This window comes from Massilia rubra (assembly GCF_011682065.1).
Lineage (GTDB): Bacteria > Pseudomonadota > Gammaproteobacteria > Burkholderiales > Burkholderiaceae_D > Telluria_A > Telluria_A rubra.
On sequence record NZ_VUYU01000002.1, the window covers coordinates 397,145 to 512,487 of the forward strand.

A 115,343-nucleotide genomic window follows, 5' to 3' on the forward strand; every position below is an offset into this window, starting at 1 on the left:
GGGCAAGACTACGAATTCGACGGCATGCAGTTGCCATGCGTACTAGAAAAAGCCGTCACCGCCTACTTCACGGCGGCCAATGTGGCCACCTCGGCCTACATTTTCCTCACCATCGGCAACGCCAACACCTTGCTGAAAACCGCCACGCCACAGCAGATCGAGCGCTTCGTGCGGCCTCTGTACGCCGGCAAGTTCTTCGGCACCATGTGCCTGTCGGAGCCGCAAGCGGGGTCCAGCCTGTCCGACATCACCACCCGCGCCGAGCCGGACCCGGTGGACGGCGTGGATGGCGAGCGCCAGTACCGCCTTTCCGGCAACAAGATGTGGATTTCCGCTGGCGAACACGACCTGGCCGGCAATATCGTGCACCTGGTGCTGGCCAAGATTCCCGGCCCGGACGGGCGCCTGATTCCCGGCGTGAAGGGGATTTCCCTGTTCATCGTGCCCAAGTTCCTGGTCGGCGACGATGGCGAGCCGGGCGAGCGCAACGACGTCGTGCTGGCCGGCCTGAACCACAAGATGGGCAATCGCGGCACCACCAACTGCCTGCTCAACTTCGGCGAAGGGCGCTTCAAGCCGCTCGGCAAGGCCGGCGCGGTCGGCTACCTGGTCGGGCAGCCGCACCAGGGCCTGGCCAATATGTTCCACATGATGAACGAAGCGCGCATCGGCGTGGGCCTGGGCGCCGCCGTGCTGGGCGTGACCGGCTACCTGCACGCCCTCGATTACGCGCGCAGCCGTCCGCAAGGCCGCCATCCGGCCGAAAAAGACCCGGTCAAGCCGCAGTTGCCGATCATCGAGCACACCGATGTGCGGCGCATGCTGCTGGCCCAGAAAGCGTATGCCGAAGGCGCCATGGCGCTGGTGCTGTATTCGGCGCGCCTGGTCGACGAACAACGCACCGCACCGGACCCGGAAGCACGCGCGCACGCCGGGCGCCTGCTTGACTTCCTCACCCCGATCACCAAGTCGTGGCCGTCGCAGTGGTGCGTGGAAGCGAACAGCCTGGCGATCCAGGTGCATGGCGGCTACGGCTACACGCGCGAGTACAACGTTGAACAGTTTTACCGCGATAACCGCCTCAACGCCATCCACGAAGGCACGCACGGCATCCACGGGCTCGACCTGCTGGGGCGCAAGGCGTCGATCCAGGAGGGCGCGCTGTTCAAGGCCATCGGCGGCGAGATTGCCGCCACCATTGCCAAAGTGCGCGCGGCCGATGTGTCGGTCGACCTGCACGCCAACGCCGACCTGCTCGAAGAAGAATGGCAGCGCATCGCCGCGGTCACCAAGGCGCTGTACGCCGTGGGCGACATGAACAAGACCCTGGCCAACGCCAGCCTGTACCTGGAAGCGGTCGGCCACACGGTGGTCGCCTGGATCTGGCTGGAACAGGCGCTGGTGGCCACGCATGCGCTGGCGGGATCGCCATCGCTGGATGACAGCAACTTTTACAACGGCAAACTGCAAGCCTGCCGCTACTTCTTCCAATGGGAACTGCCCAAGGTCCAGCCACAGCTCGACCTGCTGGCCAGCATCGACACCACCACGCTCGACATGCGCGATGCGTGGTTCTGAGGAAGAACTGAACAATGATCAAACACATCGTCATGTGGAAGCTGAAAGCATTTGCCGAAGGCGCCGACCGCGCCACCAACGCGCGCAAGATGAAGGAGCAGCTGGAAGCCTGCAAGGACATCGTGCCGGGCATGTTCGCTTTTGAAGTGTCGCTGGCCCAGCCGGGCCTGGAAGCGACGTACGACGTGGTGCTGTACTCGGAGTTCGCCGACAAGGAAGCGTTGAAGGCGTACGGCGAACATCCGACCCACCACGCACTCAAACCATTCTTTGGCGCCATTCGTGACGAGCGCCAATGCATGGACTATCACATCTGAATAACAAGGATTCCCGATGCGTACTACGCAAGAACTATTTTCCCTCGCAGGCAAGACGGCACTGATTACCGGCGGCTCGCGCGGACTGGGCCTGCAAATGGCCGAAGCGCTGGGCGAGCAGGGCGCCAGGATCGTCATTTCCTCGCGCAAGCAGGCTGACCTGGACGAAGCGGTTGCCCACCTGAAAGAGCGCGGCATCGAGGCCAGCGCCATCGCGGCCGACCTGGCGCAGGAAGCGCAAATCCAGCCGCTGGTCGATGAAGCGATGAAGCGCCTCGGCCACATCGACATTTTGATCAACAACGCCGGCGCCAGTTGGGGCGCGCCGGCCGAAGAGTATCCGGTCGAGGCGTGGGACAAGGTCATGAACCTGAACATCCGCAGCATCTTCTTGGTGACCCAGGCGGTCGGCAAGGCATCGATGATTCCGCGCAAGTACGGCCGCATCGTCAATATCGCCTCCATCGCCGGCCTGGCGGGCAACCCGCCGGGCACCATGAAAACCATCGCTTACAACACCTCGAAAGGCGCGGTGGTCAACTTCACGCGCGCGCTGGCGGGCGAGTGGGGCGCGTACGGCATCACCGTGAACGCCATCGCGCCGGGATTTTTCCCGTCCAAGATGACCAAGGGCGTGCTGGAAACCATTGGCGAGGAAGCGCTGGCCAAGGATGCGCCGCTGGGCCGCATCGGCGACGATGAAGACTTGAAAGGGGCAACCTTGCTGTTTGCGTCCGACGCGGGCAAGCACATCACCGGCCAGACCCTGGCGGTGGACGGCGGAGTATCGGCGGTATGACGGCCGCCACCTACCAGCGCGTGGTCCTGGCGTCGCGTCCGCGCGGCGAAGTCCAGCCCGACAATTTCAGTCTCGAAACGGCGCAACTGCCCGCACTGGGCGAGGGCCAGGTGCTGGTGCGCAACCATTATCTGTCGCTCGACCCGTACATGCGCGGGCGCATGAGCGAGGCGAAGAGCTACGCGGCCACCCAGGCTATCGGCGAGACCATGATCGGCGGCACGGCGGGCGAGGTGCTCGAATCGAAGCACCCCAAATTTGCGGCCGGCGACATGGTGGTCGGCATGCTCGGCTGGGCCGACATGGGCGTGGCCGACGGCGCCACCTTGCGCAAGGTCGATGCCAGCCACATTCCCCTGTCGGCCTTCCTGGGCGTGGCGGGCATGCCCGGCATGACGGCCTGGTACGGCCTGAACCACATCATGAAGCCGAAGGCGGGCGACACCATCCTGGTATCGGCGGCCAGCGGCGCGGTCGGCAGCGTGGTTGGACAACTGGCCAAGATGCAAGGCTGCCGCGTGGTCGGCATCGCCGGCGTACCGGAAAAATGCGCCTATGTCGTCGACGAGCTGGGCTTCGACGCCTGCATCGACTACAAGGCCGGCAAGCTGGTCGAGGACCTGGCCGCTGCCACGCCGGACGGCATCGACGCCATTTTTGAGAACGTGGGCGGGGCCGGCTTCGATTGCGCCTTGCCGCGCATGAACGCTTTCGGGCGGGTGGCGCTGTGCGGCATGATCGCCGGCTACAACGGCGAAGATGTATCGATCCGCAACATGCGCTTCATGCTCACCAGCCGCCTGACGATTCGCGGCTTCATCGTCAGCGAACACCTGGACCTGTGGCCGCAAGGCTTGGGTGAACTGGGCGCGCTGGTGGCGAGCGGCAAGCTCAAGTATCGCGAAACCGTGGCGCCGGACCTGGCATCGGCGCCGGACGCCTTCATCGGCCTGCTCAAGGGCCGCAACTTCGGCAAACAACTGGTAAAGCTCATCTGACATGAAAAACTTCCAAGACAAAGTCGCCGTGATCACCGGCGGCGCGAGCGGTCTCGGCCGCGAATTCGCGAAACGCGCCGCCAGCCTGGGCATGAAGCTGGTGTTGGCCGACGTGCAGCAGGATGCGCTTGACGCCACGCAAGCCGAGCTCGAAGGCGAGGGGGCGCAGGTGCTGGCCATGCTCTGCGACGTGCGCAAGGGCGAGCAGGTCCAGGCGCTGGCGGACGCCACCATGGCGCGTTACGGGGCTGTGCATCTGGTGTTCAACAATGCGGGCGTGGGTTCGGGCGGCTTGATCTGGGAGAATTCGGAAGCCGACTGGGAATGGGTGCTGGGCGTCAATCTGTGGGGCGTGATTCACGGCGTGCGCATTTTCACCAAATTGATGCTCGAGTGCGCCAAGGTCGATCCGCAGTACGAGGGGCATATCGTCAACACGGCCTCGATGGCGGGCTTGTTGAACGCGCCGACCATGGGCGTGTACAACGTGTCCAAGCATGCGGTGGTGTCCTTGTCCGAAACCTTGTACCAGGACTTGCAACTGGTGGAAGCGCCGATCGGGGCGTCGGTGCTGTGCCCGTACTTTGTACCGACCGGCATCAGCCAGTCGCACCGCAACCGGCCCGAGGACGTGAAAATGACCGGCGGGCCAACGGCCAGCCAGAAGGCGGCGCAGGCGATGACCGTGAAGGCGGTCGAGTCGGGCAAGGTCTCGGCCGGCGACGTGGCGCAGATCACCTTCGACGCCATCCGCGACGGGCAGTTCTATATCTATTCGCATCCGGGCGCGCTGGGTAATGTGGGCGAGCGGATGGACGAGATCGTCAAGGGGATCAATCCGGGCGATCCGTACAAGGCGGCGCCGCATATCCGCGAGATGTTGCGGGCCAAGATGAAGGCATAGCACTGTCAAGACACCAGCGCGGGTAGGCACCAGTATCGCTCCCGTGGAGGCGGGAGTGACGGGGGGGCAACCCTGTGTCACGCCATCCTGGACACCGGCAAGATGGACGGGAACGCCCGCTGCGGGCAATCGCGCCGTTCGCAGACTTTGCAGCCGGTGCCGATGGCCGTCGCCGCACTCGGATCGTGCAGGTCCAGGCCCTTGGCGTACACCAGCCTGTGCGCCTGCGAAATATCGCAGCCCAGGGCGAGGGCGAACGACTTGCTCGGCGCGGTAAACCGGGCCGGACCGGTGCTGACCTGGCGCGCAATCCACAGGTGGGTGCTGCCGTCGGGCATGCGGGCGATCTGGCGCAAAATGCGGCCGGGCTGGCTGAATGCTTCATACACGATCCACAAGGGGCAGGTCCCGCCAACGCGCGAAAAGTGAAACGCCGTCGCCGACTGGCGTTTCGATACATTGCCGGCACGGTCCACCCGCACGAAGAACACCGGCAAGCCGCTGGCGCCCGGCCGCTGCATGGTGCTCAGGCGGTGGCAGACGGCTTCGAAGCCCACGCCGAACTGGTGCGCCAGCAAGTCGATATCGTAGGCGCTGCTTTCCGCCGCCTGTAAAAAGGCGGCGTACGGCATCAGCACCGCGCCCGCGTAGTAGTTCGATAGCGCCAGCCGCGCGCCCTTGCGCGCCGCCTCGCTCGACAGCGCGGCCTGGTCGACCAGCAGCTCGATCAACTGCGCATGATCGAGCTGTCCCAGCAGCGCTGCCATCTGGAATGCTTGCTGGCCCGCATTCATCGATGCCGCCACCCACAGCACATGTTGCTGCGGATCGTAGCGGCGCTTGCGCAGCAATACGTCGCCGCCCGGCTCCGCGAGGACGGTCACACCGTGCAATCGCTGCAAGCGTTCGCGCAAGGCATCGGCGCCGTTGGCGCCGATGCGCTCGGCCGCTTCATCGAGCTCGCCAATGTAATTTTGACGCCGGTTCAGGTAGTCGCGCACCTCTTCATCCGACGATGGCGTCAGGCTGGCCTGGTTGCCATCGCTGCTGTCGAACTGCGCTTCGAGCGACTCGGCGCGTTCGGCCGCCATGCGGTAGCGCCGCTGCAATTGCAGGATGGCGCGCGCGATTCCCGGCATGTTTTCGACCAGCATCTTGAGTTCGGCCAGCGAGGCGCCTTCGCTGCCGGGCAGTTCGCCCATGACATCGCGCACGTCCGCCACCAGGCTGGCGCTGTCGTGCTCCGAAAAAATCTGCGGATCGACGCCCAGCACACTGCCTATGCGCAGCAGGATCGGCACCGTCAGCGGGCGCTGGTTGCGCTCGATCTGGTTCAGGTAGCTCGGCGACAGGCCCAGCGCCCTGGCCAGCGCGGCCTGCGTCAGGCTGCGTTCTTCACGCAGCCGCTGCAAGCGCACGCCCATGAACACCTTAGTCATGATGCAGATCGCTTAAACATTCGCAACATTTGCAAATTCCTGCCAAAAGCTTCGCAATTCCTCGCATTTTTACGCCTTCTCCTCGACTCAGAATAAGCGAATAATGCAAACAAATGACAAAAAACGCAAGTCGCGTGAGCCTTGTCCACCACCCCAGGAGACCGAATATGACCGTCACGAACGCTTCCATCCCGACCGTACCGCTGCTGATCGATGGGCAATGGCTGGAGTCGGCCAGCACCGTCTGGCGCGACGTGCTCAATCCGGCGACCCAGGAAGTGCTGGCGCGGGTGCCGTTCGCCACGGCGCAGGAAGTGGCGCAGGCCGTTGCGGCCGCTCAAGGCGCCTTCGCCAGCTGGCGCAAGACGCCGATCGGCGCGCGCGCCCGCATCTTCCTGAGGTTGCAACAACTCATCCGCGACAACATGGCCGAGCTGGCCGCCACCCTCACCGCCGAACAGGGCAAGACCCTGCTCGATGCCGAAGGCGATATTTTCCGCGGACTGGAAGTGGTCGAGCACGCCGCCACGATCGGCACCTTGCAAATGGGCGAGTTCGCCCAGAACGTGGCCGGCGGGGTCGATACCTACAGCGTGCTCCAGCCGCTCGGCGTGTGCGCCGGCATTACCCCGTTCAATTTCCCCGCCATGATTCCCTTGTGGATGTTCCCGATGGCGATCGCCTGCGGCAATACCTTCGTGCTCAAGCCGTCCGAGCAAAACCCGCTGGTGACCGTCAAGCTGGTGCGGCTGGCGCTGGAAGCGGGCATCCCGGCCGGCGTGCTCAACATGGTGCATGGCGGCGAGGAGGTGGTCAACGCCTTGTGCGACCATCCGCACATCAAGGCCATTTCCTTTGTCGGCTCGACCCGGGTCGGGACCCATGTCTATCAGCGCGCCACCCTGGCCGGCAAGCGCGCCCAATGCATGATGGGGGCAAAAAACCATGCGGTGGTGCTGCCCGACGCCAACAAGGAACAAACCCTGAACCAGCTGCTCGGCGCCGCTTTTGGCGCGGCCGGCCAGCGTTGCATGGCGGCCAGCGTGGTGGTGCTGGTGGGCGAGGCGCAAGCCTGGCTGGCGGAACTGGCGCACAAGGCGTGCGCCATGTCGGTCGGCGCCGGCAAGGATAATCCGGACCTCGGCCCGCTGGTCTCGTGCGCGGCCAAGGAGCGGGTGCTGTCGATGATTGCGCGCGGCGTGGAGCAGGGCGCCACCCTGGCGCTGGACGGGCGCGCCATCCGCGTCGATGGCTACCCGAACGGCAATTTCGTCGGACCGACCATCTTGTCCGATGTGACTCCCGGCATGCGCGTCTACGACGAAGAAATCTTCGGCCCGGTGATGATCGTGGTGGCGGCCGCCACCCTCGATGAAGCGATCGCCCTGGTCAATGCCAATCCGAACGGCAATGGGACGGCGCTGTTCACGCAAAGCGGCGCGGCGGCGCGCAGATTCCAGGAAGACATCGATGTCGGCCAGGTCGGCATCAACGTGCCGATTCCGGTGCCGGTGCCGCTGTTCAGTTTTACCGGTTCGCGCGGCTCGAAACTGGGCGACCTCGGGCCCTTCGGCAAGCAGGTGGTGCTGTTCTACACGCAAACCCAGACCATCACCCAGCGCTGGTTCGCCGATGCCGCCTCGGTCGGCCAGGTCAACACCACCATCAGCCTGAGCTAGCGCGATGCAATTCGACCTCAACGATGAGCAGCGCGCATTCCAGCAGGCGGCGCGCGCCTTTTCGGAAGGCCAACTGGCGCCGCACGCGGCGCGTTGGGATGCCGAGGCGTATTTCTGCCGAGCAACCATCGCGCGCGCCGGCGAACTGGGCTTTTGCGGCCTGTACACGCCCCAGCGCTGGGGCGGGCTGGGCCTGTCGCGGCTCGACGCCGCCATTGTGTTCGAAGAGCTGGCGGCCGGCTGCACCTCGACCACGGCCTACCTGACGATTCACAATATGGCCACCTGGATGGTCACGCGCTGGGGCACCGAAGCGCTGTGCCGGCAATGGGCCGCGCAACTGGCCAGCGGGGCCAGCCTGGCCAGCTACTGCCTGACCGAAGCGCAGGCCGGGTCCGACGCCGCCGCCCTGCGCACCCAGGCTGTGCGCGATGGCGGCGACTACCTCATCGACGGCAGCAAGGCCTTCATTTCGGGCGCCGGGCGCACCGACTTGCTGGTGGTGATGGCGCGCACCGGCCAGAGCGGCGCGGCCGGCATTTCGGCGTTCGCGGTGCCGTTCGAGACGCCCGGGGTCAGCGTCGGCAAGCCGGAACACAAGATGGGATGGAACAGCCAACCCACCTGCGCCATTCACTTCGACGGGGTGCGCATCCCGGCGCGCAACCGGCTGGGCGAAGAAGGTCAAGGTTTTTCGATGGCCATGAAGGGGCTCGATGGCGGGCGCATCAATATCGCCACCTGTTCGATCGGCACCGCGCAGGCGGCGCTGAACCGGGCCCAGGCGCATCTGAAAGAGCGGGTCCAGTTCGGGCGCGAACTGGCGCAGTTCCAGGCCCTGCAATTCAAGCTGGCCGACATGCTTACCGAGCTGGTGGCGGCGCGCCAGCTGGTGCGCCTGGCCGCCTGCAAGCTCGATAGCGACAGCCCGGACGCCAGCGCGTATTGCGCCATGGCCAAGCGGTTTGCCACCGACGCCGGTTTTAACGTCGCCAACGACGCCCTGCAACTGCATGGCGGCTACGGCTACATACGCGAGTATCCGCTGGAACGCCATGTGCGCGACACGCGGGTGCATCAAATCCTCGAAGGAACCAACGAAATCATGCGTTTGATCATCGCCAGGGCCATCCTGCGTGACGGCGCCACGGAGACACTGAAATGAACACGACTTACACCAATCTGAGCGTCGAACGCCATCGGCATACGGTGCAGATCACGCTGCACAATCCACCGGCGCACACCTGGACCGAAGAGAGCCTGGCTGCATTGACCAGGCTGCTGAACGAGCTCCAGCAAGAGCGCGCGGTGTATGCGCTGGTCATCACCGGCGATGGTCCCAAGTTCTTCTCGGCCGGGGCCGACCTCAAGCTGTTCGCCGACGGCGACCAGGCGCGCGCGCGCCGCATGGCGCAGCGCTTCGGCGAAGCGTTCGAAGCACTGGCCGCGTTTCGCGGCGTGACCATCGCCGCCATGAACGGCTACGCCATGGGCGGCGGGCTCGAATGCGCATTGGCCTGCGATATCCGCATCGCCGAAGAGCACGCGCAGATGGCGCTGCCGGAAGCGTCGGTCGGCTTGCTGCCGTGCGCCGGAGGCACCCAGAACCTGGCGCGCCTGGTGGGCGAGGGCTGGGCCAAGCGCCTGATCCTGTGCGGCGAGCGCATCGGCGCGGCGCAGGCGCTGGCGATCGGGCTGGTCGAGGAAGTGGTGCCGTCCGGGCAGGCATTGAGCAGCGCGCTGGCCTTGGCCGCCAAAGTGGCGCGCCAGAGCCCGGGCAGCGTGGCCGCCTGCAAGGAGTTGATCCAGGCCGGCCGCAGCCTGCCGGCCCGGCACCTGTTGCCGCTCGAGCGCGAACGCTTCGTCAGCCTGTTCGATACCGAAGACCAGCGGGAGGGCGTGCAAGCCTTCCTCGGCAAACGCGAAGCGAGCTGGAAAAATGCCTGAGATCACTCCCGGCACGGCCCCCGTGCGATTTGAAGAGCGCGCACTGGGCGGCGGCATGCGTCTGGCGCTCGCCACGCTCGATGCGCCCAAGTCCCTGCACGCGCTCACGCTCGAGATGATCGGCCTGCTCGACGCCGCCATGCAGCGCTGGGCGCGGGATGCGTCGATTGCCTGCGTGGTGCTGCAATCGAGCACCGACAAAGCCTTTTGCGCCGGTGGCGACGTGCGCAGCCTGCGCGACGCCATCCTGGCGCAGCCGCGCCAGATACCGAACCTGGCCGCGCAAGCGTTCTTCAGCGCGGAATACCGGCTCGACTATCGCATCCATACCTTTCCCAAACCGGTGCTGGTGTGGGGCGGCGGCATCGTGATGGGCGGCGGCCTGGGGTTGATGGCCGGCGCCAGCCACCGCGTCGCGACGGAAACGACCCGGATCGCCATGCCGGAAGTGTCGATCGGCCTGTTTCCGGATGTGGGCGGCAGCTGGTTCCTGGCGCGCATGCCGGGCCGCTGCGGCCTGTTCCTGGGCTTGACCGGGGCCGCGATGAATGGCGCCGACGCCGTGTTTACCGGGCTGGCCGACTATCTGATCGCGCAGCAGGAACGCGCCAGCGTCATCGACGCCCTGTGCGACGCCGACTGGCGGGCAGCGCAACCGGCCGGCGTGACGCTCGATGCGGTTTTGCGCCGCTTTGCCGCCGCGCCGCAGGCCTGGCCGGCGGCCCAGGTGCGGACCCATTTCGATGCGATTGAGCAAATGACGGCGCCGCGCGCCTGCGCCGATGTGGTCTCGGCCATCGTCGCGTACAAGGGCGACTCGCCCTGGCTGAAACGGGCGGCGGCGACCCTTGGCGCGGGCTCGCCCCTGTCGGTCGCGCTGGCCTGGTCCTTGCGGGAGCGCGCGCGCCACCTCAATCTGGCCGACGTGTTTCGCCTGGAATTGAACGTGGCGGTGCGCTGCTGCGCCCATCCCGACTTTGCCGAGGGGGTGCGGGCGCTGCTGGTCGACAAGGACAACGCACCGCAATGGCAAGCGGCCAGCCCGGGGCACGTGGCGCACTGCTTCGCGCCGCTGTGGCACGATCATCCGCTGGCCGACCTGCCCACTCATTGAGAACGGAGTTTCACATGCAGCACATCGCTTTTATCGGACTGGGCAACATGGGCGCGCCGATGGCCCGCAACCTGCTGCGCGCACAGTACAGCGTGTCGGTCTTCGACTTGTCGGCGGCGGCCGTGGCCGCACTGAGCGGGGCCGGCGCGCGCGCCGCCGCCACGGCGGCCGACGCCGTTAAACAGGCGGACATCGTCATCACCATGTTGCCGGGTAATGAGCACGTGCGCGCGCTGTACCTGGACAGTGGCGGCGTGCTCGATGCGGCGCCGGCGCGCGCGCTGCTGATCGATTGCAGCACCATCGCGGCCGATGTGGCCAGGGAAGTGGCCGGCGCCGCCGCCGCGCGCGGCTTTGCGATGCTCGATGCGCCGGTCTCGGGCGGCACGGCGGGGGCCGCCGCCGGCACGCTCACCTTCATCGTCGGCGGTGACGCCGATGCGCTGGAACGCGCGCGGGCGCTGCTCGGGGCGATGGGCAAGACTATTTTTCATGCCGGCGGCGCCGGCGCCGGCCAGGTGGCCAAGATCTGCAACAATATGCTGCTCGGCGTGCTGATGGCCGGCACGGCCGAAGCGCTGAACCTCGGCGTGGCCAACGGCCTCGATCCGAAGGTGCTGTCGGACATCATGTCGAAGAGCTCGGGCCGCAACTGGGCGCTGGAACTGTACAACCCGTGGCCCGGGGTGATGGAGGGCGCGCCGGCCTCGCGCGCTTACAGCGGCGGCTTCGGCAGCGCCCTGATGCTCAAGGACCTGGGGCTGGCCCGGCAGGCCGCCGCCGGCGTGCAGGCGCCGACGCCGCTGGGCAGCCTGGCCCACGAGTTGTACCGGCAACACCAGCAGGACGGGTATGGGCAGCAGGATTTTTCCAGCATCGTCAAGCTGTTCCAGGCCCGCATCCGGGCCGCGTCTCAGCCCGAATAGCGGTCGGCCTGGCGCGCCAGCGCGATGAACGATTGCACGTAGTCGATGTCGCTGTCGCTGTCGCGCACGCCCAGGTAAATATGCTTCCGGATGCCATGCGGGCCGAGCCGCAGGGTGCGCAAGGACAGGTGCGGCGCGTAATCGCTCACCAGCCACTTCGGCAAGGCCGCCACGCCGCGCCCGCTGGCCACCATCTGCAGCAGGATATCGGTCGTTTCGATGGTCTTGTGCTTGCGCGGCGCGCATTTGGCCGGCAACAGGAACATGCTGTAAATATCCAGGCGCTCGATGGGAACCGGGTAGGTGATCAGGGTTTCTTCATTGAGCTGTTCGGGCGCCACTTCCTGCTGGCCGGCCCAAGGATGATCGCGGTGCACCACCAGCACCTGTTCATAGTCGAACACCGGTTCGAAGCGCAAGCCCGGCTTGAGCAGGGGATCGGGCGTGACCAGCAAGTCGATCTCGAAGCCGAACAGGGCGCCGATGCCGCCGAACTGGAACTTCTGTTTGACATCGACATCGACCAGCGGCCACGCCGCCAGGTAAGGCGAAACGATTTTCAACAGCCATTGGTAGCAGGGATGGCACTCCATGCCGATGCGCAGGGTGCCCCGTTCGCCGTGGGCAAACTGGCGCAGCCGTTCTTCCGCCAGTATCAACTGGGGCAGCAGGCGCTGCGCGACCCCGTGCAGATACAGTCCGGCCTGGGTCAGGCGCAAGCTGCGCCCTTCACGCAGCCAGAGGGAGGTGCCGATCTGCCGTTCCAGCTTTTTCATGCTGTGGCTGAGGGCCGACTGGGTCACGTGCAGCACCTCGGCGGCGGCGGTCAGGGAGCCGTGCCGCTCGGTTTCGAGCAGGGTGGCCAGATGAATGCGTTCCAACATGGATGAGCAGATTTCATGGAGTGGTGAGAAAAGACCATTGTACTTCATCGATGGCGCTCTCTACCATGGTCGCACTGTCTAATTAAGGAGTGTGCAATGACCATCGTTCATAATCTGGGATTCCCCCGCATCGGCGCGCGGCGCGAATTGAAATTCGCGCTGGAGTCCTACTGGAAAGGCGACTCGTCGCGCGATGCGCTGAAACAACTGGGAGCTGAACTGCGCCAGCGCCACTGGCAAGACCAGGCCGGCCTGGACCTGGTGCCGGTGGGCGACTTCGCTTTCTACGACCAAGTGCTGGACATGAGTTTTACCCTGGGCAATTTGCCGCAGCGGGTGAGCGGCTTCCGGGGCGAGCAGCTCGATAACTATTTCCGCGTGGCGCGCGGCCGTTCGGCGCACGCCGCCGAAGCCGGGCACGGCTGCTGCGACGGCGTGGCCGCCGGCGAAATGACCAAGTGGTTCGACACCAATTACCACTACATCGTGCCGGAACTGAGCGCGGCCAGCGCATTCGCCCTGGACCCCACCCGCCTGCTCGAACAATTGGCCGAAGCGGCCGCGCAGGGCGTCAAGGCCAAGCCGGTGATCATCGGCCCGCTCACTTACCTGGCGCTGGGCAAGGCCAAGGATCACTCCGACAAACTGGCTTTGTTGCCGCAACTGGTCGCGGTGTACGTGCAACTGCTCGACACGCTGGCGGCGCACGGCGTGGAATGGGTGCAGATCGACGAGCCGATCCTGGTCACCGAACTCGACGCCGCATGGCGGCAAGCGTTCACGCTGGCATACGAGCGCTTCAAGCCTTGCCGGGTCAAACTGCTGGTGGCGTCGTATTTCGGCAGCTTGCTCGAGAACCGGGCGCTCGCCGCCGGCTTGCCGGTAGCCGGCTTGCACATCGACGCCATCAACGGCGCCGACGATATCGCGCCGCTGCTCGCGCTGCTGCCGGCGGACAGCGTCTTGTCGCTGGGCGTCATCAACGGGCGCAATATCTGGAAGACCGACCTGGCCGCCGTGCTGGACTGGCTCGAACCGCTGGCCGCACGCCTCGGCGAGCGCCTGTGGATCGCGCCATCGTGCTCGCTGCTGCACGTGCCGGTCGACCTGGACAGCGAACTGACGCTCGATGCCGAGCTCGCATCCTGGCTCGCCTTCGCGCTGCAAAAACTCGATGAGTTGCGCGTGCTGGCCGGGGCGCTGCGCGGCGGGCGCGCCAGCGTCAGGGACGAACTGGCGGCCAACCAGGCCGCGCTGGCGGCCCGCCGCGCCTCGCCAAGGGTCAACAAGCCGGCCGTGCGGCAAGCCATCGCCCGGATCGACGCCAGCCTGGGCCAGCGCAAGAGCCCGTACCCCGTGCGCGCCGCCCGGCAAGCCGCGCTGCTCAACTTGCCGCTGTACCCGACAACGACCATCGGTTCCTTTCCGCAAACGGCCGAGATCCGCCGCGCGCGCAGTGCCTACAAGGTCGGCACGCTCGACGCAGCGGCTTACACGGTGGCCATGCGGGAAGAAATCGCGCGCAGCGTGCGCGAGCAGGAGGCGCTGGGACTGGACGTGCTGGTGCATGGCGAAGCCGAGCGCAACGATATGGTCGAATATTTCGGCGAGCAACTCGACGGCTACGCCTTCAGCCAGTTCGGCTGGGTGCAGTCGTACGGCTCGCGCTGCGTCAAGCCGCCCATCCTGTTCGGCGACATCAGCCGGCCCAAGGCCATGACGGTGGCGTGGATCGGCTACGCACAGTCGCTCACCAGCAAGCCGATGAAGGGCATGCTGACCGGCCCGGTCACGATCCTGAATTGGTCGTTCGTGCGCGACGACCAGCCGCGCTCGGATTCATGCAAGCAACTGGCGCTGGCCATCCGCGCCGAAGTGCAGGACCTGGAGCAGGCCGGCGTGCGCGTGATCCAGATCGACGAGGCGGCCCTGCGCGAAGGCTTGCCGCTGCGCAAAGCGGAATGGCGGCATTATCTCGACTGGGCGGTCGAATCGTTCCGCATCACGGCCAACGGCGTGGACGATGCGACACAGATCCACACCCATATGTGCTATTCGGAATTTAACGACATCATTGCCTCGATTGCCAGCATGGATGCCGACGTGATTACGATCGAAACCTCGCGCTCGGACATGGAATTACTCGATGCCTTCGACCATTTCAACTACCCCAACCAGATCGGCCCGGGCGTGTACGACATTCATTCGCCCAACATTCCGAGCGAAGCGGACATCGTGCACCTGATGCAAAGGGCGGCCGAGCGCATTCCCGCGCAGCGCCTGTGGATCAATCCCGATTGCGGCCTGAAAACGCGGCAGTGGAGCGAGGTGCTGCCGGCCCTGCGCAATATGGTCGCGGCCGCGAAAACCCTGCGCGCCCGGGCCTGATGCGGCGCGGCTGCCAGCGCATCAGGCCGCCAGCGGCATGCATCAGGCCAGCATGCGCTCGTGCAGTTCGGCGGGCGCATCGTCATACAGCTTGACCACGGTCGAGGTGCGCGTGCCGTAACCCGGAATCTCGATGCATACCGCCGACAATCCCCGCTCCAGGTCGAGCGCGACGCCGGTATCGGGCAGGCGCATGTCGGCCGCGCGGGTGGTGTCGGCCAGCATTTCGAAATACGCGTCTTCGGGCGCGCCCTGGCACAGCAAACTGGCGAACTGCGCCTTGGTGCGCACCACCTTCGGCCATGGCGCGTCGAGCAGGCTGTTGGAAATGCCGTAAATGCCCGGTTCCAGCGCCTGCCCGTTGCGCGCGTCGCCGGCCCCGCGATTCGAAAACCAGACCATGCCGCTGCGGTCGCCCAGCACCAGGTTAAAGCCGTTGTAGGCTGCGCCGCCATCGGCAATCTGCGCGATATAGTCGGCGGCCGTCATCGTACCGGCCAAAAAATCGACCACCAGCGCGCCGCGCGAGGGCGCATCGGTACGGCGCTCTTCGGGCGCGCGGATGTTGGTCAACGCCGCAAACCGCGGGCCGTTGGCGCCATCTTGCGTGATGCCCATCCAGCTGCCGCCGAACTTGAGGTCGCGCCCGGCGTAAATGTTCGGATGCTCGGGCCACACGCCGGCTGGCGCGGTCGGGCGGTCATAGAATTCGTCGCGGTTGGCGGCGGCGATGAGGGGCACGCCGGGAACGACCTGCCATGCAAAAACAATCAGGCACATGTGCTTATATCCATGAAAACTTCCGAATGGCGCGGGCCATCGGTGAACTGATCCAACCCGGCTTGCCGGACCCCCGCCGCCAGCGCGGTGTCGAACCCGTTGGGGGTGGCAAGATAGATTTCCATCCAGGTCTGGCGCCCGTCTTGCGCGCCGGGACGGCGTTTGAGCGACCCCGTCACGCCCGTTGGCAAGGCCAGGTCGGCCTGCATGGCGCGCACCAGCGGCGCGAGGCGCGCCGCGTGCTCGTCGCGCACCTTGTAGTAAATATACAGGTCGACCATGGCAGGCTAGAGGTCGAGCGCGTCGAGCGCGTAGGGCATCGGCAACATGCGCAGTGGCACGCCACTGGCCGAGCCAAGGTGGACATTGCCTTGCTCGATGGCCGCCAGTTTCATTTCCACCAGCGCATCGACGCCGCCGGCGCCGTTCGGCGCGCTGTTGACGATCATGCCGCACGGCTGGTCGGGGTCGTCCGCGGCGAACACTTCGTTTCCGGCCTGGGCCGGCGCGTTGATCGTCGCCAGCGCGGTACGGCGCTTGAGCTTGCCCAAATACTGGCTGCGCGCGACGATTTCCTGGCCCGGATAACAGCCTTTCTTGAAATTGACGCCGCCAAGCAACTCGAAATTGACCATCTGCGGAACAAATTGCTCCTGCGTACGCAGGGTGACCTGCGGCACGCCGGCATGAATCTCGGACAGGCGCCAGGCGTCGGTGCCAGCCGGGCGCAAGGCGCTGGCGAGCGCCGGCCAGGCGGCCTGGGCCGCCTCGGGCGTCGCCAGCCACTGGTAGCGGGGCGCGCCAAACACGTCGGCCACGCGCAGCAAGGTACCGAGCGGGTGGTCGATGCGCGAGTACGGCGTGGCCGGCAGCGCGCCGAACAAGGGCAGCAGCGCGGCCTCGGCGCCAGCGCCGCCAATGCCAAGCAGCACCATTGTGCCGCCAGCATCGCTGAACTTGGCTTTGGCGCGCATCACGAACATGGACAGGCGCTTTTGCAGTGCGGGGGCAATGTCGCGCGCCAGCTGCAGGAAGACCGACTCGCTGCCGCGCCACATCAGGAAGGTTGCCTGCAAGCGCCCCTTGGGGGTACAGTAGCCCGCCAGCCGCAGGTCCGCCAGGCCGAGATGTTCAACATCATTGGTCAGCTGATTGTGCAGGAAAGTGGCGGCATCGTCGCCGCTGACCGCGAGCAGGGCCTGGTCGGTGATGGCCGCGACGAAGCCGGATGCCAGCTCGGCGACGGTGAGCGCATGGCCGAAGTCCGGCACGTGGCCGGAGCCGTCAGTGGCGAGTTGCGCGCCCTGCGACGAGAGATATTCATTCCAGTTGTTCATAAATTCCAAATATTTCCCGATTTAAGCTTTATCATTACGGGCTCATTATAGAGATGTCGCGAAAATCGCGCCGGACACGGCGTAAAACCACAGAATCGAGTTCGGCCTTGTTCAAAAAATTACTCATATTGATCCTCTTGCTGTGCACCGGCGCGGCGATGTACTTCTTCACCTGGGCCAAGGAGCCGATCACCACGTCCGGCGAGCCCATCGCATTTACGGTCCAGCCTGGCAGCAGCGTGGGCACGGCCGCCCAGGAGATTGTCGACGCCGGTGTGCCGGTCAATCCGTACATGCTGTCCTTGCTGGCGCGCGCCACCCAGACCGCGTCGAAGATCAAGGCCGGCACCTACGAGCTCAAGCCGAACACCTCGCCGCGCCGCCTGCTCGACCAATTGGTGCGCGGCGAATTCGCCCAGGAATCGCTGACCATCATCGAAGGCTGGACCTTCAAGCAGATGCGCCAGGCGGTTGCCAGCAACAAAGGCCTCAAGCACGATACGGACAAGCTGTCCGATGCCGAACTGCTGGCCAGGATCACGACCGACTACAAGGCGGCCGAAGGCTTGTTCTTCCCGGACACCTATCTGTTCGCCAAGGGATCGAGCGACATACAGATCTACAAGCAGGCGCACGCCCTGATGATGAACCGCCTCGGCGCCGCCTGGGAAAAGCGCGACCCCAGCCTGCCGTACGACAACCCGTACCAGGCGCTGGTCATGGCCTCGATCATCGAAAAAGAAACCGGCCAGAAGTCCGAGCGCGCCATGATCGCCGGCGTGTTCGTGAACCGCCTGCGCCAGGGCATGATGCTGCAGACCGATCCGACCGTGATCTATGGCATGGGCGACAAGTACGCCGGCAACATCCGCAAACGCGACCTCGAAACCGACACGCCGTACAATACCTATACGCGCACCGGCCTGCCGCCGACCCCGATTGCCTTGCCTGGCGTGCAATCGCTGGCCGCCGCGCTGGGGCCGGCCAAGACCGACGCCCTGTATTTTGTGGCGCGCAAGGATGGCACCAGCCAGTTTTCCAGCAATTTGTCCGACCATAACCGGGCAGTGAATCAATATCAACGATAGGCGTTTCCCGTTCCATGACCGACAGTACCGCCTCAAGAGGCAAGTTCATCAGCTTTGAAGGCATCGACGGCGCCGGCAAGTCCACCCATATCGGCTTTGTCGCCGCCGCCCTGGCAGCGCGCGGCAAGCGCGTCGTCTCGTCACGCGAACCGGGCGGCACCGCGCTCGGCGAACACTTGCGCGAACTGCTATTGCACGAAAAGATGCACCTCGAAACCGAGGCCTTGCTGATGTTCGCCAGCCGCCGCGAGCATATCGCCCAGGTCATCGAACCGGGCCTGGAGCGTGGCGACTGGGTCATTTCCGACCGGTTTACCGACGCCAGCTTTGCCTACCAGGGCGGCGGACGGGGCCTGGACCGGGCCAAGCTGGAGGCGCTGGAGCAATGGGTGCATCCGCATCTGCAACCGGACCTGACCTTGCTGTTCGACGTGCCGCTCGATGTGGCCCGTGCGCGCCTGGACGCCACCCGTACGCTGGACAAGTTCGAACAGGAAAAAGCCGACTTTTTCGCGGCCTGCCGCAATGAATACCTGCGCCGCGCGGCGCAGTTTCCGGAACGGATTGTTGTCATCGATTCCACGAAATCGATTGCCGAGATCCAGGCCGCCCTGGGCGACATCCTCGAAACGCTGCTGTAAGTGATTGATTAAACTAAGAATGTCGCGATGAGCAATACAATTTATCCCTGGCAGGCGAGTGCGTGGCAGCAATTGCAGCTGATGCGCGAACGCTTGCCGCACGCGATCCTGTTCCACGGCGCCGCCGGCACCGGCAAGGCCGATTTTATCGAAGCCTTCGCCCAATCCTTGCTGTGCGAGAACGTTCGTCCCGACGGCCACGCTTGCGGCGCCTGCGGGTCGTGCGGCTGGTTTTCGCAGCAAAACCATCCCGACTACCGCCGCGTACGGCCTGAAGCGCTGGAAGACGAAGCGCCGGCCGAGGGCGAAGAGGGCGCCGAGCTTGACGGCGGCAAGAAAGCCAAGTCGACCAAGGCGCCGTCGAAAGAGATCAAGATCGAGCAGATCCGGGCGCTGGCCGACTTCATGAACATCTCCACCCACCGCCAGGGGCTGCGGGTGGTGGTCGTGTATCCGGCCGAGGCGCTCAATATGCCGGCCTCGAACGCCTTGCTCAAGACACTGGAAGAGCCGCCGCCGGGCACCGTGTTCCTGCTCTCGTCGAACAGCCTGGACCGCTTGCTGCCGACGATCCTGTCGCGCTGTCGCAAGTTCGCCCTGCCCATGCCGGACGAAGCCGCCGCGCTGGCCTGGCTGAAAGAACAGGGCCTGGCGGACGCCGACAGCTGGCTGCGCGAGCAGGGCGGCGCGCCGCTGGCCGCGCTGGCGCAATCCGAAACGGGTAACCGCGAGGATTTGGAGGCGCTCTTGCACTGCTTGGCGCATCCGAGCGTCGACGGCGCACTGCGGACTGCCGAAAAATTGAGCAAAGCACCCCTGTCGACGTTGGTTTCTTGGATGCAGCGCTGGCTTTACGATCTGTTTTCCTACAAACTAGCGGGTAGTATCCGGTATTATCCACGTTACCAGAAGGAAATCGCCGTGCTTGCTGGCAAAGTACACACTGCGAACCTGCTGCGCGCGATGAAAAATGCAAACGACCGGCGCGCGATCGCGGACCATCCGCTGTCGCCGAAATTGTTTGTCGAAGACCTGTTGCTTGATTACACTGCATGCTGTACCTGAAAGGATTTTAATGTCTGGCAACCCTACTGACCCAAGCGCTCCGCAAATCACGCGTCCTTCGGTCCTGTCGCTTGCCATCAAGGAAAAGGCGGCGCTGTATGCCGCGTATATGCCTTTCCTGCGCAACGGCGGCATGTTTGTGCCCACTGTGAAGCCGTACAAGATCGGCGATGAGATTTACCTGATTCTGGCGTTGATGGACGATACCAATAAATACCCGATCGCAGGCAAGGTGGCCTGGATCACGCCTGCGGGCGCCAACAATAACAAGGCGCAAGGCATCGGCGTGCATTTCCCCGACGACGAGACTGGCCAGCGCGCCAAGTTGCGTATCGAAGAGATCCTGGGCGCGGCCCTGCGCTCCTCGCGCGCCACGCATACCTTGTAAAAACCCTTTAACCTGACTGTCACCGCTCGCTGTATGCCGTCTTTCGTCCATCGTGTTGCCCGTCCCGACGACCTGCCTGTCATCGTCGACATTTACAATTCGACCATCGCCTCGCGCGAAGTGACTGCCGATACCGAGCCGGTGTCAGTGGCCTCGCGCCAGGCATGGTTCGACGACCATGATCCCGAGCGCCGCCCGCTGTGGGTGCTGCACGCGGCCGACGACGCCGGCGCCAGCCCTGAGGTGATCGGCTGGATGTCGTATTCCAACTTCTACGGCCGCCCGGCTTACTCGGGCACCGCCGAACTGTCGATCTATATCGCCGAAAGCTGGCGCGGCAAGGGCATCGGGCGCTATTGCCTGGAACAGGCCATTGCCTACGCGCCGAACATTGCCGTGCACACCTTGCTCGGCTTCATCTTCGGCCACAACGCGCCCAGCCTGGCCTTGTTCAAGAAGTTTGGCTTCGATACCTGGGCCAACCTGCCGCGCGTGGCCAACCTGGACGGCATCGAGCGCGACCTGATCATTCTGGGCAAGCGTATCGGCTAGGGGGACCTCGAAGAACCGTCGCGAGCGGCGCAAGTTTCGTTCGAGAAGCGCAGCCGTACGAAGGTACGGTGAGCATCGCAGGGCGAAAATTGCGCCGCGCAGTAGGTTGTTCGAGGTCTCCTAACGTTTACAATGTCGGAATGTATATCGACTCCCACTGCCATATCAATTTTCCGGAGCTTGCCGCGCGCATGCCCGAGATCCTCGCCACCATGGCCGCCAACAAGGTCACCCACGCCCTGTGCGTGTCGGTCGACCTGCCGGACTTTCCGCAAGTGCTGGCCCTGGCCAAGGAGTATCCCCACATCTACGCCTCGGTCGGCGTGCATCCCGATTACGAGGATACGCCGGAACCTTCCGTTGACCAGCTGGTCGAATTGTCACACCATCCGAAAATCGTCGCCATCGGCGAGACCGGCCTCGACTATTTTCGGCTCCAGGGCGACCTGGAGTGGCAGCGCGAGCGCTTCCGGGTGCACATCCGTGCTTCCAGAATCACGCGCAAGCCATTGATTATTCACACCCGCGCCGCCAGTGCGGACACCATCCGCATCATGCAGGAAGAGGGCGCGGGGACCGACAAGGGCGGCGTGGCCGGCGTAATGCATTGCTTTACTGAATCACTGGAAGTGGCCGAGGCCGCGATTGCGATGGGGTTTTACATTTCCTTTTCGGGCATCGTCACCTTCAAGAGCGCCAAGGAGTTGCAAGCCGTGGCCCGCGCCGTGCCGCTCGATCGCATCCTGATCGAGACCGATTCGCCTTACCTGGCGCCGGTGCCGCACCGGGGCAAGATGAACGAGCCGGGCTTTGTATGCCACGTGGCCGAATACCTGGCGGCGCTCAAGGACGTGCCGCTGGCAACGGTGGCGCAGCAAACGACCGATAATTTCTTCAATCTTTTCAAGGTCATACGCGATAAAGTTGAAGTGGATTCTGCGGCGTGAGCACAGTTAATCCGGTTTCTGAGCGAATCGGTATTTCTCAATAAATTCAAGCGTTTACGGACCTACCTTCATGTTCAAGCTGATCAGTCGTTTGCTCCTGGCCACCGTGCTTGCGAGCGCCTCGGCCACGGCGGCGGCCGATCCGGTACGCGATTTCGTCGTTGCCGCCCAGCTGGACAACGCGTCCATGGCCCGCAAACTCCTTAAAAACGGCGGCAACCCGAACACGGTCGATCCGATCACCGGCCAAAGCGTGCTGATCCTCGCGCTGCGCGAGGGCGCCAACGATGTCGTCAACGTGTTGCTCGGCCAGAGCGGCATCGACCTCGAACTGGCCGCGCCGAACGGCAACCGCGCCCTGATGATGGCCGCGTTCAAGCGCAACAAGCCGGCGGTGCTGGCCTTGCTGGCCAAGGGCGCCATCGTCACCTATCCCGGCTGGACCCCGCTGCACTACGCGGCCGCCAGCGGCGACGACGAGATCGTCCGCATCCTGCTCGAGCACCACGCCTACATCGACGCCGAAACGCCCAGTCAACTGACCCCGCTGATGATTGCCGCACGCGAAGGCCACGAAGCGGCCGCCAGGCTGCTGATGCGGGAGGGCGCCGACGCCACCCTGCGCAATAATGAAAGCCTGACAGCCGCCCAGATCGCCGAGCGCGCCGACAAGCCGCGCATCTCCGACGCCATCAACGCCCATCTTGCCCAGAGCCGGCGCGGCCTTTAAGGGACGTGGCGGTGAAAGCGGGCGCCGGCAAGCGCCGAACTGGCACGGAAAAGCGAGTTATCTCGCGGCATCAAATTGCACCCATGTTGTTGATAATGATTACGTCGTACTAATCAAAGCCAAGCAACGGCGGGGCATCCGGGCCGTGACGGCCTGGCCGCCAATCCAAAGGGAAAATTATGCTGAACGAACGCGAAATCGAAAGCTGCTATCTGGGGCAGTTCATTCCTGTCCACTATCACCACAATATGTTGATGGACCAAAACCGGATGCACGGTTTCAAGTCGGCGATCCATTACGCGGTTTTTCCTGGCGCCAAGGTGCTCGAGCTCGGTGGCGGAACGGGCGTGCTGTCCTGGTTCGCGGCCGCCAAGGCTGAAAAAGTGTACTGCGTCGAATTCAATCCCGACATGGTCAAGGAAGCGCGCAAGATGATGTCGATGAACCCGAACGGCCACAAGGTCGAGGTGGTGCACGCTGACGCCTTCGAGTACCTGCCGCCGGAGCCGGTCGACATTGTCATCTGCGAAATGATCCACGTTGGCATGTTGCGCGAAAAACAGGTGGAAGTGATCGAATCGTTCAAGCAACGCTATCTGGCGCGCTTTGGCGGCCCGCTGCCGCGCTTTTTGCCGGAAGCGGTCATCATGGCGGTCCAGCCATTGCAGCAGGAATACGACTTCGAAGGGTTTTACGCGCCCATCGTGCAGTTCCAGGAAACCACGGTAATCCATCCCGGCACGGTCGAAATGGCGCCGCCGTCGGTGTACAGCATTCTCGACTTCAGCCAGCCGCAAGACACCCGCATCGCGTGGGAAGGCAAGTTTTTGGTTGAAAAGAATGGCGTCGTCAATGCGATGCGTTTCATTACCAAGAACGTGCTGGCGGTCGTGAGCGAAGAGAACGCCACCATCGACTGGCTAAACCATTACATGACCTTGCCGCTGCAACAGGGCGTGCAGTGCAAGGCGGGCGACGTGTTGCAGGTGAGTTTCCATTACCGCGCCGGTGGCTCGATTCCCTCGCTCGAAGCGGCGATCCGGGTTGATGTGCTGCATGCGGTGGTGCCGGAGTCCGTCGAAAGAGTGCGCGTCTACGCCTGATCGGGGCCACTGGTGGAGCGGGGCCGGCATGCGCCGGCCAGCCAGCGCCGCCGATCGATTTGCCGCGCGGCGGGCGAGCCCGTAAAATGCGGGCTTGACCGTTTATATAAGTGCATATGGAAAATATTGACCAGCGTTACCTCGTCCAGCAAAACAAACTCAGCGACGACGCGCTGAAGCCGCCCGTGTTCGCCAAAGTCATGCGCAGCAAGGAAGGCAAGTTCGAAGGTGTTTCCTTCATCAAGAACAAGGAAAAAGCCACCATCATGACCATCGGGCAAGCCCAGGAAGTGATCGACTGGGCATCGAACAAGAAGTCCAACGCGCACGAATACGCCACCAAGATTATTTGCGTCGGGCAGTAACTGCTGCCGTTTTACGCCGTCGCCCCCGCCGGGGACCGCCCTGGCGGGGGCGACGGTGGCGTTCCGAGCGCATCTGTTCGGGCGCATCGTCCCCACTTATCCCGGTTTTTCGCACTTCGCCCGCGCCCTGGCGCCGTTGGTCGCACGCGCATTGCGGCATCGGCGCGATGTCCTTACAGTACACCCACCTGAACTTTTCCCGTGAGGAGAAAACGATGTTGAGTTTCCTGTTGTGGCTGGTGGTGCTTGTCCTCTGCTGGCCGCTGGCCCTGCTGGCTCTTGTGCTCTATCCGCTGGTGTGGCTGGTGCTCCTGCCGTTTCGCCTGCTGGGCATCGGCGTGGAAGCGGTGTTTGAACTGCTGCGTTCGATCGTGATGCTGCCGGCGCGCGTGCTGCGCGGCAGCCCCGGGCGCTGAAGCCCGGCGCCGCGCCAGGCCGGCGCTACGCCCGTGCTACCCTCGTGCTACCCCCGTGCCGCTTTACCCGTGTTTCAATTGCTGAGGCCTGGCGCCGGCCAGGCGGCGTGGTGCCGCCGCAGCGGTGCGCGCAGGCGCGCCAGGCCGTGCTCCGGCATGGGCCGCCTCACTCCCAAGCGTAAAAATACTCATCGCCTGCACCAGGGTGGCCGCCTGCTCCTGCAAACTGCTCGACGCGGCCGCGGTTTGCTCGACCAGGGCGGCGTTTTGCTGCGTCATGTCATCCATCTGGGTCACCGCATGGTTGATCTGCTCGATCCCGGCCCCTTGCTCGGCCGAGGCGACGGCGATCTCGGCCATGATGCTGGTGATCCGGGTCACGCTGTTCAGGATCTCGCTCATGGCGCTGCCTGCGTCGTTGGCGAGCTGGTTGCCCGCTTCCACCCGGTCCACGCTGTGATTGATCAACACCTTGATTTCCTTGGCGGCCGAGGCGGAGCGCTGGGCCAGGTTGCGTACCTCGCTGGCCACGACCGCAAAACCACGGCCCTGCTCGCCGGCGCGCGCCGCTTCCACGGCGGCATTGAGTGCCAAAATATTCGTCTGGAAGGCAATGCCGTCGATCACGGAGATAATGTCGACAATCTTGCGCGAGCCCTCGTTGATGTCGCCCATCGTCCGCACCACCTGCGATACCACCGCCGCGCCCTTGGTCGCGGCCTGCGAGGCGCCCAGCACCAGTTCGTTGGCCTGATGGGCATTGTCGGCGTTCTGCTTCACCGTGGACGTCAGCTCTTCCATGGACGAGGCGGTTTCCTCCAGGTTCGAGGCCTGCGATTCGAGCCGCGACGAGACGTCGTTGTTACCCGACGCAATATCGCGGGTGGCCGCGCTGATGTTCTCGATGCTGACCCGCACATCGCCGACGATGCCGCGCAGGCTGTCGTTCATGTCTTTCAGGGCGCGCAGCATTTTTCCGACTTCATTGTCCGCGCCGACATCGAATTCGTTGACCAGGTTGCCGCTGGCGACGCTCTGCGCCACCGCGACGGCGTTATTCAGCGGTACCGTGACGGCGCGCGTGACCAGTACGGTGAACCAGCCGGCGGCGCCCAGCAGCGCCAGCATGACGCCGAGCATGGTCCAGCGTTCGGCATGGAAGTTGCCGATCTTGGTAACGAACATGGTGTCGAGATCGGCCTTGGCCGCGCTGTTGAGCGTGAACTGGGCGTCGATCGCGCGCGTCGCGGCGGCCACATACTCGCTTGCGCTGTAACTAAGCGCCTCGGGCTTGAGGATCTGTTCGGTCGCGAGCCCGGTGAGCGTGGTCGACAGCGTGACCGCGTCGTTCATCAGCGGTGCCATGCTGGCGCCGATCGCCGGGTTATACGTGGCAGCCTTGCCGAAGGCGTTCGTGGTTTGCTGCACGCGGTCGTTGATCTTGCCGATCATCGATGAAATGATCTGCCGTTCTTCCTGGGTGGCTTCTTTCTTTCCGAGCAAGCCGGCGCCCTTGGCGCGCAATTGCCCCAGTTCTTCCGTCAGATACGGCAACTGGTAATACATGGCTTGGATTAATTGATACGAATCTTTGTCCGGATCGAGGCTGAGACCGTAATAGTCCCCGATCAATTCGTTCACTTTCAGCGCCTTGGCCAACAATGCGGTGTGCGCGGCATAGCTTTGGGCCACTGTCATCGTCTTGCCGGACACCCCCGAGCGCAGGGTTTCCCACTCGCGCCGCGGCTCCGACCAGCGCATGGCGATGGTGGGATCGCTGATGTGCGTCATCAGGCTGTCGACCACCGCGAAGGCGGCCTCGGCCTCGCGCTGCTTGGCCGCGCGCTTGTCTTCGGCCCCCTTGTCGCCACCGAGCACCAGCGCCGACAGGCCCCGATGCTGCTGTGTCAGCTGGATCACCCGCAGAATGCTGGCCACGCCCGGCATGCCCGCCTGTTCTGACGCATAGGCCGTCAAGCCCTTGGCCGCTTCCTTGAAATACAAATAGGTTGGAATGCTCGTTACCATGATCCCGAGCACGCTCAGGATCAGATACGTGTGCCACACCTTGAGTTTGCCGAGAGCCGATTGCGCAGACATGATAATTCCTTCAGAAAGGCCGATCACGACTGCGTATGACAATGTTGCTCTACGCAATCAATGAATTCATCATAGCTTGATCAATCTCAATATGCACCAAATGTAACCGCTGAGGAGATAAATACATTGGTACAAAAAAGACACCCGATGTTGAATACTTAACAGACGGGGAGGGGAAGCTCGGCTACATTCAGGCACGCACACGCGCTCCACGCGAAGCGGGTGTGCGTCTTTTCTTCTTTATAGGAAACCATCATGCGCTTGGACATTTACCGCAGGGCCGAACACGACGGCAAGTACTCGTACCTGGCAGTGCCGCAGGATCGCAATATTCCCAATGAGGCCACGAATACCGACTGGGAAGTGGAGGCAAGGGCCTTCGAAATCGCCGACGAGGACGATCGCCTGCCCGACTACGCCATCGAACACCTCAACGAGCAGATCGCCGAAAAAGGCTATGCCGTCACCGCGCTGATGAACTGATCCCGCTATTTGCCCGCTGGCAGGCGCCGTCGTGGACGAGGCCTGCCAGTTTCGTTACGTCCAGGGTTACGTCTGGAAGATTCCAGGCACATCAGCATCCGGCGCCACGCCCACCAGCTGTGCCGCCACCGCGCTCGACGCCCCCTCGGCCTGGCTGTAACCGGCGCTTGCGGCGTTGACGAAGTTCGCCATGCCTAATCCGCGCACCACCTGCGCCGTGTCGAAATCGATCCTGCCTTCCAGGGTCGCCACGGCATTGCCCGCGCCGGCCGCGTCGGCAATCGCGTAAATGTCCACTGCGTTGCCGGTCGCATTGAGCACCGCATACACATGCGTCTGCGCGGCGGCGTTATTGGCACTGAAGAGCGCGCCGACCTTGGCTGCGCTGTCGTTGGCGTCGCTCAGATTGGCGATGGTGATCGACTTGTCCAGCGCCAGCGAACTACTCAGGAAAAGACCGCCCAGGGCGCTGACATCGAGGTGATCGATGCCGGTGCCGCTCACGTCGAAGTTGAAAATCTTGTCGTTGCCGAATTGCCGGCCGAAGATCAGCGTGTCGTTGCTCGATTGCGCAACCAGCGCCGCTTCCGCGACGCCGAGCACGATCGTGTCGTTGCCCGCCCCCCCGGTGATCAGGTTGTCGCTGGCCGCCTGCAAGGCGCCCGCAGCGGCTGCCGTATCGGTCAGGTACACCTGGTCGTCGCCCGCGCCGCCGTCGATCACGGTATCGCCCGCGCCCGGCTTGCGGATCGTATCATTGCCATCGCCGCCACTGAGATGGATGTTGTTATTGCGGTCCTGGTTGATGACCCAGTTCTCCTCACCCGCCGGCGCCGCCAGCACGCGCAGCTGCAAGACATCGTCGCCATCGCCGCCGCTGATCGTGAAACGGAAATCTTCCTGCCCGGCCAGGCGAACGCCGCGACTGCTCGCCGCGCCATGCCAGAGATCGAGCGACAAGCTGTCATTGTTGCTGCCGCCAACATAATGAAAGTCGATCGTGCCGGTGACCGAGCCGGTTTGGGTGCCCGGTTTTGCCAGGTATTTGGTCGCGGAGGCGGCGCTGATCACGGCCGTCAGGTCGACTTTGCCGCTCATCGCGCTGGCGTCGACCTGGCGCACATCATGGAAACCGTACGCCTCGGCCAATGACGCGCCACCCGCGACGCCGCGCACGGCAAGGTCGCCCTTGATCGCGCCATTGGCCAACGTCACCGTTTGCAGCAGCTTGTCGGTCGAATCGATCGACTGGAGCAAACTGGTGCGTTCAACGCTGATGTTGAAGGCTTCGAAGCCGGTGCTCACGCGCGTCGACAGATAGGGCGTGCCGCCCACTAGCAGGTCGCCGCCGGTGCCGCCCCGCCCGACATTATCGAGCACGATGGCGGCGGTAATGAGCGGCACGGCGCCGGACGACGGTCCCGATACCTGCGTGCCTTCTTCGCCCGCGCCCGGTTGCAGCCAGCTGGGGCCGGCAATGCCAAGGTTGCCCGGCCCGGTGTTGGTGATCACAATTTCGCGTCCGCTCTGCAATTGCCCGGTGCTGGTGTCGAAGGCCTGGAACGCGTCTCCCAGGCTGACCACCAGCTTTTGCAGCTCCGGCGTGGCGGCCATCTCGGCGCCGATGGCGCTGACCAAGGCCTCATAGGTCTGGGCCTGGTCGATGGCGCTGGAACGCACCTGCACCGGCACCTTGTTCAACAGGAAACGAAAGCCATCGTACGGGCTGTCTTTCAGCGGCGGGCTGCCCGCTTCGCTGGCGCGCGTGTCCATCAGTTGCAGGCGCAGCGTGGACGAACCGGTCGTCGGCAGGCTCGCGCGCAGGCCATCGTGGTGGAAATACACGGAAAAATCGGCATCCCCGGCGGCGCTGCCGACCATGGCGATGGTCACGTGTTCCGGTAGCAGGCCGCTGCGGACGCTGACATTGCTGATGGTCAGGTCGCCACGGCTGTGATCGTTTTCCCAGCGTCCCACCCCGCTCATGCGAGCGGCGTCGAGCGCGACCAGGCCTGACCCGTCGGTAGGGCCGGCGGCATGCACGCGGATCTGTTCGACCCCGCTGGTGGTCGGCGCCGGCGCCTGGTTGTCCGCTGTCGGGCGCAGCACGGCGCGCAAGGTGTCGGTGTGATCGCCCCCGACCAGGCTGTCGCTCGACTGCAATGTATTGCTGTTGCCATCAAGGTCGGCCAGGAACAGCATGCCACCGGCGCTGTCGGCCCCCACTGTCAGCTTGGTCGCCGAGACCAGTTGTGCCAGGGTGCTGTCGACGCTTGCCTGGAACGCCGCTGCATCGCTGTCCGCAGTCACGCCAGAGAGCAGGTCGCGACCGAACTGGGCCGCCATGTCGCCCTGATAGGCATAGGTTTCATTGGGGGTGTCCATGGACGCCGTGAACATCTTGGCGAACGTGACCTTGCGGTTGATCAGCACGGCGTCGGCGTTGGCGGCGGTCAGGGCGCCGGTCAGGATCGAGTGCGCGGCCGCAGCCTGGGTCAGCGAACCGGAATCGATCGCCTTGGTCCAGAACGCGAGCCCGCCCGCGTCCGGGGTGCGGCCGAACAGGTTGTTGTAGATCTGGCTGACGAAGCGGACCGTGTCGAAGCCCGGCGCGGCGGTGCCGTACAGCACGCTCGACTCCGCGCTGGTGCTGAAACTGTCGATCAAGGTGCGCACGCGGGCGTTCGACGCGTAGGCGGCGTCCAGCCCGGCGGTGTCGGTCGGCGCATTGGCATCGGCCAGCGCCCCGGTTAACGCCAGGAGGCCGTTGGGATCGGCCGGACGGCCAAAATAGGAAACATACAGTTCTTGCACTACCTTGTTATAAAAGATTGCCCCAGCCATGGTCGCTCCTTGAAAAAGTCATCGGAAGCAGGAGCAGTGTGGATGAGTGCTCTTGCAATTCTCTCTATATTGCCACAATACTACAATGTTGGCCGATATTTTATGGCTGGCCAGCCAGGTCGGCAGCCAAGGCGTTCGCCTGGAGGACGCGGCGCGCCGTCGTCAGCCACGCGGCCAGGTCCAGCAGGGCGGCGGCGCGCTCGCTCATCGGCGCGTCTTCGCGCGCCAGGGCCTGGAACAGGCGGCCGGTCTGGTGCCAGCCGAGCAACTCGCCGCGCCGCTGCCAGCCGCGTCCCCGGTCGAGCAACTCGCGCCCGGCCATGCTCAAGCCGATTTTTTGCACTTGCGCCAGCCAGGCGCAGCCTTCGTCCAGCCAGTCCGGGAATGTCATCCTGGTTTCTCCTTGTCGGTGCGCAGCCACGGCACGCTCAGGTCGCGCCATGGCGCGCTGCCGCTCCAGCGCACGCTGATCGGGCGCATCAGCAGCTCGCCCTGTTCGATGCGCAGCATGCCGAACACGGCGCTGATCCGCATTCCCAACCGCTGCGCCTTGTTCAGTTCCTCGCGGACCAGCGCATTGACGCCGTCGACCTCGCCCTGCAGGCGCACCCGGTTACCGGCCGCGTCGCGCACCTGCATCGACCACGCGCCGCCATTGCGCTCGTCATTGAGCGGCCCTTGCTCCGTGATGGCGATGCTGCAAGCGGCCGGCGCGGCAAGGCGCCACGGATCGGCGTGCAGGTCGGCGGCCATGCGCGCGACCAGGGGCGCCAGGTTGTCGAGGACGGGCAGGCGCAATTGGCCGTGGGTCGCCTGCATGCGCGTGCCATCCCGGCCCGACAACCTGCCATTGGCGCTGACCCAGCCCGCCACCAGGGTGCAGGGCGCCCCCAGCATCGATGCCAGGGCCAGCCCGCCCAGGTCGGCCTGCGCCAGCGCCTGGTCGGGGTCCCATTCGGGCGCGAGCGCTTTCTGGCGCACTTCCGACCAGGCCAGCCAGGCTTGTCGCGCCGGCGCCCAAAAGTGCACCGAAAAGCCGTGATGGCCACCGGCCGTCTCCCAGCGCTCGACGCCGGCGCAATGCAATTCCAGGTCGCTCACCGCGCCGTAACCGCGCCGGTGCACGCCGGTCAGCTCGCGCAGGGGGCGCGGCGGCGGCGATGCCTGCAAGCCGCGCAGCAGCATCCACAGGGACGCCAGCGCATCCTGCGCGCCGCCGCTGTCTTGCCGCAGCAAGGCGACCAACTGCTGCAAGGCGGCGCACACGCGCGGTATCTGCGCTTGCCTGAGCTCCACCGCCAGCGCCTCGCCCTGGTCGAGAAAAGCCTGGCCGCTGCCCGACCATCCCTGGATGACCAGCGACGTCAACCAGCCGTGCAGGTGCGCCAGCTTGTCGCCGGCGTCGGCGTCGAGCGCCACCGGCGGCAGCGGTGGAATCGGCTGGCCGGCCTCGCGCCTGGCTTGCAGCACCACCAGCGCACGGTGCGCGCAGGCCGGCTTGCGGCAAGTGCACAGGGCCGCCGCCAGCCCGCCGACGGCCGGCAGGCGCACCGTCACCGCCTCGGCCAGCGCCAGTGTGCCGCTGACCGACCCGGCCTGGTGTTCGAGATCGGCTTCGATGTCGTTGGCCAGCCACTGCAAGGCCTTGCGCAGCGCTGCCGCGCCGAGGGCGGCGCCCAGCTTGTCGCTGTCGAGCAGGCGCCAGTCGGGCGCAGCGGCGCTTTCAACCGCGTTTTCAGCCGTTCCGGCGGCCGGCACATGCCGCCCCAGGCCGAGCAAAAATGCGCACAGATGGTGGCAGGTCACCTGCGCCGGGCAGTCGCAGCGCGCATGCTCGAATCCCACCCGTCCGATGTGCTGGGTAAAGCCGTCGATGCGCGCCGTGGCCTCGCCGGCGCCACAGGCCCAGTGCGCGTCGGCGCTGTCGGCCAGCACTTTCAGGCCGCGCCGCACCAGGCCCTTGTTGGCCCAGGCGGCCACGCTGTCCTCATCCAGGCTGCGGATCCAGTCGAACAGTGTGCTCATCGGCCTTGCATCCGCGTGGCCAGCCAGTCGATCAGCGCGTCCGGCGTCATGGCGGCCACTTCGGCTCCGCAGGCTTGCATCTGGCGCGCCGTTTCGCGGTCGTAGTCGGGTTCGGCCTGGCGGTCGAGCGCCGCCAGCACCAGGGTGGTCACGCCGCTGCGCGTGAGCGCCGCCACTTCGCGCAGCAAGGGCGCGCGCGTGCCGCCTTCGTACAGGTCGCTGATCAGCACCACCACGCTGCGCCGTGGCGTGTCGATCTGCCCGCGCGCGCACGCCAGCGCCGCGCCGATGTTGGTGCCGCCGCCGATCTGCACCGACATCAGCAGTTTTTCGGGCGCGTGCAACTGGCCGCTGGCGTCGGTGACATCGTCGGCAAACAGCAGCATGCGCGTGCGCACCGCCCGCAGGCGCGCGAAAATACTGGCCATGACGGCGCTGTGGATCACCGATTCCGACATCGAGCCGCTCTGGTCGACCAGGATCCACAGATGCCATGGCAGGCGCTGTTCGTGACGGCGCTTGAAAAACAGGCGTTCGACGATCAGCTCACCGGTGTCGGCCTGGTAGTGACGCAGGTTGTGGCGCATGGTGTGCGGCCAGTCGAGGTCCGCCAGGCGCGCCTTGCCGCCACGCGCATGGCGCTGGCGGCGCGGCGCGAAGGCGCTCAGCGCGCGCGGCGCCAGCCGTGCTTCCAGCCCGGCCACCACTTTGGCCACAATCTCCTGCGCCTTGGCCAGCACCGCCGGCGGCAGCATGTGGCGCAGTCCGAGCAGGATGCGCATCAGGTCCATGCTGGGGGTCACCGTGTCGAGCACGGCGGGGTCGGTCAACAGGCCGTGCAACTGGTAGCGTTCGAGCGCGTCGCGTTGCAGCACTTCGGCCGCGGTTTGCGGGAACAAGGTGCGCACCTTGCCCAGCCACTGCACCGCCGCCGGGTCGGCCCGGCCGCTGCCGCCGCTGCGATCGCGTTGCTGCGCGTCCTGTTCGCGGTCGTACAGGTAGCCGAGCGCCTGGTCGCGTTGGCGGTCGTCGGCGTCGAGCGGCGCCCCTCGCAGGCCGTCGCCGGCGGCCGCGCCCAGCACCAGGCGCCAGCGGCGCAGCGTGTCCGCATCGAGTGCGGGCCGGGTCATGGACCGACTCCCCAGCGCTGCATGATGGCGGCCACCTGTTCCCGGCACACGTGGCTGTGGCGCAGTGTGTCCATGTCGGGAACACGCTCGCCGGCCAGGTCCGGGGCCTGTGACGGGCCGGCCAGCACGCGCGCCAGTTCATCGGTTTCGCGCCGCGACAGCTGCGAAAACGCCAGCCGCATCGATGGCAGCGCAGTCAGGAAGTCATCCTCGCTCCAGGCCGCGAGCACGGCGCTCAGCTGGTCCAGGTGCTGCGGGCTGGCCAGCATCCAGTTGCGCGCGATGCGCAGGAATCCCTGCATGTAGTCGGCGATCGCCTGCGGCGCCGTGTGGGCCAGCGCAAAGGTGGCGGCCAGCGCGGCGCTGGCCTGGCTGGCGGACCAGGTGCCCGACACCGTCAGGATGGCGGCCGCGCCGCCGCGCACCCGGGCCGCCACCTCGCTTGCGTGCAGGCTGGCGCAGGCGTCGTAGAACAGCGCCGGATCGGTCCATTGCGCCTGGCGCCGGATCATGCCGTGCAGGTCGTCGAGCGCGGCCAGCATAGCTTGCGAGCGCGCCGCATCGGTCATGCCGAGCCACGGCAGGCGGATGCAGGCCTGGCCGAACGCGCGTTCCAGCAGCGGCAGCAGGCGCGCCATGCCGACCCCGCCGAGCGCCAGGCGCGCTTCGAAGGCCAGGGCCAGCCTGGCCGTGCCCTGGGCCAGCGCCAGTGCGTCGTAACTGTCGCCCAGCCAGCGTTCGACCCCGTCGAGGACTTGGTCGGCCACCTTGTCGAGCCCCATCGCCAGCACGTGCAGCACCAGGTCGGCCGGCGAACCGGAAGGCTGCGCCAGTTGTTCGAGCAGCTTGTTGACGGCGGCGTCGACCAGGCTGGCGCCATAGCGGCTGTTCTCGGTCAGGCTGGTGGCCGTTTCGGTGATCCAGCGCAGGCTCCAGATTTCGCGCACCCGGCCAAGGTTGGTGGCGTTCACGAAATCGGGGCCGGCCAGGCGCTCGCCGTACGGCACGCCCAAAAAGCGCAGCTGGTGCAAGCATTGCGAGGCGGCCCGGTGGCGCTCGCTGCGGTAAATGTCCAGGTCCTTCTTCTTGCTTTCGCCGAAACGGCTGGGCATGCGGTGGCGCAGGCACGCCGCGATGGCGTCGGCCAGCAGGGGCGCGACCGGCATGCCCGGCGGCAGAACCCCGTCCGGGCCGCGCGCCAGCAGGCTGGCCAGGGTGGCGGCGAAGTTCGCCGCGTCGCTGTCATCCTTGAGCATGGTGCTGCGCAGCGATTCGCGCAGTTCGGCCAGGCCCGGATAGCAGCCGCGCAGCGCCGCCAGCCGGTGCGCCATGGACACCGCTTCCATCGCATCGGGCAGGCTGACCGGAATGCCGTTCTCGCGCAGGGCCTGGGCCAGTTCGATCGCCAGCGCCGCAAACGGTTGCTGGTAAGGCGTCAGGTCTCCCGCTTGCCAGGCGTGCCATACCCGTTGGTAGTACCCAGGCGCGGGCATGCCGGCGCCGTAGCGCTGCGAGCGTTCGAAGCGCTCCATCGGGTAGGCGATCAGATGCACGCCGACCTCGTGCGCCGCAGCGGTGACGGGCGGCGCGGGCGCGTCGAGCAGGGCGCTGATGCCGGCCACGTGGTAGGCGCCGCACACCACCAGGCAGCGCTCGCCAAGCGCCAGCGCTTCGCTGATCCTGGCGGCCATGTGCGCTTCGCGCGCTGCGTTGTCCGCGTCCATGGCGGCGCCTTCGCGCAGCAATTCGCCGAAGACGAGCAGGGACGCAAAATAGGCGCGCGCGTCGGGCGCATCCAGGCCCGACTCGAAATGGCGCTCCCACCAGGCGTCGACATCCTGGCAGCCGCTCGGCGCGACCAGGGCCGCGATCACGTCGGCGCGCGGTTCGTCGGCCAGGGTTGGCTCGGGTGCGCGCGCAAAATAGGCGCTGTTGTCGGCGTCCGCCACGCGGGTGGCGAACGGCAGGTCGATGAAGCTGGCGCCGATGCGCAGGCGCGCCGCTTCGCGCAGGGCCACCCATTCGGGCGAAAAGGGCGTCAGCGGCACGTAGGCGCGGCAACGCAACGCATCCACCCTGGCCACCGCGTGCAGATACGCCGCCAGCGGCGCCTTCGCCTGCTTGTGCTGCAGCAGCGGCATGAGGCGATTGAGTTCGTCCGGCCCTTCGATCAGGATGCGCTGCGGCGCAAACGCGGCCACCAGCTCGCGCAAGTGATGGGCGCAGCGCGGGCTGTGATGGCGCACCGGCGCGAACATCAGCCCCGGTCGTGGCGAGAGCCGCGCTTGCGCTTCACTATTCACGCGCGCCCGCCACGAAGTCCATCCAGTCCGGGCGCAGGCTGCGTTTTCTGGCGACGATGCGCAGGTATTCGCTGAAACGGCGCCGGTCTTCCTGGTCGTCCTGGATCACGGTGCCGAGCAGGTAGCGCGCCACATGCGCCGGGCGCAGGATGGTTTCGCCGAAATACCAGCATTGCGAGGCGGCGTCGCACACCACGCTGATCGCCTGCGCGGTCGAGAGCACGGTGCCGGGCCGTTCGATGGCGATGCCGTCGACCGCCCCGGCGCGCAGTTCGTGGAAGGCGCTCGCCAGCAGTGTCAAGACATCGGGCGGCACGGCCACGCCGATGTTTGCCGCCAGCAGTTCGCGCCGCACCTCGTCGCCGATCAGGGTGACCTGGGTGGCGATGCTCTCGAGCGGCTGCATGGTTTCGAAGTTGAAGCGGCGCTTGAGCGCGGCCGACATCTCGTTCACGCCACGGTCGCGCAGGTTGGCCGTGGCGATCACATTGAAACCCGGCTGCGCCAGCAGGTAGGGCTGTTCTTCCTTCAGTTCGGGAATCTGCAGCAGCCGTTCGGACAGCACCGGCACCAGGCAATCCTGCACTTCGGTGGCGCAGCGGGTGATTTCCTCGAAGCGCAGCAGCAGGCCCAGTTGCATCGCCCGGTGCAGGGGGCCGGGCACCAGCGCGGCGTTGCCGGGGCCGTCGCGCAGCAGCAGCGCGTAGTTCCAGCCGTAGCGGATCTGTTCCTCGACCACGCCCGCGCCGCCCTGCACCGAGATCGTGGTGTTGCCCGAAATGGCGGCCGCCAGCAATTCCGACAGCAGCGACTTGGCGGTGCCGGGCTCGCCCGCCAGCATCAGGCCGCGCTGGCCGGCCAGGGTGACGATGGCGCGTTCGACCAGCGCATCGTTGCCGTGGATTTTGCGGGTAATGGTCACGCCGCCGGCTTGCGCCGTACCGCTGCCGAGGATGAAGGTGCGCGCCGCGCGCGGCGACAGGCGCCAGCCGGCCGGACGCGGGCCGCTGTCGGCCTGCGCCAGCGCGTCCAGTTCGGCGGCAAAGCGCATTTCGGCCGGCAGGCGCTGGGCGGCGGTGGTGTTGTTCATGCGTGCGCTTCCTGGTTGGGTTTTGAAAAAGGTAACAGCGTATCAGGCCAGACGCTTTGCATCCAGCAACAAAAGATGCGACCAGACCGTGGCCAGCAGCGACCTGGGCCAATTCGCGCTCGGCACCAAGGCGTAATCATTAGGCGTGCGTTCCGGACCGTTGTCCCTCGCTGTAGCCGGCCTTGCCCAGGATCGCGGCCAGATCGGGTTGCGTCATGCTCAGGCCCGGGGGCGCCAGTAGACCGTCGGCAGTCAGCTGCGCCGCCGGGGGCAGGGTGGCCGGGGCGCCGGTCTGGTCGATCAGGGGCGTGAGCTGGTAGTCGGCCAGATGGGCGCGCCATGCTTCGGCCTCGCCAGCCGCTGCGCCAGCCGGATGCCATAGGGCGATCCGGGCGTCCGGCGCCAGGTGGAACGGCTCGTCATCGGCGTCGATCAGCGAAAAATCCTCGGTGATGCGGAAACTGGCGGCGCCATCGGCCTGCCAGACAAGGCTGCGACCGATTATCCGCAGCAAGGGATGAGCAAGAAAAAGTCGGGTCCAGCGCTGCGCGTCCCACGATCTGCCCGTGATGAAGGCGGAGGTCAGGCGCGGCACTTGCAGCCGGGCGCTGGTTTTGACTGCCGCAGCCAGGGTGGCGAAGCGGCCGGCGGCAGCCTGCCACGCGTCCCGGGTGAGATTGTCCATATTGTCCTTGTGCGCCGGCAGCGATTTCAGGAGCTTGCCTTTGGCGTCGACCAGGCGCAGGCTCAGGTCGTCCTGGAGCGCGATGCCGTAGCTGTGCGCGCCGCTCGCGAGCGCGAGGCCGTCGGCGAGGCCGAAATCCGGCGTCACGTCGTCGATCAGCTCGCCCATGGCGCAGTTGCGCCGCTGCGCCGCCGCATCCAGCGCCTTGACGGCCGCGTGGACCACCGGGCCTTTCAATTTGATCGATTCGGCCGCTTCCATCACGCGCAACAGGGCGTACGACGTATCGAGCGCACTCAGCTGGGCGAGGGCGACCACCGCGCGCGGGTATTTGCTCTTTTTGCCCCAGGCAAACACGGCCGCACCGAGCGGCTCGGCAATCCGCTCGTCGGCGCCATTCGCCAGCAGGCGCAGCATCCAGCGCAGCTTGGGCTCGCCTTCGCCAGCGATCCAGGTCTGCACCGCATGCAGGGCCAGGCGCGCGCGATGCTCCGGGGAGAGCTGGGCCAGCAGGTCCGTGGCGAGCGGCGGCAGGGCGTCGTCACCGGTCGCCGCCAGGTGCAGCGTGGCGCGCGCCGCGTGCTCGGACAAAGGCTGGAACAGCGCCAGCACCTCCGCATGGTCGAGCGGCTTGATGGCGGCCGACCAGCGTGTGATGGCGGCCGCCTGCGTTTCCAGCTCTGCCAGCGACGGTGCGGCATTCGCATTCACGGGAGCGAGCACGGCTGCCAGCGAGCTGGCGGAGGCCGGATCGAGCCCGCCCGCAGCCAGCATGCCGGCCAGCAGCGGCGTGGCCCCCGCCTGGTTCGGGTGGGCCAGCAAGATGTCGCGGCACGCAAGACGCAGGTTCTTGTTGCGCACGTTGAGCCAGCCGGCGGCGCGAATCTCGTCGAGCTCCAGATGGGCGGACGCGGCCACCAAGGCATCGCGCACCGCTTTTGAGGTGGTTTTGACGATCATGGCCCCCAGCTGCCGCAGGATCGCACGCAGTTGAGAGGTGGACAACAGCGGAATCAGCAGGTCCAGGTTGCCTGGCGCGGCAGTGAGCAGCAATGTCGGCTGGCCCGACAGGATCGGGCGCAAGATGTCTTTATAGGTGTCGATCGCGCGGCGGCTCTGCGTCATCAAGGGAAACAGCAGGGGGAGCAAGGCGGGATAGCGCTTTTCCCAGATCAGCCCGGCAAGCGACGGGCCGAACAGTGCGCTTTGCTCGCGCAGCAGCGTGGCGAACACGGCCTCGTTGGAAGTAATCAACTGGTCGGCAGCAGCAAGGACGTTGCCGCTGTCGTCTTCCTGAATGGCGCCCAGCAAGGTCGCGGCCAGGGCCTTTCGCAGCTCAGGGGATGCTTGCGGCCAGCGCCGCAGGATCAGCGCCGCATCGGGCACCTGCCGGTGAAAACGGTCGTACAGGTCGGGATATTGCGCAAAAAATTCATGCCAGGGCAGCCAGCGCTGGCCGGTGGGCGAGACACTGGTGCGGTCCGCATGCTCATCCAGTGCCTCTTCACAGAAACATGGCGCCTTGGTGGCAGCCGTGATCAGGTCAGCCGTGGAAGCGAGGCATGCAATCAGGCCGGCCGAGCCGTGGCGGTGGACTTTTTCGTCAGGGATGCCATTCACGCGACGTAAGGTCAGGATCCAGTCGAGCAGATCGAATACCTCGTCCAGGGGCATGCCGGGGTAGGCGAGCAGATCGACGATCTCGTGCAACACGAACGCACAGGCTTCGGCGCTCCCCATGCATCGTTCGCCAATGGCGCGCATCTCCCTTGAAAACGCCGCGTCGCGCCGCTGGATCGATTCCGGCGGCGGCGGCGTCAACATGACCTGGCGCGCAACCGTGATGCGCGTCAATGCCAGCCACAGCGCGGCATCCTGCTGCCAGATGGCACGGCCGCCGCCCAGACGCGCCAGCGAGCGCAGCAGCTCGATGTCGCAATGGGCCACGTAATCCATGACCTCCTGCCCGCGCCCCGCGCGCAGGCGGGCGGCAATCTCGCGCTCGATCGCCCACACCCCGTCCACGCTCAAGCCGAAATCCATCTGCGCGAGCGGGTCGAGGAAGCGATGCTTGTCTTGCATCGGTCAGGCGACCCGTTTCGCCTCAAGCAGTTGCAGGTGCGACCACAAGGTGGCCAGCAGCGCTTTCGGCAGGCTGGCGGGCGCCACCAGCTTGTAGCCGCCACCGAGGGCCCGCACCTCGATGCCATGCACCTCGATTGGGGTACCGATATCCATGTACGGCGAACAGAAACCGTTCTCGAGCCGCACTTCCAGCTGGGCTGCAGGCAGCGGCCATTCGTGCCAGTCGATGGACGGCCCGTCGCCCACCGGCCCCTGGCGGTAGCCGCACTTGCTGGCAATCGCAGCGTAGTGTTCCTGGAACACCGTCAGGCCCGCGGGCGCCAGCAGGCGTTCGGCCGTCATCGACGCGGCGGGGGGCAGTTCGGCCGGCGCGCCGGTCTGGTCGATCAGGGGCGTGAGTTCGTAATCGGCAAAGTTGCTGCGCCATGCGGCGAGTTCTCCCGCGCGCGCGGTGGCGGGATGCCACAGGGTGACGTGCGCATCGGGCGGCAAGGTGACTACCTCGTCATTCGCTTGCAGCAAGGAAAAGTCTTCGGCGATACGGAAACTGACGCCGGACGCCCCGTCGGTTTGCCAGATCAGGCTGCGGCCCATGATTTTGAGCAGCGGATGATCGAGGAACAGCTGGGTCCAGCGTGGCGCAGTCCAGCTCCTGGCGGTCACGAACGCGGCCAGCATGCGCGGCGCCTGGAGTTTGGCGACCGCTTTCAGGCTGGCGGAGAGGATCTTGAATTGGCTGGCGGCCGCTTCCCATGCCTCTTTCAGGCTGTCGTCCTTGTTCGCAGGCAGCGATTTCGAGGCCTTGCCTTTGGCGTCGACCAGGCGCAGGCTCAGGTCGCCCTGCAACACCACCTGGTAGCTTTGCGCACCAACCGTCAAGGTAATGCCCTGGCCGAGCCCGAAATCCGGGGTCAGCTCGTCGAGCAGGTCGCCCAGGCTCAGCTTGCGCCGCGCGGCGGCCGCGCGCAAGGCGTAGGCGGCGGCGTCGACCACCATCCCCTTCACTTTGCGCGATTCGGAAATTTCCAGCACGCGGGCCAGGGCGTAGGGGGAATCGATCAGCTCAAGTTGTTCTACAGCCACCACCGCGCGCTGTTTCCTGGTTTTGCCCCAGGCGAATACCGTCGCGCTGAGCAGGTCGACGATGCGGTCGTCCGCGCCGCTTGCCGCCAGGCGCAGCATCCAGCGCATTTTCGGCTCGCCATCGTTGCCGATCCAGGTTTCGGCCAGGCGCTGGGACAGGCGCGCGCGGTTCTCGGGCGACAGTTGGGCCAGCAAGTCCGTGGCCAGCGGCGGCAGGGCCTCGGTACTGGTCGCGGCCAGGTGCAGGGCGGTGCGCGCCGCGTGCTCGGACAGCGGCTGGAACAGGGCCAGGGTCTCGGCATTGTCGACCTGGGCGATGGCGACCGACAGGCGCTTGATGACGGACGCCTCGAATTCGATCCGCTCCAGTTCGCTCGTAAACGGGGCGGCTGGCGCTGGCGCGCGCGCCGCGACGATTGCCGCCGCGCCGGCCTCGGCCGCCTCCAGGCTGGCCAGCAGCGGTGCGGCGCCGGCCTTGTCCGGGTGCGCTTGCAGGATGTCCTTGCACACCTTGCGCAGGTTCTTGTTGCGGATCGCCAACCAGCCGGACCCGGCAATGTCGTCGATGGTCAGCTTTTTGGCTGCCTTGACCATCGCCGCGCCGAGCGCTTTCGAGGTACTCTTGGCGATGACCGTACCCAGCACCGGCAGCAGGGTGCGCACGATGTCCGTGGTCAGCAGCGGGAGGATTTTTTCCATGCTGGCGCCCGGAATGGTCAGCGCCAGCTCCGGCTGGCGCGAGAGCATCGGACGCAGGGTGTCGCGATATTCGTCCAGCGAGTGGTAACTTTCCAATATCGTCGGCAGGAGCGCCGGCAGCAAGCCCGGATATTGCTTTTGCCAGATCAGGGTGGCGACCCTGCCCGAAAACAGATAGCTTTTCTCGACCATCAAGGTGGCAAACAGCGGCTGGTTGTCAGCCATGAGCTGATCGATCGCCTTGAGGAAAACCGGCCGATCGCTCTTGTCGCCGCGGTACAAGGTATCGAGTAGTGTTTCCGCCATCGCCAGCCGCAGTTCCTGCGTTGCCTGCGGCCAGCGCCACAAGATCAGCGCGGGATCAACAATGTCTTGCTGGTGCTTGTCGAAACGCTCCGGGTGACCATGAAAGAACGCGTGCCAGGCCAGCCAGCGTGTCCGTCGCGGCTGGTCGTCGCTGCGATGTCGGTGCAGCACGATCGCGTCATCGAAGTAGCGCTCGTGCTGGGATGCGTAGGCGAGCAGGTCCGCGGGATCGCTCAGGCAGCGCATCAGGCGGGTCCGATTGCGGTCGAAGTCATCCTGCGCTGTGCCGTTCAGCGCGCGCAGTTCCTGGTTCCATGCGAGCAGGCCGAGCGCTTCATCGCGCGGCATGCCGTCGTACGGCAGCATTTCGATGATGTTATCGAGCACGAATGTGGCGGCTTCTTCGGGGCTGCCGGCCCCGCTGCCGGCCACGGCTGCGGCAATCAGCGTGGTGGAAATCGCGCGCAATTCATGCGAGAACGCGGCGTCGCGCTGCCGCGCATGCGGGTACGGTTCGGGAAACTGGATATGGCGCGGCGCGGTCAGGCGGAAAAACCGCAGCCACAATTGGCTGCTACGGCGCCAGACGGCGTGTTCGGGCTCGACGTGTACCAGCTTTTTCAAGACGTAGCGGTCACATTGCTGGATGAAGGCAATCACTTCCTGCTCGCGGCCGTTCTCGAAGCGCTCGCCGATCTCCCTGGCCAGCGCATCTTCGCCATAGGCTTTGATGCCGATCTCGTTCAATGGTTTTGTGGAAAGGAGGGTAGCGTTCACGGTCTGTTCTTGTTCGTTCATGATCTTGGTCTATTGATTGCGTTTGGCGTCAAGTAACTGTAAATGCGACCACACGGTGGCCAGCAGCGGCACGGGCAGGCTCGCTGGCGGCACGCTCGCGCCGGTGTCGGTGTTCCATATCCGGATCCCGTGGACCTCGATGGGCTTGCCGAGCTCCATCATCGGCGAGCAGTAACCGTTTTCCAGATGCACCGCCAGCTGCGCCGCCGGCAGATGCCATTCGTGCCAGTCGATCGACGGCCCGTCGTTCACCGGCCCCTTGCGGTAGCCGCAGCGGGTCAGGGTCGCCGCCAGCTGTTCCTGCACCACGCTCAAGCCGGCCGGCGCCAGCACGTGCTCGACGCTCATCGACGCCTCAGGGGGCAGGGCGGCCGGCGCGCCGATCTGGTCGATCAGGGCCACGATCTCGTAATCGGCAAAATTGCTGCGCCAGGCCTCGGCTTCGCCGGCGAGCGCGGTGGCCGGATGCCACAGGCTGAGCTGCGCATCGGGCGGCAAGGTGAGCACGTCGTCGTTCGCTTGCAGCAGCGAAAAATCCTCGGCGATGCGGAAGCTGCGCGGATGCGCGCCCCGGATTTGCCAGATCAGGCTGCGGCCCATGATTCTCAGCACCGCGTGATCGAGAAACAGCTGGGTCCAGCGCGGCGCGCTCCAGGTCTTGGCGGTGACCAGGGCGGCCAGCATGCGCGGCGCTTGCAGCTTGGCCACCGCTTTCAGGCTGGCGCTGACGGTCTTGAACTGGCTGCTGGCCATGTCCCAGGCCTCGCGCGTGGCGTCATCCTTGTTCGCCGGCAGGGTTTTCGACACCTTGCCCTTGGCGTCAACCAGGCGCAGGCTCAGGTCGCCCTGCAGCACGACGCGGTAACTGGCCTCGCCCACCGTGAGCGAGATGCCCTGGCCGAGGCCGAAATCCGGGGTCAGCTCGTCGAGCAGTTCGGCCAGGGCCAGCTTGCGCCGCGCGGCGGCCGCCTTGAGCGCGTCGAGCGCCGCCTCGGGGATCATGCCCCTGACCTTTTTCGATTCCGAGATTTCCAGCACCCGCGCCAGCGCATACAGCGAATCGACGCCCGCCAGTTGCTCCACGGCGATCACGGCGCGCTGTTTGCGCGTCTTGGCCCAGCTGAACACCGTTTCGCTGAGCAGGTCGACGATGCGGTCATCCGCCCCTTTTACGGCCAGTTGCAGCACAAAGCGCAGCTTGGGATTGCCCTCGCTGCCAATCCACAATTGCACCAGATGCAGCGCCAAGCGCGCGCGCGCTTCAACCGGCAGTTGCGCCAGCAGGGCGCCGGCCAGCGGCGGCAAGCCGTCTTCGGCAGTGGCGGCCAGGTGCAGCGCGGCGCGCGCGGCGTGTTCGGACAAGGGCTGGAACAGCGCCAGGGTTTCCGCCGTGTCGAGCGGCTTGATGGCGGCCGACCAGCGCTTGATGCCGGCTGCTTGCGTTTCCAGGCGTGCCAGTGCGGCCGCGCCGGTCTGCGGCTCGGCCGACGGCGTGCCCTGGGCCAGGTGCGCCTCGACCGAACTGGCCGTTGCCGCGTCGAGCTGGCCGGCGGCGAGCATGGCCGCCAGCAAGGGGCTGGCGCTGGCCTGGTCCGGATGGGCGATGAGCAAGTCCTTGCAGGCCAGGCGCAGGTTTTTGTTGCGTACGTTCAGCCAGCCGGCCTGGACGATATCGGCGATGGCCAGCGTTTTGCCGGCCTCGGCGATGGCGTCGCGCAGCGATTTCGAGGCGCTTTTGCCAATCAGCGTGCCCACGTCCGGCAGCAGAGTGCGCAGCAGGTCGGCGCCCAGCAGCGGGATCAGCTGGTCCAGGTTGGCCGCCACCGCGCTTTGCATCAGATCGGGCCGGCTGGAGAGTATTTCCAGCACCAGCTCGCGGTATTGCCCCACCGAATCGCGGGATCCCGTCATCAATGGCAGCAGGACTGGCACCAGGCCGGGATATTGGCGCTGCCAGATCAGGGTGGCGGTGGCCAGGTTGACGTTGTAGGGCCGCTCGCGCAGCGCAATGCCGAGGAAGGCTTCATCGATGCGTACCAGTTGATCGATGGTCTCGGCGACATACGCCTGGTCGGCGCCGTCATACCAGCGCATCATCTGCATCAGGCTGGCGAGCATGTCCCCGCGCAGTTTGGGCGCGGCGCCTTCCCAGCGCCGCAGGATCAAGCCCGGATCGCCGAGTGCGCTGTGATGGCGGTCGATGTACTCCGGGTATTGCTGGAAGAAGTCGTGCCACGGCAACCAGCGTGTGCGCAGATCGCCGGCGCGCGCCCGGCATTTGAAGACGTGCAGCGCCGTCTCGAAGTAGCGCTCCGCCGTGCCGGACAGGGCGATCAGGTCGACCGTGTGGTCCAGCGTCTGGACCAGGTCGCTTACGATATTGTAGCCCTGGTCGTCGGTCCAGCCCGCCGCTCGGCTCAGGGCCAGGTTCCATTCGAGCAGATTGAACACGCGCTGGCGCGGGATGCCGGGATACGCCAGGCGGTCGATAATATTGCGCATGACGAAAATGAGGGCGTCTTTTTGGGCGCCGGTGCCGGCCAGGTACTGCTCGGCCAGTTCGCACAGTTCGCGCGAAAAGGTGTCGTTGCGCTGCCTGCCGGCACCCCGTCCTTCGCGCAGCAGGACGCCGCGCGGCACGGTCAGCTGCGCCAGCGCCAGCCAGGTCGCCGCATCGGTTTCCCACGCCAGTTCGCCGCTTGCATACCCCAGCTGATTCAAGACCGATTCGTCGCATTCCCTCAAGAAATCGACGACTTCCTGTGCGCGCCCGTTCTTCAGGCGCAGGCTCATTTCGCCGGCCAGGATGTCGCGGTTGGCATAGCTGCCGTTGATCTCGGCGAGCGGTGTTGCGGAAAGTGGGGTATCGGTCATGGACGCTTTCGGTTCACTGGGCGGCGCGCCGCCCAGGACATGAAAAATGGAATTGTAGCAGTTGAGAAACTTGCTGTGATTACACATTTGACGTTTTTCCCAGGCGCGTACCCGAGCGGCCGTCGGGCCGCGCCTGGACTGCCGGGCAGCCTATTTGATCGCGGCCAGGATGGTGCGGTCGAGCACGTCGAAGGGAAATGCGGCCTTGCTCAGGTTGTAATTCTCGCCGGTGAACACGGCGACGATATCGAGCGCCGGGACGATCATGATGAACTGGCCGCCGTTGCCGTCGGCGTAGATGACGTCATAGGATGTACCTTTGACGGTCTCGACACTGCGCCACCAGAAGTAGCCGTAGCCATTGCGTTGCGGCAGGCTGGCGAATTGCGTGTGCTGGCGCGTCGATTCGGCGATCCACGCCGCCGATACCAGCTGCTTGCCATTCCACTGGCCCTTTTGCACGACCAGTTGGCCGAGCCTGGCCATGTCGCGCGGGCGCAGCTGGATGTGGCCGCCGGTATCGGTCTGGGCGCCGTTGTCGAACGAGGCCCACTTGGCGCTCTTGATGTTCAGCGGGCCGAACAGGAATTCATCGGCAAACGCCGGAACCGGCTTCTTGCTGGCCACGGCAATCACGCGGCCCAGCGCAACCGGATTGCCGGTGCAGTAGTGCGTCTGGCTGCCGGGCGCTGCGCTGGCTGGCAGGGCAGTGTAGAAGCGCACCCAGTCGGTCTGCTGGTACATCTTGTCTTCGTGGCCGGGCGAACTGGCGCTCCAGTCATTGCAGTCGAGTCCGCTGCGCATGGTGAGCATGTCGGCGAGCTTGAGGCCGAGCCGGAACGCCGGCGCGTTCGGATACGCGGCGCCCAGGTAGCTGTTCAGGGTATCGCTCACGCCGCCGACCATGCGCTGGTCGATCGCCACGCCCACCATCAGCGAGGTGATACTTTTGGTCGCCGAGCGCAGGTCGTGCAGGGTGTCCTTGTCGTAGCCGTTCCAGTACTGTTCCAGCACCGGCTTGCCGTAACGGGTGACCAGCATGCTGGACATGCCATGGCTGGCGGCGTCGGGCAGCTTGGCGATGCCGTCGGCCAGCACGGCCGCATCCATGCCGACCTCGGCGGGTGGCACCAGGGTCCAGTTATCGCCCGCGTTGGGCGCGACCCGGACCTTGGTATCGGAATTGTTGCCGATAGTGCCGCTGCCGTTGCCCTTGCCGCCGTCATCGCCGCCGCCGCAGCCGCTCATGGCGACGGCCAAAGCCAGCGCGCAGGCGAGGGCGCCGGTTGAGCGCACGAGCGGGCGCAAGGACAAGCGTGTGGACTTTTTAGTTTTCAAAGTATCTCCGTGTAATTATCGGCTTGTCTTTACAGCGACAAGTGACCCGATTACATCACAGGGATGATACTTGTGGAAATAAAATATTTCTTTCGATAACATTGACTGCTAATCAAGGCGCGCCGCACCGCGTGCCGCAAGCCGGGCTGGCGGCCGCAAGCGACGGATCGGTCGGGCGCAGGTCGCAGCCGCTGCTGTCGGCATTGATCACCAGCGGGCCGAAGGCGATTTCCACCGGCGTCAGGCGTTGCGCCGCGCGCGTCGGGTAGACCCAGTGCTTTTCGGCGACGCTGACGTGGCAGCAAAACACGGCCTTGCCGGCGCCGCCCTGCGAGCTGCGCGGATAGCCGTTCTGGTCGGCGATGGCGACAATGCCGTCGAACGCCGAGCGCACCGCGGGCGCCGGGTCGCGCAGGTCGATCCCGACATGGTCGAGGAAGGGGCGCGGGCGGCGCTGGTCCGGGCTTTCGCGCAGGTCGTCCTGGGCCACGTTGATCGACGAAAAAATCAGGTTCATCCCGCTCGGGCAGGCGAACTTGATGTAGCCATCTTTCTCGTTGTCGATGACGGCGCCGCCGGCCAGCAGGGCGGCGCGCGGCAAACTGGCCGTGTCGTCCACCTTGATATGCACGTGCATGCAGTCTGCCACCTCGAGCACGGCGCGGAACGGCGAGCCGGGGTCGAAGCTGGCGAGCACGTCGTCAGCGGCGCCCTGATCGAGCAGCCCGAGGGCGTTGGCAATACCGAGGGTTTCCTGAACTTGAATGCGCGAGAGCATGTGGACTCCTGACGTTGGGCGGGATTGGCGTGTGAAGTATGCGTACGCAGGTCCAAAACGTCAATCAACCCTCGAAAACAGCGGGTGTCAGTCCCAGTCCGGCGCCAGCCCGGCAGGACTGACTTCGCGGCCGTTGCGTTCCAGCGCGGCGATCCGGGCCATGTCGTCCGCGCTCAAGCGCAATGCCTGGGCCTTCAGATTGCCGGCCAGGTTCTCGCGTTGGGTCGACGACGGGATCACGGCATACCCAAGTTGCAGCGCCCACGCCAGCGCCACCTGGGCCGGCGTAGCCTGGTGGCGGCCGGCGATCTCGCCGAGAACCGGGTCGGTCAGCACCTTGCCGTAGGCGAGCGTCATGTAGGACGTGACGGGAATGTTCTGTTCCTGCAGATAGGCGACCAGCTTGCGGTTTTGCAGGTACGGACTCAGTTCGATCTGGTTGGTGGCAATGGCGTCCTGGCCGACGGCGCCGATGGCTTGCTTGGTATTGGCGATATTGAAGTTGGAAACGCCGATCTTGTGCGTCAGCCCTTGCTGCCGGGCGCGCGCCAGGGTGGACATGGCCGCCTCGATCGAGACGCCTTTGCCTGGCGCCGGCCAGTGGATCAGGGTCAGGTCGACCGCGTCCACGCGCAGTTTGTCCAGGCTGTCTTGCAGGCTGGGGATGAGCTTGTCGTCGGCGTAGTTGTCGACCCAGATCTTGGTGGTGATGAACAGGTCGCTGCGCGGCACGCCAGCTTCGGCAATGGCCTGGCCAACTTCGGCTTCATTGCCGTAGATCTGGGCGGTATCGATGGCGCGGTAGCCCAGTTCGAGCGCGTTGCGCACGGAATCGATGACGACTTGCCCTTGCAGGCGGAAAGTACCGGCGCCAAAAGTCGGAATACGCATGTAAAGATCCTGGTTAGTGTTGAGCATGGATCCAGTATGGCGCGCAGACTGTTGGCGAAACAGTGGGGCGTGGGCAAAACATCTGTGCCGCCACGTCAAGAATGACGCCCTCGCTTGCCAGTTTCCCGGCGGGCGAGGGTAGTCAGGAGGAGGATGAGCCGCTGTCGGACGGGAGCAGCGAGACGTCGCAATGACGTTGAATCAGTCGTCTCTTTTTCTCGCCTGTACTTTATCAATATACCAGGCTCCTATCGCTGTCATTCCTACCGAAGCGGCGGGCAAGACAAATCCCCACAGAGTATGCGCCCTCCACAGCCCGATCAGTGCCAAAAGGAAATAGAAAGAATTGTATGGAAGCTGCGCCTTCCAAATGCTCTTCGGTCTCACACTCATGCATTCCTCCAATATTTTCGTCCGTGAGTACATGGCCGAAATGTTCGATTTTTCTTAACATTGAATCGCAACGCCTTCAGTACACGGTATTTATCCATTTTGTGCAGAAGTTGCCCCGATGCGCAACACCATTCTAACTCACTGAATTACGCAATCTTGGTACATTGGGCGAAGTGTTGCGCTGGACCGTAATGGAGAACTCATTAATTTAGACAGGATTGGCGTTGCGCTGTATGAGGGCCTTGCCCTGTTGCGCGTTAAGTCGTGTCGAACGCAACACTTTTCGAGCGCAAACTCTGTGCTCCCGGCTAAGCTGTTGCGTCAATACCGATTAGCCGTCGAAGCCTGAGCAGCGAAAACAACGGGCCAGTTTCTCGAGTAAGATCGGCCATTAGAATCAACTGGAAGAGGCCATCGGCAAGGGGTAGCAAGCGAGGGCGGTGTGGAAGAGAGTGCGGCGCATTGTGGTCAGAGTCAAGGGACGTTTCATGTAGTCGTGCTGAGCGGTAATAATGGTACATGGCACGGATCCGGCTGCTCCAAGTTCCCCCGCTGTGGGCTGGCACTCGGCAGGCCCGTCCTGGTGATCTGCGTGCTTGCAAATTTCCGCAGCTGCCTGGCGGGGCCGTCGTATCGCTGCCGCGCTTCGCAGTGCTCACCCAGTTCGCCAATGTCCCTTTGGAGATGGCAATTCGTTTTGCGGCTTCGTCCAGTGTGAGGCTCTGTGCAAGTACCAGCTTGACAGCCTCTGCCCGGAACTGCGGCGCGTATGTAGTCAGTTTCATGATTTCACTCCCTTCGACACGTTTATCAAATAGAAGTGTCCGAAAATGTCAGGTTACCTCAGCTTTCAAAACACTGGCAACGGTAGACGAGTAATAGATAACAGTTTACCTGGCTTTCAGACTGACAATGGACCACGAAAACTGTAACCGGCCAAAAGAATTGTTGGCAATTTGTGCGGTGAATGTGGCACAGCGGGGACGACCTTCTCCAAGCCTCCACGTCATAAAACCTCGAGAAATATGCCAGAATAGATATCTTTTCCTGCTGGGATAGAACCCTGCTGTACGATAGACGCTTTTTACCTGTATCAGCTCACCAGGTAGTTGGTCTCGAGCGCGTTGGGTTTCAGGCCGAGCGCTGTTTTAGCTCGTTGAGCTTCCAGTTTTTGCTCGGTGAAAGGCCGGGGGGAGCCGCCGCAGGGGCGAGCGGCAGTGCGGCCGCCGGCGCCGCGGCGGAAGGAGCGGTCGATTTGGCCGTTGCGGGCGCTGGCGATTTGAGCGCGATTTACACTGCGGACACGGCGGGGCGCTGCCCGGCAGGCATTCCAGGCAATTCCGATTTTTGTCGTGTAGAGCAAGGTATCATCGTGACATATCGCGATGGATCGAGGCGCTAGCACCCGGGGACGCAGACCACACGTTGAACGAGATTCAGATGGTCCAATAATGGAAGGCATTGGAGCGAGATTTTCAAAAATCTACGAAAATCGATTCCATGACAATAACAAGAAGATGAGGAAAACCAAGTGAAAGAACGCTCCAGTCCACTCGATAAGTATCTCCAAGGCGATCAAGTATTAGCATCTGAGCGGTTTGCCTTTCACCGCGCAAACCCGGCAGTTTCTTACGATGACTATCGTGAAAATCAGCGACGCGCGATTCGCGATCGCATCCAATCCAAGCATGTCATTTATCTCGATACCAACGCGTGGAAGTGCCTCAGCGATTGTGAGCGTGAAAAGAAGACGCTGACCGACGATATGGTCGATTTCGCCGGCGCAATGAACAGCCACCGGGTCCGAAATAACTGCATTTTCCCGATCGGAAGCACGACCATGTTTGAGCTGCAATCGATGGAGGATCCAGTCTCTCTTTCGACGCTTACAGATCTCGTCGAGAAATTCTCTATGAACGTCGGCTGCCAACCTCCGAATGACGTGATTGGCCGAGAGCTGGCGCTGTTCAATCGCAAGGCAACCCGCGATGCTGGCGCGGAACCCGAAAGGTTCTGCCATCCGATGGAAATCATGGGCAAACTGGAAGCGCGAATTCCGGATCTGTTGCCGGGCCCAGAGAAGCTCGCGTTTGAGAAGACGTTGCTGGACATCGTTCACTCGCTGCCGACCTCAGCCCATCTCGAAATGGCTGCTGCGTCCGGATCTCCGCGATGGGACAATACGGCGGGCATTGAAGAAATGAATGAAGGCATGACTGCTCATCAGCACGAAATTAAAACTTATCCAGATGCGCTTCTCGTGGAGTTATCGGGTATCATGCGATTCCATGTGCCGGATGGACCGCAGATTAACGGATTTCCTCCGGCCAAGGCTCAAGCACTGATGGCTATTATCCATTGGCACGAAAATCCTGGTAGCAGGCACCTTATAACTGCGAGAATCCAGGCAAATCTCCATGCGACCGTCCGACACGTTGAAAATCGAAAGTTTCGCAAGGGGGATATCGCCGATTTCGTAGCGGCGCAGCTCGCACTGCCAAGTGCTCACGCGTTCTTTACCGACAAAGCTCTTGCCAATCTACTCAACGAGCCGAAAATTGCTCTAAAGCAGTTCAGTACCTGCGAAGTGGTATCTGGATTCGATAATTTTTCTGCGTACCTTAAGGCTGTGTAAGCGATGGGCAAGAAGATCATTGAAATGGAAGTGATTTATGGGAGGAAAATCCTCGACTATTCTTTCTTGCAAATGAATAAGTGTGAGTAAGGATGAAGCTAGCAACGGCCTCGTCGGCCGAAGGTGCTATCATTAATACGGTGTTGTGGCACATTCCCCGTGATTCGAGGTTGAGTCTGACTGGGTAGTTCCTCACTTTCATCGACATCGTCCTGCATTTGACGCTCGGCCAGGGCCATAAGATACTCGCTATGTAGCGTTCTCGCAGGCTGAGAGGAGAAAGGGTATGGCGAGGGTCTTGCTATGGTTTAGATTATCCATGCCACAGCGCCTCATGCTGAAATAGTCTTCGCAACCGGCTAAGGGGCGCTCCCAGACGGCCAAGAACATTCTTGAGCTCGCGCGCTCCGATTGCAAAATCATCGTAGATGATCTTAGTTATTTCGACGAATCGCCATTTCAGGATGGCCTATCTCCTTCGCTTAAATTATGGATCCGGAGTGCCTACAATGGTCGTGGCGATTCGGAAGTAAAATTCGACCTAACGCAAACTGCAGCAGCGCTCACGCTGGAAGGTCGGTAATTTTAAATCTTTTCTCGAGCTTCTTCCTGGCTTCAGGAGCGAGCTCGGGAACACTTATGAACAAGCGATTTCTGGCCCGACTAATGCCTACGTACAGAATGCGATGCCCCTCGTTCTTCAGCAAGTCAGGCTTTAGCAACAGGCCAATCTCGTCGACACTCGATGTTAACAGGAGCACGTTCTCAAATTCATCACCCTTCGACTTGTGCATTGTTCGGTTAATACCGGTTTCCTCCGTCTGCTTCACGCAAGCAGAAAAATCCGCAAAACTATATTTTTCGTAGAAAAGCTTAGGCCTCCCAGCAGCAAACCCCTGCATCTTAAACTTGTACTTCGCATTCAAGAACGTTGCGAAATTTGACATCGCGCCTGTACTGTAATGAGGGAGATTCGTAAGTAGACTCATCAAGATTTCTACTTTTTTATTTTCTGCAACTTCGTCGTCGTAGAGATGCTTGAGCGCTTTGAGCATTTCTCGGAGCCCAGCTGAAAAATTCGCATCGCGCGCTAGTACGACTGCTTTCACGCAACTAATCAGAATCTCGCGTCTTGTCCAGTTTGAGTCGTGAGAAATTGCCTGCGCAAACAAATTTAAAGGATGCATTGGCGCTATGCCTTCATTCTTCACAAGCTGAACCGTTTCATTTCGTCTAGATAAGGTTACGGTCTCTTCACCTTGACATTTAGCTGCGACATTATTGATAGCGAGACGCATGTCTCCTACAAGAATTTCAGGCAACCCACTGGAGAAATTGCGAAACGGTATTTGGACAATATCTTTTCGAACTGAATTCAGCGCATCAATAATTTCATTGGAGCTTCTTCGATTCTGTCGCATAACATATTCAACGATACCAGGCGCAGCAAAGCTCTTGAAATCGGTAGGACTTGCGCCATTAAATCCATAGATAGACTGAGCCAAATCGCCGATAATCCCAACGTACGAACCCTCTACTGCTATTAGCCGGAAAATCTCTACCTGTAATGAGTTGCTGTCTTGGAATTCATCAACAAAGAAATATGGGAATTTAGAGGCGACGGCAGTTACTAGAAAGGGAAAACGGGTGAACAGCAGGTATGAGAAATACATGATGTCGTCGTGATGGATGACACCTCTAGCCCAAGCCATTTTTTTGTATAGGACTAGGGAATTGTTTCGAACTTGCGCTTGACCCGGCCTTCTGCGTCGTACCTTCAGTTCAACCTCACCTTTAGGGTTTAGTATCCAAATTATCACACTCAAAACTCCGACTATCGCCTCATGGTCGCGTAGATAATTCTGCTTGGTAGCATTTTTCCAATCGCTCAAAAATTGATAGTCCGAAATGATGGTTTCATCATGGCCGCTAACTCTACCTAAATCAATCTCAAGGTCAGCTGCGATGAAACCCAAATACGGCTTAACGACGTGCTTGTAGAAAAAACTGTGAACCGTGGAGACCTCGGCGCGGGTGGATGCCGCACCAAGACGCCGTACTACAGTATCCGCACCGACATTTGTGTAAGTGATGCAGGCTACTTTCCCAAATCTCTCCAGCTCACTGCCATTGGCAACGACATTGCGAATATGGTTGACTAACCAGTGCGTCTTTCCGGCGCCTGGTCCTGCCACAATTCTAAAATTCACATTGGGGTTAAGCAATCGAAAATCAGAATCAATTTCAATCACGTGTGCGCCCAGTCAATTGCATCTCTGATGTAGTCAGGAACGAGGAACGCCTTCTTTTCAGCTATGGGTGCGGACAGATTGCGCAGTAAAGAATTCGCTAATTGAATGGCGTTCTCGCCCTTACCGACTGCATTTAGATACCTAGAAGCCACGATAGCGACGCGCTTTTCATCGTCTGTCCAGTTGTGAGCCAATAGAATCGCGGAAGCAATTCGTTTGGTCTCTTTACCCTTATGGAATTCAGCCGTCATATCGCCAATCGACGACTTGGCGGTTACGTGTTCCATTAACTTCTTTAACTCGTTCAAATTGCTAACTGTCTCGCCCAAAAGCAACTCAAGTGTAGGGTTATACCGAATTAAATCGTACTCAAATGTCTTTCCAAACTTGGCATCTTGAGAAAAATATCTTATTTTCTCATCATTGTTTCTCTGAAGAACTGGATTCTGTCTATACTCTCCAACGTCCAGCACCTCGAACGGATAACATTTCTCATACCCGTCGTCGAATTTCTTCTCCGGGTCTCTGTCGGTTACGCACGCGACAGTCTTTTTGATTGTGTGCAACTCGCCCGGTTTGAAAAGATGCAAAAAATGTTCGAAGTATCTTCCGCCGACGTTTACAACTGCGATTTGGGCATCTTCCAATGGTTTGCCATGATATTGTGCAAAAACAGACATAAGCATCTGTTCGGCCAAGCCTTCAACAAAAATTATACTTCTAGCGAAAAGCATCTCAGATTTTGTGGCATCAAGAAACCGTTGTACATACAGCTTACTTTTCCCATCAGCTGGAAACACTTTACCCGGGTAGGCGACGTTGCAATCGCCATTGATGCTACTTATACAGATAATTTCGTCCAAATCCACTGCAGCTGTAATATGAGCAGAATGGCTAATAATAAAAACCTGCCTTACTTTCTTTTTCTTTCTATTGAGTTTCAAAAATTTAAGGAATTTATACTGCATAGCAGGATGAAGGTGAGCCTCTGGTTCTTCGATAGCTAAAACAGCGAAAATTTTTGAGTTTCCTCCCATGTAATTTACATCCGAATTCATCTGCATTTTCGCAAGCAAAAGAGACATATAAATTAAATTGTTGTATCCTAGACCATTATGAGTCGCGGGAATTTTTATACCTGTACTATGCTCAACAATTAAGCGCAACGCCGAGAATAATTCAACATCCGAAATGGTGCCGTCGAAGTCGGGCTTGGCACCATCGAAGGAGGCACCAGTGCCATGGGCATATTCCAGAATTTGAACCTTACCGCTTTCCATCCGCCCCTTTAGGACTGCCATTAGGTCCGAGGATTTTTGCGCAAAATCTCGGCGAATAACTCGAATTTGCTCTTCTTTTTTTTCCTTCGTATGAATAGCCAAGTCCAGTGACTTGACTTCGTAATCCATAAAGAAATCAAGGACCTCTCGCAGAAGTGCGTTGCGTCCAGTATGCATATCACGTTCAACGTCTCTAATCGCATCCAGGAACTGGAAGTCAAATCCTTTCGTCGCATCGTAATCTGCACCACGCTGCTCTTCTGGAGCTCCCGCTAAGAGTCGATATTTGTAGTGGCGAATGAAATCGTGTTGGATGAAACTCCAAACCTTTATACAGGCATCCTTATCCGCCTCTTCTATATCTTTCACTGCATTAAAATATGACTGATGCTCTGCATCGGGTAGGAAGAATTCGTAAGAAAGTTTAGCCTCAAAAGCCGCGTCAGGTTTTGTAAGCCAGTCTGCAACCATTCGTAAGTCGTCTTTCTCATCCTCGCCACTACTAAACGTGACAGTGATGAGAACTGCTGGCGGATTTGCCTTAAGGTCTTTGATGGGGATATGCTTGTGAAAATCATGCACATCCAACCTTCGTTTCGCAGCTGGGTCTATGACCATTGCGAGCGCTTTTAGTAGATTCGTCTTGCCGGCGTTGTTATGTCCAATCACTACGTTCACGCCATTGCCAAATAAGATTTCCTGATTTTTAAAACTTCGGAAATTCATAATATTTATTTTTGAAATATACATTATTTCCCTAGCGGAATTAAATGAGATTTAGACTATTGTCGGCAAAAGCCGCTCTAGCGATTACCTAAGAATTTTTACGGTTGACTCGATAATTGAATCAAAATCCGCACTATCAAAAATCGGCCAGCTACAAGCGTTAAGCTCCGCATAGCACTTGCTTGCAAAAGCTGCATCTATGGTACCGGCGTACGATATGAGACCAATCAAGTGATTTTTCAGTCCAAGTAAAGACGCGAACTTACGTTTCACGGCGTGTTGTTGTGGGCTGCGAGTTCTGCAGTAAAATAAGTGCATTCTGAGTTTGCTTTTAAATTCAGATGTTAATCGAGGCGTTTTTCCGTCAACGAGCAAACCCAATACAATCATTTTTGAACCAGGGCCACTGATTTTTGTTTTCTCAACATTTGGCTGGTACCCCGCACTTAGAAGTATTCTATATAGCTTTCCGACGACTTCCTTGCACATTTCCTTCCCAAACTGCGTAGATGGTGTCGAAAGCACAATATCGTCTGAGTATCGGGAATATCGCAACTTGTATTTCTCTGCCAATGAACTAATTTCATCATCAATTTCTTTGGCAACTATATTCGCAAGCATTGGACTTGTTGGAGCGCCTTGAGGAAGGTGGCCGAGGGCAAAGGAATTATAGGCCGAAATAGAGTATTTTAACCCTTTTAAACTATTTGGAACCCGTCCATTCGGAGCCAAAGCACGTTCCATTTCAGGAGTGGCAATTCGCGTACAAATTCTCGACAGCTCGAAAGCTAACAACGGCTGATAGCCAGCAGTCTCAAATACTTTGCAAATCTTTGTTTCGAGAATTGATTCAAAAAAATTACGAATATCAACTTTAACCAGCCATTTCGCTTGGTTATGCAAGCAAGCCGCTTTATATGCAGACCCTTCCTTGATATATGCAAACGCAGCGTTGTGCACAGCAATATTTTTCAGAATATTGGTATTTATCCAGCGTTGCGTTTTTAACAGGAGTGGATGCGGTGCCGCGATCCACCTATATTGTATTGTTGCACTTGGAGCACGTTTTTGAATTCGAAACACTGAGTATTGCTCATCTACTTTACCCCTGGCTACCGTATTTCTAAGATACTTATATGGTACACCGGTCTCATGTGCGAGGTGAGAGAGCGTAAACAGAGGGGGAAGCAATGGATTAATAGACCGAATTGCGTTTGCAATTGCTAAGGCCGCGTCGACTGGGGCATCCGGGGGAGCATCGACTTCAAAGAGCTGAGATTGCCAGTGTGTCATTCATTTACACTTGTTGACATTCATGGAGGGTTTGAGACTCGCTCATGAGCAAGACATCCACAGCGAAGCCTCTGAGCGAGGCTCAAAGGTTCCGTAAAGCGTGAGTTTCTTTTAAGGGACGCGGGAATCCGGTCCCCTGCCTGCCGAACAGCACAGGCGGTGACTAAATGGATGTAGACGGCAACCTCAGCTGCTTTGGATAATAGTACGATTTCTCTACTTTAGGAAGGGTCTCCTTGTCACTTTTGGCAATAATTGATGCCAACGTGCCTATTCCAAGGTCAGTCAGACGCTTGCTCGCAGTCACGAGCTGCTGAACTATCCCAATCTTAAGCAAGTCATCAACTTCGAATAAAGGCAGTTTCGTACCGGCGCAGAGCGCCTCCGGTGTGTGCATTCCCTTGCGAATAGCACACATTAGAACCACTAGTTTTTTCCCGCTATCTGGGTACGCCAAGAAGGATTTTTTTCGTCCAAGGTCTATGTAGCCAAGCCCGTCAAGTACGTCGCCGTACTCCAGGCCAGCAAATTTTGGCCGAAGCTCATCAAAACCGATACTTCCAACACGACCAGGGAACAACGCCTTCCAGTCCTTGAGCGACTCAAAAAAAATTCGAGGAACATTGTTTGGACAGCCATGGCGAAAGACAATCAGCGCCCCTGTGTTTTTATAACCGAGCGGCTCACCAGTGCCACGATAGTATTTTTTGCACAAGTTAGGTATTCTGTCATCAAGCCAAAATGTGTTGTCGATTGTGGGGCACTCTATCGCCTTGACGATTTCCGCTCCACAAGCATGAGACTTGACACGCATCTCACCTGCGGAAGTGGTCGCGTACGCAATAACGGTGAATTTGATAAGCCCTTTTGAATGCCAACTTTTGACACTACGCACTCGCCAAGCGGACTCTAGAAAGTTCCAGATTCTGTCGCCACTTCCGATTAGGTCCGTAACTACGAAAATCTGTCTAATTTTCGCTTTTCGAAATAGGTTGGGCGAGGGATTCGTCTCGAAATGCAGGTCTTTGATTCGTGCCAACTGGCCAGTTATGGATGCCATTAGCCCTTCACTGCCAACATCGCTCTTGTCACCGCGCGCGGAGTGGAGCACGGCTGGGCTCGGACCGCATGCCCTTAGGGCATATTTTCGACGCCCTTTGACCGGCACTTTCTCCTCTTTAAATAGGCGACACGGACCGCCACCACTGCTTTTTTTCACCTCCCGCTCGACAAACACAGCAGTCCTTTCGCAAGTTTGCTCGTGACGGTGCTTGATGAGCCGTTCCATGACTCTAGCGAACTCATCGTGGGACACAGTGTGGACCGCCGCTAACAGTTCTTGAGCGACGTATTGCTCGCTTTCGTCAAACTGGGAAATCCACTCTTTTTTTGTGGTCATCTTAGCGCGCTAATCGAGGGCAATTTGGATGTTCGGGCGACCAATGACTTTCATGCACTGAAGAAAAAAGGCAAAACTTAAGCTTCCGCGAGAAAGTTTGTTGGTAATGGCGCCAGGGCTTTCATCAATTCCTAGGTCTAGCAGGAGCTTAGAAAACTTTTTATAGTCAATATCTTTGCGCGCGAGTTCTCCTTTAAGGATACGACGCGCCTCCATTCTTCAATCAGACATTTGGTGTGGCCAACCTGAAATTGAAGCTTAATCATCTCCTACCCAAACAGAGCACGCCATGTATATGTCATAATGACATATAAAAGTCACGAACGCGACTGGTAAGTTTTGCTCAAGCCTAGGCTGTGTTGAGCGTCTCATCGAACATCATGCGCGGCTCGCCACCGAGCACCTCACTGGCTTTGTCAAAAGGGACCCAGCGGTAGTACCCCAGTTCGTGCGTCAGCGCTGTGATACTGAAGTCCGTTCCGGCCAGCTTTGCCTGTTGCTGCTCGACTAGCGCGCGTATCTGCCCCAGCAATTCAGGGTCAATGTCGGTGGCGGCGAGTGCGTCGAGCGGGTTCATGCTCTGCAGTCTACTAGGCCCGCCCAGGCTTACAAGCGCAACTGTTTATGTCTGTCCTCACAAGCGCCACTGCACCGGTGCTGACGCACACAGGCGCTGCCAGTCCAGAAACCTACGAGAGGGAAGCATCCCAGGAGGACACTAAAGTGAAGCTAAACCGCCGGTTGCGATAGAGGCGGTTCAACATCAATCCCCCAATTTAGCATTTAATGTGCAATTAGATGATTTATATTTAATATGGGAATAAAAACACTTGACATCAGTTTAGAAGCGCGGACGGCAGTGTGAATTTTTGCTTCCACTGCTCGCCTTGTCCGTTCTGACCACGTTGTTTCAAGACTTCGCCGCCCGACTACGCTCGACAGAATTTCTCAACGACGCACGCCATTCCGATCGACGAGTTCCTGCCCCGGCATTGCGCCGGGCAGCTGGCCACTGCCTGAAAAACACGCCGCTTCCCAGCTGTGTGACGCCATCATCAGGCAAGACGGCGCTCAAATCAACCGGGTGCTAAGCGGACGCTTACCGTCTTTGAGCCCCGTCCGCTTTGCTTCTTCGTGCAGGAATTTGACGCAATTCTACTTTCTTGTATTTTTGGGTGATGACTTTGTTGTCAAGGCGTCTTGCATTTGAGCCACGCTTTCGGGTATTGCACCCAAATCACTCAGTTTTCGCCGCACGTCTTGATACTTCTCAAAAAACTGTGCCCATCGGCTGAATCCTCCCATCGCTCCAACAGCACGCAGTAAGGCGACATGCGAGGTCGTCAGAATTTGAACGTAGGATTCAAGTTCGGCGATACGTTGATCTTTCTTTGCGAGTGCTGTGGCCGTATCGGCGGCAGACTGCTTTCCGATGCGGCCTCGCCATGCCCGGTACTCATGTTGGCGCTTTTGAAAATCGGCCAAAAGCGCCGCGCGAGATTCGCTGCGCGTGATCGATGATGCAGCTTTGATCGAAGGATGCAAGCGTGCGACGGCACGTGCGGTGATGTCCTGGTCGTTGGTCAGCAAGGTCTCGAGAATTCCTCGCATTTTGGCGTCTTGTTCTGGCATGTCTTTTTCCTCGTTCATTCGCCCAGCACATCACGCGTTCGCGGAATAGACAGATCCACTCCGTCCGGGAAGGCGTGTTCACCATTGGGTGTGTCAAGAAGCCTTTGTACTCCGGCTAATCTCTCCTCAGCATGCTGAAGCTGATTTTTCCACCCAATACTCATGGATGGTCGCGTTCGTATTGTCTCTATCGCCGCTTTGAATTTACCCTCAAGCCGAATTAAATTTACTTTATTTTCCGGCAGACCGGTTGCGGAAAGATGCCGGCAATTCGCGAAGCATTCAAGATGCTTAGGACAGGGGTCCACAGTGAAGGAATTTAAACAATGACCGTAAGGCGTCGCATGAAATCCGTCGGCCTCCACGCGCAGATATTCGTACGCTGCCGCATCGCCGTCCTTGGCTTGAATCCGGACGAATGCATCAACAATAGGGCCACTGGCCTTACCTCCCTTGATCATCTTGGCCACGGTCGCGGCCTTTTCTCCAAGCATCAATTCCACCTCTTCGGGAATCGAAATCTGTTCAAGTTCTTCAGCGAGGCTGCGATGGTCATACTCGTAGCTCTGTGCGACACTGCGGCGGTTATAGCGTTTCGAGATAATCGTATCGGCTACGCCAAGCCTGAAAAGCTCTGTATTCTGCAAGTGTCTCAGCATGTGGGACTCTAGCCGCAATTCTTGGTCTTGCTTAGTTGCGCCGTAACGCTCGAATAGGGACGGAATCTTGTCGTGATCACCCAACCCTATGCCCACCAAGCGCGAGTCAGGTCGACTTATCGAGAAATAGCGGGTAACGTCGCAGATTCCATCATTACGTTCCTCGGCGAGCGACCGTTTTGGATGCAAGAACAGTAGCTGCCACGGCTGAACGACGCCTGAATCGGCGTTCATCGCTAAACGATCGGGCAGCTTGGACGGAGTCGTTTTTTGTATGTGGTCCTCTAGTTCTCCGACATTTAGAAATGTATCGCTCCAGGACATTCGTGCGCCGTCATGGATTGGAATGCCCGTTGAAGTGCGAAAGCGTAGCTTCGTTTCGCCCGCGCGCATCTGCTTTTGCAGGCGATTGCCGAACACGTAAATTGCCATATCGAGCTTGCGAACAGATCCGAGGTACTTCTCAGTCTGGAATTTGTGTAGGTCGCGTAATATAGCAGGGTCAAAGTCCTTGCGGTATTCGTTGATAAAGTAATCGCGCTCTATGTCAAGCCAAAATGGATTGCCGCTAAGGCGTGTATAGATGTCTGTAAATGCAACGGTTTCGTTCTCACGAAACCAAGGTAACAGTCGACCAGTCTCGCATTGTAGTTTCAACGTTTCCCGAAGTGGGGCAGTAATATAAGCGGCCCTTTCCAGGGTCTCAGTCAAGAGCGCGCGGAACATCTCCGGCACTGGCTGGGTGTTCTCCCGTAATACGCGGCTGTCCGATTCTTCTTCCTGCTGCTTCTCCGCGAAGTGCCGAAGCATAAGTGCGCTGGAAAATCCCCCGACCTTTCCCGCAGCTTGGCCCTTCGCATCGACATAAGTTCTTTCGCGCTTCCAATCAATCGGCAGCAAAGTAGCCTCACCGGCCCGCAACCCGGTGATGATCATCGTCCGAGTAGCAGCGAACCGAAGCTCATCCATGAATGATTTTGGATGCTCTGTCATAACGATGCGCACTAGCTCCCAAAAGGCTCGACGGGATGGGAGCCGTTCGACGCGCTTGCGCTCTTCCAATTTTGAACGCAGTTCGTCTTCGGACATGGTCTGTCGGGACCTGACACTGGTTACTTGAACTCTTTGAACGCCAAGCAACCCATACATTTGGCCCGCATCGCAAATATGGTTCGTGTCCAAAATGACCTTGACCAATCCGGCAAGAACGTCGCCAAGCTTACCCGATGCTTGTACTGCCTTTGCGGTGCGAATGGCATGTTGAAGATCGTCCAATGTAAGTTCCCACGGGTCGCTGTCCACGCATGTGCCCATGACGCGGAGCGGGCGCGCGATGCTCTGATAGACGTACCCAGTAGAGTTCCGTTTCACAAGCAATTGGTTGATGACTGCCGCTTTGATGAAGTCTTGCCAAGCGGGCGAAAGGGCGCGCTGTTGTAGGGGGGCGAGGTCGCTTGCTGCGCGCTCGGCATTGATGAAACTAAGCGTTTTTGAATCCGTGCCAAGATCGCGCAAGTAATACGCCGGTGGGGGGACATCTCCCACGCATGCTGTCAAGTTCCAACCCGCATCGTCAGCAGCATAGCCGACGCTGTCAATAGCGAAGCTCCAAATTAGCCCCCTGCTAAGCGCTAACGATTTTCCCAGTTCGATGAAAGATTTATAGTGTGAATTCATGCTCCACCACCTTCAAGTTCGGCGATGACTGTTTGAATTTCGCTTATGGTTCGTTGTAATTGCATGTAGGTTGGCGACTTCGAATCCGCCCGCGAGCTTCGCTCAAAAAAAAGTACAACTTCCCTCATATCACCCAAGACCTTGCTATGTAGGCCCTTGTCGGTGACAGGCATGAATTTGCGGCATCCGTAGCATGATGTGACTGGATTATATGGACACGATGGCTGTCCTGACGTGCATCCGCCAATACCCGAGATCGGGATTCCGTGCGGGACTGCCGCGATTTGTTGCTCATCTTTTAGTACGGCTAGCTCTTCGGAGGCAATGAACCGGTCATGGGCAATTTTTGCGACGCGACGATAGACTTCTGAAGCCCCCAATGCCCGGTTGACTCGTTCGGCATGCGAGGCAGATGTAGCGTAATAGATCAGTCCGGTGTTTGTCTGGGCATGCCCCATATACTCCGCCAGTTCCTCATGGCTGGCGCCGGCATCGACTAAGCGTTGAGCTGCCGTATGGCGCAGATCCGTGGCAGTTCCAAGATCGTCGGAGCCGATCAGCATGCGAACGCGCGAGGAAATTCGCTGGCTCACTTCTAGCGCCGATTTTACCTGGAAGAACTTCTCTGAGCCATCTTCTGCGACTTTGTCAAAGTGCGACTTCAGACTAACAAATATTGGTACCCATTCGCGCTTGACTCGCCGTGTTAATGGGACGCGGTGTTTTTTTCCACGCTGCTTTGCCATGTGGAAGGTTAAGTGTACAGTCGGATCATCGTCAATCCCATCGTGCCAGATCCGTACATGCCTTGCATCTAATATGCCAATTTGTACAGGGCGCATCGCAAACTGATACGCACACAGGACCATCCCAGCATCAGCCACGGCGGGGTAGGGGACCAGTTCGCCCGTCCGCAGGCGAGTAACCATTTCGTCAAGATGCCGCACAATTGCAGCTTCTTCATCAGGAGATAGAAAAACGTCGCCCGCGCGAACCGCCGCGTATTTGTCGACCGCTGGAAGGGGGAGTGTGGTGCGTAGGAAGGTGCGGTATTCATGTGACCATCCATTCCAGCGATAGGTGCATAGCAAATGCAGAATGTGCTTTGCAAGCATATAGCTCTCGGTCGTTAGTTCGCGCGCGCGCCATTCAGCCCATAATAGTCCGACTTCATGTGGACCGGTTCGCAGCAGCGAAATGAGATCGCGGTCAAATAGATGAGGCAAACCGGAGAAATATCCTGTAACCGTTTTAGCGCTTAGGTCCTGTTCAAACATCAGTGCTAGGGTGTGTTTCAGTATTAGCCCGCAATGAGGATCACGCTTTCCGAAGTCAATCTTTGAGCTTCGACCGTGAGAAAAAAGTTCGAAGACATTTTCTACGGTCGGAGCACGAATTGATCGTGTAGTGTCGTCGAATTCATCGTAATATCTGAGGATGGAGGGCAGCGGTTGCAGGCTCGCGCAGAATCGGGCCAAGGTATCTTGATCGGATCCTGGCGCGTACTGTTCAGTAGATTGTTGTTTTCGCATTAGCGTTCCTTAGGAATCGCGCGTAGAAGTGAGACTCGGTCATCAAATGCATTATTCCAAACGCCCGCAAGCCGGTCTTCAAAAACAGCCCGAGCATAGCGAGATGGCATAGTGGATTGCCGCGACCAACCGAAGAATGTTCTCATTTTTTGCAATGCCTCGTCCATGGAGTCTCCATGCTGGAGTAACTGGTGGAGACGAACCACAGCGCAGGTGTGACGAAGATCATGCGGGGTAACGGTCGTCTTGCCTGTACGGGACTCTAACTCCCTGACCACATGAGCTGGTAGTTTATTCGATATTACGGAAAATGCTTTCGTGAGCGCCTCGGTTGAGAGCGGCACGTTGGACTTGGAATTCAGTAAAAATGAGTGCTGGGGGCGGCCCCGATAATTGCCGGCATATAATTCGATGATTCGTGCCGTCGTTTCGCTGGTCGGAATTTGCCTGATCGAATCCTTGGTTTTAATGCTTGGTTTGGAGTAGCGAGGATCTTGGGCTGAGCTTTCGTAGTCGTTTTCGCGGATGTTGATCCAGCACCTATCACGTCCTAGTTTCGGGTCAAACGCGCTCTTAATTGCATCAACGGGAAGTAACAGCGCTTCACCGCGCCGCAAGCCTTGGTGGAGCATAAGAATAAATGCCACGTACACGCGCCAGCGCGTCTGAACGCGAGGGAATGGATTATCTTTGGATTCGGGATCTAGGATCTGATACAAGACTTCAACGGTAGACGCCGGCAGAGAGCGGATCATTTCAGGCATGTTTCGCTTCTTTACGCGGAACTGGCTGTAAAGAACTGAAAGTTGATGAAGTCGGCTCTCGATATGGCTCAATGTCTTGTGGGTGTCACTTTTCGCAATCCACGCGACGATCGAGGTGACGAAACTGAGTCCTACTTGCCAACGCGTCTCGTCAGACTCAGTCGTTGCGGGTTGGTTACGAATCGAGATGAACCAAGATTCCAGGATCTCCGCCAGGTCGCCGTCGTTCAGGGTGCCAAGGGCGTCGTCAAGCGCACCGTGACCACGCAGCTCGTCGCCATGCTGGTACAGGTTGTCGATGTAGCGGAGCTTTTTTATGTGCGTCGAGTCTGCCAAAGCTCCTGTGACTGCCGCTGACCAGACGACCGCCCAATAGCGCGGCAGCCCACAGCTGTCAACTAGGACTGGGGCCGAGAGGCTAGGAGGAACCAGTGGACCCTCAAGTTGAGTGATCATCGCGTTGTAGAGTTAACGGCAACACATAAACATACCATTTATCGTCTTGCTGTTGTGGCACTAAATCAAGGAAACGCAACATGCTGTAAACTACCAGTCCTTCGCATAATCTATATTATGTTAAATAAAGGGTGATGGTAACGCTATCTTCGGCTCAACTGTCCGAGTGCTCAGCAATGACCGGGGCGGTATTTTGATGTCAGCGCTGCAGAGTGCGAGCGCCGGGTGTCGCCCAGCGCTTGCGGCAGTGGGAACGTTCCTCGGTCCAGTCCTTAGCTTGCCGAGCTCATCGATAATCCAGCTTCCAGGCAGCGTGTGTACAATCCGGTGCTTGTTCCACATTTTGGCTTTGTGCAGTCCATGGTGAAAATGGACGATCTGGAGGTCGTCGCCACAAGCGGTAAAACGCACCATCCGATCGTCCGGCGTAGTGAGAATGCAGAAGACCGGGTGCAAGGAACAGCGTTTGACGTCACTGACGCCGAGCTCGGCCGCGCTGACGCGTATGAAGTCGATGCCTGTCAGCGCGTGTTGGCATTGTTGGCTTCAGGGAGGCAAGCTTGGGTGTACGTGGATGCCCGGATGGCTTCTCTTACCTGATTTTCGGGACTGAAGATGTTGGATATTGAATGGATATGATCGATGAAATCGTCAGTGTGGACGGCCGTTTTCGGGCCGAGTTTGTCAGGCGTGACGACGGCACGTACGGTTATATCTCATTCATCAATTCAAACAACGCAGCCAGCCCCGCATGGAAACAGGATGGGCGCGCCGTATCACGCTTTGAATCGCGCGACATCGCGCTATTTGACGCCAAGGGACGCCTGGCCTGGCTGAAGAAAGAAACGGATTGGCCGGCCAAAGACCATGAACCGGTGGCGGGCAGCCAATACACGCCCGGCTGGATAAAATGTCCGTTTTGTGGCCTCCAGTTCTATCTTCTGGACCTGGATCGATGGGGCGGCAGCCGGCATCTCACCTGCGGGCAGAGAATCATCGACACGGCGCAAAGCTGATTGACGTTTGGCGCCGCCAGAGGGAGTACTACACGATTGCGATCGATTGACGGCTTAAGCGGAACAGGTCATAACTGGCCGCAAACCCCGCGATTTAAATCGACAATATTTCGGGTAATGTCGATTTAAAGATCGAGCATATTGCTTTTGCCTTACCCAAGCAACGCCGGCAATCGGCGATAATCACGCCTCGTCAACCGGACATCAGGAGAAAACTGCAATGTCGTTCAATGATCGGGCCAAGCGCGCCCGTGCGTGCCTGCTCGGCATGGCGCTTTGCCTGCTGACGGCCGGCGCCCTTGCCCATGGCGTTTCCGAGTCGGACCAGGGTTTCCTGCAAGGTGCGACCGGTGTGCACTTCCTGCCCTATCTGTACCTGGGCGCCAAGCATATGGTGACCGGCTACGACCACCTGCTGTTCCTGTGCGGCGTGATCTTCTTCCTGTACCGGATGAAGGAGATTGGCCTCTACGTGACCCTGTTTGCGCTCGGCCACAGCACCACCCTGCTGCTCGGGGTGCTCAATGGCTGGCATATCAACGCCTACCTGGTCGACGCCATCATCGGCCTGTCGATCGTCTACCGCGCCTTCGACAACCTGGGCGGCTTCAACAGCGTGGTCGGTGTCCAGCCGAACAAAAAGGCGGCTGTCCTGATTTTCGGCTTCTTCCACGGCCTGGGACTGGCCACGAAATTGCAGGATTTCTCGCTCTCGCCCGATGGCCTGGTCCCGAACATGATCGCCTTCAACCTTGGCGTCGAACTCGGCCAGCTGCTCGCGCTCGGCATGATCCTGATCGTCATGCGCTACTGGCGCAGCACCGCCAGCTTTGCGCGGCATGCCCTCACCAGCAACTTTGCGCTCATGAGCGCCGGTTTCGTCCTGGCCGGCTATCAATTCACCGGCTTTCTCAGTCAATAGGAAACACCATGTCTCTGCCTCCATCGAACGCAGCCGTCGTCGCGCCTAAAAAGGAACTCTTGCGCGGCTGCCTGGTCGCCGCCGCGGTCGCCGCCGTGCTGCTCGTCGTTGCCGTCTTGCCCGCCGAGTACGGGATCGACCCGACCGGCGCGGGCAAGGCACTCGGATTGACCAAATTGCACAGCGCCGCCGCGCCTGCGGCCGAGCCGGTCAAGCCCGCCGCCACGATCACAGCGGCGAAAGGATCGACCGTATCGGCGCCCGGCGAAGTGCGCGCCATCACCATCGCATCGAAGCAAACCGTCGCCTACCGCGCCGACACGCAGGAAATCACCCTGGCACCCGGTAAGGGTGTGGAGGTGAAAACCCATCTGGCGAAAGGCTCTGCCCTGATGTTTTCGTGGAAGACGACCAAGGGCGAAGTGCTCAACCATGATTTTCATGGCGAACCGGTCAACGCCAAGGGCGACGAATTCGAGAGTTTCATCCTGGAAGACGATGTCAGCCACTCCAGCGGCGTGCTGATTGCTCCTTTCACCGGCGTGCATGGCTGGTATTGGAAGAACCTGAACGATGAACCGGTCACCGTGGTGCTGCAGGCGGGCGGATTTTATACCGATATTTTCAAGAAATAGTGTGGCGTCAACCTCGGCCGACCCGCACCATGGCCATTCAAGCCCGCGCGGACCGGGGACGCCTGGCGGCGGAAAATCCGATTGTCGCCCGCGCGATCTTGTCCCACTCACCGAAATGATTGACCACCCTACCGCGCGGGTATGCCAGGACGATCAAGGCCAGCCCGAGCAGGATTGAGGCAAGCGCGGCGTCGCTCGCGTAACCCTCAAGCAGCCAGGGCGCGGCCAGCAGCCACAGGCCGAATCCGATGTTGACGAAGCGCAGCGGCCGGGCCACCTCGGCCCACGCCATGATGGAGACCGCGACCACCAGCGATCCAATGATGTGATCGTTGTCGGCGGCCTGGCCCGCGCTGCCGAACAGCAGGCGGCTGGACATGAGGGCAACGCCGATGAGCGTACTCACCAGCAAGTTCCAGGGAACGCTGACCCCGGTGAGCAGCATTTCGCGCAGAATCGCGCCGAGCGGCGCCTCGAAATTGTCGGAATAGGCGGCGCTGCCGCCCTCCATTGTGTCGCCGCGCAGCAGGACGTACCACAGCGGCCGGCCCTTTTGCCGGCGCTTCTTGAGAAACTGCAGCGTGGCGAGGATTTCGTCGAGCGAGTAGGGAATTTGCAGCAGCATCGCCAGCGCGCCGATCAGGCACAGGGTGCACCAGGTGCCGATCACGACCGGCTGGATAATGATGAAAAACACGCTCACCGCCCCCAGCGGCACGATCAGCACCCCGAACAGCAGGACCAGCCAGGGCATGGTGCGCCAGCGCCGCTGGTCGCCGATGACGCCGGTGACGATTTCGAGCACGTACACCGTGGCCCCGAGCCCGGCGTCCGACACCGGCCACGCTTCCGATACCGATGAAGTAATGATGCGCTCGGTCCCGTCGCCGAGGAACGGGTCCCAGACCGCATCGATGTGGCCGAGCTGGAAGGCGGCCAGATAGCGTGAAATCACCAGCCCGACAATGGCCAGCGCAATGATGGGCAGGCGGTTGGTCCATCCGGATGGACTGTAGTCCCACCCTGGCGGCGCATCCGGTCCGCTGGTGCTTGCCACGGGCGTGATCCCGGGCGCCGCCGGCAGCGCGACGGCGAACACGATCAGCAGCGCGCCGACCAGGGTGTCGTTGGCATACGCGGCCGCACTGGTGGTCCAGAACAGCACCGGTGCGAACAGCAGCCACAAGCCGACCGCCGCCGTGCTCCAGCGGGCCCAGCCGAAGTCGCGCGAGAGCGACAGCAGGCCAAATACCACGACCAGGGCGCCGGCCAGCATGTCGCTGGCGGTCATCCAGGTGGCGCTGAACGCCAGGCCGCGCCCGTTCGGAGCCCAGGAGGCACCGGCCTGCATCCATTGTTGCGCCAGGCCGAAGGTGAACGGGCTGGCAAGCAGCCAGAACCCTAGCGCGATATTGGCAAAATGGCACCACAAGGTCTGGCGATGCCCGCTGCGGGCCATCATGTTGTAGTCGGCAATCGTCTGGGCGCCGGGCTGGCCACTGTTGCGCACGTCTTCCAGCCACAGTGGCAGCGGCAATTTGTTGCGCTCGTACCAGGCGGGCGGATCGGCGCGCAGGCGCGCGATCATGGTTTGCAGGCTGCGCCGCAGGGAATGCACGGGCCGCCAGTCGAGCAGCGTCTGCGCCCGGGAGATATCGAGTTCATAGTGTTCGTCGGCCATGCGCACCATGAAGGGCTGGATGAACGGCGCCTCGCCGCGGTCGATCGCGTCCGGCACCACGATCTCGGCTTTCTGCTGGACCCAGGCGCCCGCCGCCGCCAGCGCCTTGGGAATCTGGCGCGTCTCCCAGGGTTCGCCATGGAGCAGCCAGGCGATCAGGTTTTGCAGCGTTTCGTAGCTTTCCACCACCGGCTCGCCGATCAGCAGCGTGGTTTCCTGGGACAGGACCGCGCGCCTGTCGACGGCTGCGCGAAAGGCGGTGGCCACGTCGTCGATGTGCACGCATGCCTGTCCGTGCGAGGCGTCGCCCGGAAACACGCGGCTGAGCATCTGGCGCTCGAACAGGCGCCCGATCTGGTGCGCCAGCGACGGCAGCTCGCAGTCGTCGGTATACACCCCGGCGATGCGGAAAATGACCGCCGGGGTGGTGCCGCGCTCGACTTCGACGACGCGTTCGGCGGCCAGCTTCGATTGCGGGTACGGCCAGGCCGGCGCCAGCGGCGATGATTCGCTGATCAGACGCCCGGGCGACCCGGGCGCATGCACCAGCATCGTGCTGGCGTAAATGAACTGCTCGACCTCGAACGACTGCAAGGCGCGCAGGAGTTTCTCGGTCCCTTTGACGTTGACCTCGTCGTAGAGCCGATTCGGTTCGTCCGAAAAATCGTAGAACGCGGCCAGGTGGATGACCGAGGCGATGCGGCCGCCGTGGCGCGAGCGCAGCGTGTCGCAGGCGCGCCCCAGCGCTTGCTCGGAGGTGATATCGGCTTCAATGCAGTCCGGCGCCCGGCACAGGCGCTCGAATCCGACCACCGTGTAGGCATCGGCCAGACGGGCGGCGATGGCCGTGCCGATCCTGCCTTCCGACCCGGTAATGAGTACAACAGGTTTTTCCGGGACCATCCGCGACCTCTCCGTGGTTGAATGTGGCATGTGGCATGTGGCATGTGGATAGCGCTGCGCATCGCCCTGCCACCAGTGTCCATTCTAGGGGGGCTATCGCATCGGTCCTTGATGCACGCGTTGGTTGAACATGCAACTTTTAGCGAAAGCGATTGCCGGATGCCCGTCCGCATCCTTGTCGACGATGGCACGCCGCAGGGCTGAACCATGCCGTTGCGCCGCGGTCTACACCGCATTGCCGGCATGCGCAGCGCGCGCTGCTGCGCGCGGCACAACTTGCAAATGGAGGAAACATGGGGCCATCAGCAACGAAGGACATCGATATTGCACTGCAGGGCGGCGGCGCGCACGGTGCGCTCGCCTGGGGAATGCTCGACCGCCTGCTGGAGGAACCGCGCCTGTCGATCAAGGGTATCAGCGGCACCAGCGCCGGGGCGGTCAATGCCGTCGTGCTGGCCGACGGTTTTGCGGGCGGCGGCGGGCGGGCCGGCGCGCGCCAGGCGCTGGCAAGGTTCTGGCGGGCCGTCAGCGATGCCGCCCGCCTCAGTCCGCTGCAACGCACGCCGCTGGAGCGCCTGATGGGGCGCTGGACGCTCGACAGTTCGCCGGCCTATGCGTTTTTCCAGATGGCCACCAGCATGGTGTCACCCTACGAATTCAATCCGCTCAACATCAATCCCTTGCGCAGCTTGTTCGCCGAACTGATCGATTTCGAGCGCGTGCGCAATTGCGACGGACTGACCCTGTTTATAGCCGCGACCAATGTGCGCACGGGGACGGCGCGGGTTTTCAAGCGCCACGAACTCGATATCGACAAGGTGATGGCGTCGGCTGCCCTGCCCCAGCTGTTCCAGGCTGTGGAAATCGATGGCGAAGCCTACTGGGATGGCGGCTATATGGGCAACCCGGTGCTGTTTCCGCTGATCGACGAATCCTGTCAGCGCGACCTGGTGATCATCCAGATCAATCCGCTCGTGCGCAAGGAACTGCCGCGCACCGCCGCCGAGATCAGCAACCGCCTCAACGAAATCACGTTCAACGCGAGCCTGGTCAGGGAGATCAGTTCAATTCTCCTGCTCAAGCGCCTTATCGACGAAGAGAATCCGGCGCACGTGCGCTATGCCGATACGCGCCTGCACCGGATCAGCGCCGGCGAGGCCGCGATGCAACTGGGCGTGTCGAGCAAGCTCAATGCCGAGTGGGCGTTCTTGACCCACCTGCATGACATCGGCCATGCCGCAGCCGACCGCTGGATCGCGCGCAATGTGGAGCTCATCGGGCACTGCTCGACGATCGAGGCCGGCCAGGCATAAAAGCGGCAACGCCCGCCGCAGCCGCTTACACGGTCATCGCGACCATGCGGCGGCATTCTTCCGCGCAGCGCCGGCACGCCTGCGCGCAGGCCTGGCAGTGCGCCGCCTGGTGCCCGGCGCATTCCTGGGCGCAGGCGTCGCAGACATCGGCGCACAGCTGGCACAGCGGGCGCGCGAACTGGCTGCCGCGCGCCATGAAACCGGCTGCGGCCTGGCAGATCTGGGCGCAGTCGATATCGAGCGCAATGCAGTGCGCCATTATCTTGACGTCGTCTTCGCGCAGGCAGGCGTCGGCGCATTCGCCGCACGCGGCGGCGCAGGCATGACATGCTTCGATACTGGCATCAAATTGTTTCTGGTTCATTGTGTATACCTCCGTTAAGATGGTTGCCGGTGGCGCCTGCGCGCATTACGCGCCCTTGGCGCAGGTCAGGCTGACCGACGCGAATTCATCGAAAAAGCCCAGTGGTTTGCTGATGTCAGGCACTTTTTGTCCGGGCTTGAACTGGGCCACCTGATCGCGGAACTGCTGGTTGTCGAACACGGTCAGGGTGGCCTTGGGCCCGATTTCGACGCTGTCGACCCGGTCGTCCCAGTTCAGCCCGAACGGGCCGCTCATGTCGGCAATGGCCAGCGGTCCCGCCAGGGTCAGCGTATCGCCGCTGTAGTTCTTGCCCGGTTGGATGCGGAGATGGGCTGCGGGTTCCACGGCGCGCCAAAAATAGCCGGCGCGCCGCTTGCGCCCGCGCTATTTCACGATCAGGTCGTTCTTCACTTCGCGCACGCCGTCGACCCGTCTGGCCACATCGGTGGCGCGCCGCACGTTCTCGGGCGCATCGACGAAACCGCTCAGCTGCACGACCCCGCGAAAGGTCTCGACCTGGACGTCGCGCGCCTTGACGTCGGGGTCGCCGGCAAGGGCTGCCTTGACGCGCGCGCTGATGGCGGTATCTTCGATGACCACGCCGACGCTGCGGTCGGTCGGGTCGGATGCGCAGCCGCCAAGGGACAGGGCGGCGGCAAGGAACAGGCTGCGGATGACAGTTGATGCGCTTGGCTTGACAAGGTTCATGGCGTTCTCCAGTGGGATGCGAATCGGCCCGAAAACACGGGCGACCAGGATTCGATCGCCAAAATCGCCATCGGTTCCGGAGGCCGATCAGCGCCGCGCGCGCACCAGCCAGGCGCGCACCTGGTTGGCGTCGCTGGCGCGCGAAAACTTGCCGTGCGAGTCAAGAAAAACCATCACCACCGCGCGCCCCCGCACCTTTGCGTGCAGGACCATGCAGCGCCCCGCTTCCGCTATATAACCGGTCTTCTGGGTGCCGATATGCCAGCCCGGGCTGGCGATCAGGCGGTTCGAATTGCGGTACAGCGTGGCCTGGCGGCCCTGCGCGATGGTATGGCCGGGATCGGTAGAGTAGCGCCGGATCAGCGGCTGCCGCTGCGCCGCCACGACCAGCCTGGCCAGGTCCTCGGGCGTCGACACGTTCAGGCTCGACAAACCGGTCGGTTCGACGAAGCGCGTGCGCTGCATGCCTAGTTCACGCGCCTTGGCGTTCATGGCACGCACGACGGCCGGCGTGCCGCCGGGATAATGGCGTCCCAGCGCCGAGGCCGCGCGGTTTTCCGAACTCATCAGCGCGATGTGCAGCATCTGCGAGCGCGCCAGACGGGTGCCGACCCGCAGGCGCGACGAGGAATACTTGAGGCGGTCGACATCGGCGTCGGTCACGGTCAGCACCTCGTCGAGCGCCTGCCCTGCCCCGATCACCACCAGCGCGGTCATCAGTTTGGTGACCGAGGCGATCGGCATGACGGCGCCGGCATTCTTCTGGTACAGCACCTGGCGCGTGGCCGGATCGACAATCAGCACCGCGCTCGACCTGAGCGCGGCCATCTTCGCCTGCTGCGGCGAAAAGGTCCGGTAACGCGCTGCCGTTGCGGGCTCGGCTGCGGCCTTGCGCTTTTCCAGCCTGGCCCAGGGCCTGGCCTTGGGCTTTGCCTTGAGCCTGGCTTTCGGCTTGACCTGGACATGGCGCACGCTCTTGGCGACCGCGTGGGCGCCGGCCTTGGCGCTGCGCGCGAGCGCCGGGGCCGCCAGCACCGCCAGCAGCATGGCCGCCACGCCCACCACGGCGAGGAAAGAAATTTTCATGACATCATCGACGGCCGCGCCGCTCCTGGTTGTTCGCCAAGCCGCTTCAACTGGCTTGGCGGAAGGTGACAGTGACCCGCAGCCCCGATTGCGGCGGGCGTGAATCGGACAGGGCAATCGTCGCCTGCATGCTGTCGGCGACGCTGCGCGTGATGGCCAGGCCCAGGCCGGAGCCGATTTCGCCATTGCCCAGCACGCGGTAAAAGGCGTCGAACACGCGCTCACGCTCGCTCGCGGCGATGCCGGGGCCGGTATCGTCCACCTGCAGGACCAGCGCCGCGCCCTCGCGCCGCACCGCCAGGTCGACCCGGCCGCCGGGCGGGGTGTAGCGCACCGCATTGTCGAGCAGGTTCTTGACCAGGACCTTGAGGTCCACCAGGCGGGCCTGGACGTCGCCGTCGGCCTCGCCGATCAGGCCCAGGTCGATATTTTTCTCTTCGGCGATCGGAACGATGTCTTCCAGTACCTCGCGAATGACGTGGGCGATCGAGACCCTGGCGGCGGCGTCGCGCGGCGCTTCCTGGGTCCGCGCCAGGGTCAGCAGTTGGTCGAGCAGGATGCGGGTGCGCTGCAGGCCGGCGCTCAGGGCATCCAGGCGCGAGCGCGCCTCCCGCGGCATATTCGCGCTGCCGAGTCGCTCGGCCTGCAGGGACATGGCCGTCAGCGGCGAGCGCAGCTCGTGGGCGGCGTCGGCGATGAACCTGCGCTGGGCCGCCAGCGAGCGCCCCATGCGCACCAGCAGCGCATTGATCGCCACCACGAACGGCCACACTTCCGACGGCAGGCCGGCGTGATCGAGGGGGCCGAGCTCGTCTTCGGTCCTGGCGCCGAGTTCGGCGGCGAGCGTCTCGAAGGGCTTGAACATCTGTTTCAGCAGCACGCCCAGCAGCAACACCAGCACGGGCGCCAGCAGCAGGATCGGGGTCAAGGTGCGCAAGGCGCTGGCGCGGGCGGCGGCGTCGCGCACCGTGGTCTGCTGGCCGACCGCGACCCGCACGCCCCTGGCGTTGGTCTTGACAAACACGCGCCACTGCTCGCGACCGACCAGCACGGTTTGCAGTCCATCGCTGAGCAGGCTGGAAAAGACGGGCGGGCGCGGCGGCGTGGCGGCCGGCAAGCCGTTGCCGGTGCGCAGGAAGCGCACCACCACGCGCGCATCGAAGTCGACGTCGCCGGCCTTTTCGCGCGCCAGCGGCGAGGCCGGCACCGCGTCCAGGCGGCTGATCAGGTAGCCGGTCTGGCGCAATTGCAGGTCCTGCAAGGTGTGCGCTTCCTCGGTTGCCCACAGGAAGGAAATCACGCCGGCCACGGCGGCGACGGCCACGATCGCCAGCGACAGCCAGAGCGACAGGCGCCAGCGCAGCGACGCCCCTAGCGGCCCTTGGACACCATCCATCCGACTCCCCTCACATTCTTGATGACGTCGGCGCCGAGCTTCTTGCGCAGGCTGTGGATCAAAAACTCGACCGCGTTGCTTTCCACTTCTTCGTTCCAGCCGTACAGCCGGTTTTCGAGTTCGCTGCGCGACAAAATGGCGCCCGGGCGCAGCAGCAGCGATTGCAGCAGCGAAAATTCGCGCGCCGTCAGGCGTACTTCAACATCGCCGACCTGCGCTTCGTGGGTGGCCGGGTCCAGGGTCACGATCCCGTTCGACAGATTCGGGCCGACCGCCTGTTCCTTGCGCCGGGTCAGCGCGCGCATGCGCGCCAGCAGTTCGCTCATGGCGAAGGGCTTGACCAGGTAGTCGTCGGCGCCGCTGTCGAGCCCGGCCACACGGTCTTCGGTGGCGTCGCGCGCGGTCAGCACCAGCACCGGCACATCGTTTTTGGCCTGGCGGATCGCGCGCAGCACGTCCATGCCATCGGTTTTCGGCAAGCCCAGGTCGAGCAGCACGAGCGAGTAGCCCAGGCCGGTGGCGATGCTGGTCAGCGCGGCCTGGCCGTCGCACACCCAGTCGACCGCATAGCTGGCGTCGCGCAGTTCCTGCTGCACCACATTGCCGATCATCGGGTCGTCCTCGACCAGCAGCACCCTCATGGCGCCGCTCCGGGCGGCGCGCGTTCGAACATTTCGCTGGCCACCCGCGCCAGGTCGTTCATGCCGGACCCGGCCTCCAGGTGGGCCGTGAGCCAGCGCGCCTGGCCGCCCTTGTCCATCAGTTGCCCGATCATGCGGCGCGCCTGGGCGAAGCCGGGATCGGTGGAACGCGTGCCCAGGCGCTCCAGGTCGTCCAGCACCACCTGGCGCACCGGCAGGCCGATGCCGCTGCAGGGATTGATCCAGACCGCCTCGACCCCGTTCTTGGCGGCATTGAAGCGATTCCAGGCATACAGTTCGCGCGAATCGTCGCTCGGCCAGCTGCCGGGCGCGTCGTAAGCCTCGATGCACAGTTCGCGCGCATAGCAGGCCAGCGCGGCCGCATAGGACGGGTGCAGCGGGGTGTCGAGCACGCGCAGTTCGATGGTGCCGAATTCGGGCTTGGGCCGCACATCCCAGTAAAAATCCTTGATGCTGTTGACGATGCCGTGGCCGGCCAGGCGCGCGAAGTGCTGCTCGAAATCGTGCCAGGTGCGGATGTGGGCCGGCATGGTGCCGCTCATCGGAAACGCCCCCACCACGTTGCTGCGGGCGCTGCAAAAGCCGGAATCCTCGCCTTGCCAGCAGGGCGAATTGGCCGACAGCGCAATGAACAGCGGCGCGCGCTGGGTCAGCCAGGCGCACAGGCGGATCGCTTCGTCGGCGCTGGGCACGCCCACGTGCACGTGCATGCCGAACACGGTGAACATCTTGGCCAGGTAGCCGTATTTCTTGGCCGACTCGCGGTAGCGCTCCTTGGGGTAGATGCGCTGCTCGTTCCACTTCTGGAACGGGTGCGCTCCCCCGCCCGAGATGGCGGCGCCCACCTGGAAGGCGGCGCGCTGCACGCTGGCGCGGATTTCCTCGATCTCGGCGGCCGCCTCGGCGTAGCTGCCGAGGATCGAACTGGCCACTTCCAGCATCGAGGTGGTGATTTCGGGCGTGGCGATCCATTTTTTGCTCTGCATGTCGAGCAGGCGCAGGATGTCGGGCGCGGCCGGCATCAGGTCGTAGGTGAGACGGTCGAGCACCATCAGTTCAAGTTCGATGCCCATCGTGCCCAGCTTGGACACCGTAAACGGCGGCAGGTAGGCCGGTCCCTGCCCGGCCACGGCCAGCGCCTGGGCGGCGGCGAGGCGCTCTTGTTCCAGTGTGGCGTCAGCCATGTTCGTCTCCTTCGTGGGTTTCGTCGGCCAGTTTCAGTCCCCACCAGGTCAGGCCGGGGCCGGCCAGCACGTTCAGGGCCAGCAAGGCCGCCATGATGCCGGCCGCGGTGTCGCTCATGTACGAGGCGCCGGTCAGCGAATTGTCGACCACGAGCGAGCCGAAACTGACCAGCGAGCACAGCGACAGCGCGATGGCATGCTTCTTGTCGCCGCTCCAGGCCTTGCTCGGCATCAGTGCCAGCCGGGTCAGGCCGATGCGCAGCGCGAACACCAGCAGCGCGGCCAGCAAGGGCATCAGCTGGAACAGTTGCTGGACCTGGACCAGCGCGGCCGACATCATGAACAGCAGCGCATAGCCGATATCCTGGGCAGTCTTGACCTGCGCCTGGAACACATTGTCGCGCGTTTCGACGTTCCGTAGCAGCAGACCCATCAGCAGCAGCGACAGCAGCGCGCTGGCCGAGGTGACCGAGCACAGGCCCAGGTCCATCATCAGCGCCGCCAGCAGGATACCGGGACGCAGGCCGGCCTGCGCTTTCGCCACGCGCGTGGCTGCCGCATACAAGCCATAGCAGACAAGCGCAATGCCGGCGCCCATCGCCAGCTGGGTGGCCTGGCGCAGCAGTTCGCCCGAAAAGCCGAATTCGGCATTGATATCATGGCTGCGCAACCAGGCCAGCGAACCGGCCAGGGCCAGCAGCGCGAGCAGGTTGCTGATGCCGACCGTGTTGGCGGCGGCGTAGGTGGCCACCCCGCTGGCGTTCGAGTCCGACACCATCGACGTAAACACCACCGGGTTGACGGCGATCAGGATGGCGGCGATGAAGGCCGCTTCGGCCCAGCCGAGGCCGAAGGCGAGCAGCAGCGCCCACGCGCCCAGGCCGCGCAGCACGCAGCCGAGCACCAGCGCGCCGCCCTGGCGCCCGCTGCGCCACAGCCACGCCAGGTCCATCTTGCGCCCGACTTCGAACAGGACCAGCGCCGAGGCCGCATTGAACAGTTCCTGGAACTGGGTCAGCAGCGCCGCATCGACCAGGCCCAGTCCGCTGACGCCGAGCACCAGGCCGGCGATGACCGCGCCGTACAGCTTGGGCCAGCCGCGCGCCTGCAGCAGGACCCCGAGGACCTGGGACAGCAGCAAGCCGGCGCCGACCACGGCCAGCGGCGAGAGCAGCCACAGGGGAAGTGTCGCGACGTCCTCATTCATGTTCGGCCGCCCAGCGCGCGGCCAGCGCCGTCAATTCGTTGTGCAGCACCTGTTCGGCGCGCGCGGCGCCCTGCGCGCCGGCCGGCGGCACGGTGGTGATGCGCAGGCGCACCAGCGGACCGCCGCCCCTGGTCGGTATCCACAGCTGCCCCTTGAGCGTGGCGTTTTCGATCCACACGGCGAGGAACTTGGCGCCGCCGCGCGCGTGCGGCGCCTTCGGCACCAGGCTGAACGGCGTGAGCCAGGTCGCCTTGGGATAGCGCCGCGCCAGTTGCAATTGCATGGCGGCGCGCTGTTCCATGCGGCTGTCGTCGGCCGCGTACGGCAGTTGCATCAGTTGCTGTCCCAGTCCCAGGGCATCGACAGTCAGGCACAGCCGTTCTGCCTGCCACTGCCAGGTGCGCTCGCCGATCTCGCCGGTGCGCTGCGCCAGGTGCGCTTCGAGCACGCTGTGCAGCATGCGCTCCTCGATCGGCCCCGGGGGCGCTTCGGCGGGCGCACGCCATCGGGCGGCGCCCGCCGCCAGCAATGCCCAGCGCTGCTCCTGCCAGCGCCGGGTGGCGGCGCGCTCGGACGGATCCCAGCGCCATTCGGTCACGCTCCATCGGCCGTCGTCCAGGCGGCGCAGGGCGACGATGCGCTTTTGCGCGCCCTGCCCGCCGATGACGGCCTGGCTGTTCCAGGCACGGCGCCAGGCCGGCGCGGCGCTGCCGGGCGCTGCCACGGAGGCGCGCGCCCAGGCCCACCAATGCGCTTGCGCGCTGACGCAAGCGCCCGGCGCGACGCCGCCCTGCCCGCTCCAGCGGCGCATGCGCAAGCGGTTCTGCCAGGCGCACTCGGCCACGCCGCCGGCCAGGCCCGGACCCGGCGCCGACGTGGCCGGCTGGTCGGCGCAGGTCCAGGGCCGCTGCTGCGCAAGCAGGCGCAGCTGGGTGCCGACGTCGGCCGCGTCGGCCTTGCGTGACGCCGCCGCGCCGCTGGCGATGCCGGGCAAGGCGACGCCAAGGGCGATGACGAGGGCGGGCAGGATGCGAGGAAAAAATGCCCTGTTGCCAGCGCGGAATTGTTGGGACAATGGGCTCTCCTGCGGTGATGGGCGTGTTGGCGCGCAGCGTCCTGGTGGATGGCGGCACGGCCATGGTAGAGCGACACACTTAGCGAATACTTAGCGATTCGCGAATGCGCGCGCAGCATGCAAATATGCCACTTTTCAAGGAAAAACGCCTGTCCGGCTGCGCATGATCACGATAGAATCAGCGCCCCATGACTCGTACCGGCGGCAATTTGTACCGTACCGACACCCTGCATCAATGGCCAAAACAACGATTCCTCTTTCGGTACGCCACCTCATTCTGACCAGCATTCCTTCAGTGCCACATCTGGAAGCGCTGATGCTGTTGCGCGCCAGTGCGCCTGCGCCCTGGTCGGCGCCCGCGCTCGCGCAGCGGCTGTATGTGACGCCCGCCGCCGCCGGAGCGGTGCTGGAATACCTGCGCCAGGCCGGCATGCTCGACGCCGAGGGTGACGCCACGGCGCCGGATTACCGGCTGCGCGCGCAGGACGCCAAGCTGCTAGCGGCGCTGGCGCAGCTGTATTCGACCCACCTGGTGGAAATCACCCGCCTCATCCACGACAGGCCAGACGGCGCGAGGTAGGCTCTGTTTGGCGTGTTGCCGATGGCGCGGTTGCGCGTGGCCGGGGCCATCACCGCGCGGTTGGCGAGTGCGGTGGCGCGCAGGGAGAATGCGTCGAATAACATGTCAGGGTTCCTTGATGGTGCGTCACTTGATCGGATGGGTCAGGCCGCCAGCAGTCGCGGCGCAACCTGGCCGGTTTGCGCGGCGGCGACCAAGGCCGAGCGGGCCGCGTCGAACTGCGCGACCAATGCGCTATCGTCCACGGACGGCATGGTCATGCCTTCGCCGCGGTCGAGCGCGACCAGGGCGGCGTCGACCATGTGCCCGGTCAGCATGACCGCTTCGGGCGCCAGGGCCGACAGCGGCACGCCGGACTGGTCCCGGATGTCGGTGGCGGTTGACGCCGGCAGCACGACCTGGACCGTGACGCCGGTGCCGGCCAGTTCGTCCCGCAAGCCTTCGCTGAAAGCGAGCACGAAGGCCTTGGTGCCGCTGTAGACCGCGCTGAAGGCCAGCGATTTGAGCGCTAGGACCGAGGCCACGTTGACGATGACACCCGCGTTGCGCGCTTTCATGCCGGGCAGGACGGCGTGCGCCAGGGGCGTCAGCGCGGTGATATTGAGCGCAATCTGGGACAGCGAATCGTGCAGCGCGCCGATGCCGGAGGAGGCGCCGGTGACGAGGGCAATTTTCCGGGAAATCGTGCTCATGTTCATATCCTTGGAGTGAAGTCGTGACAGTGCGTTGTTACAGTCAAGCGCTTAAACCAGTTGCAAGTCCTTGCGCATGCCGGCGTCGAGCAAGCCGGCCGGGGCGAAGGTGCGCAGCAGGCGCAGGCGCGCCGCCAAGCCGCCGGCGGTATAGCGCAGTTTTGGGCGCGCAACGGTGGCCGCCTTGAGGACCGTCTCGGCCACCACTTGCGGGCCTTCGGCGCTGGCCATGATGTCCTGGATCCGGCGCACGACCGCGGTGCGCACGGCGTGGTAGGCGTCGAGCTTGGCGTCCGGCTCCATCAAATTGGCGTCGAACGTGGTCTTGGTGTATGCCGGTTCGATCACCACCGATCGAATGCCCCAGTTGCGCAGTTCATGGTCGAGCGACTCGGAGTAGCCCTCGATGGCGTGCTTGCTGGCGGCATACAGCGCGCCATACGGCATCGGCAAAAAGCCGAGCACCGAGCCGATGTGGACGATGCGCCCTCCTCCCTGCGCCCGCATGTGCGGCAGCACGGCGCGCGTCATGCGCACCGCGCCGAAGAAATTGGTGTCGAACACGGCCTGGGCCTGGGTGATCGAGCTTTCTTCGGCGCCGGCCGCGGCCACGCCGAAGCCGGCGTTATTGACCAGCAGGTCGATCCGTCCCTCGATCCGCATGACGGTTTCGACGGCGGCCGCCACCGAAGCGTCGCTGGTCACGTCCAGGGCCAGCATCTGGAAGCCGGCGCTGGCGCCGGCTGGTGCCGTACACTTTCCAGCCGGCTTGCGCCAGTCGCGCCGCCGTTACCTCGCCAATGCCGGAGGAGGCGCCGGTGACCAGTGCGATCTTGCTATTCATGGTGTTTCCTTTCAAATACGCCGACAGGAGGCAAGCTCGGCAAGCGCCTGAATATGATGATCATCATATATAGGGTCAAAAAAAAGCCCGGACGCGGGCCTGCTCAGTCCGCATCCGGGGAAAATTGTTTCATGGTGGCCGCACACAAGGCCGCCGACAGCTTGGGGTCGTCCACCGCGCGCGCCAGCATGGTGGTGCCGATCAGGGCGCAGACCATGGCCAGCGCCTGCTCGTGCGCGCGCGGCTGGCCCCAGTCGGGCATCTGGCGGGCGAACAGGTCGATCACTTCCTTGATGCGCAAGGTGGCGGCGCGCCGCACCTCGGGCGCCTGGCGCGGCATTTCGGAGCCCAGCGCGCACACCGGGCAGCCGTTCTCGATGGAGGCAATATGCTGCGGCGACAAATACGCATCCATCAGCGCCTGCAAGGCTTGCCCCTGGGGCGCCTCGGCGGCGATGCGCGCCACCAAGGCCACCGAGTCGGCGCCGGCGCGGTCGCCCGCCTCGGCCAGCAAGGCGTCGCGCGAGTCGAAGTGGGCATAGAAGCCGCCATGGGTCAGGCCGGCCTCTTTCATGATGTCGGCCACGCCGGTGCCGTCGTAGCCGCTGCGGCGGATGGCGCGCGAGGCTACCTCCACGATGCGTTCGTGGGTGGCCTCCTTGCGGCTGACGGCGGGACTCTTGGCGGGTTTCGATTTCATGACGATCATCATATATCATTTTGAATCGGGATGCACGCCGGCGCGTTAACTTTTTACGGGCCGCCCCTGCCGATCACCGAGGCGATGATTTCGTCGTGCCGCTCGTTATCGGTCTTGTGCAGGTAGGCCGCCGTGGTGGCGATGTTGGCGTGCCCGGCCGTGTCCTGCAGGGTTTTCAGCTGCACGCCATTGTTGGCGTGGTTGGTCAGCATGCTGTGACGCAGCCAGTGCGGCGAGGCCTGGCGCAGCACGGCGGCCGTTTCGGTATCGCCCTGGCCGGCCGCGGCGAAAGCGGCCGCCGCGAACACGGCTTTGAGCGCCTGGGCGGCGGCTTCGTCGGTGATGCGCGCGAGCGAATGGTTGCGACTCGACAGCACCAAGGGCGTGCGGTCGGTGCGCGAGGTCTGCGGCAGCAGGCCGAAGGCCTGGCGGTAGTCGCGCAAGGCGGCCAGCATTTCCGGCGGCACCGGCAGGCGGCGCGGCTTGTTGCCTTTGCCAATCACGTCAAGCCACCAGCGGCCGTTGCCCTCGGTATAGATCGCCCCCATGTTGGCGCTGACAATTTCGTTCAGGCGCGCGCCGGTGTGGGTGAACGCCACCAGCAAAAAGCGGTCGCGCGCGCGCCGCCGCAGTGCCGACGGCGTCTCGGCGGCGCGCGCCGAGACCGTGGCGAGCGCCAACCCGATGGCGTGCGGGGTCAGGTAGCGCGTGATGCGACTGGCCACCGGCGCCCGCACGTTTTTGACGAGGCGCGCCGGATTGCGCCGCATGTAGCCGGTCTGTTCGGCAAAGGCCAGCAAACCCTTGACGGCGATCATCGCCTGGCGCCGGCTGGCGTCCGACAGCGGCCCCGTGAACGGGCGGTAGCGCGGATCGGTGCGCGGCCACTTGGTGGTGGCGACCCAGTCGGGCGGCGGGTTCTTGAGGAATTCCTTGTACAGGTTCAGGTCGGCCACGCTGAGCTGGTGGAACGACCTGCCCGCTTCCTCGCGGCACCAGGTGAGAAAACGGAACAGTTCCTTTTGCGTATTGGCGATCGATTTTTCGCTCAGTTCGCCATGCGCGATGAACTCGCGGGCGATTTCGCTGTCGGTGCTGGCGTTCGTGATGGCGTCGTCGGCCACGTGGAAAATGCCGATGTCCGGGCGCTTGGTGTCGCTGGGAACGGGACCGCTGCGGGCTACCGGTTCCAGGTTGATCGGCGTAAATTTATGCATGCGGGAAGCCCGGAATACTGTGTTAACGTACAGTATAGCAGTTCGATCATCGCGCTGTTGCCGAGGTTCTCATCGAAGTGCCGACGGTTTTGGCCGTGTGCGTGGAATAGTCGGAAAAAACGTTGTCTTTTCACTACAAGAAGCGCTTGATGTACTTGTCAGCTAATACATGACAGGTGGAGGATGTTCCTTCCAGTCAGACGCCAAGCCACCCACGATCCCTGAATGACAAACCAAGTGAAGCGCGAACTCACCTTTCGCGAGCAAGAGATTCTGTTGTTAATCGGGCGCAGTTTCAATTCCAGATCCATCGCAGTCATGCTGGGCATTGCGTATTTCACGGTCAGGAAGCATCGGTCCAATATCCTCGTCAAACTCGACCTCCATGGCGCGGGGCGGATCGCCTGTTACGCGGCGGTAGCGGCAGGCGGTGCGCCGGACTCGAATTTTGCGCAGCATGGGCCACCTTAAGCAGGCGCCAGATCGACGTTGCGCTGAAGGTGTCCGCCGGGCTGACAAGCAAGCAAATCGCGCGCTTGCTGTTGGTCAGCTACCAAACCGTCGCAAAGCACCGCCAAGCCATCTTCAGGTTATTGGGAGTGCACTCGGTGGCCGAACTGGCCTTGGGCATCGCCGCAGCGGGACTTGGCGATACCCTATCGGAGTTATAGGCGCGCTCCGCTGCTCTCTGTAAGGTGGGCTTGTCGGCGGCAATCTTGCCCTCGACTGTGGTACGGCGAGAACGAATTCGTTAATAAGAATAGCGCATCCCGGAACCCCGGTGGATTCTTTTCAGTGAATTTAGTAGGTGTGCAGGAATTATTGTGATTTACAGCGAACGGAAGCGGATGCTTGCAAGGCGCCGCTTATGGAAGCTGGAAATTACGAGAACTTATACGCGCTTACTTGGTAATCGATGTGCCTCATGATTGATACCATTTACCAGGAGAATGCCGTGAGCTATGTTTTCTCAAGTGTGAGACCACCGCTGTTGCGCGATTACCCCGCTATTCTCAGCGTCCCGACAGTATTGCTGAAGGGCCAGACGTACACCGCGACCGATCAGCCAAATTCACCGACTGTCTACAACGACAGCCAGCACGATCACTGGCAGACCTATAACTCGTTCATCATCACCCGGTATCAGGTCTGGCGCTTGAATACGCCGCCGTACCATGCCGCGTCAAACGGTTCCCACTCGCATTCGGTCACCAGCGGGTATGACCAGAGCAAGATGACGAAGTTCGTGCAAACAATCTCTGTGACTGCCGGCGCTGCCGGATTCGGCATGTCGGCGTCGGTGACGGCGAGTCTGGAGCTGACAAGCGAGGAAACGCAAACCTGGTCAACCTCCACGACTAACGTCACGACATTGGATCTCAAAGCCGGAAACACGTACGACAGTTGGACGCTGTTCGACCACCTGGAAGTCGAGAGCCAGCAATGGTACCAATACGAGTACAAGGGTGCTTCTCCACCGGGATTTACCAGGAACGGAGATCCGCAAGTGACGGTCGTCGAGATCGCCATTCTTAATTACGACGATTCCGTTGCAGACCCCGATGCGCACTGCGTTCCAACGATTCAAGCCGTGCTGGCGCATACCCGTGGCGTCCTCCACCCCGCATGAGGCAAAATTGACCACGATACGATACGATGCGTGGTGCGGAGATGCTCGCCCGAACAGGGGCATCTCCGCTTAAATCCCGTTACCGCTGTTTGACCTGGCATTCCACACCACATGGGAGAAATATATGACACCAGAAATGCAATACAGTACAACTGGACTGGCGTTGACGGAACAATTTGAAGGTTGCAAGCTGACCGCCTACCGCGATTCCGGTGGCGTCTGGACCAATGGCTACGGCAATACCCACGGCGTTGTGCCGGGTTCCACCATCACACAGCAACAAGCCGTGGCGGACCTCCAGAAAAATATCCAGACCAGCGTCAACGACGTCAATCTGCTGGTGAGCGTCCAGCTGACGCAGGGCGAATTCGATGCGCTGGTCGATTTCGATTTCAATCTCGGGCGCGGCAATCTGCAGAAATCCACCCTGTTGACCGACTTGAACGCGGGCAATTTTGCCGCGGCTGCCGAACAGTTCGACAAATGGGACCGCTGCAACGGCACGGTCCTGGCTGGCTTGCTACGGCGCCGTGACGCCGAGACGAAGGAATTCAACGGCGCGAGCTGAACACAGACCGGCAGCGCTGAACGCCAAACCGGCCCCCTGAATCTCACCATCAACCGGGGCCGGCGCCGTCGCCGGCCGGCACGGGTCAATACGCGCCCCGCGAGTCGTCGTACCCTCCCTGCGGTCGCATGTGCCGTCCCCGGCATGCATTTGTGCATGCCGGGACGATTGAGAACTGTATAAGCGCACAGTATGGCGATGTGCCCGTCTTCCCCGTCACCGTGTTCGGCCTCATCCGCAGCGCGGCGGGAGGTATAATTTCACCCCATTCCGCCTGGCGGTCCAGAATCGGTTCCGACGTTTTACACACTTCATCACGACAGGCATACTTCATGGCATGGTTCTTTGACCCGACTATCCGGGTCGGCTCGCTGACACTGGTGGCACTTGAGATCGTGCCGGGCATCGACAATCTCATTCTTGATCGCCATCTCAAGACCCGCCCGACCGGTCTCTCGCCGGTCATGCCGCAGTGCCGGTGACGCGCCCTTGTTCGGACAGCGAGCCGCAAATCAAATGAAAAACGGAGTAGAAGGCGTGTCAAAATTTCCCGTCTTGCCGATCGTATTCGCGGCTGCGCTGGCTTTCCTGCTCCAGCACTTCCTTGGCTCCCTGGCATGGGCCGGACTGCTGGCGGTCATTACCTGGCCACTGCACGAGCGGCTGCTGCAAAGAGGCTGGTCCAGGGTTGCCAGCGCAAGCACGCTGGTCGCCGTGCTGGTGATCACGCTCGCGGGTCCATCCATCTTCCTGATCAATACGCTGAGCAATGAACTGGAAACCGTGGAACGCTTGCTCGGCGAGATCAACCAGACCGGTGTTGCGGCGCCGGAATGGCTGGCGCGCTTGCCGGTGGTCGCCGAACCGGCGATGAAGTGGTGGCAGGAAAACCTGGCCCAGCCGGGTGGACTGAGTTCCCTGATCCAGAGCACGGCGGGAGAATTCGTGCCCTTCCTGACGGGTACCGCCCGCACGCTGGGCGCCACCATCCTGACCAATGCCCTGTACCTGTTCCTGGCCATCCTGACCCTGTTCATCCTGTATCTGCATGGGCCGGCGGTCGCGCACTATGTCGACCACGCCGGCAACCGCCTGCTCCTGAAGCACTACGCGGCGTTGCGCCGCCTGCTGCCGCTCTCGGTGCGCGGCACCGCCCTCGGCCTATGTTCGGTCGCGTTGCTGGAAGGCCTGGTCCTGGGGCTGGCCTACGCGGTGGCGGGAGCGCCCGCCCCGGTCCTTCTCGGTGTGATCACCGGCTACCTGGCCCTGATTCCGGGTGGTGCGCCGCTGGCGTTCACCTCGGTCTCGCTGCTTCTACTGGGACAAGGCCATGCGGGCGCGGCGCTGGGCTTGTTTTGCTGGGGCGCCTTCGAGTTGTTTTTGGTCGATAAGTTCGTGCGCCCCAAACTCATCGGCAAGCGCGTCAACCTGCCCTTCCTGGCGGTGCTCTTCGGTTTGCTTGGCGGCGTCTCGACCATGGGCGTTCTCGGCCTGTTTATCGGCCCGTTCATGATGGCGGTGCTGTTCTGGTGGCTGCGCGGCGGAGAAACCGAGCCGGTACCGACGATCATCGTCGCCGGCCCGGAGCATTCCGCACCGCTCCCCTGATGCGAGGCATCGCCATCGCCAGCCGGCAATGGCTGGCTGCGGCCGAGGGCGCGCGCAATGCCGCCCGTTTTCCGTCTCCAGCGTAAATATCGGAGCGCCATTCGTCGCGCCTTCCCAACACTTCCTCGCAAAAAACCGCCAAAATGGATGGGAAGGTTTCCAGATTGTCATATGTGCATGTTATAAAGATGCAAATTGAATGCAGAGCAATCAGGAAACTGCACACCGTCAGGGTGGCCGCTCGCCCTGGACCAAACAAGAGAAGCATGCCGCCCGGCCCTGCGCCCGGCGGGATCACTTTTAATGAAGTCCGACCAAACGAGGTAAACATGAGGTACACAACATCGGGCGCGCGCCGGCACGGCGCGGCGCGGGGACCGTTGCGCAAGCTGTCAGTCCAGGGCCTTCCCCTCGCCCTGACACTGCTGCTGGCCGCTTGCGGCGGCAATGGCAACGGCGGCGGCGAGCCGGCTCCTGTGGGCCAGGGCGGCATGAGCGGCACATCGCGCCTGGTCGCGGCGGCGGCCGAAACCGCGCTCACCCCGGTCGGCGCCAGCGCCAGTTCGGCCGAGCGGCCCGACCTGGGCGGCGCGGCCGCCATCGACCACAACGACAAAACGCGTTGGGGCAGCGGATTTAACGATGGCGAATCGCTCACGCTCGACTTCGGCAAATCCGAACTGATCAGCCGGGTGCGGATCGACTGGGAAAACGCGCACGCCAGCCAATACCTCTTGCAAGTGTCGGACGACAACGCCAACTGGACCACCATCAAAACCGTGGACGACAGCCAGGGCGGCACCGAAGAGATCACCGGCCTGAACGGCAAAGGCCGCTATCTGCGCATGCAGGGCGTCAAGCGCTCGTCGCAGTACGGCTATTCGGTCTTCGAAATCCAGGCGTTTTCGGGCACGCCGGTGCCGACCACGCCCGTGCCCACCCCCGTGCCCGGCCCGGTCGACGCCAGCCAACCAGGGGTGGCCATCAAGCCGGTCGCGACCAGCTCGTCGGCGGTGGAAAACCAGGCCATGTCGGCCGCCATGACGGTCGATGGCAAACCTGCCACGCGCTGGGCCAGCAAGGCCGAAGACGGCGCCTGGATCGAGTTCGACTTCGGCGTCAAGACGCAAGTCGGCTACATGAAGCTGCTCTGGGAAAACGCCTACGGCAAGCAGTACGAACTGCGCGTGTCGGACGATGGCCAGAACTGGACCCAGGTGCGCAGCGTCAGCAACGGCCGCGGCGGCACCGAGGAATTCTTCAACCTGGGCGTCAACGCCCGCTTCATCCGCCTGCAGGGCGTGGCGCGCGCTACCCAGTACGGCTACTCGCTGTTCGAAGTCGACTTCAAGAGCCCCGGCAGCGACAACACCGTGCCGCCCGCCGTCACGTCGGCCCATCCCTTCCCCGCCAACGGCAGCGCGATGAGCCCCTTGCCGCAAGCGGCCGAAGCGCTCGAAACGTTGCAGTTCACCCTGCCCGACGGCACCCTGGTCACCCGCTTCGGCGCGCGCGGCCTGGCGCGCCACGGCCGCGAGCGTGGCGAGGAGTGGAACGAGGTCGGCGAAGGCCCGAACGAAACGATCGACCCGGCCACCGGCCTGGCCGTCAACAAAGGCCCGGGCAACTACCTCACCTTCGTGCCGCAATATTTCAAGAACCGCACCTGGGGCGTCGAAATCATCGACAACAGCCGCGTGGCCGGCGTCACCAAGCCGCAACTGATCGTCAACCAGTACACCCAGACCGACTTTTTGTCCGGCGGCATCGCCTTCTTCCGTGCCTTCGACCGTCCCGGCGTGACCGGCTACGGCTGGATGAATCCCGGCGAACTGGTCGACCGCAGCGTGGCGCAGTGCGCACCGATCGCCTACCCCGCCAACGGCAAGCTGACCAATGCCAACGGCATCAACGGCGCCTGCACCTTGCTGGTCAAGGGGTATCCGGGCCACGGCGGCATCGACGCCAACGGCATGCCGAACGGTAAGAGCGTGCCGGGACGCGCGCTGGTCGCCGGCGACATCATCGAGGTCTCGCCTTCTTTCTTCTCGACCAGGGAGGCCATGGCCGCCAAGGGCGATACCGGCGGCATCCGCTATTACTCGTACGAGTGGGTGTATGTGGTCGGGGCCGGCCTGAAACCGTGGTACGGCGTGCAGCCGCGCCTGAACTCGGTGCCGCTGCCGGAAGACACCCTGTCCGGCGGCCAGGGCTCGATTTCCTACAACTACACCGATAACGGCCTGTTCATGTTCCAGCAGCCGCACAACAACGTCGGCATGCAAAACATGCAGCGTTTTGTCGAGGGACGGCGCCTGGTGCACACCAGCTTCCTGACCGGCGAGCATAACGAGGGCGGCAACGACCGCTACGCAGCGGCGGTCGGCCTGCAAGGCCAGCGCTACAACCAGTCCGCCTGTATCGCCTGCCACGTCAACAACGGCCGCAGCCCCGCGCCCGCCGCGCTCGGCCAGCGCCTCGACAGCATGTCGGTCCGGGTTGCCAGCGTCGGCGCCAACGGCCAGCAAGTGCCGCATCCGCTGTACGGCACCGCAGTCCAGATGAACGCCGTTTCGCCGACCGGCAGCGCGCAGAACTGGGGCATGGGCGCGCGCGTCACCGGCTTCGAGACGCGCTCGGTCAAGCTGGCCGACGGCAGCACGGTCGAACTGCGCAAACCGACGCTCGGCTTCGAAGGCCCGGCGCCAGCCGCCTTCTCGCTGCGCGCGGCCCAGCCGATGATCGGCACCGGCTTGCTCGAAGCGATTCCGGAAGCCGATATCCTGGCGCGCGCCGCGCAAGCGGTCGATGCCGATGGCGTCAAGGGCACGGCCAATTTCGTGTTCGATCCGGAAAGCGGCGCGGTGCGCCTGGGCCGTTTCGGCTGGAAGGCCTCAAAAGCCACCCTGCGTCACCAGAGCGCCGACGCGCTGCTGCTCGACATGTCGGTCACCTCGCCGGTGTATCGCAACCGCAGCTGTGGCTTTGACCCGGCCGGTTGCGGATCGAAAGGCGCGCAAAAGGGCATTCTCGAGTCGGACCTGAAATCGATCACGCAGTACCTGGCCCTGGTCGGCGTGCCGGCCCAGCGCAGCGTTGCCAGCGGCTTTCCGAAGGGCGTGGCGCCGCTCGACGAGCACCGTGTCGACGCCCAGCAAGTGAGCGCCGGCGGCAAGCTGTTTACCGGCATGCGCTGCGCCGCCTGCCATACGGTGCAGATGAAGACCGGTGCCGGCCACCTGTTCGCCGAGCTGCGCAACCAGACCATCCGTCCGTACACCGACATGCTGCTGCATGACATGGGCGCCGGACTGGCCGACAAGTTTGCCGAGGGCCAGGCCAAGGGCAGTATGTGGCGTACCGCGCCGCTGTGGGGCATCGGGTACACCGACATGGTCATGGGCCAGGACGGCAAAGTCGGTTACCTGCACGATGGCCGCGCGCGCAACCTGACCGAGGCGATCTTGTGGCATGGCGGCGAAGCCGACAAGTCGCGCCAGCGTTTCGAAGCGCTGTCGGCGCAGGACCGCGCGGCGCTGCTGGCATTCCTCAAGTCGCTGTAATCGTTTAACAGCACAGGCAGTGGAAAGAGCGCCGGACGGGTCACTGTCCGGCGCTCTTTTTATGCGGGCGCGGGTCGATTAGAATCTGTCTCTGCGGCATTTTTACAGATGCTATCGACAAATCCGAACAATTTCATCGCGGGTAATCATCCATGAAGCCGGTTTACTTCAACTATGTGACGTGCGTCATGGCGTTTCTGGCGCTCGGGCTGTATGACGTGAAGGACAACTTCAAGGGACTGTTCAGTGGCATGGCGTTGATGTTGCTGCTATTGGGCGCGGTTGTCGGGTCGGCGTTAAGAGGTCGATTCTTCGCCAGCTGGAAGCTGTTTTTCACCGGGCTGTTCGGGTTTTTATTGAGTACGTTCGTCGGCTCGATGTTCAATCCCGGCGTTCAACGCGCGGCATCGGAAGTGGCTGCGGCTGTTTACGACTACAAAAAGCACACCGGGGTCTTTCCGGAGTCCTTGATGCAAGTGGCTACGGCTGACAATATCGCCGCTATTTCCCGGAAAAGAATCAAGTACGGCTCCCGCGTTCATTACCTGCGCACGGCGGAAGGCTTCTATTTGAGTTACGACACTTACCCATTCAACAGCCAGGCTTGGGACATGGAAAAGAAGGCGTTTGTCGAAATGATGGATTGACCAGCCGGGCGAGCGCCGGAATAGGATATACTTCGCATTGGGTGCCCACACGTCCGTGTGGCAGGTGTTTGCGATGGTCGGGCCGCCACGCAGCTTTCTTGCGGCCTATGAACCCACTTTCCTCCCCTACTGTTTCCAAAACCCTCTCCAAAAGTTTCAAGGAGTTCTTTGCTTCGAGCAAAGCCGGGGGCATTGTCCTCATCTTTTGCACGCTGGTGTCGCTCGTGCTGGCCAATTCCGCTGTCGGCGCCGACTACCTGGCTTTCTGGCACCTCAAGCTGGCCGGAATGAGCGTCGAGCACTGGATTAACGATGCCCTCATGGCGATCTTTTTCCTGCTGATCGGCCTGGAACTGGAACGCGAACTGTACAACGGCGAACTGTCCAACTTCAAGAATGCGCTGCTGCCGATCGTGGCGGCGGTGGGCGGCATTTGCGTGCCGGCGCTGATCCATTTTGGCTTGAATAACGGTTCGCCCACCCAGGCCGGCATCGGCATTCCGATGGCGACCGATATCGCCTTCGCCCTCGGCGTGCTGGCCCTGCTGGGCAGCCGCGTACCGGCCTCGCTCAAGATTTTCCTGACCGCGCTGGCCGTCATGGACGACCTGGGCGCGATTATCGTGATCGCCGTGTTTTATACCGCCCAGTTGTCGGTGCCGTATCTGCTGGGGGCCGTCGCCATGTTCGGCCTGCTGCTGTTCATGAACCGCTTTTTGCGCGTCATGGCGCTGGCGCCTTACCTGCTCGGCGGCGCCATCATGTGGTTCCTGATGCTCAAATCAGGCGTGCATGCGACCATTGCCGGCGTGCTGCTGGCGTTCGCCATTCCGTTCTCCGCCAAGCAGGACGACCAGGATTCGCCATCGCACCGGCTCGAACACATCCTGCACAAGCCGGTTGCCTTCATCATCCTGCCGATTTTTGCGCTGGCCAATACCGGCATCATCATCGCGTCGGGCTGGACCGGCGATCTTGCATCGGCCAACAGCCTGGGCATCCTGGCCGGCCTGGTCATCGGCAAGCCACTCGGCATTACCTTGTTCTGCCTGGCGGCGGTCACCCTGGGCATTTGCCGGCTTCCGCTGGACCTTGCCTGGCGCCATGTGTTCGGCGCGGGATTGTTGGGCGGGATCGGATTTACCATGTCGATTTTTATCACCAACCTGGCCTTCGTCGGGCAGGCCGAGGTGGTCAATGCGTCGAAGATGGCGATTTTGCTCGCGTCGCTGGTGGCCGGCGTGATCGGTTTTACGTGGCTGAAGATCTTCGGCAAGCCCCAGGCGGGCGACAGCGACCCGGATACGCTCGACTTCGAGGATGGCCAACCCGCGTCACCCGCGAAGGGGTGACGCGTCCCTGGCCTTACGGCGGGTTCCCCTCCGGCGGGAACAGCCGGGCCAGGCGTTTTTCGATCTCCTTGATGTCGGCGCCGGTCTCGCGCACATTGTCCCAGATGCTGTGGTCGAGCCGCATCTTGTGGTTCATGGAACTAATCAAGGGTAACAGCGCCTGCTCGTAGCTGTCCGCCAGGCGCAGCACGGCCGCTTGCAGGCTGGCCTGTTCCGGCACGGTGACATGCACCGCCGGCGCCATGTGCTGGCCCAGCGCGGCGATCTGCTTGCCGATCTCGGACAGGGTATTGGCCACGCGGGTGGCGCCATCGGCGTCGGCCCCGCCCTGCTTGCGCAGGCGCACGAAATCGGCGACCAGGGCGGCCCAGCGCGCTTGCTCGGCCTCGCTCGGCTGCCCCAGCAGGTGCGCCAGCTTGAGCAGGTTTTCCTCGGCCCCGGTGGTCAAGGTCTGCGCTTCGCCGCGATAATGGTCGCGCAGCAAGGCGTCAAGCTCGGCATCGTTCATCAGCGCCGACACCTTGGGCGTGAGTTTGCTCATGTTGCGGTAGCTACCCTGCAACTTGAACGGCGGCTCGGTGCGGTAGGCATCGTCCTGCGCGGCCGAGGCAATGTACGCCATGTTCACGCCCAGCAGCGCGTCGCGCACCTTGAACAGGCGCTGCAGCACCTTGACGATCTCGGCCACCTCGGCGCTGGTGTACGGGTGCGCCAGTTCGCCGCTTCCCAGCGCTTCGCCCTGCGCCATGCGGATCAGGCGCACCACATCCTGCGGATCGCGCATCGCCAGCACTTGCAGTTCCGGATGCGAGACCAGCGCGTTTTCGATGTACGACATGGCGAACACGTCTTCACGCCCGCTGAGCACGTCGCCGAGATTGTAGATGTCGGCCCGGTTGGCCAGCATGTCGGGAATTTTGAACACGTCGCCCGATTCGGTGTACGGATTGCCGGCCATGACGATGGCAAAGCGCTTGCCGCGCAGGTCGTAGCTGCGGCTGCCACCTTGCCACACGCCCTCGACGCGGCGGGTGCCGTCGGCCAGGCCGATGAACTTTTGCAAAAACTCCGGGTTGGTGTGCTGGATGTCGTCCAGGTACAGCATCACGTTATTGCCCATTGCCAGGCCCAGGTTCAGCTTTTCGAGCTCGGCTTTGGCCGCGCTGTTCGCGGCCTGGGACAGGTCGAGCGAGGTGATGGCGTGGCCCAGCACCGGGCAATTGATGCGCACGAAAATCATGCCGAGGCGGTCGGCCAGGTATTCCATCAGGGTCGTCTTGCCGTATCCCGGCGGCGAAATGAGCAGCAGCATGCCCATCGAATCGGTACGGCGGGCGTCGCCGGCCGCGCCGATCTGCTTGGCCAGGTTGTCGCCCACCAGCGGCAGGTAGACGTCGTCGATCAGGCGGTTGCGCACGAAACTCGACAGCGGCTTGGCCTGGAACTGCTCCAGCCGCAGGCGCCGTTTTTCTTCCTGCACCAGGCTCTGGCGCAATTGCTGCAACTGCTCGCAGGCCGGCACGATCACGTCGGCGTGCCAGGCCAGGCGCCGCAAGAAGTCGTTCAGCTGGAGCGTCATGGCTTGCTCCTTGACCCGCGCATGTTCGCCCAGCAAGCCGTCGACCCGCGCGGCAAGGTCGGCCTGCTGGAGTTGGCGCGGCATGCCGCACAAGAGACCGGCCGCCGCTTCCGGCAATAATGCCAGGTCATGTTGCTCCTGCTGCATGAAGGCATGCAGCCATTCGGTCGCCAGTTGCCAGCGGGTATGCCAGCCGAGCGTGGTGTCCAGCCACGGCAGCGCGATGGCGTGCCGCTCCAGGTGTTGCCGCAATCTGTGCGCCAGCTCCGACCCGGCGCGGCTGGCCACCCATTCATGCGGGGCGGCGTGGTGCGTATCGGCGGCCTGGGAGCCGAGTTCGGCCAGCAGGTAGGCGGCGCTCTGGTCGAGCAGGCTGTCGACGGTTTCGGTGGCGCTGTCGAGCCAGGGGGCGATGTCGAGCGCGTGCTGCGTCAAAAACGCGCGCAGGTCGTTGCCGAATTGATCCTTCACTTGCTTGCCCATGCGCTCGCTACCGAACTGGATGCGCATCAGCTCGGCTTGTCCGGCCTGGCGCCGCGCCGCCTGGGCCGTGGCGTGCAGGTCGGGGGTGTCTTCCAGGTGTTGCCAGTAGATCAGGGCGACGGCGCGCGCCAGGGGGCTGTAACGCAGCAGCCTGGCGTCTTCCAGCATCGGCAGCAACTTGCGCAAGATCAGGCCGGCGTCGTGATCGTGGATGCCTTTCTGGTATCCCTCGTGGAAGCGCGGCGCGGCGAAGCGGCGCACGGCGTCGTCCAGCGCCGGGTCGGCCGCATCGCGCGCGGCCTGCACCAGTGCGCCCCATGTCATGCCGGGTGCGCCCTGCTGCGCAGCCAGCACGACCTGCCAGGCCAGGTATTCGGCGCGGTACACCTGCGTGCTTTCGGAGATGGTCTCGAAACCCCAGTACGCTTGCAGGGCATCGAGACGGGCGTCGGCCAGCGGCGCGAAGTAATCGGTGCCGGCCAGGTGGTAGGCCGGCCGCCCTTCATGCGTGACCAGGGCCAGATCGAGCGCTTGCTGGTTGACGGTGAAGGCGTGCTTGCCCAGGCGGATGGTGTTGCCGGTGACCAGTTCGTTGCGGTCGCGCAGGGAACGCTGGCCCTGCTCGCGCAGGGCCTTCAATTGCCCGGCCAGGTCGTCGGCGCCGACCGCGCCGCCCAGTTTGCGCAGGTCGGCGATGCTGCTGCGCAGCTTGCCCAGCAAGGCGTCGGACGCGAAGTAAGCTTCCAGCTGGGCCGCGTCGTTCAGTTGCGCCAGGCGCTTCGGCACACCGGCCAGGATGCGCCGCGCCGCTTCGACGATGGCTTGCACGCGCCGGCCGCGCTGGTCCAGCAAGGCTTGCTTGCGCCCTTCAAACGCTTCGTACACGGCTTCGCGCTTGTGGCCGATTTCGGCAAGGTAATCTTCTTGCTCGGCGAAGCGGGCTTCCAGGTCTTCCAGCTGGGCCAGCAGGCGGGTCAGCAGTTCGTCGCAGCGCTCGGGCGAGTCGCTCTGCTCGAGCGCGCTTTCGACCGACTGCCCGAACAGCTGGAACTGGGCGGCGAATTCGGCCGCCGATTCACCCTGCGAGAGCTGCTTGCGGTGCTGGCGCGCCTGGGCGCGCAGCTTGTTGACATCGGCGTAGATGGTCGAGATGGTGTTGAGGATGCGTGTGCGCAAGGTGGCGTCGCCCACCGCCAGCGTCCCCAGCAGTTCGGTCAGGCCGTCCAGGCGCGCGGCGTTCTGGTCGAGCGTGTCGTTCAGCGGGGCCAGCGCGGCCGTGGTGTGCATCTCCGGCAGCTGGGCGCGCTGCTTCGCCAGTTCCTCGGTGAAGCGGGCAAAGGCATCCTCGCGCGCCAGGAAGGTGACGGTATTGCCGGCCACGCGCGCTTCTTCGGCCGCCAGTTCGGCGTCGAGCGCGCCCAGTTGCGCCACGTCCATGTAGCGCTGTTCCTTCAGGCTGGCCAGGCGCCCGCGCGCCAGCCGGATCGCGTCGAGCGCGTCGATGAAGTCGGCGGGCGACTGCCACAGGCGGCTGGCGGTATCGGTCAGCAACTGGCGCTGCGCCAGCGCGGCCTGGGCCAGGGTGTCGGCGGCGGCGCGCCGCACGGCGGCGGCCTTGTCGAATTCGTCGAGGGTGGCGCCGGCCACGCTGATCATGGCGTGCACTTCGCTGCCGGCGTCATGCGCCTCCGGCGTGCCCAGCCAGTGGAACGCATCGGCGATGCGGCGGCACTGGCGCAGCAGCGCTTCGAACACGAAGCGGCCGGGCAACTGGTCGCGCGGGGCGTCGGCCTGCTCGCGCACGGCGCGCGCCACCGAGAGCAGCTCCGACAGGCCGCGCACCAGCTCGCGGTTGCCGATCTTGCCGAGGTAGCTCTGGCGCGGCGCCTGCAGCGCGGCATGGTCGTCGCTCACGAAGGCGGTCTGCCACAGTTGCATGGCGTGGTTGCGGGGCGGTTCCTCGCTTTCGGCGGAGAACAGCAGCATGGCGCCGTCGGGATAATGGGCGTAGCCGTGCGCAATGAGCGGCTGGGCCAAGGTCTTGCTGATCATATTGTAGGTGAGCAAGACGTAGACGCCCTGCTCCACCCCGTAAAACACGTACAGCACGTCCTCGCCATTGGGCGAGATCACGCGCCGCTTGAATTGCAGGTCTTGCGGCATGTCGGCGAAGATCTTGGCTTCGCCGCTTTGCAGGATGTAGCCTTCGGGGAACACGATGCCGTGGTCTTCGGGCAGCTGGACGCAAGACGCGCCGACCGCGTCGACCCGGGTCACCTGCGCCGTGCGGCGGTTGAAGACCAGGTAGCGGAACACCGATTCGCGGTAGGGCTTGATGCGCAGCAGGATCAGCTCGCCCACGGCGGCGTAGGCGATGTCGCCATCGTTGAGCGACTGGTTGCGGTCCTCGACCGGCTCGGCGTAGATCCCCAGGCCGGTTTCGGTATTGTTTTCGATCTTGACCGTCAGGTCGCCGCCCACCGTTTCGACGAACAGGGTGTCGAGGATGTTGATGTGCGGATGCTTGCCCAGCACGTGCTGCTCGCGCGTGGTCTGGGTCCACTCGAAATCGTGGGTCGGCGGCAGTGCAATGTCGCGCTCGCCGCGGTTGTCGATGTAGGTGGCCTGGCCGCCGGCTTCCAGTTGCCAGCGGAATACGCGCACATCGCTGATACGCTCGCCGATCTTGAAGGCGGCCAACACCTTGCCCTGATGCACGCGCAACTGCACCAGCTGGGCGTTCTTGTAGTAGCTGTACAGCTCGCGAAATTCGGCCAGGAAGCGCGGCTGGTCGAGGAAGGTGTTTGCCAGCGCGAGCGGTTCGAGCTCGGCGTCGTCGCCGTCGGCGCGCAGGCGGTACAGGGCGAACACGTCCGCGACCTGGGTTTCCTGGCGCAAGCCCATGAACACCTTGTAGCCGAACAGCAGCACGTCGCCCACCAATACCAGGTCGCGCGCGACGCAGTTGTTGTCGGTGCGGGCGCGGGTGCGCGCGCGCAGCAGCATTTCCTGGCGGCCGAATTCGGCCAGGCGCGATTCGTTGAGCTGGGCCGCCTTCGCTTGCAGGGCCTTGCCATGCTCGCCCAGGCGGGCGCGCAGCAGGTCGAAACTGCTCGATTCGAGCGCATTGTCGGAGGGATTGCCGGAATCGGCCGGCGCCGGTGCTGCGTGTGCGTCGGTCATTGACTTAATCCGCTTTGGCGTTGAGGAATGCAATCATTTCGGACTGGTTCGGCTGGGCCGCCAGCCAGTTGCGCATTTGCGCCAGTTGTTCGTAGGTGGCGTCGCCGAAGCGCAGGCGCATGGCTTTCTCGGCGCGCTCGCGCGAGGCGGCGTGCTTGAGGTCGTTCTGCCAGCGCTCGGAGACGATGGCGTCGAGCTGGTCGTGCAAGCCCATGTCGAGCAGGCGCTCCCACTCGCCCTTGTCGAGCCAGACCGCCTGCGCCATGGCGCTGTAGTCGAGGCGCAGGGGATTGTCGTTGCTCACTTTGATGCGGGTCATCAGGCGCCCGGTGGTGGCGCATACGCGCACCGGTTCGTTGACCTGGGAAATGTCGCCGGCGTACTCGGGCGCGGCGACCTCGGGCCGGCTCTTGCGCCAGGTCCGGTAGCGCTCAAGCTCGACCCAGGCGCCGTGGCAGTCGGCGCAACGCTCGGCCGGCAGGCCGCCTTCGATCTTCACGGGCGCAAAATGGTGGCTGCCGCATGCTGGACAAATCATGATGTCTCCTGAAAATGGTGAGTTGGGGCGGGGTGCGCCCCGCCCTGGTGCTTGGTTCAGTTGGCGCGCGGGGCGTCCAGCGCCGGCTTGAAGGTCGCCAGCAAGCTTTGCAGCGCTTGTTGCTGCTGCGCCGTGCCGTCGCTGCTGATCTTGGCCAGCAGGGCCGAGACGGTCAGGTTCTGCAATTCGCCCGAGGAGCTGCCCAGCGCGCCGATCAGGCCGCGGATATCGCCCACCATGTCGCGCTCGCCGCTGAGGTGGTCCTTCAGGCCCACTTGCAGGGTGCGGCTCTTCTCGACGGTGGCGTCGATGCCCTTGCCGATCGAGAGCGCCTTGACGAAGCGGTCGAAATAGTCGCCTTCGCCGCCGACGATGTCGATGCGTGCGTTCTGCAGCGCCTTGCCCAGCACTTCGGCCTGGTCCTTGGCGATCAGGGTTTGCGCATCGATGCCCTTGTTGATCTGCTGGTTGGTGATTTCGAGCTGCATGCGGAACTCTTCGTGCGCCCGGGTTTCTTCGCTCATGGCCGACATGGCTTCGAATTTCAGCGCCAGGCCCTTCGATTCGGCTTCGAAACGCGCCTGGATGACTTGCGCCTCGGCGTCGCCATGGGTGGCGGTGGCGGCGGCGTCGGCGCTCTTGACGGCCGCTTGGGCCAGGCCCATCTGCTCGACCCCGGCCGCTTCGGCATGCATGCGCAGGCGCGTCGATTCGGCTTCGGCGGCGCCCTGCTTGAGGATCGCTTCGGACGAGGCGATCATCACCCTGGCGCTGGCCAGGCCCGGTGCGGCCAGTTCGGCTTCCTTGCCTTCGGCTTCGCGCTTTTGCGACTCGGCGTGGCGCTCGGCCACTTTGAGGGCGGCGTCGGCGGCGGTCAGGTCTTGCACGGCGCGGTGCTTGGCCGAGCGTTCCGCCGCTTCGGCCGCCTTGACCGTCATGACCAGTTTTTCCTCGGCGGCGGCTTCGGCCGCAATGACGACCGACTTCTTATGGCGGTCCGCCTCGGCAATGGCGCGCACATCCTTGATCGCTTCTTCCTGCTCGGCCACGGTGCGTTCGACCACGATGCGCTCACGCACCACGTCGGCGATGGCTTTCTTCTGGATTTCGATGGCTTTTTCCTTCTCGATGGTCTGCAGCGCGACTTCTTTTTCGCGGTCGACGACTTCGAGCTGGCGGGCGCGGGTGACGCGCTCTTCTTCGATCGCCACGGCGCGCTTGCGGTTGTTTTCGGCCACTTCCTTTTCGCGCGTGGTGTTTTCCTGCTGCACCATCACCGTTTGCTCGGACTGCAGGCGCGCCAGTTCGGACTTGGTAAATTCTTCCGACTGGATTTTTTGCGTTTCGGCCTGTTCGCGCGCCCGCACCGAGCTCACTTCACGACCCTGGCGCGATTCGGCGTCGGCCTGCTGGCGTTCGAGTTCGAGGATCGCTTCGCGGGTTTCCACGTTTTTCTTCTTGATGCGCATCTCTTCGTCGCGCTTAAGCTCGTTCGTGCGGATGTTTTCGATGGCGGTCAGCTCGGTGATCTTCTTGATGCCCTGGGCGTCGAGGATGTTATGGCCGTCGAGCTTGTCGAGCGGGGTTTGCTCGATGTAGTCGATGGCGGCGTCTTCCAGCACATAACCGGACAAGTCGTCGCCGATCTGGCGGATGATATCGTCGCGAAAACGGTCGCGCGCCTGGTACAGATCGACGAAGTCCATCGCCTTGCCGACCGTCTTGAGCGCTTCGGCGAACTTGGCGGCGAACAGGTTTTCCAGGGTTTGCTGGTTCGATGCGCGCACGCAGCCGACCGCCTGGGCCACTTTCAGCACATCCTGGGTGGTCTTGTTGACGCGCAGGAAGAAGGTGACTTTGATGTCGGCGCGGATATTATCCTGGCAAATCAGGCCGTCCTTGCCGTGGCGATTGATTTCAATCGTCTTCAGCGAAATTTCCATCATCTCTTTTTTGTGGATGACCGGATAAACCATGCCGCCGGTGAAGGTGACTTCGGGCTCGGCGCGCAGCGTATTGATGATCATGACGTGGCCCTGCTCGACCTTGTAGTAAAACTTCGAGAACAGCGCAAAACAGCCCAGAACGATGACGGTGATGATACCGATCGAGAGCAACAGAATGTCCATGATTTCTTTCAGGTTCTAATGATTGGTCGTTAAAAAACGGCGGGGGCTGCTTGTACTTCGTACTGCTGGGTGGCCGGGTCGTAGGCGACGATGATGGCTTTGGCGCCCTTGGCCAGCGCATTCGGCACGGCGGCCCAGACCCGGATATTGATGCTCACGCCGTGGGCGTCGACATCGGCGCGCCCGAAACCCCGGTCCACGCTTTGGGTGGTGATGCGGCAGTCCTGGCCCACCAGGCTTTCGTTGGTGCGCGCGGCGTGCTTGACGAACAGCGCGCGCAAGGGTTGCAGCACGCGCGCGGCGACCGGAATCGACAAGCCGCCGGAAAACAGCAGCACGGCGCAGCCGGCCAGCATGCGCAAGGTCTCGGTCGGCAGCCAGGTCAGCGCGTATTGATGCAGCAAGGCGGTCGAGAGCCAGGTGCAGAACACCAGCACGCTGGCCGCCACCGACAGCGGCACCCCGCCCAGGCCGAGCGCGACCACGTATCCGGCCAGGGTGTGCAGGTCGGGCAAGTCGTGCAGGTCGTGCGCGCCGTGGCCATGGGCGACGTCGGTGTGCAAGTGGACCGAGTCGCCCACGTCGACCAGGCCGATGATCGACATCACCCAGTACACCAGCAGCACGGCCAGCAGCACCGTGGGGATGGAGGTCGGAAAACTGCTCAAAAGCTGCCAGAGAGTCATGCCAGGCGTTCCTTCTTATCGAGGTTATTCATGGTGATGAGGGTGGGTCGCCGTCAGGCGCTTGTTGTTGTCTGGCAAAGTTTATCAGAGCCTCGTGCAACGATTCCTTGATTTTCCGCTTGTCGTCCACGGCCAGGCCGAAGCGCTCGGCCAGGATGTCGTAATCGGCGTCGCTGAGCGAGACGGTCAGGCGCGGTCGCACCGGTTTGCTGGTGCATGGCAAGCCAAGGATGGTGCGGATCTGGTCCGACGGCGACAGCTGGTTCTTGAACGCGGCGTAACGCACCGCGTCGATCACCTGCTTCTCGACGTCAAAAGCGACCTGGAGCGAGCGCAAGGCGGCGTCCGATCCGGTCCAGCGCGGGGAACTGCGTACCATCGCGCCTCCTCAAGCCGGCTTGTCGCCGCCGACGTCGGCGGCGCGCTGGCGCAGGCGCGCCATTACCTCGGCCGTGCGGTTCGAGGTCGCGCCGATGCCGGCCGCGGCTAGCTTGCGTTCGAGCGCCTTGTCGCCGAATTCGCCGTCGAGCGCGTCGGCCGCCTGCATGCGGTCGGCGGTGTCCTGGTGGCGCTGCTTGATGCGTTCGAGCGACTCTTTCGCGCTCATCAGCTTCGAGCCGCCGCTGCCCATGCTGTTCGAAATGGTGGCCGTGGCGCGGTACACGCTCTCGGTGGTCTTGGCCATCGCCAGTTCGCGCTCATGGTCGCGCAGGACCGCTTCGGCGCCGCGGATCAAGTCTTTCAGGCGCGCGATGTGGCCGGCCAGGTCGTCGCGCACGGTTGTTTGCGCGGCCAGGGCGGTTTCGATGTCGGCCACCTTGCCGGCCACTTCCTCGGCCAGCGCGGACTGGTTTTTCTGCAGCGCTTCCAGGGCCAGCCCTTCGTAGCGCTGCATCTCGCGTTGCAGGCGCTCGATCTCGCGCGTGGCCTGCATTTCCTTGGCCATGACAGCGGTCAGGTCCTGGCGCGCGGTGGCCACGTGGGCCTTGGCCTCGATGATTTCCTGCTCGTAGATGCGGTTGGCGTTGCTATCGACGATGCTCTGGCCGATCGAATGCACGTCGCCGCGCAGCATGGTGAGGATTTTTGAAAAGACAGCCATGATGGACTCCTATTTTAAGAATTCAGAAAAGACGTCGAGGGCTTCAAACGCGTTGTCGGCGACCATCGCCACATCCGTTGCAATACTGTCGGCGCTGGCGTCGTGCGCCAGCGAACCGAAAATGACATAGTGTTCGCCGACCCGTCCGAAGTTCGACAGCGGAATGGCCATGTTCAGGTCCATCATCGCTTCGAGCATCTCGTAGCGGCGTTCGGGGCGGATTTCGGCTTCGGTCCACAGGTAGCAGATGCACAGCACCTGGCTGGGGGTGGCGGTGATAAATACCGGCAACTCTTCCAGCCCTTCGATCGTCATGCGCATGACGGGCACGCCATCGGCCTGGTCCGGCGGCAGCAGGTTGCTGCTGACCCCGACCGAGCCGGGTCTGCGCAGCAGGGCCTGCTCAATTTCAAGCATCTGTTTCATTGCCATTTCCATCGTTTTGCTCCTTGCACGGTGCGGTGATTCAATCATCCCTGATGGGGTCTTAGACATATTATGTCACAAGTATAAATACATGACATAAAATGTCAAGGCGCGCCGCAGCATGCGGCGAGGTGCGGCCGGCGAGGTGCGGCACTGGCGGGCGGGCTTACTCCGCCTCGGGAGACAGGGCGGCGACGATTGACGCGAACTGATCGTCGATCAGCTCGGCGAGCGTCATGCCGGGAAATGTATCGCGCGGTTCGCTGAAGCTGGCGATTTCGGCGAGCACATAGGCGCGCCGCTGTGCGGCATCGAACACAAGGTCGTCGGGCGGGAGCACGTCGCACAGCGATTCGATTTTCCAGCTGTTGTAATCGAGTTCGTCCTGGTCGAAACGCAGGTTGCCGAACATGCCGTTGCGGTCGAAATACCAATAATCATGCACGTCATCGTTGATATAGCGACAGCCGAAGCCCGTGTAGTTGTCGTTGACCAGCTTGACGGTCGCCTCGCTCAGAATGTCGTCGAGATCGGTGCGGCCGCCCCATTTTGCGTAGATAAAATCGACCAGTCCCTGCCCCGCATGGCAGCCGTACCACCGGGGGCCGGGATTGCGCAGGCATTCCAGGACGGCGCCGACGGCATCGAGCGCGATGGTTTGCGAGCAGCTTTCGTCGTAATGCACATGCCGGAACGCGCCGCACTGCTGGTACAGCGATCTCAATTCGTCGGGAATGCGGATGTTCAACAGCGCTTCGAGCGCCGCAATCTCTTGCGCCGTATCCGGCGCGGCGAAAGCGAGATCGAAATGCTCGGGGTATTCGGTGTCGGCTGCAATTGCACGGGCGTTGAGGGCGATGATGTTGTCGCGTGACGTCATGGGGGGCAATATCTGTTTGAAAAACCCGATTGTAGACGATCGTGGTAGCTGCCGATCACTCCGATCTCCTGCCGATAAGAGAGAGGGGGAATTGTGCTGCCAACGTGGGTCGGATTCAGTTGCAAATTCGTGGGGATAGTGGGGGAGTTTTCAGTGCAACTATACAATCAAAACGTTGACACATAAGAGATGCCGCATTGACGTGTCAACATGACCGGTTTAACACGCTTTGAACGCTAAAACAGCCTCCAATGCCGTCTTTTTGCCTGGCATGGAACTTGAATAAGGAATAGCAGGCGCCAATACATTGTAGCGCTGAGCCGGCCGGTGCTGTGCGTCGGTCAAAACAATAGACTCATCTTTTTGCGGAGAATAGTCATGACTCCAGGCATTTGAATGTGATCAGATTGATCTTTTTATCCGTTTTTCCATATATATTGCAAAAACCGAAAGGAATTATCATGAGCTACGAATTAGATCTCGCATTTACCAACGCGCAGTTGCAGACCATCTGGATAACAGGCACTAATGTTATCGTTGCCAAGCCTTCGGGCGGCAATTCGCCAAACGTCGCCTGGCAAGTATTCAAACCTATGACCGCCAATTCGCTAAATTGGGAAGAGAATTACGGGGTATATGCCTCCACTGCGCAAGTGCAGAATGGCGCACAGCTGACGCAATTGTCATCGACCGGCATTCCGGCTGCCATGGAGACACTCTATACATTGGCAGCCGATGGCGCCATCAGCACTCCGGGCTCTGGTGGCAGCGCGAATGCATTTGCCTTGCTGAATCAATATCAATCAAGCCAAGGATATATGACCGTAGGTCTATATCAGAATGCGACGGTGAACGGGACTCAGATCCTGGGTAATGCGGTATCGGCGGCTCCTGTTCTGTACCAAAGTACTGCTACCATGACACCTTATACCACGGTCTATATCTGGCTGGCATCCCAGGTTGTCAGCAATAGTGTGGTGACCCAAGTGACGTCGCCGATGACAGAGGTGGTCTTTGGTGGTGGTAACAACACCGCCTCCCTCGCCTACGATTCGGCAACAGGTATGTTCATTGCTTCCTCGACGAATACCTCCAGCAAATTGGTACTCACTCAACACGAAGCGTTGCTGTAACAATCGTGCTGGCGATTGTCTATCCACACGAAATTGCTGATTCGGATGGACTGGCAGGATAAGAGTGGCGGGTCCGACCGCTATTCTTATCCGGTTTTTAGCATGCAGCGAGCGGGAAATCGCCATTCAGGACCGCAAGTTGCGAAACAATCCCCGCAATGTATCATTCATTCGTTGCACGGATAAGAAACATTTAGATTTTCTATTTCAATTGACTTTACGGAGAACGCGATGGCTAAATACATGACCCAAAAAATGAGTTCCGGCGTATTGCAGGCGACCACCTATTATCAAGCGCAAAGCGACCATCCATCCCATGGAGAATCAGGTGCATTCACACGTGCTGCCACCAGCGACTATGCCACAGTGCATAATATCACCGTCGCGGAGGTTGAAGTCGGCACCTACAAATCAAACCAGGGAGTACCTACCGGAGGAAATACTAAAGAAATTTTTCCTTGATTACCGCTGATTTTGGCGCAGCACTGAAAAACGTGCGGCTCGGGAAGCGGCGCGCCAGCCAGCCAAGCCAGTTTGATGCTCATACTGCAGTCCGGATTTGCCGTTCCCGGCAGTCCGGACGAAGCGCGGGCGTCAGAACGCCCCGATCCCGGCCTCCTTCAAATTCAAATGCAGGCCCTTACATGTATGCCTTGCACAAAATGTGCAAGTGCAATATATTGAAGCCATGAACCCGCACACCTCCCCTCTCCTTCGCACCCGCCCGGCACGCAACGCCGACGCCGGCCTGCGTGCGGGCGCAGGTATTGCACGAATTATCCGAGCGGCTGCACGCGTCGCTCGCTTTCGTGTGCCGGTCGTCGGATAAATTTCAAGCGAGCACTTGGCGGCAATTCGCGAAGCGTTCCGCGCAAGTCTCACCCAGCTTTGCTCCCGACTTTATCGGAGCATTTCATGACTACCTCGTTTTCCCCATCGCACGACCACGCCACCGTCACGCCCGCGGTGCTTACCGCCGTACCCCAATACACACTGCGCCTGAAGCAGCCCGCCTTCTGGAACACGCCCAATCCGGCGATGGAAGAACGCCTGCTGGCCCACTGGCGCGCCACCGGCCAGCGCCAGCAGGTGGACGCCGAACGCCAGGGCCAGCCGCGCTACTGGCTGCTCGACGGCCCGCCCTACGCCAACGGTAACGCCCACTTCGGCCACCTGCTCAACAAAACGCTCAAGGACGTCCACGTGCGCTACGCCAGCGTGTGCGGCCACACGGTAACCTGGCGCGCGGGCTGGGATTGCCACGGACTGCCGCTCGAACTGGCGGTCGAAAAACGCCACGGCCCGCAAGCCAAACAGGACCCGCTGCGCTTCATGCGCCAGTGCCGCGACGAAGCGACGCACTGGAAGGATCTGCAGGCCCGCGCCATGTCGCGCTTGGGCCTGATGGCCGAGATGGACCAGCCCTGGCTGACCATGGACCCGGCGCGCGAAGCGGCGTCGCTGTCGCTGCTGCAGGAGATGTGGGAGGCCGGCCTGCTGGTCGAACGCCACTCGCCGGTGCACTGGTGCCCCGCATGCCGCAGCGCGCTGGCCGCCAGCGAACTGGAAAAGACCAGCAAGGAGCGCATGGAGACCTTCTTCAGCGTGCCCTTCGCGCCGGCGTCGTGCGAGGCGATGGCGCGGCGCGCACGCGAACAGGGCGCGGCCTGGCCGGACGGCCCGCTGCATCTGCTGTCGTGGACCACCACCCCGTGGACCCTGTGGGCCAATGCCGGCTTCGGCCACCCGCAGGCAGGTGCGCTGAGCGTCGCCACGCTCGCCGGTGGCATGCGGGTGGTGCTCGCCGTGCAGGCGCGCGAACGCTTGCTGCGCGATTATCCGGCCATGTTCAGCCATACCGGCCATGAATTCGATGGTGCGCTGGACTTTGCCGGGCTGCGCGACTTGTCGCTGGCCGCCGAAAGTCCGCTTACCGGGCTTGCGGCCCCCTTGCTGGCGGCGGATTTTGCCAGTGAGAGCGAGGGCTCCGGCTTTGTCCACCTGGCGCCGGCGTTCGGGCCGGACGACTTTGCGCTGCACGAAACCGACGGCGTGCGCCTCGACTGCCACGTGGGCAAGGATGGCCGCCTGATGGACGTCGGCGACGTGCCGATGCCGGCCGCGCTGCAAGGCGCCACGCTGGAAGTGGCGTCGCAGGTGTCGTGCGACCTGCTGGCCCAGGCCGGCCGGCTGGTCCACATGGAGCGCAAGAGCGTCGAAACGACTATGTGCTGGCGCCACAAGAAGGCCGTGTTCTACCGCGCCAGCGGGCAGTGGGCGCTGGACTTGCACAAGGGCTTCGATGGCTGCCCCGAGGGCCTGGCGCGGCGCGCGCTGGCCGCATTGGACGCCACCGTATTCCTGCCGGACGAGAAAGCCCGTGCGCCGCTGGCCCTGATGATGTCCACGCGCCGCTTCTGGACCTTGTCGCGCGACCGCCTGTGGGGCGTGCCGCTGCCGTTCTTCCGGCATGAAGCGAGCGGCGAGCTGCATCCCGATACGGCCGCCATGTGGCGCGAACTGGTCGAGCGGGTGCGCACCGACGGGGTCGAGGCCTGGCAAGCGTTTGCGACACCGCTGGGCTACACCAAAAGCGCGCAGAGCGTCGATGTCTGGTTCGACGCCGGGGCGGCGTGGCACAGCGCGGCCGAGGACGGCGGCGCCCAGGCCGACATGGTGGTCGAAGGCCAGGACCAGACGCGCGGCTGGTTTTTATCGTCGTTCCTCCTGCATGCCTTCAAAAGTCCCCTGCCGCCGTTCAAAAAGGTGATGACCCATCGCTTCGTGGTCGATGAACAAGGGATGAAGTTTTCCAAGGAAAAGGGCACCGCGCCCGACAGCGGCGCGCTGTTCGCGCATTCGGGCGCCGATGTGTTCCGCCTGTGGGTGTGCAGCCAGGATGTGGGCGACGAAATGAAGTGGTCCGGCACGTCGCTCAAACAGGCGACCCAGGACGCCAAGGACTGGCGCAGCTTCCTGCGCTTTCACCTGGCGAACATGGAAAACCGGGCCGACGCCGCGCGCCCGCCCGCGCTGCGTGAGCTCGACCGGCTGGCATTGCACAAACTACAGGAAGCGCGTAGCCAATGGCATGCATGCATGGAGGGCGGGCGCTTCTACCAGGCGCTGAGCTGCCTTGCGCAGTTCCGCCAGTGGGCCAGTTCGGAGTGGTTCGAACTGTCCAAGCGCACCCTGTACTGCGCAAACGACGGCAGCGCCGACCTGGCGAGCGCGCAATGGGCGCTGCGCGAATCGTTTTTGCTGTGCGCGCAGATGCTGGCGACGGTGATGCCGTTCGCCTGCGAGGAGGCGTACCTGGCCTGGCCCGGCCATCCCAAGGCGTCACTGTTGCTGCACGCGCTGCCCGCACAGGATGCGCCGCCCGCCATGGACGCGGCGCTGCGCCAGGCCGAATCGATGCTGGCCTGGCGCCGCTCGCTGCAAGCGCTGGTCGAACGCGCCCGCGCTCTGGTCGACAAGGGCACGCCGGTGTGCCTGGCTTTCGGGGCAAGTGCCGACCCGCTCGGCGAGGAGCAGTTGCGCGCCCTCTTCCCCGGTTGTTTCGTGCTGCCGGACGACCATGCGAATGCGCTCGACGCGTGGGAAGCCGGACCGGCCGGCGATGCGGGGGCGGTCCGCGCCGGCAAGCCGACCGTGCGTCCGCACCGGTGCAATCGTTGCCGCGATTATGTGAGGGCGGCGCTGGACGATCAAGGCCTGTGCCATCAGTGTACCGTCGAGGTGCTGCGCGAGTGACGCCCGAGTTGCGCGCCGCTGGCTAAAGAAGTCCGTCAATACGGGTCTTCGTTGAAAAGCGGCGCGCAGCGCGTTATCGTGGTCTCTCCATCTCTGGTGGGGGCGCACCCGCACCGACGGCGTGCCGCAGGCGTAGGCCAACATCCTGTTATGGCGCCACATGTTCGAGCGCCTGGTGCGCCAGCGTGGCCTGCATAACCTGATCTGGGTATGGAACGGGCAGGATCCGGCGTGGTATCCGGGCGACGACATGGTCGACATCGTCAGCCACGATATTTACGATTCATGGTCTGGAACGATGGCGACGGGCCGGCCGGCGTGACCAGTCCGAACAACTTCTGGACCGGCGAGTACTACAACACCAATGCGCACAAGCAGAAAGTGTACAACCACCCCAACGTGATCACGCTGGACCGGTTGCCACGATTCTGAAATCAGTGCATGTCGGTCGCGTCGAGGAAGGCCTTGACCATCGCTTCGAGGCCGACGCGGTCTTCTTCGGTAAAGCGGTTCAACAGCGGGCTGTCGATGTCGAACACGCCGTACAGTTGGCCATCCTTGATCAGCGGGATGACGATTTCGGCGTTGGAGGCGCTGTCGCACGCGATATGACCATCGAACGCGTGCACGTCGGCGACCACGATGGTGCGGCGCTCCTGTGCGGAGGTGCCGCACACGCCCCGCCCGAGCGGAATGCGCGCGCACGCCACCTTGCCCTGGAATGGGCCGACCAGCAATTCCTGGGCGTCGCCCTTCTTGCCCGGACGGAGCAGGTAGAAGCCGGCCCAGTTCAGGTCCGCAATGGCGGAATACACCAGGGCGGAAAATTGCGAGGCGTTCGCGGTCAGATCGCGCTCGCCTTCGAGGATGCTGCTGACCTGACGCGCGAGCAAGGCGTAGTCGCCCGAGTTGTTGTCGATGTTGTGCATACGGCTGGTTGCATGTGGAGTGAAGGATGGGCCGTATTGTACGCGTAGCCGCGCGGGCGCGCTTCCCCAACCGCATCGGCGCCTTGCGCCGGACGTCGCCTCCGCACGTTTCCTCAGCACGCACCATCTTCGGTCACAAATGCATTTAACACCTTAAAATGAAGCGATCTCAAGGTGAATAGTAAAAAGTACTTGGATTCATTTTGAAACTAAGTATAATCCAGCCATGCCTGAGAACCTCATACCCCCACCGCAGCACTACCCGAACGACGTCATCTGCACCGTCGACACGGTCCTGCTCACCCTTGGCGACGACGGCCTGTCGGTCGCCCTGCTCAAGCGCGAGCGCGAACCGTACAAGGGCGTGGCCGCCCTCCCCGGCGGCTACATCCATGCCGACAAGGACCTCGACGGCTACGGCGCCGCCCTGCGCGTGCTCAAGACCAAAACCGGCATCGACGTGCCCTATCTGGAACAACTGGCCGCGTTTACCGGCGCGGCGCGCGATCCGCGTGGCTGGTCGGTGTCGCTGGCGTATTACGCGCTGGTGCCGCACGCCGTCATCACGGCGGCGGGCCACCCCGGCGTGAAGCTGGTCGGCGTCGACCGCCTGCACACCCTGCCGTTCGACCACGGCGTGATCGTGGCGGCGGCTGTCGAGCGGCTGCGCAGCAAGAGCCAGTATTCGTCGCTGCCGTGCTTTTTGGTCGGTGAGCTGTTCACGCTCCCGCAACTGCAGCGCGTGTACGAAGCGCTGATGGGCGAAGCGCTGAACAAGGTAAGTTTTCGCCGCAAGATGGCCGAACTCGATGTACTCGAAGCGGCCGAGGGACAGATGGACACGTCGAGCCCCAGCCGCCCGGCGCAGTTGTACCGGCTGCGACCGGAATTTCGCGACCGTCTGGGCCTGCTCAAGCGCGGCCTGTAAGCAATCAACCAAGGAGAATACGATCATGGCCATTATCGACAGGGTGAAGTGGGACGGCAGCCCGAGCCAGTTGGCATGGAAGTACCCCTCGCAGGAGTTGTCGACCGGGACGCAGCTGATCGTCAACGAGTCGCAAGTGGCCTTCGTGGTGCGCGACGGCGTGTACGAAGGGCCTTTCGGGGCCGGCCGCCACACGCTTTCGACCAGCAACCTGCCCTTGCTGCGCAAGCTGGTGGGCTTGCCGTTCGGCGGCCAGTCGCCGTTTTCGGCCGAAGTCTGGTTCGTCAACCTGGCCAGCACGCTCGATGTGCGTTGGGGTACGCCCGATCCGATCCAGCTGCAGGATCCCAAATTCGGCATCATGGTGCCGGTGCGCGCGTTCGGGCAGTACGGCATCCGGATCGACGATCCCAAACTGTTCCTGATGTCGCTGGTGGGCACCGCGCGCAGCATGGACGCCGCCACCCTGGCCGAGTACTTCCGCGCCATGAACACCACCCGCATCAAAACGGCGATTGCCGGCGCGGTTGGCGAGAGCGGCGTCTCGGTGCTGGAAATCTCGACCCGGCTCGATGCGCTCTCGAACACGCTCAAGGGCGCGCTGGCGCCTGACATGGCCCTCTACGGCGTGGCGCTGACCCAATTTCACATCGAATCGATCAACGTGCCCGAGGCCGATCCCGCCGTGCAAACGCTCAAGGCGGCGCTGGCGCGGCGCGCCGAAATGAACATCGTCGGCTTCGACTACCAGCAGGAGCGCCGTTTCGACGTGCTGCAGACCGCCGCCGGCAATCAGGGCAGCGCAGGCACGGTGCTGGGCGCCGGCATGGGCCTGGCCCTGGGCGGCGCGCTTGGCGCGAGCATCGGCCAGATGAGCGAGACCATCGCACCCGCCGCCCACGGCGAGCGCATTGCCCTGCTGCGCGACCTGGCGGCGCTGCGCGAACAAAACATCCTGACCGACGCCGAATTCGACGCCGAGAAAAAACGCATCCTGGCTTGATTCCCACATGACGCCGCTCACCCTCCTTTGCCCCCAGTGCGGCAGCCCCTTGCCCCGGCAGGCGCTGTGGCGCATCGTCACCTGCACTTACTGCGGGGCGGACGTGACGCACAGCGAAGAGCTGGTGCACGCCGCCGATTTTCATGCGGCATACCTTCGCTCGCGCGCCGGCGACGCGGCCGCCGATATTGCCTGCGGCGGGCAGCACTACAACACCATCGCCCACCTGGGTGCCGGCGGCAGCGCAAGCGTGGCGCTGGCCAATCGCAGCGGCGCCGTGCCACAGCGCGTGGTGCTGAAAATCGCCCACGCCGGCGCCCCGGCCGGCCAACTGGCGCGCGAAAAGGCCATCCTCGACCAGTTACAGGCCGACGACCTGCCCGGCGCGGCCTACTTTACCCAGCGCCTGCCGCAAGCGGTCGCCGTGGGCAGCAGCGCCAGCGCGGACGGCCAACAGCGCGACGTGCTGGTGCTGCGCCACCCCACCGGTTTCTGGGGCAGCCTGGCCGACGTGCGACTGGCCTACGGGCGCGCGATCGACGCGCGCCATGCGGTGTGGATGTGGCGCCGCGTGCTGGAAGTGCTGGCCTACGTTCACGCCGGCGGCTGGAGCCATGGCCGGCTCTCGCCCGAGCACCTGCTGGTGCATCCGGCCGACCATGGCGTGTTGATCATCGGCTGGTCCGGCGCAAGCCGCAGGCACGATCGCGCCGCCCAGGCGCGCGACCTGGTGCAACTGGCCTGGGCCATGCGGGCGATGTTGTCCGACTGGTTCGACCCTGCGGGCGAGCCGGTTCTTTCAAGCGCCACGCCGGCCGCGCTGGCGTGGGTGCTGGAACGCGCCAGCCAGGACGCCGCATGGTGCGCGTCACTCGGCGCGGAAGGCATGCGCCGGGCCGTCGGCGGCGCGGCGAAAGACGCGTTCGGCCCGGCCAGATTCATCGATTTCAGTCCCACCCCGTCCAACTAAACTAACTAAACCAATAAAGGAACCATCATGGGTCAAGGTAATTACTCCCACGCTGCGCACGCAGCCCTGGTCGCCGACCGCGCGTCGGCCTCCCGCTCCGAGGTGTTCACCCAGCGCGGATGCCACGCGCTGATGAACCCCAACGGCCTGAAAATGCGCGAATCGCGCGACAGCGTCGATCATCCCAACTCACTGGGCATCGTGTTCGCGCTCGACGTCACCGGTTCCATGGGCGATATTCCGCAAAGCCTGGCCACCAAAGAGCTGCCGACCTTCATGGCGCTGCTGGGCGCGGTCGGCGTGCCCGATCCTCAACTGCTGTTCATGGCCATTGGCGACGCAACGTCCGATCGTGCGCCGCTGCAGATCGGCCAGTTCGAATCGACTGCGGAACTGATGGACCAGTGGCTCACGTGGAGCTACCTGGAAGGCGGCGGCGGTGGCAGCGGCGAAGAAAGCTACGAGCTGGCGTTCTATATGGTGGCGCAGCACACCGACATCGATTGCTGGGTCAAGCGGCGCAAAAAGGGCTACCTGTTCATCACCGGCGACGAGCTGCCTTACCCGGCGGTGTCGCGCCATCAGATCGGCAGCCTGGTGGGCGACACGCTCGACGAGGACGTGCCGATCGCCGAAGCGATTGCGGCGGCGGCCGAAACGTATCACGTGTTTTTCCTCATTCCCGACCTGGGCCGGCGCGGCCGCTGCGAAAAGCGCTGGCGCGAGCTGCTGGGCGACCATGTGATCTGCATGGAAGAACCGGGCGACGCCTGCGCGGTGGCCGCCGCCATCGTCGGCCTGACCGAGCGCGCCATTCCCGACATGGATACGCTGGTGTCCACCCTGTCGGCCAACGCCATCGAGCCGCAGCGCGTGTCGGCCATCGTGCGCGCCCTGCGTCCGTATGCGGACCTGCTCGATCCGGACGCCGCCAGCCGCGTGCACGTGCCGGCGGCGGGCACGCCGGCAACGCCGTCGGCGTGGTGGAAGCGCATGTTCGCGTAAGGATGCCCATGTCTTCGACCCGTCTGGTGTCCCTGCTGGGGCTTGGCTTTGGCGATTGCGGCAAGGGCCTGTTTACCGATTACCTGTGCCGTCAATGGGGCGCGCATACGGTGGTGCGCTTCAATGGCGGCGCCCAGGCCGGCCACAATGTGATGTTGCCCGACGGGCGGCATCACACCTTCGCGCAGTTCGGCGCGGGCAGCTTCGTGCCGGGCACGGTCACCCTGCTCGCCTTTCCGGTGATCGTGCATCCGACCGCGCTGCTGGTGGAAGACGCCTACCTGCGCCGGGCGGGCGTGAATGACGCCCTGCGCCGCATCCTGATCGATGGCCGCTGCCGGGTCACCACGCCGTATCACCAGGCTGCGGGGCGCATGCGTGAATTGCAGCGCGGTGCACAGGCGCACGGCAGTTGCGGCGTGGGCGTGGGCGAGACAGCCGGCCACGGCATCGATCACCCTGAGCAGATTGTCCATTATGCGGACCTGGCGCAGCCGGCGCTGGCAATGGCAAAACTGGAGTTGATGCGGCGTACGCTGCGCGCGGGTTTTAGCGAGCGGTGCGCGGAGCTAGCCAATCAGGATGCCTATGCGGCCGAATTGTCGGTGCTGGACGATGCAGGCATGGCCGCGCGCTGGCTGGACCAGGTGGCGCAGCTGACGCGCCAGGCGCCGCCGGCCGCGCGCGCGCAGGTCGCGCAGCGGCTGCACTTGCCGGGCTGCGTGCTGTTCGAAGGCGCGCAGGGCGTGCTGCTCGACGAATGGCGTGGTTTTCATCCGCATACGACGTGGAGCAGTATCGGCCCGGCGTCGGTGGAAGCGGTGGCGAGCGACGCCGGCCAGCATGGGCGGATCGAACATCTGGGCATCCTGCGCTCGTACATGACGCGCCATGGAAACGGACCGCTGCCGACGCACGATGCGCGCCTCGATCACCTGCCCGAACCGCACAATGCCTCGGGCGGCTGGCAAGGCCGCTTCCGGCGCGGGCACCCCGACGCGCTGTTGCTGCGCTACGCGCTGCAGGTTGCGGGGCCGCTCGACGGCCTGCTGGTGAGCCACCTCGACGTGTTCGGGCGCGAACCGCATCTGCGCTGGTGCGGCGGGTACGAGGATGGCGATGCGGCCGGGGACTTGTGCGCGCGCGATCCGGTGTCGGGGCGGATCGAGGCCATCCTGCCCGGTGCGGCGCACGATCTGGCGCACCAGGAGCGGCTGGGTCACCTGCTGGCGCGCGCCAGGCCGCACTATGCGGGCGAGCCGGTGGCGGATGCGTCAGCGTTCGTGGCGCAGCTCGAGGCGCTGACCGGCTTGCCGGTGCTGTTCGGATCGCATGGGCCGACGCACGCCACGATGCGGATGTTGAAACCGTTGTCAAAACCGCACCCGATGTTATAAAAATATATTCATTTATTGAAAGAAGGTTCTTTTGCTTGTATTGTTGAAAATACAAACCCGCGGTTTGGGCTAAACCTTCAAGCAAAGGCGCCATCTTGTCTACCAACCTACCCGAAGTGAGGCCGGCGTTGTTTGCCGCTCCAATGATGCGGCTGTGGAGAAGTTTGAAGAGCTGGCGACAATTCTCGGTTGGCCCGGTCGCGCTCTTCTACCGTTTTGGCCGGCGCGTGCCGGTCTCGAACAACCGCCGCCGCCAGCCGCAGCGCATCAAGGCCGATTGCGCAAGCCCGCTTACGCCGCCGGACAGCGCCCTGTCAATCCATGCCGCCTACGAGAGCGAACGCGATGCGTCGACCGAAACGGCGCTGATCGTCGGCGTCGGCCCGGGGTATGGTTTCGAACTGGCGCGCCGCTTCGCCGCATCCGGCATGCGCGTGGCGCTGGCCTCGCGCAACGCCGAGCGGCTCGACGACCTGGTCGATGAACTGAGCGCCGATGGTGGGCAGGTCAACGCCTACGGCTGCGACGCCACCGACGAACGCTCGGTGGCCGCTTTGCTGGCCACGGTAACGGCGGAACTGGGCGCGCCGCACCTGGTGGTGTACGCGGTGCAGGGTTTTTGCCCGGGCACGGTGATGGGTACCGAAGTGCCGGCGTTCGAAGAGAGCTGGCGCCAGAACTGCCTGGGCGGCTTTATCGTGGCGCGGGCGGCGGCCCGGATGATGGTGCCGCTGGGGCGCGGCAGCATCATCCTCACCGGGTCGACCTCGTCGCTGATCGGGCGCGAAGACCACCTCAATCTGGCGGTCGGCAAATTTGGCCTGCGCGCGCTGGCCCAGGTGCTGGCACGCGAGGTATGGCCCTCGGGGATTCACGTGGCGCACGTGGTGATCGATGCGGACGTCAAGGATTCGGACGTGTTCGAGGCCGGCTACACCCAAGCGGAGCCACGCCACCTGGCCGACGCGGTATTCGGCCTGCATCGCCAGCCGCGTACCGCGTGGACCAGTGAAATGGACTTCCGACCATGGAACGAGAAGTTCTGGCAGCATTGCTGACCCGAGCAGC

99 protein-coding genes and 2 pseudogenes (1 of these 101 cut by a window edge) are annotated in these 115,343 nt (G+C 62.8%); 48 read left to right on the top strand and 53 right to left on the bottom strand.

Annotated elements, in window-relative coordinates:
• The 5 genes in view from F0185_RS04435 to F0185_RS04455 are tightly spaced (at most 16 nt apart) and all read left to right on the top strand, a layout consistent with a single transcriptional unit that may run on beyond the window.
• Window positions 1–1,578 carry the 3' portion of an acyl-CoA dehydrogenase gene (locus tag F0185_RS04435; RefSeq protein ID WP_167221932.1) on the top strand. Its footprint begins 279 nt before the window's first position, so only the last 1,578 of its 1,857 coding nucleotides appear in the window; the start codon falls outside the window, past its left edge; it ends in the stop codon at window positions 1,576–1,578.
• A 14-nt stretch (window positions 1,579–1,592) separates the two neighbouring features.
• A complete protein-coding gene (locus F0185_RS04440) occupies window positions 1,593–1,895 on the top strand; it encodes a Dabb family protein (RefSeq protein ID WP_167221934.1) in 303 nt (100 codons plus the stop codon).
• Window positions 1,896–1,911: 16 nt separating this feature from the next.
• The gene (locus tag F0185_RS04445; RefSeq protein ID WP_167221936.1) at window positions 1,912–2,694 is read left to right on the top strand and encodes an SDR family oxidoreductase; all 783 of its coding nucleotides are present in this window, start codon (window positions 1,912–1,914) and stop codon (window positions 2,692–2,694) included.
• Complete coding sequence (locus F0185_RS04450; protein WP_167221938.1) at window positions 2,691–3,692, top strand: NADP-dependent oxidoreductase; 1,002 nt, start codon at window positions 2,691–2,693, stop codon at window positions 3,690–3,692. Before F0185_RS04445 ends, F0185_RS04450 begins: the two co-directional genes overlap by 4 nt.
• 1 nt (window position 3,693) lies before the next feature.
• A complete protein-coding gene (locus tag F0185_RS04455) occupies window positions 3,694–4,596 on the top strand; it encodes an SDR family oxidoreductase (RefSeq protein WP_167221940.1) in 903 nt (300 codons plus the stop codon).
• A gap of 77 nt (window positions 4,597–4,673) precedes the next feature.
• Here F0185_RS04455 and F0185_RS04460 read toward each other — a convergent pair whose 3' ends face one another.
• The gene (locus F0185_RS04460; RefSeq protein ID WP_167221942.1) at window positions 4,674–6,035 is read right to left on the bottom strand and encodes a short-chain fatty acyl-CoA regulator family protein; all 1,362 of its coding nucleotides are present in this window, start codon (window positions 6,033–6,035) and stop codon (window positions 4,674–4,676) included.
• Window positions 6,036–6,202: 167 nt separating this feature from the next.
• Between F0185_RS04460 and F0185_RS04465 the strand changes: the two genes are divergently transcribed.
• The 5 genes from F0185_RS04465 to mmsB are packed head-to-tail and all read left to right on the top strand — an operon-like array spanning window position 6,203 to window position 11,701.
• Window positions 6,203–7,714 (top strand): CoA-acylating methylmalonate-semialdehyde dehydrogenase, encoded by a 1,512-nt coding sequence (locus F0185_RS04465; RefSeq protein ID WP_167221944.1) that lies wholly within the window; start codon window positions 6,203–6,205, stop codon window positions 7,712–7,714.
• A gap of 4 nt (window positions 7,715–7,718) precedes the next feature.
• On the top strand, window positions 7,719–8,879 hold the full coding sequence (locus tag F0185_RS04470; RefSeq protein WP_167221946.1) for an acyl-CoA dehydrogenase family protein: 1,161 nt from the start codon (window positions 7,719–7,721) through the stop codon (window positions 8,877–8,879).
• Complete coding sequence (locus F0185_RS04475) at window positions 8,876–9,661, top strand: enoyl-CoA hydratase (RefSeq protein WP_167221948.1); 786 nt, start codon at window positions 8,876–8,878, stop codon at window positions 9,659–9,661. Before F0185_RS04470 ends, F0185_RS04475 begins: the two co-directional genes overlap by 4 nt.
• Complete coding sequence (locus F0185_RS04480) at window positions 9,654–10,775, top strand: enoyl-CoA hydratase/isomerase family protein (protein ID WP_167221950.1); 1,122 nt, start codon at window positions 9,654–9,656, stop codon at window positions 10,773–10,775. The genes F0185_RS04475 and F0185_RS04480 overlap by 8 nt, the downstream gene beginning before the upstream one ends.
• A gap of 14 nt (window positions 10,776–10,789) precedes the next feature.
• Window positions 10,790–11,701, top strand: a complete 912-nt coding sequence (gene mmsB, locus F0185_RS04485) for a 3-hydroxyisobutyrate dehydrogenase (protein WP_167221953.1) — start codon at window positions 10,790–10,792, stop codon at window positions 11,699–11,701.
• Here mmsB and F0185_RS04490 read toward each other — a convergent pair.
• A complete protein-coding gene (locus tag F0185_RS04490) occupies window positions 11,689–12,585 on the bottom strand; it encodes a LysR family transcriptional regulator (protein WP_167221955.1) in 897 nt (298 codons plus the stop codon). The two genes, mmsB and F0185_RS04490, sit on opposite strands and share 13 nt — an antisense overlap.
• Before the next feature lie 96 nt (window positions 12,586–12,681).
• On the opposite strand from F0185_RS04490, the gene metE reads away from it, so the two are divergent.
• Complete coding sequence (gene metE, locus F0185_RS04495) at window positions 12,682–14,973, top strand: 5-methyltetrahydropteroyltriglutamate--homocysteine S-methyltransferase (RefSeq protein WP_167221964.1); 2,292 nt, start codon at window positions 12,682–12,684, stop codon at window positions 14,971–14,973.
• 42 nt (window positions 14,974–15,015) lie between these two features.
• On the opposite strand, the gene F0185_RS04500 is transcribed toward metE, so the two are convergent.
• Genes F0185_RS04500 through ygfZ form a run of 3 tightly spaced genes read right to left on the bottom strand, consistent with a single transcriptional unit; the run spans window position 15,016 to window position 17,090 of the window.
• Window positions 15,016–15,753 carry an NRDE family protein gene (locus F0185_RS04500; RefSeq protein ID WP_167221966.1) on the bottom strand — a complete coding sequence of 246 codons (738 nt, stop codon included), beginning with the start codon at window positions 15,751–15,753 and terminating at the stop codon, window positions 15,016–15,018.
• A complete protein-coding gene (locus F0185_RS04505; protein WP_167221968.1) occupies window positions 15,744–16,034 on the bottom strand; it encodes a DUF4936 family protein in 291 nt (96 codons plus the stop codon). Before F0185_RS04505 ends, F0185_RS04500 begins: the two co-directional genes overlap by 10 nt.
• 6 nt (window positions 16,035–16,040) lie before the next feature.
• On the bottom strand, window positions 16,041–17,090 hold the full coding sequence (ygfZ, locus tag F0185_RS04510; RefSeq protein ID WP_167221970.1) for a CAF17-like 4Fe-4S cluster assembly/insertion protein YgfZ: 1,050 nt from the start codon (window positions 17,088–17,090) through the stop codon (window positions 16,041–16,043).
• Between the two features lie 53 nt (window positions 17,091–17,143).
• On the opposite strand from ygfZ, the gene mltG reads away from it, so the two are divergent.
• From mltG to F0185_RS04560, 10 genes are all read left to right on the top strand, one after another.
• Window positions 17,144–18,178, top strand: coding sequence for an endolytic transglycosylase MltG (mltG, locus tag F0185_RS04515; protein ID WP_167221972.1), 1,035 nt, complete (start codon window positions 17,144–17,146; stop codon window positions 18,176–18,178).
• Window positions 18,179–18,192: 14 nt separating this feature from the next.
• Window positions 18,193–18,819 carry a dTMP kinase gene (tmk, locus tag F0185_RS04520; protein WP_167221974.1) on the top strand — a complete coding sequence of 209 codons (627 nt, stop codon included), beginning with the start codon at window positions 18,193–18,195 and terminating at the stop codon, window positions 18,817–18,819.
• A gap of 27 nt (window positions 18,820–18,846) precedes the next feature.
• Window positions 18,847–19,884, top strand: coding sequence for a DNA polymerase III subunit delta' (locus F0185_RS04525; protein WP_167221976.1), 1,038 nt, complete (start codon window positions 18,847–18,849; stop codon window positions 19,882–19,884).
• A gap of 10 nt (window positions 19,885–19,894) precedes the next feature.
• A complete protein-coding gene (locus F0185_RS04530; RefSeq protein ID WP_054262511.1) occupies window positions 19,895–20,272 on the top strand; it encodes a PilZ domain-containing protein in 378 nt (125 codons plus the stop codon).
• A 33-nt stretch (window positions 20,273–20,305) separates the two neighbouring features.
• A complete protein-coding gene (locus F0185_RS04535) occupies window positions 20,306–20,824 on the top strand; it encodes a GNAT family N-acetyltransferase (protein WP_167221978.1) in 519 nt (172 codons plus the stop codon).
• Window positions 20,825–20,964: 140 nt separating this feature from the next.
• Complete coding sequence (locus F0185_RS04540; protein WP_167221980.1) at window positions 20,965–21,771, top strand: TatD family hydrolase; 807 nt, start codon at window positions 20,965–20,967, stop codon at window positions 21,769–21,771.
• Between the two features lie 70 nt (window positions 21,772–21,841).
• Complete coding sequence (locus F0185_RS04545) at window positions 21,842–22,501, top strand: ankyrin repeat domain-containing protein (protein ID WP_167221982.1); 660 nt, start codon at window positions 21,842–21,844, stop codon at window positions 22,499–22,501.
• A gap of 179 nt (window positions 22,502–22,680) precedes the next feature.
• A complete protein-coding gene (locus tag F0185_RS04550; protein ID WP_167221984.1) occupies window positions 22,681–23,604 on the top strand; it encodes a class I SAM-dependent methyltransferase in 924 nt (307 codons plus the stop codon).
• Between the two features lie 116 nt (window positions 23,605–23,720).
• Entirely contained in the window at window positions 23,721–23,969 is a 249-nt protein-coding gene (locus tag F0185_RS04555) for a hypothetical protein (protein ID WP_166898299.1), read from the top strand.
• A gap of 215 nt (window positions 23,970–24,184) precedes the next feature.
• A complete protein-coding gene (locus tag F0185_RS04560) occupies window positions 24,185–24,385 on the top strand; it encodes a hypothetical protein (protein ID WP_166898298.1) in 201 nt (66 codons plus the stop codon).
• Between the two features lie 63 nt (window positions 24,386–24,448).
• Here F0185_RS04560 and F0185_RS35300 read toward each other — a convergent pair whose 3' ends face one another.
• Complete coding sequence (locus tag F0185_RS35300) at window positions 24,449–26,485, bottom strand: methyl-accepting chemotaxis protein (RefSeq protein WP_167221986.1); 2,037 nt, start codon at window positions 26,483–26,485, stop codon at window positions 24,449–24,451.
• 255 nt (window positions 26,486–26,740) lie between these two features.
• Between F0185_RS35300 and F0185_RS04570 the strand changes: the two genes are divergently transcribed.
• Window positions 26,741–26,968, top strand: coding sequence for a DUF6139 family protein (locus tag F0185_RS04570; RefSeq protein ID WP_166878348.1), 228 nt, complete (start codon window positions 26,741–26,743; stop codon window positions 26,966–26,968).
• Window positions 26,969–27,034: 66 nt separating this feature from the next.
• On the opposite strand, the gene F0185_RS04575 is transcribed toward F0185_RS04570, so the two are convergent.
• The 14 genes and pseudogenes from F0185_RS04575 to F0185_RS04640 all read right to left on the bottom strand — a co-directional run bounded on the left by F0185_RS04575 (window position 27,035) and on the right by F0185_RS04640 (window position 49,653).
• Window positions 27,035–29,812 (bottom strand): DUF4214 domain-containing protein, encoded by a 2,778-nt coding sequence (locus F0185_RS04575; RefSeq protein ID WP_167221988.1) that lies wholly within the window; start codon window positions 29,810–29,812, stop codon window positions 27,035–27,037.
• Window positions 29,813–29,912: 100 nt separating this feature from the next.
• Complete coding sequence (locus F0185_RS04580; protein WP_167221990.1) at window positions 29,913–30,203, bottom strand: hypothetical protein; 291 nt, start codon at window positions 30,201–30,203, stop codon at window positions 29,913–29,915.
• Window positions 30,200–31,837 (bottom strand): hypothetical protein, encoded by a 1,638-nt coding sequence (locus F0185_RS04585; RefSeq protein WP_167221992.1) that lies wholly within the window; start codon window positions 31,835–31,837, stop codon window positions 30,200–30,202. The genes F0185_RS04580 and F0185_RS04585 overlap by 4 nt, the downstream gene beginning before the upstream one ends.
• On the bottom strand, window positions 31,834–32,967 hold the full coding sequence (locus F0185_RS04590; protein ID WP_167221994.1) for a VWA domain-containing protein: 1,134 nt from the start codon (window positions 32,965–32,967) through the stop codon (window positions 31,834–31,836). The genes F0185_RS04585 and F0185_RS04590 overlap by 4 nt, the downstream gene beginning before the upstream one ends.
• Window positions 32,964–35,270, bottom strand: a complete 2,307-nt coding sequence (locus tag F0185_RS04595) for a DUF5682 family protein (RefSeq protein WP_167221996.1) — start codon at window positions 35,268–35,270, stop codon at window positions 32,964–32,966. The genes F0185_RS04590 and F0185_RS04595 overlap by 4 nt, the downstream gene beginning before the upstream one ends.
• On the bottom strand, window positions 35,263–36,360 hold the full coding sequence (locus F0185_RS04600; protein ID WP_167221998.1) for an ATP-binding protein: 1,098 nt from the start codon (window positions 36,358–36,360) through the stop codon (window positions 35,263–35,265). Before F0185_RS04600 ends, F0185_RS04595 begins: the two co-directional genes overlap by 8 nt.
• Window positions 36,361–36,499: 139 nt before the next feature.
• Window positions 36,500–39,127 (bottom strand): DUF4132 domain-containing protein, encoded by a 2,628-nt coding sequence (locus F0185_RS04605; protein WP_167222000.1) that lies wholly within the window; start codon window positions 39,125–39,127, stop codon window positions 36,500–36,502.
• A gap of 3 nt (window positions 39,128–39,130) precedes the next feature.
• Entirely contained in the window at window positions 39,131–42,016 is a 2,886-nt protein-coding gene (locus F0185_RS04610; protein WP_167222002.1) for a DUF4132 domain-containing protein, read from the bottom strand.
• 9 nt (window positions 42,017–42,025) lie between these two features.
• A complete protein-coding gene (locus F0185_RS04615) occupies window positions 42,026–44,890 on the bottom strand; it encodes a DUF4132 domain-containing protein (protein WP_167222004.1) in 2,865 nt (954 codons plus the stop codon).
• Window positions 44,891–45,040: 150 nt separating this feature from the next.
• Entirely contained in the window at window positions 45,041–46,228 is a 1,188-nt protein-coding gene (locus tag F0185_RS04620; protein WP_167222006.1) for a serine hydrolase domain-containing protein, read from the bottom strand.
• Window positions 46,229–46,340: 112 nt separating this feature from the next.
• Window positions 46,341–47,006, bottom strand: a complete 666-nt coding sequence (locus tag F0185_RS04625; protein ID WP_167222008.1) for a hypothetical protein — start codon at window positions 47,004–47,006, stop codon at window positions 46,341–46,343.
• Window positions 47,007–47,093: 87 nt separating this feature from the next.
• Window positions 47,094–47,897, bottom strand: coding sequence for a 2,5-didehydrogluconate reductase DkgB (gene dkgB, locus F0185_RS04630; RefSeq protein ID WP_167222010.1), 804 nt, complete (start codon window positions 47,895–47,897; stop codon window positions 47,094–47,096).
• 1,004 nt (window positions 47,898–48,901) lie between these two features.
• Window positions 48,902–49,075: pseudogene (locus F0185_RS34685) on the bottom strand (transposase); the annotation flags it as partial.
• Window positions 49,076–49,383: 308 nt separating this feature from the next.
• Window positions 49,384–49,653 carry a hypothetical protein gene (locus F0185_RS04640; RefSeq protein WP_167222014.1) on the bottom strand — a complete coding sequence of 90 codons (270 nt, stop codon included), beginning with the start codon at window positions 49,651–49,653 and terminating at the stop codon, window positions 49,384–49,386.
• Between the two features lie 168 nt (window positions 49,654–49,821).
• On the opposite strand from F0185_RS04640, the gene F0185_RS04645 reads away from it, so the two are divergent.
• Entirely contained in the window at window positions 49,822–50,925 is a 1,104-nt protein-coding gene (locus F0185_RS04645; RefSeq protein WP_167222016.1) for a hypothetical protein, read from the top strand.
• A 563-nt stretch (window positions 50,926–51,488) separates the two neighbouring features.
• On the opposite strand, the gene F0185_RS04650 is transcribed toward F0185_RS04645, so the two are convergent.
• The 10 genes from F0185_RS04650 to F0185_RS04695 all read right to left on the bottom strand — a co-directional run bounded on the left by F0185_RS04650 (window position 51,489) and on the right by F0185_RS04695 (window position 64,475).
• Complete coding sequence (locus F0185_RS04650; RefSeq protein ID WP_167222018.1) at window positions 51,489–53,177, bottom strand: UvrD-helicase domain-containing protein; 1,689 nt, start codon at window positions 53,175–53,177, stop codon at window positions 51,489–51,491.
• Window positions 53,174–55,207, bottom strand: a complete 2,034-nt coding sequence (locus F0185_RS04655) for an ATP-dependent nuclease (protein WP_167222020.1) — start codon at window positions 55,205–55,207, stop codon at window positions 53,174–53,176. The genes F0185_RS04650 and F0185_RS04655 overlap by 4 nt, the downstream gene beginning before the upstream one ends.
• A gap of 60 nt (window positions 55,208–55,267) precedes the next feature.
• Window positions 55,268–56,476 (bottom strand): reverse transcriptase family protein, encoded by a 1,209-nt coding sequence (locus F0185_RS04660; RefSeq protein ID WP_167222022.1) that lies wholly within the window; start codon window positions 56,474–56,476, stop codon window positions 55,268–55,270.
• Window positions 56,477–56,639: 163 nt separating this feature from the next.
• Window positions 56,640–57,875, bottom strand: a complete 1,236-nt coding sequence (locus F0185_RS04665; protein WP_167222024.1) for a phosphoribosyltransferase-like protein — start codon at window positions 57,873–57,875, stop codon at window positions 56,640–56,642.
• A gap of 9 nt (window positions 57,876–57,884) precedes the next feature.
• Window positions 57,885–58,091, bottom strand: a complete 207-nt coding sequence (locus F0185_RS04670) for a DUF6471 domain-containing protein (protein ID WP_167222026.1) — start codon at window positions 58,089–58,091, stop codon at window positions 57,885–57,887.
• 133 nt (window positions 58,092–58,224) lie between these two features.
• Window positions 58,225–58,452, bottom strand: coding sequence for a hypothetical protein (locus tag F0185_RS04675; protein WP_167222028.1), 228 nt, complete (start codon window positions 58,450–58,452; stop codon window positions 58,225–58,227).
• A gap of 578 nt (window positions 58,453–59,030) precedes the next feature.
• Window positions 59,031–59,525, bottom strand: coding sequence for a hypothetical protein (locus tag F0185_RS04680; RefSeq protein ID WP_167222030.1), 495 nt, complete (start codon window positions 59,523–59,525; stop codon window positions 59,031–59,033).
• Window positions 59,522–61,843, bottom strand: a complete 2,322-nt coding sequence (locus F0185_RS04685) for a hypothetical protein (protein ID WP_167222032.1) — start codon at window positions 61,841–61,843, stop codon at window positions 59,522–59,524. The genes F0185_RS04680 and F0185_RS04685 overlap by 4 nt, the downstream gene beginning before the upstream one ends.
• On the bottom strand, window positions 61,840–63,375 hold the full coding sequence (locus tag F0185_RS04690; RefSeq protein ID WP_167222034.1) for a tyrosine-type recombinase/integrase: 1,536 nt from the start codon (window positions 63,373–63,375) through the stop codon (window positions 61,840–61,842). Before F0185_RS04690 ends, F0185_RS04685 begins: the two co-directional genes overlap by 4 nt.
• Window positions 63,375–64,475 carry a tyrosine-type recombinase/integrase gene (locus tag F0185_RS04695; protein WP_229476724.1) on the bottom strand — a complete coding sequence of 367 codons (1,101 nt, stop codon included), beginning with the start codon at window positions 64,473–64,475 and terminating at the stop codon, window positions 63,375–63,377. The genes F0185_RS04690 and F0185_RS04695 overlap by 1 nt, the downstream gene beginning before the upstream one ends.
• Window positions 64,476–64,910: 435 nt before the next feature.
• Between F0185_RS04695 and F0185_RS04700 the strand changes: the two genes are divergently transcribed.
• From F0185_RS04700 to F0185_RS04715, 4 genes are all read left to right on the top strand, one after another.
• Window positions 64,911–65,195 (top strand): gamma-glutamylcyclotransferase family protein, encoded by a 285-nt coding sequence (locus F0185_RS04700; RefSeq protein ID WP_167222038.1) that lies wholly within the window; start codon window positions 64,911–64,913, stop codon window positions 65,193–65,195.
• Window positions 65,196–65,224: 29 nt separating this feature from the next.
• Window positions 65,225–65,611: a hypothetical protein gene (locus F0185_RS04705; RefSeq protein WP_167222040.1), complete on the top strand. Its 387-nt coding sequence runs from the start codon at window positions 65,225–65,227 to the stop codon at window positions 65,609–65,611.
• A 220-nt stretch (window positions 65,612–65,831) separates the two neighbouring features.
• Entirely contained in the window at window positions 65,832–66,533 is a 702-nt protein-coding gene (locus F0185_RS04710) for a HupE/UreJ family protein (RefSeq protein WP_167222042.1), read from the top strand.
• Between the two features lie 8 nt (window positions 66,534–66,541).
• On the top strand, window positions 66,542–67,168 hold the full coding sequence (locus F0185_RS04715; protein WP_167222044.1) for a hypothetical protein: 627 nt from the start codon (window positions 66,542–66,544) through the stop codon (window positions 67,166–67,168).
• Window positions 67,169–67,205: 37 nt separating this feature from the next.
• Here the strand turns inward: F0185_RS04715 and F0185_RS04720 are convergent, their stop codons facing one another.
• On the bottom strand, window positions 67,206–69,752 hold the full coding sequence (locus F0185_RS04720; protein ID WP_167222046.1) for an NAD-dependent epimerase/dehydratase family protein: 2,547 nt from the start codon (window positions 69,750–69,752) through the stop codon (window positions 67,206–67,208).
• Window positions 69,753–70,045: 293 nt separating this feature from the next.
• Here F0185_RS04720 and F0185_RS35570 point away from each other — a divergent pair, with 293 nt between their 5' ends.
• Window positions 70,046–71,065 carry a patatin-like phospholipase family protein gene (locus F0185_RS35570; protein WP_167222047.1) on the top strand — a complete coding sequence of 340 codons (1,020 nt, stop codon included), beginning with the start codon at window positions 70,046–70,048 and terminating at the stop codon, window positions 71,063–71,065.
• A 25-nt stretch (window positions 71,066–71,090) separates the two neighbouring features.
• On the opposite strand, the gene F0185_RS04730 is transcribed toward F0185_RS35570, so the two are convergent.
• The 9 genes from F0185_RS04730 to F0185_RS04770 form a co-directional block, all read right to left on the bottom strand.
• Window positions 71,091–71,429, bottom strand: a complete 339-nt coding sequence (locus F0185_RS04730; RefSeq protein ID WP_167222049.1) for a four-helix bundle copper-binding protein — start codon at window positions 71,427–71,429, stop codon at window positions 71,091–71,093.
• A 45-nt stretch (window positions 71,430–71,474) separates the two neighbouring features.
• Window positions 71,475–71,774 (bottom strand): beta/gamma crystallin domain-containing protein, encoded by a 300-nt coding sequence (locus F0185_RS04735; RefSeq protein WP_167222051.1) that lies wholly within the window; start codon window positions 71,772–71,774, stop codon window positions 71,475–71,477.
• 39 nt (window positions 71,775–71,813) lie between these two features.
• Window positions 71,814–72,137, bottom strand: coding sequence for a BON domain-containing protein (locus tag F0185_RS04740; protein WP_167222053.1), 324 nt, complete (start codon window positions 72,135–72,137; stop codon window positions 71,814–71,816).
• Window positions 72,138–72,224: 87 nt separating this feature from the next.
• Window positions 72,225–73,223, bottom strand: a complete 999-nt coding sequence (locus F0185_RS04745) for a serine hydrolase (protein WP_167222055.1) — start codon at window positions 73,221–73,223, stop codon at window positions 72,225–72,227.
• 46 nt (window positions 73,224–73,269) lie between these two features.
• A complete protein-coding gene (locus F0185_RS04750) occupies window positions 73,270–74,619 on the bottom strand; it encodes a sensor histidine kinase (protein WP_167222057.1) in 1,350 nt (449 codons plus the stop codon).
• The gene (locus F0185_RS04755) at window positions 74,595–75,260 is read right to left on the bottom strand and encodes a response regulator (RefSeq protein WP_167222059.1); all 666 of its coding nucleotides are present in this window, start codon (window positions 75,258–75,260) and stop codon (window positions 74,595–74,597) included. The genes F0185_RS04750 and F0185_RS04755 overlap by 25 nt, the downstream gene beginning before the upstream one ends.
• Window positions 75,257–76,465: a YbdK family carboxylate-amine ligase gene (locus tag F0185_RS04760; protein WP_167222061.1), complete on the bottom strand. Its 1,209-nt coding sequence runs from the start codon at window positions 76,463–76,465 to the stop codon at window positions 75,257–75,259. Before F0185_RS04760 ends, F0185_RS04755 begins: the two co-directional genes overlap by 4 nt.
• The gene (locus F0185_RS04765; RefSeq protein WP_167222063.1) at window positions 76,458–77,672 is read right to left on the bottom strand and encodes a cation:proton antiporter domain-containing protein; all 1,215 of its coding nucleotides are present in this window, start codon (window positions 77,670–77,672) and stop codon (window positions 76,458–76,460) included. Before F0185_RS04765 ends, F0185_RS04760 begins: the two co-directional genes overlap by 8 nt.
• A complete protein-coding gene (locus F0185_RS04770; RefSeq protein ID WP_167222065.1) occupies window positions 77,665–78,747 on the bottom strand; it encodes a hypothetical protein in 1,083 nt (360 codons plus the stop codon). The genes F0185_RS04765 and F0185_RS04770 overlap by 8 nt, the downstream gene beginning before the upstream one ends.
• A gap of 295 nt (window positions 78,748–79,042) precedes the next feature.
• Between F0185_RS04770 and F0185_RS04775 the strand changes: the two genes are divergently transcribed.
• Entirely contained in the window at window positions 79,043–79,327 is a 285-nt protein-coding gene (locus tag F0185_RS04775; RefSeq protein ID WP_167221342.1) for a hypothetical protein, read from the top strand.
• A gap of 143 nt (window positions 79,328–79,470) precedes the next feature.
• On the opposite strand, the gene F0185_RS04780 is transcribed toward F0185_RS04775, so the two are convergent.
• From F0185_RS04780 to F0185_RS04795, 4 genes and pseudogenes are all read right to left on the bottom strand, one after another.
• Complete coding sequence (locus tag F0185_RS04780; RefSeq protein ID WP_229476725.1) at window positions 79,471–80,019, bottom strand: SDR family NAD(P)-dependent oxidoreductase; 549 nt, start codon at window positions 80,017–80,019, stop codon at window positions 79,471–79,473.
• A gap of 51 nt (window positions 80,020–80,070) precedes the next feature.
• Window positions 80,071–80,863 (bottom strand): annotated as a pseudogene (locus tag F0185_RS04785) (oxidoreductase).
• A gap of 103 nt (window positions 80,864–80,966) precedes the next feature.
• Window positions 80,967–81,575 (bottom strand): TetR/AcrR family transcriptional regulator, encoded by a 609-nt coding sequence (locus tag F0185_RS04790; protein ID WP_167222069.1) that lies wholly within the window; start codon window positions 81,573–81,575, stop codon window positions 80,967–80,969.
• A 41-nt stretch (window positions 81,576–81,616) separates the two neighbouring features.
• Window positions 81,617–82,780 (bottom strand): tyrosine-type recombinase/integrase, encoded by a 1,164-nt coding sequence (locus tag F0185_RS04795; protein ID WP_167222070.1) that lies wholly within the window; start codon window positions 82,778–82,780, stop codon window positions 81,617–81,619.
• A gap of 225 nt (window positions 82,781–83,005) precedes the next feature.
• On the opposite strand from F0185_RS04795, the gene F0185_RS04800 reads away from it, so the two are divergent.
• The 9 genes from F0185_RS04800 to nhaA all read left to right on the top strand — a co-directional run bounded on the left by F0185_RS04800 (window position 83,006) and on the right by nhaA (window position 92,148).
• On the top strand, window positions 83,006–83,251 hold the full coding sequence (locus F0185_RS04800) for a response regulator transcription factor (protein WP_167222072.1): 246 nt from the start codon (window positions 83,006–83,008) through the stop codon (window positions 83,249–83,251).
• A gap of 29 nt (window positions 83,252–83,280) precedes the next feature.
• Entirely contained in the window at window positions 83,281–83,451 is a 171-nt protein-coding gene (locus F0185_RS35415) for a LuxR C-terminal-related transcriptional regulator (protein WP_223164447.1), read from the top strand.
• A 254-nt stretch (window positions 83,452–83,705) separates the two neighbouring features.
• On the top strand, window positions 83,706–84,410 hold the full coding sequence (locus F0185_RS04810) for a hypothetical protein (RefSeq protein ID WP_167222074.1): 705 nt from the start codon (window positions 83,706–83,708) through the stop codon (window positions 84,408–84,410).
• Window positions 84,411–84,534: 124 nt separating this feature from the next.
• Entirely contained in the window at window positions 84,535–84,978 is a 444-nt protein-coding gene (locus F0185_RS04815; RefSeq protein WP_223164448.1) for a lysozyme, read from the top strand.
• A gap of 332 nt (window positions 84,979–85,310) precedes the next feature.
• Window positions 85,311–85,460, top strand: a complete 150-nt coding sequence (locus tag F0185_RS35420; RefSeq protein WP_370663972.1) for a hypothetical protein — start codon at window positions 85,311–85,313, stop codon at window positions 85,458–85,460.
• A 55-nt stretch (window positions 85,461–85,515) separates the two neighbouring features.
• Window positions 85,516–86,586 (top strand): AI-2E family transporter, encoded by a 1,071-nt coding sequence (locus F0185_RS04825; protein ID WP_370663973.1) that lies wholly within the window; start codon window positions 85,516–85,518, stop codon window positions 86,584–86,586.
• A gap of 329 nt (window positions 86,587–86,915) precedes the next feature.
• Window positions 86,916–90,149, top strand: a complete 3,234-nt coding sequence (locus F0185_RS04830) for a di-heme oxidoredictase family protein (protein WP_167222076.1) — start codon at window positions 86,916–86,918, stop codon at window positions 90,147–90,149.
• 152 nt (window positions 90,150–90,301) lie between these two features.
• Complete coding sequence (locus F0185_RS04835; RefSeq protein WP_167222078.1) at window positions 90,302–90,796, top strand: hypothetical protein; 495 nt, start codon at window positions 90,302–90,304, stop codon at window positions 90,794–90,796.
• Window positions 90,797–90,903: 107 nt separating this feature from the next.
• Entirely contained in the window at window positions 90,904–92,148 is a 1,245-nt protein-coding gene (gene nhaA / locus F0185_RS04840) for a Na+/H+ antiporter NhaA (protein ID WP_167222080.1), read from the top strand.
• Between the two features lie 13 nt (window positions 92,149–92,161).
• On the opposite strand, the gene F0185_RS04845 is transcribed toward nhaA, so the two are convergent.
• The 8 genes from F0185_RS04845 to F0185_RS04880 all read right to left on the bottom strand — a co-directional run bounded on the left by F0185_RS04845 (window position 92,162) and on the right by F0185_RS04880 (window position 103,154).
• Window positions 92,162–97,393 (bottom strand): DNA repair ATPase, encoded by a 5,232-nt coding sequence (locus F0185_RS04845; RefSeq protein WP_167222082.1) that lies wholly within the window; start codon window positions 97,391–97,393, stop codon window positions 92,162–92,164.
• A 4-nt stretch (window positions 97,394–97,397) separates the two neighbouring features.
• A complete protein-coding gene (locus F0185_RS04850; protein ID WP_167222084.1) occupies window positions 97,398–97,931 on the bottom strand; it encodes a zf-TFIIB domain-containing protein in 534 nt (177 codons plus the stop codon).
• A gap of 56 nt (window positions 97,932–97,987) precedes the next feature.
• The gene (locus tag F0185_RS04855; RefSeq protein ID WP_167222086.1) at window positions 97,988–100,060 is read right to left on the bottom strand and encodes a flotillin family protein; all 2,073 of its coding nucleotides are present in this window, start codon (window positions 100,058–100,060) and stop codon (window positions 97,988–97,990) included.
• Between the two features lie 29 nt (window positions 100,061–100,089).
• Complete coding sequence (locus F0185_RS04860; protein WP_167222088.1) at window positions 100,090–100,746, bottom strand: ubiquinone biosynthesis protein; 657 nt, start codon at window positions 100,744–100,746, stop codon at window positions 100,090–100,092.
• Window positions 100,747–100,774: 28 nt separating this feature from the next.
• On the bottom strand, window positions 100,775–101,125 hold the full coding sequence (locus tag F0185_RS04865; RefSeq protein ID WP_167222090.1) for a hypothetical protein: 351 nt from the start codon (window positions 101,123–101,125) through the stop codon (window positions 100,775–100,777).
• A 9-nt stretch (window positions 101,126–101,134) separates the two neighbouring features.
• Window positions 101,135–101,848 (bottom strand): PspA/IM30 family protein, encoded by a 714-nt coding sequence (locus F0185_RS04870; RefSeq protein WP_167222092.1) that lies wholly within the window; start codon window positions 101,846–101,848, stop codon window positions 101,135–101,137.
• 9 nt (window positions 101,849–101,857) lie between these two features.
• Window positions 101,858–102,274 carry a DUF2170 family protein gene (locus F0185_RS04875; protein WP_167222094.1) on the bottom strand — a complete coding sequence of 139 codons (417 nt, stop codon included), beginning with the start codon at window positions 102,272–102,274 and terminating at the stop codon, window positions 101,858–101,860.
• Window positions 102,275–102,440: 166 nt separating this feature from the next.
• Window positions 102,441–103,154 carry an SMI1/KNR4 family protein gene (locus F0185_RS04880; RefSeq protein ID WP_167222096.1) on the bottom strand — a complete coding sequence of 238 codons (714 nt, stop codon included), beginning with the start codon at window positions 103,152–103,154 and terminating at the stop codon, window positions 102,441–102,443.
• Window positions 103,155–103,615: 461 nt separating this feature from the next.
• Between F0185_RS04880 and F0185_RS04885 the strand changes: the two genes are divergently transcribed.
• The 4 genes from F0185_RS04885 to F0185_RS34355 all read left to right on the top strand — a co-directional run bounded on the left by F0185_RS04885 (window position 103,616) and on the right by F0185_RS34355 (window position 108,365).
• Complete coding sequence (locus F0185_RS04885) at window positions 103,616–104,287, top strand: hypothetical protein (RefSeq protein WP_167222098.1); 672 nt, start codon at window positions 103,616–103,618, stop codon at window positions 104,285–104,287.
• A gap of 231 nt (window positions 104,288–104,518) precedes the next feature.
• On the top strand, window positions 104,519–104,749 hold the full coding sequence (locus F0185_RS04890) for a hypothetical protein (protein ID WP_166894402.1): 231 nt from the start codon (window positions 104,519–104,521) through the stop codon (window positions 104,747–104,749).
• Between the two features lie 453 nt (window positions 104,750–105,202).
• Window positions 105,203–108,043, top strand: coding sequence for a class I tRNA ligase family protein (locus F0185_RS04895; RefSeq protein ID WP_167222100.1), 2,841 nt, complete (start codon window positions 105,203–105,205; stop codon window positions 108,041–108,043).
• 160 nt (window positions 108,044–108,203) lie between these two features.
• The gene (locus F0185_RS34355; RefSeq protein ID WP_223164449.1) at window positions 108,204–108,365 is read left to right on the top strand and encodes a glycosyl hydrolase; all 162 of its coding nucleotides are present in this window, start codon (window positions 108,204–108,206) and stop codon (window positions 108,363–108,365) included.
• A gap of 112 nt (window positions 108,366–108,477) precedes the next feature.
• Here the strand turns inward: F0185_RS34355 and msrC are convergent, their stop codons facing one another.
• Window positions 108,478–108,972 carry a free L-methionine (R)-S-oxide reductase MsrC gene (gene msrC, locus F0185_RS04905; RefSeq protein WP_167222102.1) on the bottom strand — a complete coding sequence of 165 codons (495 nt, stop codon included), beginning with the start codon at window positions 108,970–108,972 and terminating at the stop codon, window positions 108,478–108,480.
• A 226-nt stretch (window positions 108,973–109,198) separates the two neighbouring features.
• Between msrC and F0185_RS04910 the strand changes: the two genes are divergently transcribed.
• The 6 genes from F0185_RS04910 (at window position 109,199) to F0185_RS04935 (ending at window position 115,333) form a co-directional block, all read left to right on the top strand.
• Complete coding sequence (locus F0185_RS04910) at window positions 109,199–109,900, top strand: NUDIX hydrolase (RefSeq protein ID WP_167222104.1); 702 nt, start codon at window positions 109,199–109,201, stop codon at window positions 109,898–109,900.
• Between the two features lie 25 nt (window positions 109,901–109,925).
• The gene (locus F0185_RS04915) at window positions 109,926–110,903 is read left to right on the top strand and encodes an SPFH domain-containing protein (protein ID WP_167222106.1); all 978 of its coding nucleotides are present in this window, start codon (window positions 109,926–109,928) and stop codon (window positions 110,901–110,903) included.
• Between the two features lie 7 nt (window positions 110,904–110,910).
• The gene (locus F0185_RS04920; protein WP_167222108.1) at window positions 110,911–111,873 is read left to right on the top strand and encodes an inactive serine/threonine-protein kinase VRK3; all 963 of its coding nucleotides are present in this window, start codon (window positions 110,911–110,913) and stop codon (window positions 111,871–111,873) included.
• 27 nt (window positions 111,874–111,900) lie between these two features.
• The gene (locus F0185_RS04925) at window positions 111,901–112,878 is read left to right on the top strand and encodes a VWA domain-containing protein (protein ID WP_166894382.1); all 978 of its coding nucleotides are present in this window, start codon (window positions 111,901–111,903) and stop codon (window positions 112,876–112,878) included.
• Window positions 112,879–112,886: 8 nt separating this feature from the next.
• Window positions 112,887–114,275, top strand: a complete 1,389-nt coding sequence (locus F0185_RS04930) for an adenylosuccinate synthetase (RefSeq protein ID WP_167222110.1) — start codon at window positions 112,887–112,889, stop codon at window positions 114,273–114,275.
• A 164-nt stretch (window positions 114,276–114,439) separates the two neighbouring features.
• Window positions 114,440–115,333, top strand: coding sequence for an SDR family NAD(P)-dependent oxidoreductase (locus F0185_RS04935; protein WP_208296732.1), 894 nt, complete (start codon window positions 114,440–114,442; stop codon window positions 115,331–115,333).
• Window positions 115,334–115,343 lie beyond the last annotated feature (10 nt).

Coding starts and splice junctions, on each gene's coding strand:
- F0185_RS04440 (WP_167221934.1), top strand. CDS start 1,593: ATGATCAAACACATCGTCATGTGGAAGCTGAAAGCATTTGCCGAAGGC.
- F0185_RS04445 (WP_167221936.1), top strand. CDS start 1,912: ATGCGTACTACGCAAGAACTATTTTCCCTCGCAGGCAAGACGGCACTG.
- F0185_RS04450 (WP_167221938.1), top strand. CDS start 2,691: ATGACGGCCGCCACCTACCAGCGCGTGGTCCTGGCGTCGCGTCCGCGC.
- F0185_RS04455 (WP_167221940.1), top strand. CDS start 3,694: ATGAAAAACTTCCAAGACAAAGTCGCCGTGATCACCGGCGGCGCGAGC.
- F0185_RS04460 (WP_167221942.1), bottom strand. CDS start 6,035: ATGACTAAGGTGTTCATGGGCGTGCGCTTGCAGCGGCTGCGTGAAGAA.
- F0185_RS04465 (WP_167221944.1), top strand. CDS start 6,203: ATGACCGTCACGAACGCTTCCATCCCGACCGTACCGCTGCTGATCGAT.
- F0185_RS04470 (WP_167221946.1), top strand. CDS start 7,719: ATGCAATTCGACCTCAACGATGAGCAGCGCGCATTCCAGCAGGCGGCG.
- F0185_RS04475 (WP_167221948.1), top strand. CDS start 8,876: ATGAACACGACTTACACCAATCTGAGCGTCGAACGCCATCGGCATACG.
- F0185_RS04480 (WP_167221950.1), top strand. CDS start 9,654: ATGCCTGAGATCACTCCCGGCACGGCCCCCGTGCGATTTGAAGAGCGC.
- mmsB (WP_167221953.1), top strand. CDS start 10,790: ATGCAGCACATCGCTTTTATCGGACTGGGCAACATGGGCGCGCCGATG.
- F0185_RS04490 (WP_167221955.1), bottom strand. CDS start 12,585: ATGTTGGAACGCATTCATCTGGCCACCCTGCTCGAAACCGAGCGGCAC.
- metE (WP_167221964.1), top strand. CDS start 12,682: ATGACCATCGTTCATAATCTGGGATTCCCCCGCATCGGCGCGCGGCGC.
- F0185_RS04500 (WP_167221966.1), bottom strand. CDS start 15,753: ATGTGCCTGATTGTTTTTGCATGGCAGGTCGTTCCCGGCGTGCCCCTC.
- F0185_RS04505 (WP_167221968.1), bottom strand. CDS start 16,034: ATGGTCGACCTGTATATTTACTACAAGGTGCGCGACGAGCACGCGGCG.
- ygfZ (WP_167221970.1), bottom strand. CDS start 17,090: ATGAACAACTGGAATGAATATCTCTCGTCGCAGGGCGCGCAACTCGCC.
- mltG (WP_167221972.1), top strand. CDS start 17,144: ATGTCGCGAAAATCGCGCCGGACACGGCGTAAAACCACAGAATCGAGT.
- tmk (WP_167221974.1), top strand. CDS start 18,193: ATGACCGACAGTACCGCCTCAAGAGGCAAGTTCATCAGCTTTGAAGGC.
- F0185_RS04525 (WP_167221976.1), top strand. CDS start 18,847: ATGAGCAATACAATTTATCCCTGGCAGGCGAGTGCGTGGCAGCAATTG.
- F0185_RS04530 (WP_054262511.1), top strand. CDS start 19,895: ATGTCTGGCAACCCTACTGACCCAAGCGCTCCGCAAATCACGCGTCCT.
- F0185_RS04535 (WP_167221978.1), top strand. CDS start 20,306: ATGCCGTCTTTCGTCCATCGTGTTGCCCGTCCCGACGACCTGCCTGTC.
- F0185_RS04540 (WP_167221980.1), top strand. CDS start 20,965: ATGTATATCGACTCCCACTGCCATATCAATTTTCCGGAGCTTGCCGCG.
- F0185_RS04545 (WP_167221982.1), top strand. CDS start 21,842: ATGTTCAAGCTGATCAGTCGTTTGCTCCTGGCCACCGTGCTTGCGAGC.
- F0185_RS04550 (WP_167221984.1), top strand. CDS start 22,681: ATGCTGAACGAACGCGAAATCGAAAGCTGCTATCTGGGGCAGTTCATT.
- F0185_RS04555 (WP_166898299.1), top strand. CDS start 23,721: ATGGAAAATATTGACCAGCGTTACCTCGTCCAGCAAAACAAACTCAGC.
- F0185_RS04560 (WP_166898298.1), top strand. CDS start 24,185: ATGTTGAGTTTCCTGTTGTGGCTGGTGGTGCTTGTCCTCTGCTGGCCG.
- F0185_RS35300 (WP_167221986.1), bottom strand. CDS start 26,485: ATGTCTGCGCAATCGGCTCTCGGCAAACTCAAGGTGTGGCACACGTAT.
- F0185_RS04570 (WP_166878348.1), top strand. CDS start 26,741: ATGCGCTTGGACATTTACCGCAGGGCCGAACACGACGGCAAGTACTCG.
- F0185_RS04575 (WP_167221988.1), bottom strand. CDS start 29,812: ATGGCTGGGGCAATCTTTTATAACAAGGTAGTGCAAGAACTGTATGTT.
- F0185_RS04580 (WP_167221990.1), bottom strand. CDS start 30,203: ATGACATTCCCGGACTGGCTGGACGAAGGCTGCGCCTGGCTGGCGCAA.
- F0185_RS04585 (WP_167221992.1), bottom strand. CDS start 31,837: ATGAGCACACTGTTCGACTGGATCCGCAGCCTGGATGAGGACAGCGTG.
- F0185_RS04590 (WP_167221994.1), bottom strand. CDS start 32,967: ATGACCCGGCCCGCACTCGATGCGGACACGCTGCGCCGCTGGCGCCTG.
- F0185_RS04600 (WP_167221998.1), bottom strand. CDS start 36,360: ATGAACAACACCACCGCCGCCCAGCGCCTGCCGGCCGAAATGCGCTTT.
- F0185_RS04605 (WP_167222000.1), bottom strand. CDS start 39,127: ATGCAAGACAAGCATCGCTTCCTCGACCCGCTCGCGCAGATGGATTTC.
- F0185_RS04610 (WP_167222002.1), bottom strand. CDS start 42,016: ATGAACGAACAAGAACAGACCGTGAACGCTACCCTCCTTTCCACAAAA.
- F0185_RS04615 (WP_167222004.1), bottom strand. CDS start 44,890: ATGACCGATACCCCACTTTCCGCAACACCGCTCGCCGAGATCAACGGC.
- F0185_RS04625 (WP_167222008.1), bottom strand. CDS start 47,006: ATGCTCTCGCGCATTCAAGTTCAGGAAACCCTCGGTATTGCCAACGCC.
- dkgB (WP_167222010.1), bottom strand. CDS start 47,897: ATGCGTATTCCGACTTTTGGCGCCGGTACTTTCCGCCTGCAAGGGCAA.
- F0185_RS04655 (WP_167222020.1), bottom strand. CDS start 55,207: ATGTATATTTCAAAAATAAATATTATGAATTTCCGAAGTTTTAAAAAT.
- F0185_RS04660 (WP_167222022.1), bottom strand. CDS start 56,476: ATGACACACTGGCAATCTCAGCTCTTTGAAGTCGATGCTCCCCCGGAT.
- F0185_RS04665 (WP_167222024.1), bottom strand. CDS start 57,875: ATGACCACAAAAAAAGAGTGGATTTCCCAGTTTGACGAAAGCGAGCAA.
- F0185_RS04670 (WP_167222026.1), bottom strand. CDS start 58,091: ATGGAGGCGCGTCGTATCCTTAAAGGAGAACTCGCGCGCAAAGATATT.
- F0185_RS04675 (WP_167222028.1), bottom strand. CDS start 58,452: ATGAACCCGCTCGACGCACTCGCCGCCACCGACATTGACCCTGAATTG.
- F0185_RS04680 (WP_167222030.1), bottom strand. CDS start 59,525: ATGAACGAGGAAAAAGACATGCCAGAACAAGACGCCAAAATGCGAGGA.
- F0185_RS04685 (WP_167222032.1), bottom strand. CDS start 61,843: ATGAATTCACACTATAAATCTTTCATCGAACTGGGAAAATCGTTAGCG.
- F0185_RS04690 (WP_167222034.1), bottom strand. CDS start 63,375: ATGCGAAAACAACAATCTACTGAACAGTACGCGCCAGGATCCGATCAA.
- F0185_RS04705 (WP_167222040.1), top strand. CDS start 65,225: ATGGATATGATCGATGAAATCGTCAGTGTGGACGGCCGTTTTCGGGCC.
- F0185_RS04710 (WP_167222042.1), top strand. CDS start 65,832: ATGTCGTTCAATGATCGGGCCAAGCGCGCCCGTGCGTGCCTGCTCGGC.
- F0185_RS04715 (WP_167222044.1), top strand. CDS start 66,542: ATGTCTCTGCCTCCATCGAACGCAGCCGTCGTCGCGCCTAAAAAGGAA.
- F0185_RS04720 (WP_167222046.1), bottom strand. CDS start 69,752: ATGGTCCCGGAAAAACCTGTTGTACTCATTACCGGGTCGGAAGGCAGG.
- F0185_RS35570 (WP_167222047.1), top strand. CDS start 70,046: ATGGGGCCATCAGCAACGAAGGACATCGATATTGCACTGCAGGGCGGC.
- F0185_RS04730 (WP_167222049.1), bottom strand. CDS start 71,429: ATGAACCAGAAACAATTTGATGCCAGTATCGAAGCATGTCATGCCTGC.
- F0185_RS04740 (WP_167222053.1), bottom strand. CDS start 72,137: ATGAACCTTGTCAAGCCAAGCGCATCAACTGTCATCCGCAGCCTGTTC.
- F0185_RS04745 (WP_167222055.1), bottom strand. CDS start 73,223: ATGAAAATTTCTTTCCTCGCCGTGGTGGGCGTGGCGGCCATGCTGCTG.
- F0185_RS04750 (WP_167222057.1), bottom strand. CDS start 74,619: ATGGATGGTGTCCAAGGGCCGCTAGGGGCGTCGCTGCGCTGGCGCCTG.
- F0185_RS04755 (WP_167222059.1), bottom strand. CDS start 75,260: ATGAGGGTGCTGCTGGTCGAGGACGACCCGATGATCGGCAATGTGGTG.
- F0185_RS04760 (WP_167222061.1), bottom strand. CDS start 76,465: ATGGCTGACGCCACACTGGAACAAGAGCGCCTCGCCGCCGCCCAGGCG.
- F0185_RS04765 (WP_167222063.1), bottom strand. CDS start 77,672: ATGAATGAGGACGTCGCGACACTTCCCCTGTGGCTGCTCTCGCCGCTG.
- F0185_RS04780 (WP_229476725.1), bottom strand. CDS start 80,019: ATGAGCACGATTTCCCGGAAAATTGCCCTCGTCACCGGCGCCTCCTCC.
- F0185_RS04790 (WP_167222069.1), bottom strand. CDS start 81,575: ATGATGATCGTCATGAAATCGAAACCCGCCAAGAGTCCCGCCGTCAGC.
- F0185_RS04795 (WP_167222070.1), bottom strand. CDS start 82,780: ATGCATAAATTTACGCCGATCAACCTGGAACCGGTAGCCCGCAGCGGT.
- F0185_RS04800 (WP_167222072.1), top strand. CDS start 83,006: ATGACAAACCAAGTGAAGCGCGAACTCACCTTTCGCGAGCAAGAGATT.
- F0185_RS04810 (WP_167222074.1), top strand. CDS start 83,706: ATGATTGATACCATTTACCAGGAGAATGCCGTGAGCTATGTTTTCTCA.
- F0185_RS04815 (WP_223164448.1), top strand. CDS start 84,535: ATGACACCAGAAATGCAATACAGTACAACTGGACTGGCGTTGACGGAA.
- F0185_RS35420 (WP_370663972.1), top strand. CDS start 85,311: ATGGCATGGTTCTTTGACCCGACTATCCGGGTCGGCTCGCTGACACTG.
- F0185_RS04830 (WP_167222076.1), top strand. CDS start 86,916: ATGAGGTACACAACATCGGGCGCGCGCCGGCACGGCGCGGCGCGGGGA.
- F0185_RS04835 (WP_167222078.1), top strand. CDS start 90,302: ATGAAGCCGGTTTACTTCAACTATGTGACGTGCGTCATGGCGTTTCTG.
- nhaA (WP_167222080.1), top strand. CDS start 90,904: ATGAACCCACTTTCCTCCCCTACTGTTTCCAAAACCCTCTCCAAAAGT.
- F0185_RS04845 (WP_167222082.1), bottom strand. CDS start 97,393: ATGACCGACGCACACGCAGCACCGGCGCCGGCCGATTCCGGCAATCCC.
- F0185_RS04850 (WP_167222084.1), bottom strand. CDS start 97,931: ATGATTTGTCCAGCATGCGGCAGCCACCATTTTGCGCCCGTGAAGATC.
- F0185_RS04855 (WP_167222086.1), bottom strand. CDS start 100,060: ATGGACATTCTGTTGCTCTCGATCGGTATCATCACCGTCATCGTTCTG.
- F0185_RS04860 (WP_167222088.1), bottom strand. CDS start 100,746: ATGACTCTCTGGCAGCTTTTGAGCAGTTTTCCGACCTCCATCCCCACG.
- F0185_RS04865 (WP_167222090.1), bottom strand. CDS start 101,125: ATGGTACGCAGTTCCCCGCGCTGGACCGGATCGGACGCCGCCTTGCGC.
- F0185_RS04870 (WP_167222092.1), bottom strand. CDS start 101,848: ATGGCTGTCTTTTCAAAAATCCTCACCATGCTGCGCGGCGACGTGCAT.
- F0185_RS04875 (WP_167222094.1), bottom strand. CDS start 102,274: ATGAAACAGATGCTTGAAATTGAGCAGGCCCTGCTGCGCAGACCCGGC.
- F0185_RS04880 (WP_167222096.1), bottom strand. CDS start 103,154: ATGACGTCACGCGACAACATCATCGCCCTCAACGCCCGTGCAATTGCA.
- F0185_RS04885 (WP_167222098.1), top strand. CDS start 103,616: ATGAGCTACGAATTAGATCTCGCATTTACCAACGCGCAGTTGCAGACC.
- F0185_RS04890 (WP_166894402.1), top strand. CDS start 104,519: ATGGCTAAATACATGACCCAAAAAATGAGTTCCGGCGTATTGCAGGCG.
- F0185_RS04895 (WP_167222100.1), top strand. CDS start 105,203: ATGACTACCTCGTTTTCCCCATCGCACGACCACGCCACCGTCACGCCC.
- F0185_RS34355 (WP_223164449.1), top strand. CDS start 108,204: ATGTTCGAGCGCCTGGTGCGCCAGCGTGGCCTGCATAACCTGATCTGG.
- msrC (WP_167222102.1), bottom strand. CDS start 108,972: ATGCACAACATCGACAACAACTCGGGCGACTACGCCTTGCTCGCGCGT.
- F0185_RS04910 (WP_167222104.1), top strand. CDS start 109,199: ATGCCTGAGAACCTCATACCCCCACCGCAGCACTACCCGAACGACGTC.
- F0185_RS04915 (WP_167222106.1), top strand. CDS start 109,926: ATGGCCATTATCGACAGGGTGAAGTGGGACGGCAGCCCGAGCCAGTTG.
- F0185_RS04920 (WP_167222108.1), top strand. CDS start 110,911: ATGACGCCGCTCACCCTCCTTTGCCCCCAGTGCGGCAGCCCCTTGCCC.
- F0185_RS04925 (WP_166894382.1), top strand. CDS start 111,901: ATGGGTCAAGGTAATTACTCCCACGCTGCGCACGCAGCCCTGGTCGCC.
- F0185_RS04930 (WP_167222110.1), top strand. CDS start 112,887: ATGTCTTCGACCCGTCTGGTGTCCCTGCTGGGGCTTGGCTTTGGCGAT.